Below are 114,514 nucleotides of genomic sequence, written 5' to 3' on the forward strand. Positions count from 1 at the left end.
CAGCGGATAAAAGATCATCGGCTTGTCGTAGATCGGCAGCATTTGCTTGGAAACACCAAGGGTCAACGGGTGCAGGCGCGTACCCGAGCCTCCGGCGAGAATGATGCCTTTACGATTTGTCGTGGTCATTTATTAAGAACTTCCCTAAGCATTCGGGTTACACCACTTTGCCAATCCGGCAAGTGTAGAGAAAAATTGTCACGCAGCTTCCGAGTATTCAAACGTGAATTCAGAGGCCGACGAGCGGGGGTCGGGTAGGCGGTTGTATCAATGGGATTGATCGCAGCGACAGCCAACTGCTCGCCGTGGCTGCGGGCAAACTCGATGACATGTCTCGCATATCCGTGCCAGGAAACCTCGCCACTCGCGGCGAGGTGATACAAACCTGCCAGTTTCGGCTGCTGCAGCACCTGACGAATTGCCAATGCCGTGACATCGGCAATCAGATCAGCACCTGTCGGCGCTCCGACCTGATCGGCAATCACGCTCAGTGTTTCGCGATCCTTTGCCAGTCGCAGCATGGTTTTGGCGAAGTTATTGCCGCGAGCACCGTATACCCAGCTCGTGCGAAAGATCAGATGCTTGCAACCGGACGCCGTGATTGCCTGCTCACCAGCGAGCTTGCTCACACCGTACTGATTCACCGGGGCGACGGCATCACCCTCGCACCAAGGCGTGGAACCCTCGCCACTGAATACGTAATCGGTCGAATAGTGAATGAGCCAGGCATCCAGAATGAGAGCCTCCTCAGCCATCAGCCGACTCGCCTGACTGTTGACACGATCGGCCAGTTCAACGTCGGACTCGGCCTTGTCGACTGCGGTGTAAGCCGCCGCGTTGACAATGACATCAGGCTTGAGCTGACGAATCGCCGCACGCAACGCGTCCAGATTCGACAAGTCTCCACACAAGCCATCGACGGCATGACGATCCAGTGCAACCAGCTCGCCAAGCGGCGCGAGGGAGCGCTGCAGCTCCCACCCTACCTGGCCATTTTTACCCAGCAGGAGAATTTTCATGCCTTGTTCGAACGATCTGCGTAGTTCTGGTCGATCCACTGCTGGTAGCTCCCGCTTTTTACGTGAGCAACCCATTCAGTGTTATTGAGGTACCACTCGACGGTCTTGCGAATGCCGGTTTCGAAGGTTTCTTCCGGCGCCCATCCCAACTCTCGCTGGATCTTGCTGGCGTCGATGGCGTAGCGCTGATCGTGACCCGGACGATCCTGGACATAAGTGATCAGACTTGCATGGGGGCGATGTGGGGAATCCGGACGAAGCTCATCAAGAAGCGCACACAGCGCATGAACGACTTCGATGTTCTGCTTTTCGTTGTGACCACCGATGTTATAGGTCTCGCCAATAACACCTTCAGTTACAACCTTGTACAACGCACGGGCGTGATCTTCGACATACAGCCAGTCACGAACCTGATTGCCTTTGCCATAGACCGGCAGCGGCTTGCCTTCCAGCGCATTGAGAATGATCAGCGGGATCAACTTCTCAGGGAAGTGGCAAGGACCGTAGTTGTTGGAGCAATTGGTGACCAGTGTAGGCAGGCCATATGTTCTGGCCCAGGCTCGCACCAGGTGATCGGAGCTCGCCTTGCTCGCCGAATAGGGCGAGCTCGGCTGATAGGGCGTGGTTTCCGTGAAGAGATCTTCAGGACCCTCGAGATCTCCGTAGACTTCGTCGGTGGAAATATGATGGAAACGGAAGTTGGCCTTGCGCACATCATCCAGTGCCGCCCAATAATGCCGCGCAGCTTCCAGCAACGTGTAAGTACCGATGATGTTGGTCTGAATGAATTCGGATGGACCGGAAATGGAACGATCGACATGAGACTCTGCGGCCAGGTGCATGATCGCATCCGGTTGGTGCTCAAGCAGGACACGGTCGATCTGTTCACGATCACAGATATCGATGCGCTCAAACGTGTAACGCGAGTCTCCACTGACTTCAGCCAACGATTCAAGGTTACCGGCATACGTCAGTTTGTCGACGTTGATCACTGCGTCGGCAGTACTGGAGATAATATGACGGATGACTGCAGAACCGATGAATCCGGCACCGCCGGTTACTAGAATTTTCACGCGAAACCATACCCTTGAGTTGCTGACAGAGCCGCCAACCCAGCACTGTCTAATCCATGAATGCAAAAGCCGTCAATTCAGACGCGGCCTCTGACGGAGTCAGTCTGATCCAATGAGCGGAATACCCAATGATCGACGAAGGGCAGCATTTTACAGCTTAATGAACGTTTTACTAATGGATATGGACAAGCTGCGGCTAAAGCTGACACTCCTTCTCTTACATGTCGCAATCAGACAAGGTGCCTGCGTGAAGGCCTGGATGCACGTCTCAAAATCCAACCGATGACCGGTCCGATCAGCATTCCCGCCAGCAATGCACAAACTGCAACAACCGAAACTGGAAGTTGCGGCCCGACCCACCCGAGAAATAACAACGACACCGATTGCTGATTTTCAAGAACGAATGCAAGGATCGCCAATACAACCAATAGTATAAAAACAGAAAGCACCGCTCGCTTGAAGTTACGCATGAGTGGTCTCTCCAGTATCGATGACAATCAAGCGCCCTCCTCCTCTTCCTCATTCACGCGATCACGCAACTCTTTGCCTGGCTTGAAATGCGGAACGAATTTCCCGTCAAGACTGACGGACTGGCCGGTCTTTGGATTACGACCAACGCGTGGCGCACGATAGTGCAGAGAAAAGCTGCCAAAACCACGGATCTCGATACGATCCCCCGTGGCCAGACACTGGGACATTTGCTCAAGCATGGTCTTGATGGCCAACTCCACATCCTTGGATGAGAGCAGCCCCTGATGGGTGACAATTCGTTCGATCAACTCCGACTTCGTCATATTTTTCCCTTCTTTTTCAAGCAGCTAGATCAGCGCTTGAAAGGTTTTAGCACGCCCTGAAGGTTTTGAACAGCCCAGGGCTTGACATATCTTTCCGCTCGCCGAAACACCCATTTTCAGGGCCTCGGATCGCAAGCACGCCAACGCTCACTCACCGACAGATCACCAGCATGGTTCGAGTGGCGTAGCCGGCAGGATTGAAGCCAAAGGGAAACTCGTCCTCATCCCGGGCATCATCAGATCGCGTAATTACCTTATAGCCCGCACCCTTGCATTCCTTGGCCGCGCGCTTCTGGCATTTCTCCCAACCCGAACCCAGGCCGGAGCAGTCAACCTCAATACCACTGACGCCACGCACCGCATGAGTCTTCGCGCCGGTAGTACAACCCGCCAACACCAAGACACCCAACAGAACTAAAAACTTGTTCATTCACATCCTTATGCCAGGCATCCGCCCGACTACTGCGATCTTCAGACTAAGCCTAGACGCGAATAGACGTTTGATCCGATTAAAGAAACAGACCACCTTGCAAAGGGAATGGTTTCACCGAGACAACACACAGCATGACGCCACACCAAATCACAGGCACAAAAAAGGGCGACCGAAGTCGCCCTTTTTTAATGATCAGACAGAACTCAGTTCTGTTTGGCCATTGCTTGACGCAGCAGTGCCGCCATAGTGGTGTCAGCTGCTTCGCCTTCCGGAGCTGCTTTCAGGCTCTGGATGGCTTCTTTCTCTTCAGCATCGTCTTTCGATTTGATCGACAGCTGGATTACGCGGCTCTTACGATCAACGCTGATGATCTTGGCTTCTACTTGCTGGCCTTCTTTCAGAACGTTGCGCGCGTCTTCAACGCGGTCACGGCTGATTTCGGAGGCTTTCAGAGTCGCTTCGATATCGTCGGCCAGAACGATGATGGCGCCTTTGGCGTCAACTTCTTTCACGGTGCCAGTAACGATTGCGCCTTTGTCGTTAACCGAGACGTACTCGGAGAACGGATCGCTTTCCAGTTGCTTGATACCCAGGGAGATACGCTCACGCTCCGGGTCAACCGACAGGATAACGGTGTCCAGCTCGTCGCCCTTCTTGAAACGACGCACGGCTTCTTCGCCCACTTCGTTCCAGGAGATGTCGGACAGGTGAACCAGACCGTCGATGCCGCCGTCCAGACCAATGAAGATACCGAAATCGGTGATCGACTTGATGGTGCCGGAGATCTTGTCGCCCTTGTTGAACTGGCCAGAGAAGTCTTCCCATGGGTTCGACTTGCACTGCTTGATGCCCAGGGAGATACGACGACGCTCTTCGTCGATGTCCAGAACCATGACTTCCACTTCGTCGCCGACTTGTACGACTTTCGAAGGGTGGATGTTCTTGTTGGTCCAGTCCATTTCCGAAACGTGTACCAGACCTTCAACGCCTTCTTCCAGCTCAGCGAAGCAGCCGTAGTCGGTCAGGTTGGTTACACGAGCGGTAACGCGAGTGCTTTCTGGGTAACGGGCTTTGATAGCAACCCACGGATCTTCGCCCAGTTGCTTCAGGCCCAGGGAAACACGATTGCGCTCGCGATCGTACTTCAGAACCTTGACGTCGATCTCGTCGCCAACATTGACGATTTCGGAAGGGTGCTTGATACGCTTCCACGCCATGTCGGTGATGTGCAGCAGGCCGTCCACGCCGCCCAGGTCGACGAATGCGCCGTAGTCGGTGAGGTTTTTGACGATACCTTTGACTTGCTGGCCTTCCTGCAGGGATTCCAGCAGAGCTTCACGCTCGGCGGAGTTCTCGGCTTCCAGGACGCTGCGACGGGAAACGACAACGTTGTTGCGCTTCTGGTCCAGCTTGATGACCTTGAATTCCAGCTCTTTGCCTTCCAGGTGCGTGGTGTCGCGCACTGGACGGACGTCAACCAGGGAACCTGGCAGGAACGCACGGATGCCGTTAACGTCGACAGTGAAGCCGCCTTTAACCTTACCGTTGATAACGCCCTTGACCACTTCCTCAGCTGCGAAGGCTGCTTCCAGAACGATCCAGCATTCAGCGCGCTTGGCTTTTTCACGGGACAGCTTGGTTTCACCGAAACCGTCTTCAACCGAGTCCAGAGCAACGTGAACTTCGTCACCGACGTTGATGTTCAGTTCGCCAGCGTCGTTGTAGAACTGCTCCAGAGGGATCAGTGCTTCGGACTTCAGGCCAGCGTGAACAGTTACCCAGCGAGCTTGGTAATCGATATCAACGATAACACCGGTGATGATGGAGCCTGCCTGAAGGTTCAGGGTCTTTAGGCTTTCTTCAAAGAGTTCCGCAAAGCTTTCGCTCATTTTAATTCCTGTTGATTAGGGCGAAAAATACGCCCGTCTCCACATCCCAGACGATGCGGGTCAGTTTCATTTAAAGGAAGCCACCGCAGGACTATGACTGGTCCCCTGCGGCCTTCCTGGTCACCCGGCGATATCGCGAATGGCGATCTCGCTCATGATGCGTTCCAGCACCTGATCGATGGACAACTCCGTGGAATCCAGCTGTATGGCGTCGGCCGCCGGTTTGAGCGGGGCCACCGCTCGCTGGGTATCGCGCTCGTCACGCGCACGGATCTCATCTAGCAGACTCGACAGACTAACACCCTCGACTTTGCCCTTCAACTGCAAATATCGACGGCGCGCCCGCTCCTCGGCACTGGCGGTCAGGAAAATCTTCAGCGGCGCATTCGGAAATACCACCGTGCCCATGTCACGACCATCGGCCACCAGGCCGGGTGTTTCCTGGAACGCGCGCTGGCGCTGCAGCAGCGCCTCGCGCACAGCCGGCAACGCAGCCACCTGAGAAGCGCCAGAACCGACGCTCTCGGTGCGGATGACATCGCTGACTTCATCACCTTCCAGAATGATGCGCTGCAACTGACCGTCGGTCGCCGCGATAAACTGCACATCCAGATGAGCGGCCAGCTTCTTCAACAGCTCTTCATTGGTCAGGTCGACACCATGGTTGTGCGCTGCAAACGCCAGCAAGCGATACAGCGCGCCGGAATCCAGCAGGTTCCAGCCCAGACGCTTGGCCAGAATCCCGGCTACGGTGCCTTTGCCCGAGCCGCTTGGCCCATCGATGGTGATGACCGGAGCAATGTTGTTCACGACTGAGCCTCTTGCGCCACACGAATGCCAACCTGCGCGCACAACGCCAGGAAGTTCGGGAACGATGTTGCGACGTTGGCACAATCATGGATGCGGATCGGTGCAGTGGCGCGCAACGAGGCCACACTGAAAGCCATCGCGATACGGTGATCGCCATGACCATGCACTTCGCCGCCGCCGATCTGGCCGCCGTCGATGATGATGCCGTCCGGAGTCGGTTCGCACTTGACGCCCAGCGCCAGCAAACCGTCCGCCATGACCTGGATACGATCCGACTCCTTGACCCGCAGCTCTTCGGCGCCGGTCAGCACCGTACGCCCTTCGGCACAGGCTGCCGCCACGAACAGTACCGGGAACTCGTCGATGGCCAGAGGAACCAGCGCTTCCGGAATCTCGATACCTTTGAGTTTAGCTGCTCGCACGCGCAAATCGGCAACTGGCTCGCCACCCACTTCACGCTGGTTTTCCAGGGTGATGTCGGCACCCATCAGGCGCAGGATGTCGATCACACCGGTACGGGTCGGGTTGATGCCGACGTGCTCGAGCACCAGTTCCGAACCCTCGGCGATCGACGCCGCCACCAGGAAGAACGCCGAAGACGAGATGTCGCCCGGCACTTCAATGTGGGTCGCAGTCAGCTTGCCACCGGACTCGACCGATGCCGTCGCACCGTTGACGCCCACCGAATAACCGAAGCCGCGCAACATGCGCTCGGTATGGTCGCGAGTCGGAGCCGGCTCGGTGACGGTGGTCTTGCCTTCAGCATACAGGCCCGCCAGCAGCAGGCAGGATTTCACCTGGGCACTGGCCATCGGCATGGTGTAGGTCAGGCCCTTGAGCTTGTGACCGCCACGAATGGTCATCGGCGGACGACCGTCGGCAGCGGTTTCGATCACGGCGCCCATTTCCCGCAGCGGGTTGGCCACACGGTTCATCGGGCGCTTGGACAGCGAAGCGTCACCGGTCAAGGTGCTGTCGAAGTCCTGCGCGGCCAGCAGGCCGGACAGCAGGCGCATCGAAGTGCCGGAGTTGCCCAGATAGATCGGGCCCGGCGCAGGCTTCAGGCCGTGCAGGCCGACACCGTGGATGGTCACGCGGCCGTGATGCGGGCCTTCGATGACCACGCCCATGTCGCGGAACGCCTGCAAGGTCGCCAGGGCGTCTTCGCCCTCGAGGAAGCCTTCGACTTCGGTGACACCTTCAGCCAGGGAGCCGAGCATGATCGAACGGTGGGAAATCGATTTGTCACCCGGTACGCGAATCCGACCGGACAGGCGGCCACCAGGTTGAGCCAGGAAGATCAGATCGTTGGAATTCATAGCGTCCACATAGGCCCTGCGGGCCAGGATTTTACTGAAATGCTCGCGGGCAACCCGGGCGCGCGTGAAGACGCCCAACAATTGGTGCCCATCCCCTGCATCGACCGCGTCGCGCAAGGCGTCGAGGTCGCTGCGAAATGTATCGAGTGTGCGCAGGACAGCCTCGCGGTTGGCGAGAAAGATGTCATGCCACATGACCGGGTCGCTTCCGGCGATTCTTGTGAAATCACGGAAACCGCCCGCAGCGTAACGGAAGATCTCAAGGTTTTCATTGCGCTTGGCCAGCGAATCGACCAGACCGAAGGCCAGCAGGTGCGGCAAATGACTGGTCGCCGCCAGCACTTCATCGTGGCGCTCGACCTGCATGTGCTCGACATCGGCACCGAGTTCGCGCCACAAGCGATCAACCACCGCCAGCGCAGCCGGATCGGTCTGCTCCAGCGGGGTCAGAATCACCTTGTGACGACGAAACAGCTCGGCATTGGAGGCTTCCACCCCGCTCTGCTCGGAGCCGGCAATCGGATGGCCCGGCACGAAGCGAGCCGGCATGCCGCCAAACGCTTCGGTCGCCGCGCGTACCACATTGCCCTTGGCGCTGCCGACATCCGTCAGGATCGCCTGCCCCAGATCCATGCCGGCCAAGCGAGCCAGCACTTTTTCCATGGCCAGGATCGGCACCGCCAACTGGATCACGTCTGCGCCCTGGCAGGCAGCCACCAGATCGTCTTCACAGCGATCCACCACACCCAACTCGACCGCCAGCTTGCGTGATTGCGGGTCGAGATCGACCCCGACCACTTCGCGGCACACACCGCTTTCACGCAAGCCTTTGGCAAACGAACCACCGATCAACCCCAGACCGACCACCACCAGGCGCCCGATCATAGGTGCAGCAGATTGCAGCGCAGTGACATCACCCACGAGCCAGAACCTTGCGCAGCGCTTCGAGGAAGCGACTGTTTTCCGCCGGCAGACCGATGGTCACCCGCAGGTGGTTCGGCATGCCGTAGTTGGCCACCGGACGTACGATCACGCCTTCACGCAGCAGCCCCTGGAACACCGGAGCCGCCACCTGACCAAGATCGACGCAGATGAAGTTGCCCTTGGACGGAATCCAGCTCAGGCCCAGCTCGCGGAAACCCGATTCCAGCTGTTGCATGCCGGACTCGTTGAGCTGACGGCTCTGCGCCAGATACTCCTCGTCCTTCAGCGCCGCACACGCGGCTGCCAGGGCCAGGCTGTTGACGTTGAACGGCTGGCGCACACGGTTCAGCACGTCTGCCACGACCGGCGTGGACAAGCCATAGCCAACACGCAGCGCCGCCAGGCCATAAGCCTTGGAGAAGGTGCGCGAGACCAGCAGGTTCGGGTAAGCCGCGAGGAAGTCCAGGCCATCCGGCAGATCACTGCCTTCGGCGTATTCGATGTAGGCCTCGTCCAGCACCACCAGCACATGCTCAGGCACGTCCTGCAGGAACTCGTCCAGCGCTTCGGCGCCGAACCAGGTACCGGTCGGGTTGTTCGGGTTGGCGATGAACACGACGCGCGTGTTGGCGTCGATGGCCGCCAGCATCGCCGGCAGGTCATGCCCCCAATCCTTGGCCGGAACGACCTTCGCCTGGGCGCCGACCGCCTGGGTCGCGATAGGGTAGACCGCGAACGCGTGCTCGCTGAAGACCGCATTCAGGCCCGGCGCCAGATAGGCGCGCGCCACCAGCTCAAGAATGTCGTTGGAGCCGTTGCCCAGGGTCACCTGGTTCAGCTCGACACGGCACCGCTCGGCCAGCAGGGACTTCAGGGCAAAACCGTTGCCGTCCGGATAACGGGTCAGCTCGTCCAGCGCTTCGCGGATTGCGGCCAGCGCTTTCGGGCTCGCGCCCAGCGGGTTTTCGTTGCTCGCCAGTTTGACGATGCTTGCCGGATCCAGGTCCAGCTCGCGAGCCAGTTCGTCCACGGGCTTGCCCGGAACGTATGGCGAAAGTTGTTGCACGCCCGGCTGTGCCAGAGCGAGGAAGTTGCCACTCATTTGCTACCGCCCCTTAGAGAACTGCTTTCGGGTAGGAACCCAGCACCTTGAGTGCTACTGCTTCCTGACTGATCTTTTCCAGTACACCTTTGATCAGCGGATCACGGTGATGGCCGACGAAGTCGATGAAGAACACGTAGGTCCATTTACCGCTGCGCGACGGACGGGTTTCGATCCGGGTCAGGTCGATCCCGTTGTCATGGAACGGCACCAGCAGCTCATGGAGCGCGCCGGGCTTGTTGCTCATGGACACGATGATCGACGTCTTGTCGTCGCCGGTCGGCGGAACTTCCTGGTTACCGATCATCAGGAAGCGCGTGGAGTTGTCCGGACGATCCTCGATCTTCTCGGCCAGACGGGTCAGGCCATACAGTCCGGCCGCCATGTCACCGGCGATCGCTGCCGAATTCCACTCACCCTTGACCCGCTTGGCCGCCTCGGCGTTGCTGGACACCGCCACGCGCTCGACATTCGGATAATGGGCGTCCAGCCACTTGCGGCACTGGGCCAGCGACTGGGCGTGGGAATAGATGCGGCTGATGCTGTCGGTCTTGGTGTTTTCACCGACCAGCAGATGATGGTGAATCCGCAGCTCGACTTCGCCACAGATAACCATGTCGTGCTCAAGGAAGCTGTCGAGGGTGTGGTTGACCGCGCCTTCAGTGGAGTTCTCCACCGGCACCACGCCAAAATTCACCGCACCGGCCGCCACTTCACGGAACACTTCATCGATCGCCGCCATCGGTTTGCTGATCACCGCGTGACCGAAGTGCTTCATGGCCGCCGCCTGGGTGAAGGTGCCTTCCGGACCGAGATAAGCCACTTTCAGCGGGTTCTCGAGGGCGAGGCACGAAGACATGATTTCGCGGAACAGCCGCGCCATCTCTTCGTTACCCAATGGCCCCTTGTTGCGTTCCATCACGCGCTTGAGGACCTGCGCTTCACGCTCGGGACGATAGAACACCGGCTGCTCGCCTTCGGCCAGACTGGCCATCTTGACCCGGGCAACCTCTTCGGCGCAGCGAGCGCGATCACTGATCAGCTGGAGGATCTTCTCATCAAGGTTGTCGATGCGAACGCGCAGCGCCTTGAGTTCCTGCTCGGACATCAGGAATGCTCCTTCTCGAACTCAGCCATGTAGCCAACCAGCGCTTCAACCGCCTCCAGGCCCAGAGCGTTGTAGATCGAGGCACGCATGCCGCCGACCGAACGATGGCCCTTGAGGTTGAGCAGGCCACGGGCGTCGGCGCCAGCCAGGAAAGCCTTGTCCAGACGCTCGTCAGCCAGACGGAACGGCACGTTCATCCAGGAGCGGGCGTTGACGCTGATCGGGTTGGTGTAGAAGTCGCTGTTGTCGATGAAGCCATACAGGCGGTCTTTTTTCGCCTTGTTGCGCTGCTCCATCGCGGCGACACCGCCCTGCTCCTTCAGCCACTCGAAAACGAGGCCCGAGAGGTACCAGGAATAGGTGGCCGGGGTGTTGTACATCGAACCGTTGTCGGCCGAGATCTTGTAGTCGAGCATGGTCGGGCACGAACTGCGGGCACGGCCCAACAGGTCTTCACGGACGATCACTACGACCAGACCGCTCGGGCCGATGTTCTTCTGCGCGCCGGCGTAGATCAGGCCGTACTGCGACACATCGATCGGACGCGAGAGGATATCGGAGGACATGTCGACCACCAGCGGAACGTCACCGGCCTCGGGAACCCAGTCGAACTGCAGGCCGCCGATGGTTTCGTTGGACGCATAGTGCAGATAGGACGCACCCGGGGTCAGCTTCCATTCGTTCTGACCAGGAATGGCCAGGTAGTCATAAGGCTTGGCGCTGGCAGCAACGTTGATGTTGCCGAAACGACGCGCTTCCTCGATGGCTTTTTTCGACCAGATGCCGGTCTCGACATAGTCGGCAGTGCCGTTCTCGGGCAGCAGGTTCAGCGGAATCTCGGCGAACTGCTGGCTTGCGCCGCCCTGCAGGAACAACACTTTGTAGTTGGAGGGGATGGACAGCAGATCGCGCAGGTCCTGTTCGGCTTTTTCGGCGATGGCCACGTAGTCGTCGCTACGATGGCTCATTTCCATGACCGACAGACCCTTGCCGTGCCAGTCGAGCATCTCGGACTGGGCACGCAACAGGACAGCTTCAGGCAGCGCAGCGGGACCTGCGCAGAAGTTAAAGGCTCGTTTGCTCACATCCACTCTCGCTATGCAATCACGGTAGCGGACAGAGCAAACACTCTGCCCTGCTACGATTTGGTTAGTCTTGCGACTCTTCTTCGTCTGCGGCGTCCGCCTGCAGGTTGTCGACCGCATCGTCCGGTTCGGCGCCGATCACGCCCTCTTCCAGCTCGACACCTTCTTCACCTTCAAACTCTTCACCCTCGACTTCCGACGGCTCCTGGACCCGCTCCAGACCGACCAGGGTTTCATCCTTGGCCAGCTTGATCAGGGTCACGCCCTGGGTGTTACGACCCAGGCTGGAGACTTCGTCGACACGGGTACGCACCAGCGTGCCCTGATCGGAAATCAGCATGATTTCTTCACCGTCCTGCACCTGAACCGCACCGACCAGACGGCCGTTACGCTCGTTGCTGACCATGGCGATAACGCCCTGGCCGCCACGCTTGTATTCAGGGAACTCGGTGATCGCCGTGCGCTTGCCGTAGCCACGCTCGGAAGCCGTCAGGATCTGGCTGCCCTCTTCCGGGATCAGCATGGAAATCAGTTTCTGCCCTTCCGGCAGACGCATGCCACGCACACCGCGAGCAGTACGGCCCATGGCGCGGACTTCGGATTCCTTGAAGCGAGTCACCTTGCCGCCGTCGGAGAACAGCATGATTTCCTGCTCGCCATCGGTGATGGCAGCGGAGATCAGGATGTCGCCCTCGTCCAGCTCCAGCGCGATCAGACCGACGCTGCGCTGACGACTGAAGGCCACCAGCGGGGTCTTCTTGACGGTACCGTTGGCGGTCGACATGAAGATGAACGGTGCCTTCTTGCGGTCGGCAGCCTTGATGCGCGCGCGGCGCTCTTCTTCGGTTTCGTTGCTGTTTTCGATGTCTTCTACATCTGCCTCGGCGCCTTCGGCTTCTTCTTCATCGGCCTGACGCTTCATGGCTTCGAGATCGACCGGCAGCATGGTGGTGATGTATTCACCGTCGTCCAGCGGCAGCAGGTTGACCAGCGGACGACCACGGGCAGCGCGGGACGCTTCCGGAATTTCGTAGGTCTTGAGCCAGTACACCTTGCCCTTGCTGGAGAACAGCAGCAGTGTGGTGTGACTGTTGGCGACCAGCAGGTGAGCGATGTAGTCCTCATCCTTCACGCCGGTGGCCGACTTGCCTTTACCGCCACGACGCTGGGCCTGGTACGCAGCCAGCGGCTGGGTCTTGGCATAACCGCCGTGGGAGATGGTCACGACGCGCTCTTCTTCCGGGATCATGTCGCCCAGGGTCAGGTCGAGGCGCGCATCGAGAATCTCGGTGCGGCGCACGTCGCCGTATTCGGCGCGGATCACTTCCAGCTCTTCGCGGATCACTTCCATCAGGCGCGTGGCGCTGTTGAGGATGCGGATCAGCTCGCCGATCTGGTTGAGGATCTCTTGATACTCGGCCAGCAGCTTTTCGTGCTCCAGGCCGGTCAGGCGGTGCAGACGCAGTTCCAGAATGGCTTGCGCCTGTTCAGGCGACAGGAAGTACTTGCCGTCGCGCAGACCGTATTGCGGATCGAGGTTTTCCGGACGGCACGAATCGGCACCGGCGCGCTCGACCATGGTCATCACTGCACTGGATTCCCACGGCGTGCTGACCAGTGCTTCTTTCGCTTCCGACGGGGTCGGCGAGGCCTTGATCAGCGCGATCACCGGGTCGATGTTCGACAGGGCGACAGCCTGGCCTTCGAGGATATGGCCACGCTCGCGGGCCTTGCGCAGTTCGAATACGGTACGGCGGGTAACCACTTCACGACGGTGACGGACGAAGGCTTCCAGCAGATCCTTGAGGTTCAGGATCCGCGGACGGCCGTCGATCAGTGCCACGATGTTGATGCCGAATACCGACTGCAGCTGGGTCTGGGCGTAGAGGTTGTTGAGGATCACCTCAGGCACTTCGCCGCGACGCAGCTCGATCACGACGCGCATACCGTCCTTGTCGGACTCGTCGCGCAGTTCGGTGATACCTTCGAGTTTTTTCTCTTTTACCAGCTCGGCGATCTTCTCGATCAGACGCGCCTTGTTCAGCTGGTAAGGCAGTTCGGTGATGACGATCTGCTGACGGCCACCGACCTTGTCGATGTCTTCGATGATCGAGCGGGCGCGCATGTAAATGCGACCACGGCCGGTGCGGTAGGCTTCGATGATGCCGGCGCGACCGTTGATGATCGCAGCGGTCGGGAAGTCCGGACCGGGGATGTATTGCATCAGTTCATCGACGGTCAGCTCGGGGTTGTCGATGAGCGCCAGGCAACCGTCGATGACTTCACCGAGGTTGTGCGGCGGAATGTTGGTCGCCATGCCCACGGCGATACCGCTGGAACCGTTGACCAGCAGGTTCGGCACGCGGGTCGGCATGACCGCCGGGATCAGTTCGGTGCCGTCGTAGTTCGGCACCCAGTCCACGGTTTCCTTGTGCAGGTCGGCCAGCAGCTCGTGCGCCAGCTTGGTCATGCGCACTTCGGTGTATCGCATGGCTGCGGCGTTGTCGCCGTCCACCGAACCGAAGTTGCCCTGACCGTCCACCAGCAGGTAGCGCAGCGAGAATGGCTGCGCCATACGAACGATGGTGTCGTACACCGCGGTATCACCGTGCGGGTGATACTTACCGATCACGTCACCGACGACACGGGCAGATTTCTTGTACGGCTTGTTGAAGTCGTTGCCCAGCTCGCTCATCGCGAACAGCACGCGACGGTGCACGGGCTTCAAGCCATCGCGCGCATCCGGCAGTGCACGGCCGACGATCACGCTCATCGCGTAATCGAGATAGGACTGTTTCAGCTCGTCTTCGATATTGACCGGGAGGATTTCTTTGGCCAGTTCGCCCATGAGAAGCCTGATTCCTTTTTCTGGTGAAACTTCGCCATATCCATAGGGGACGCACGAAGCTCGTCGATGCAGGCCGAGTGCCATGCGCCGACTTACGACAAATCGACAAGTTGACCCTGGATTTGCGCAGTGAAGACAACCCCGTGGGACTGCCTCGGAAAACGCCGGATGTTATCACAAGAGCCGCCACGCACCTATCCCCCAGATGCGCATGGAGCATAGTTAGATGACCGATGACAGGCTTAACGGGGACGAGAGAGGCTCAGAGCTTCTCCGAATGCAAATTTCGAGACGAAATTGCGGATGTTTATTGACTTTCAAGGCCCCATCGCGAGCAGGCTCGCTACCACAAGGTTCTGTGGCGATCACAAAACCTGTGGGAGCGAGCCTGCTCGCGAAGAGGACAACGCGAACATCAAGCCAATCAATGCAAGCGCTTGCGGCACATCAACTGCGCCATCTTCGCGGTGTCCGGGCGCTCGACGATGCCTTTTTCGGTGACGATCGCATCGATCAGGTCCGCCGGTGTCACGTCGAACACCGGGTTGAACGCCTCCACGTCTGCCCCGACACGCTTGCCGCCGACTTCCAGCAATTCGGCACCGTCGCGCTCTTCGATCGGGATGTCATCACCGCTGGCCAGATTCATGTCGATGGTCGAACTCGGCGCCACCACCATGAAGCGCACGCCGTGGTGCATGGCGTTGACCGCCAGCTGATAGGTGCCGATCTTGTTCGCTACGTCACCGTTGGCGGTGATCCGGTCGGCACCTACGATCACCCAGGTCACGCCCTTGGTTTTCATGATGTGCGCAGCGGCGGAGTCAGCGTTGAGTGTCACCGGAATGCCTTCGTTGGCCAGTTCCCATGCGGTCAGGCGCGAGCCTTGCAGCCACGGACGGGTTTCGTCGGCGTAGACACGCTCGACCATGCCCTCGATAAACGCGGCGCGGATCACCCCGAGCGCCGTGCCGAAACCGCCGGTGGCCAGGGCACCGGTATTGCAGTGGGTCAGAATCGCCTGTGCGTTGCCCTGATGTTTGCGGATCAGGTCGACGCCGAGCTGGGCCATGGTCAGATTGGCTTCGCGATCACTTTCATGAATGGCAATGGCCTCGGCTTCGAGCGCCTCCAGCGGATCGGCGTTGTCCTTCAGGCGATCCAGCCGGTCGTGCATGCGGTTCAATGCCCAGAACAGGTTGACCGCCGTCGGACGGGAATCGGCCAGCAACATGAAATCCTCTTCCAGCGCGGCATACCATTCGCCACCTTCGGCAATCCGGGCACGAGCCGCCAACACGATGCCATACGCCGCACTGATGCCGATGGCCGGCGCACCGCGCACCACCATCGAGCGAATCGCTTCGGCCACGCCGGCGGCGCTGGTGTAGGCGATCCAGTTTTCCTCGAACGGCAAAACGCGCTGATCCAGCAGGTGGAGCGCGCCATCACGCCAATCGATGGCCTTCACTTTCTCCGCAGCCAACAGTCGATCGCGCATCCCTCACCCCGCACTCATGAACAAAAGCCGCCGATTATAGCGATCCCCCCGCGAAGACGCTCGGGTATACTTCGCCATCCTTTACAAAAGCACTGGAACCGACCCTCGATGCCGAAACCTGCCATTGCGCTCGACTTATTATTGCTGCCGACCTGGCTGGTACCCGTCGAACCCGCAGGCGTTGTGCTCAAGGAGCATGGCCTGGGCATCCGCGACGGTCGCATCGTGTTCATCGGCCCGCGCGCCGAAGCCTTGAAGTGTAACGCCGCCGAAGTCCGCGAATTGCCGGACGTTCTGCTCGCCCCCGGCCTGATCAATGCTCACGGCCATGCCGCCATGACCCTGTTCCGCGGCCTCGCCGACGATCTGCCATTGATGACCTGGCTGGAAAACCATATCTGGCCGGCCGAGGGCAAATGGGTCGATGAAGATTTCGTGCGTGACGGCACCGACCTGGCCATCGCCGAGCAGATAAAAGGTGGCATCACCTGTTTTTCGGACATGTATTTCTTCCCGAAGGTTGCCAGCGAGCGCGTGCACAACAGCGGAATCCGTGCGCAGATCGCCATTCCGATCCTCGATTTCCCGATTCCGGGCGCCGCCAGCGCCGATGAAGCCATTCGTCAGGGTGTCGAACTGTTCGGCGACCTGAAGCATCATGAACGCATCAAGATCACTTTCGGCCCTCATGCACCCTACACCGTCGGCGATGAGAACCTGGAAAAAATCCGCGTGATCGCCGAAGAGCTGGACGCCTCGATCCACATGCACGTCCACGAAACCGCCTTCGAAGTGCAGCAAGCGGTCGAACAGCACGGCGAACGCCCGCTGGCCCGCCTCGGCCGACTGGGCCTGCTCGGCCCGCGCTTCCAGGCCGTGCACATGACGCAGATCAGCGATGATGACCTGGCGTTGCTGGTAGAAAGCAACACCAGCGTGATCCACTGCCCGGAGTCGAACCTGAAACTGGCCAGCGGCTTCTGCCCCGTTGAGCGCTTGTGGCAGGCCGGGGTCAACGTGGCGGTCGGCACCGATGGCGCGGCGAGCAACAATGATCTGGACCTGCTGGGTGAAACCCGCACCGCTGCGCTGCTGGCCAAAGCTGTCGCCGGTTCCGCCACCGCGCTGGACGCCCACCGGGCGCTGCGCATGGCGACGCTGAACGGCGCGCGGGCCTTGGGGATCGAAGCCGAGACCGGCTCCCTGGAACTCGGCAAGGCTGCGGACATTGTCGCATTCGATCTGTCCGGCCTGGCCCAGCAACCGGTCTATGACCCGGTCTCGCAACTTATTTACGCCACCGGCCGGGACTGCGTGAAACACCTGTGGGTCGCCGGCAAGCAGCTGCTCGACGACCGCCGACTGACGCGCCTGGACGAACAACAGCTCGGCGAAACCGCCCGGGCCTGGGGCCGACGCATCAGCGGTCACACCGAATCGTAAACACCCCGGCTCAAACTCCGGGGCTACAGCCTTTTTCAAGTTTTAGAGGATTGAATCATGAGCAACGTCGACCACGCCGAAATCGCCAAATTCGAAGCCCTGGCCCATCGCTGGTGGGACCGCGAAAGCGAGTTCAAACCGCTGCACGACATCAACCCGCTGCGGGTCAACTGGATTGACGAGCGCGTCAACCTGGCCGGCAAGAAGGTCCTCGACGTCGGTTGCGGCGGTGGCATCCTCAGCGAAGCCATGGCCCAGCGCGGCGCGACCGTGACCGGCATCGACATGGGCGAAGCGCCGCTGGCGGTCGCGCAACTGCATCAGCTGGAATCCGGCGTGAACGTCGAGTACCGGCAGATCACCGCCGAAGCCCTGGCCGAAGAAATGCCCGAGCAGTTCGACGTCGTCACCTGCCTGGAAATGCTCGAACACGTACCGGATCCATCCTCGGTGATCCGCGCCTGCTTCCGCATGGTCAAGCCTGGCGGCCAGGTGTTCTTCTCCACCATCAACCGCAACCCGAAGGCGTACCTGTTCGCTATCGTCGGCGCCGAATACATCATGAAGCTGCTGCCGCGCGGCACCCACGACTTCAAGAAATTCATCCGCCCGTCCGAACTCGGCGCCTGGAGCCGCATGGCCGGCCTGACCGTCAAGGACATCATCGGCCTGACCTACAACCCGCTGACCAAGCACTACAAGCTGGCGGCGGACGTGGACGTCAACTACATGATCCAGACCCTGCGCGAGGAGTAAGCCGATGGCCATCAGAGCAGTCCTTTTCGACATGGACGGCACTCTGCTCGACACCGCGCCGGACTTCATCGCGATTTGTCAGGCGATGCGCGCGGATCGCGGTTTGCCGCCAATGAACGACAAACACATTCGCGACGAAATCTCCGGCGGCGCCAAGGCCATGGTCGCGGTGACGTTCTCGATGGATCCGGAGTCGCCGGGCTTCGAGGAATTGCGCCTGGAGTTCCTCGAGCGCTACCTCGCCGGCTGCGCCGTACACAGCAAGCTGTTCGACGGCATGGGCGAATTGCTGGCCGACATCGAGAAAGCCAACCTCATCTGGGGCGTGGTGACCAACAAGCCGCTGCGCTTCGCCGAGCCGATCATGCAGCAACTGGGGCTGGCCGAACGCTCGGCCCTGCTGATCTGCCCGGATCACGTGAAAAACAGCAAACCGGATCCCGAGATGCTGGAGCTAGCCTGCAAGATGCTTGATCTGGATCCGTCGACCGTTCTGTTTGTCGGCGATGATCTGCGCGATATCGAATCCGGCCGTGACGCGGGCACCAAGACTGCCGCCGTGACCTATGGCTACATTCACCCGGACGACAATCCGCGACACTGGGGCGCGGACGTGGTGGTGGATCATCCGCAGGAGTTGCGCAAGGTGATCGATAACGCTCTGTGCAGTTGCTGATTCGGGCCCGCTCCATTCCCATGCCGGTCGTGGGAACGATCAGAAGTTAATGGATTAGAGGTTTTTTATGTTTGATTACTCCGCTCGCCCCGAATTGCTCAAGGATCGGGTCATTCTGGTCACCGGTGCCGGGCGCGGCATCGGCGCCGCCGCCGCGAAAACCTACGCGGCCCACGGCGCGACCGTGCTGCTGCTGGGCAAGACCGAAGCCAACCTGACCCAGGTCTACGACGAGATCGAAGCGGCCGGACATCCGCAGCCGGCGGTGATCCCGTTCAACCTCGAAACCGCCCTGCCCCATCAATACGATGAGCTGGCGGCGATGATCGAATCCGAATTCGGCCATCTCGACGGCCTGCTGCACAACGCCTCGATCATTGGTCCGCGTACGCCGATCGAGCAGTTGTCCGGTGAAAACTTCATGCGCGTCATGCAGGTCAACATCAACGCGATGTTCATGCTGACCAGCACCCTGCTGCCGCTGCTCAAACTGTCGCAGGACGCCTCGGTGGTGTTCACCTCCAGCAGCGTCGGGCGCAAGGGCCGTGCTTACTGGGGCGCCTATGGCGTGTCGAAGTTCGCCACTGAAGGCCTGATGCAGACTCTGGCCGACGAAGTCGACGGCGTGGCACCGGTACGCTCCAACAGCATCAACCCGGGCGGCACCCGCACCAGCATGCGCGCCCAGGCGTATCCGGGGGAAAACCCGCTGAACAACCCGACGCCGGAAGAGATCATGCCGGTCTATCTGTACCTGATGGGTCCGGACAGCACAGGCATCAACGGCCAGGCATTCAACGCCCAGTAATGCCATACGTCGCTTTTGTTGCCGCGGCGGATTCCCGTCGCGGCATACATTTGCCGCTTTGCGCAGACCCTTTTCAGTCAAATTACCACCACTCAATTTCAAGCTATAAATTCAACTCTTTGATTCACAAAGGTTTTAATAAAACCTGAACTGAGTGGCACGACTTTCGCTCTACATTCCCTCAAAGCACGCCGAGTGAAGGCAGTCGGGCAAGGCCTGATTTCGATAGCTGACTAATCGTCATCGGGCAGACTAAACTTGTGCCAAATGTCCTACGGGACTGATGGATCAGTATGACGCGCAGCCCATAGCCGCTCTCACCCAGCCTGTAAGACAGACTTACTGCTTAGGGGCTCACGCCATATGAAATCACCCTCCCAGACCACTGCAATTGACTTCGACAGTGCCAAATTGCAACGCCTGGGCTTTGGTCAGCTGCCTCCGCTGCTGCAGCGACCTGTCAGCCTGGCGCAATTGCGCCAGCAAATGAGCCTGCAACTGCAAACCAGCCTTGAGCCTCAACGCATCCTGGGTCTGTTTTTCCGCGAAGTTCAGCGCCTGGTACCGCTCGATGCCTTGAGCTATGTGCACAACGGCAGTGACCTGCGCCTGGAGTTCGGTGCCCGCGGTCATCACTCGGCCAGCTACAGCCTCAGCCACGATGGCGAGCACATGGGCGAGTTGGTGTTCCGCCGCAACCAGCGCTTCAGCGAGCAGGAACTGGGCAATCTGGAATCGCTCCTGTCGTCCCTGCTGTACCCGATGCGCAACGCACTGCTCTACCGCGTTGCGACGCAGACCGCCCTGCGCGATCCATTGACCGGCGCCGGCAACCGCATCGCCATGGAGCAGACCCTGCAGCGGGAAATCGAGATGTCCCGTCGCCACCTGCAACCGCTGTCACTGCTGATGCTGGACATCGATCATTTCAAGCAGGTCAACGACAGCCATGGTCACACGGCCGGCGATGAAGTGCTCAAAGCTGTCGCAGCCTCGATCAAGGATCAGTTGCGCAACGTCGACATGGTGTTTCGTTATGGCGGGGAAGAGTTTTTGATTCTGCTGTCCAACACCAGCCGCGAAGCCGCCGCGATGGTCGGCGAACGCCTGCGGTATGCAGCACAGGCCCAGGACTATTACGCCGATGGCCAGTTGATCGAACTGACCGTGAGCCTTGGCTGCTCGACCCTGCTGCCGGGCGAGTCCGCCGACAGCCTGCTGCGCCGGGCCGACAGCGCGTTGTACGTGGCCAAGCGCGAGGGGCGCAATCGCCTGACAATGGCCGGCTGAACTGACTCTGCCAAACAAGAACGGGAGCACATGGGCTCCCGTTTTTCATTGAGGTCGTCGTACTAGCTCTCGACCAGCGCCCGCCGCTCGCGCCCGACCAGCACCCGCTCCGTAAGCTCCAGCTGCATGCAGCGCTCAAGGAACAGGTACATGTAGTCGTAGCTCTTGCATACAGCCTGGCGCAGCTCGGTCTGCAAGGCTTTGCTCGGGTTCATGCCGGCCAGGGTGCAGATGATTTCCAGCGCCTCCCAGGGGTGGGCGTCATCGTACTGGGCATGCATCTTCAGCCACTTCATCGCCCGCTTGCGATCCTCTTCGGGGAACGCGGCGGCATACACACCTGTCGAACAGACCAGCGCCGACCACTCCCCGGTCGCGCCTTCGATTGCATAGTTGGTAGCGGCAATGGCCACGATCAGCGAATCCGCCGAACTGGTGTGCCAGCACCAATGACTCAGGGCGTGCAACTCCGGCGGCACTTGCTGGGCCTGCAGGTCCTCCAGACTTACACCGTGGGCTCGACTCCAGTTCACCCAGTAATCGGCATGGTTGAGTTCGACGCGGATGTTGCGCATCAGCCAGCGCCGCGCCATGTCTTCCCCGGGGTGACGGGCGAATTTGGTTTTAGTGAGATTCTGCGCCATGTACAACGCAAACTGCTCAACGACGGGCCAGCCCCCGATCAGGTACTGGCGCATGGTCCTGGCGCTGAGCTTGTTATCACGCATGCGCAGGTAAAGTTCATGTTCGACAACCCGGCGTTTGCTCTCGCTGCAATCCTGGATCAACTGTTGTGCCCAGGCAGGATAACTTGCAGCTTCCATGAGTGGTCCGGTTCGGTTGAATGTGTCGATCACTGTTCGGCTCCTTTTGATTTGTGATTGTAAGGATCGGCAAGAGACTTCAACGGAACGTGCCAGGCGCCTTGAACAACAGCGGCTGCGGTCTGGCGGGCCGACTTTGCAAACTGTCGCAGGTAAACAACTGCGGGCGTTCGATGACATAACCCTGAGCGTAATCCACGCCGATTTCAAGCAATGCCTGCTCGATCTGGGCTGTTTCGACAAACTCCGCAATTGTCTGCTTACCCATGACATGCCCGATGTGGTTGATCACTTCGACCATAGCGCGGTTAATCGGGTCGTCCAGCATATCCTTTACGAAACTCCCGTCGATCTTCAGGAAGTCTACAGGTAAATGTTTCAAATAAGCGAATGAAGACATTCCGGCGCAAAAATCATCCAGCGAAAAGTAACAACCCAAGCCTTTGAGTTCATTAATAAATCGGATGGCGCTGCCAAGATTTGCAATGGCGCTGGTTTCTGTAATTTCAAAACAAATCATTTCAGGCGGAACAGAATAGTTATCAAACTGTTCCCGTAGAAAGTGCAAGAACGCGTCATCTCCGATAGTAATGCCTGAAAGATTAATCGCACACATTGCCAAAGGCTGTTCGCACTCTTCGTTAATACATTGAGCAATTACCTTAAATACATTCTGCACAACCCAGCGGTCCAGCGAAGTCATCAAACCGTAACGCTCGGCAGCCGGTATGAAGCTGTCCGGCAGAATCATCCGGCCCGCCTCGTCATGCAGGCGCAGCAGAATTTCAATGTGCCCACCCGCGCCACCGGCCACCGAACCCAACGGGGCGATTTCCTGGGCATAGAGACAGAAGCGGTTTTCCTCCAGGGCCATGTGCAGGCGCTGCACCCAGGCCATCTCGCCGAAACGCAGGGACAGCTCCGAATCGTCGGCATGGTAGACCTGCACCCGGTTGCGGCCCTTTTCCTTGGCCATGTAGCAGGCCATATCCGCCGCCCGCAGCGAGGTTTCAAGGGTCGTCGGGGTTTGCGCCACATGCACCAGACCAATGCTGACGGTGGTCAGGAACGGCCGCCCCTTCCAGACAAAATGCAGGTTCTGCACCGTCTGACGCAGCCCCTCGGCGATCTTCTCGGCTGCCTCCGGCGCGCAGTTCTCCAGCAGGATGCCGAACTCATCACCCCCCAGCCGCGCCAGCGTGTCGCCCTCGCGCAGGCCGGATTGCAGCAACGCACAGATATGCCGCAGCAACTCATCGCCCGCCGCATGCCCGCAGGTGTCGTTGACCAGTTTGAACTGATCGAGATCGAGGAACATCAGCGCGTGCCGCCCCGGTTGCCGGGTCAGATTGTGCAAAGCCTGTTCGAGGCGATATTCGAACTCGCGGCGGTTGGCCAGGCCGGTCAATGCATCATGGGTCGCCTGCCACGCCAGATTGGCGATGTATTGCCGCTCCTGGGTCATGTCATGCAGCACCAGCACCGTCCCGCTGACCTTGCCCGCATTGCGGATCGGAGCGCCGACCAAGGTCACTGAAACGGTGCTGCCATCCAGCCGCTGGATCAGTTTCGAGTGCTCGCTGCCACCGCTGAGCTGGCCACTCAGAATGTGTTCGATCAGGGTCAGCCCTTCGGTCTGGGCGTTGTCATCCAGCAAGTTGAACAACGCCGCCAGCGGCAGACCCGCTGCCTGCTCAGCCTTCCAGTGGGTCAAGGCTTCGGCGGCCGGGTTCATGTATTCGATGGCGCCGCTCACATCGGTGGTGATCACCCCGTCGCCAATCGATTGCAGGGTGATATGGGCCCGGTCCTTTTCCAGTTGCAGGGCCTCGGCAAAGGCATGCCGCTGTTTGAGCAGCTTGCGGGTGCGCAACAGCGCCAGGACGATCAGGCCCAGCGCCGTGGCAAGGTTGGTGAACAGCAGCAGGCGCAGGATTACCCTCGAGCCTTCGCCCAGGGCGTCGCTGAAGGCCTTGGCGGCGGGCGTCACGCCATCGTTGATCGCAAAAATCCGGTCCTTCCAGCGCCGGATATCGCCATCGGTGGCGGCATTGGCCGTGATCCGCCGGTGCATCTCCTGCGCCACGTCATCGAGCTCCACCAGATAGGCGTCACCCTGTGTCCAGCGGTCGATGGCGGTTTCCAGATAGCTGAAGTGGCGGAAGTTCAGGTACAGCCAGATCAGGCTGGAGACATCGTCCGGGTGGTTACCGCCCTTCAGGATGCCCTCGCGCGCCGCTTGCAGGTCGGGCGGTTGCCTGTCCAGAGCCAGACGCAACTGATGGCCGCCCTGTGGCACGGCAATCGCGTTCTGGTATTTGAGATAAATCGCCTCGTCACGGCTGTCGGCATACAGATTGAGGTAATAGATCGCGTCTTTCTGCCCCTTGGACCAGAGGCTCTCGCCTGCCACATAACCGCGAACGGCCGACAGGACGTAAAGACTCACGCCGCCCAGCAAGGCCTGAAACAACACAACGGCAATGAATGGCCAGACGATGCCCAGCAACCGAGGCGTTCCGAGAGTCCGCTTTTGTTTCATTGGATTCCTTGCATGAGCAGCGCCCACTCGTCGTCCGGACGAAATCGCTACAACGAGCCTAGGTGGGCTTGCGGTTATAGGCAAGTCTGAAACCTTGCACGACTTATCCCCCGCAATACCTATGTACCACTGCGCAATGGACTCGAAATGCTCTACTGCAAACAGGTTTCCTCCTTCCAACGGGAATGAATTCACAAGGACGCACTTAATTTCAGAAGGACAATCAACCATGCAGACGCCATTGACTTCCGTCAGTGAAATGTCGAGTGACACGCCCTCCTGCGCGACACGCCACAAGGCTTTGCAGGAGGAATACAGTCAGTTGCTGGAGCATTTGCGAGACTCCCCCGCAACTCCGACGGCACTGACCGATAGATTCATGAAAACGCGCCCGTTCTCGCCGCTGTACATGGATGAGAAGAAAAAGCCCCCCGCCGCCACAGATTTGCCCGATACGTCAGCGGGTTACTTCAGCCTCGCCCATTTGGCGGCGTATTACGGCCTGGCGCCCTGGGATAGAACCGACGAGGCCATGCACCAGTCCAGACTTGATACCCTGGATGAAAAACGGGCCCGGCACGCCCTGCAACTGGAAAGTGGCATCGATATCGACGAACTGGCCTGTGCTACCAGCAAGCCAGAGCGCAAGGCACTTATTGACAGGCCTCAATCTGCTTCTTTCGAAACTCTGCTTGCCAGTCTCACCGAATCGAAAATAAATGACGCCGTTCGCGAATTTCTTCCGGCGGCCGAAACGTCTCTGATCGGTCACCTTGTAAAAAGCATCCCCTCAGAGACGAACGTCGTGGATGTTCGACCGAAACCCACGGTGTATCTGGAGAAAATATTGCAATCGACCGACGCCAACCGACTGGCGCAGTCGCTATTGGAAAAACTCGGCTGGTATGGCCGCAACCCCGGAGAAGAAACCTCCCCGCTCGTACGCTTCAAGTTGCTGAGCAGGGCCATACGCTTGTGGGAACGACAAGACACCGGCGCAACAAGAGATATCGCCGGTTATCAATGGCACAAACGGTCCAATTATGGAAAAAGTTATCAAGCCATCTGGGGCGAGTTCGAAACTCATCTTCAGGAAAGCGGGCGAGCTTCATCTCCTGTCGAAGCAATCTTGTTGGCCGCCCTGTACCGGTTCGAGTTTCCCGGCGACTTTCACCGATTCGACGTACCTGACGATCTGGCCTACAAAAGCTCCCCGGTGTGGGTGAACTTCGTCCACGGACTCAATCTTGCCGAAGTCATCGAACCTTATCGGGTACCCCACATGACTTTCCAGCAACTGGTGGACTTTCCCCTCCGGGAGCTCGAAACCGCCACCGATCAGGAGCGGGAACTGATCGCCTGGTCCCGGATCCCCCCGACAATGGACTGGGCCATTGCCAACGGCATTGTGCAGGAGGACATTCACGCCTCTTACAGCGAAGCAACACAACAGCGCGCGGTGGAGGCGCTGGACCAACAATCCACCAAGTTGACAGACGCCATTCTACAGATGGGTATCGATCCGCCAAAAAGGCCGGATATGGCCGATCAGGAAATAAGGAAAATTTTCGGAAATCAGGAATTTACCACTGACGGTCGAAAACTGGTCAGATACCACGGACCCGCAAGTGGCGGCGGGTCCAGGCAAGTGCCTGACCTCAAACAAAAGCGAGAGTCCTTTCGCGATGTCTACATGTGGAAAAAACACGCCAATGAAAACTGGCTGATTACCCAAACCGATGGTGAAACGACCACCACCGCCACCTTCCGTCTGGACGCCGACGGTGCCATGCACACGACCGCCTCCTGGATTCCGCCTGACATCCGGGACAGGAAGCTGCCGGACGTCAACAAGCTGTTCGAAACCCAGTACCAGGCCTGGCTGACCGCCACCAAAGCCGCCTATAAAACCCTGCTGACGCATTTATTTTCCTGCCTGCCTCACGATGATCTTCAAGCCATTGAATATGGCGAGACGAAAATCTACACATTGAGAAACGCGACAAAGGGTCTGGAAGCGGATCAGGAAACCGCCTCGCTCACCATGCCTTTGCGGCTGCGTATGGGATTACTTCTGCGCTTGAGCAACAACGGTAAAACCTCCTGGTATGAATGTCTGCCCCGCGCCGGACTCCTTCGCAAACGCACCGATATCACCAACGACATGCTCAATGGACGGATCGCCACCGAAAAGTGGCGGGTACTCGGCACAGTGCGAGTACAGGTCCGACGCGGCCAGTCAGTACCCTTCGACTGGAGCGCTCATGAAAAAGGACATATGCCCAAAGAAGGCGCCACCTGCACAGCCATCATCGAGCAGTTGGGCAACACGTATAGGCCTGAGCCTGCGTCCGAATACCCTCCTCCTATTTCCTCGAATCGGGCAGGCGAGATAGCTGCGGATATTGCGAAATCATTTTTCTACTATGACGAAGACGCTCTATATGCCGAGTCCCGAGAACAGACCGACCTGGAACGTCTGGAAGAAAAGCGCCACACACTTCTCGATAAACTCGTCAAATTTGTACCTTTCTTCGGCAATCTCGACGATCTCGATTCGGACAACCCCAACAAAAGAATCGGCACCATATTCGGCCTGTATACCGACTCGCTCGCCTTTGTCCTCCCAATCGGGAAATTCGCTTCAGGCACGGCAAAACTTGCATCTACCGCAGTCAGCACGGGCTACAAGCAGGTGTTGCCGCAGTTCTCCCACCTGGTAAAAAAACTGGTGGTTTCATCTCTGCAGAACTTCAACCCTCTCGATGGCATGCCCACGCTGGCCAAAAAACTGGTACAGGGGCTGTTTGCCACGATACGGCTGACTCTGATTTCAGCGGTCAAACTCATCACGAGACTGGCAAGGAGAACCGGCACCTATGACTTCATCAAAGGCCTGCCCGTGGTTTCCGACCCTGGGCGCTATCGATTACTGGCGTCCACCGACGAATTGGCAATGACCCGCCGTATCGCCGACGTTCCGGTTCGCAAAGTCAGCAATACACCAGCGCGCGACTATCGACTGATCGATCCGATTGCCAACAAGCCCTACGGCCCGCCATTGATGGACAAGACTTACCGTATATCGCTGGGCCGCTCCGCTTTTTCGGCACTGGAAGCCACGGACCAGCAGGTGACCGTCAGAATTACCGAGAATGCGCAGGTGCGCGCGGTTCCGGAGATCGACGGACGTACCACTCTGTTTATCGACGATGTGCCCTACAGGCTGGACGGCGATTCGCTTAAACGTATCGACCTGATCGATGACAGTGCAACGTTCAAACGCACTGTCTGCCGAATCAAACGCGTGCTGGGAGACGGGGGGTGCATCGATGAATACATCACCGGCGGACCTCACCCCGACACCCCGGCGCCGGGTTCATTCGATGAAACCAAGGGCTACGCACCATGGTTCGGTGAAAGAATATGCGTTCCGGAGTCTCGCACGGGTCAAACCGGTACATTCTTTCTGCGAGATGGCGTGCCTTATCAAGTGATCGACGACAAGGTGCAAGCCTGGGAAGGCCGCTTGACCGACCTCGGCTTTCCGGCGGTCAAGCCCGTCCCGAAGCACGAGATTCACGCCACACTGCAGTTTGGCAAAGGTATCTATGGGCGAATCGAAGTACACGGAGCTTATAGAGGCAGCGACGAACTACACCGGGTCGGAGCCATTGTGGTTCCCAGTATCGACGGAAAACACCACCATATTTTCGCCTCCCCCAACAGAGGCGATTACTATCTCGCGACGGTGCCGTGGGCGGAAAAACTGGATCACCATCAGACCCTTTTCATGAAGCGGCTCAAGTCAGGTGAGACAACGACGGGGCTGGGAGAGGAGCTGTTACGCGTTTTTGAAGGCTCGTTGACCGCCAACAACATGGTGGCCGTGCATGGGATCGACAAGGTTCAGCAGGCAATGAAAACCATGGACACAATCGCCATACCTATTGGCATCACCGATACCCCGCCGGCCAACATGAAATTCGTAAAGGTAGATACCAGTCCGGGAGAGGCACTGATGTTCGACAACAGAGTGAGAATGTCGGTGAATAATCTGCCGGCAGGATCGAATGTCTGGTCACGCACCCGTGATATAACGGATGCGGCGAAACACAGGACGGCAGAAATTTTCGACACCCTGTTCAAAGAAAGGGGGTTCACTCAGGGAGCAAGCAGCGATTTAAGAATCAGCAGCGCAATGCAGAAACTTCATAGATCGCTACCTCAGTCATTACGCAAAAGCGGCAACCTGCGAAATATCGCGTACGCAGAAATCACAAAAATCGACGGAACACGGGAAGTCTATGTCAGCGTCTCAGGCGGGCTGGATGTGACCCGAAGGCTGCCACTGTTCAGTAGTCACCCCAACGTGGGTCGAGTACAGCATGGAGAGACAACCTACATCAACGCCGACTGGCAGGCGTCCCGGCCTAGCACCTCTCTGGCTCTCGACACTGATGACAGCTTGCTGGCCATTCCCAGAACCCCAATGACGCTTCCGTCACGACCTACGTCTCTGGATAGCGAAAGCAAACTGATCGCCACCATTCGCGGTGTTTATCCCGACAGGCAGTCGATCAAGTCCATCGACATCGCTACGACCATGCGCCCCTGCGAGTCCTGTGCTGTCGTGATGAAAGCGTTCGGGCATACCGGTGGAGATATTCCTCTGAATGTGAACTGGAGCTGACCTACATCCGCTGCAAATGCCCATAAAGCTTGGCGTACAACCCGCCATCGGCAATCAGTTGCTGATGGTCGCCATCCTCGGCAACCTGCCCGCCGTCGAACACCAGCACCCGGTCCGCCTGCTTCACCGCTGACAGGCGGTGGGCAATGATCAGCGTGGTGCGGCCATGGAGGAACCGCGCCATGGCCTGGTGCAGGTTGTACTCGGTGGCGGCGTCGAGGGCCGAGGTGGCTTCGTCGAGGATCACCACTTTCGGCTCGGCGAGGATCATCCGCGCAATCGCCAGCCGTTGCCGCTGGCCGCCGGACAGGCGCACGCCGGAGCGGCCGACGATGCTGTCCAGGCCGTCCGGCAAGGCGCGGATGGCGGGTTCGAGCTGGGCGATTTCAAGCGCCTGCCAACAGGCTTCGTCGCTACGGGTTCGACCCATGGTCAGGTTGGCGCGCACGGTGTCGTTGAACAGTGCCGGATGCTGCAGCACCACCGCGACGTTTTCCCGAACCGTTTCCAGACCGATTTCCTGCTGGGTCGAGCCGCCGAAACGGATGGTACCGGCCAAGGGCGTGTACAGGCCCAGCAGCAATTGCACCAGAGTGCTTTTGCCACCGCCGCTGGCGCCGACAATCGCCACTTTTTCGCCCGGTGCGATGGACAGGTTCATCTGGTCCAGCACCAGTTCGTCGCCGTAACCGAAGCTCAGCCCCTGCACCTGAATCCCGACCGTATCGCGGCCCTTGAACGGATCGACGCCGCCGGGGTATTGCGGCTCGTCGGCGCGGGCCAGCAGTTCATTGATCCGCGACAGCGCACCGCCCGCAGCGTAATAGGCGTATTGCAGGTTCAGCAGTTGTTCGACCGGACCGATCATGAACCACAGGTAGCTGAACACCGCGAGCATCTGGCCAATCGACAAGTCTGAGAACAACACCGTCAACATGGCCGCCGCACGGAAAATGTCGATGCCGAACTGGAACAGCAGGCCACTGGCGCGGTTGGACGCATCGGTTTTCCACTGCGAGTTGACCGCATAGTTGCGCACTTCCTGGGCCCGCAGCCCCAGCCGTCCGAGAAAGTAGCCCTGACGGTTGCCGGCGCGCACTTCCTGTATCGAGTCGAGGGTTTCGCTCAAGGCCTGGGTGAAGCGCGAGGTGCTGTCGTTCTCCAGTTTCTTCAGGTGCTTGATCCGTTTGCCCAACTGCACCGTGGCGTAGATCACCAGCGGGTTGAACAGCAGGATCAGCAGCGCCAGTTTCCAGTGCATCCACATCAGAATGCTGGCGGTGCCGACCAGGGTCAGCATCGCCACCAGAAAACGGCTGAGGGTTTCGCCGACAAACTTGTCGAGGGTGTCGAGGTCGGTGACCAAGTGCGTGGTGACCGTGCCGCTGCCCAGGCTTTCGTATTCGCCGAGGGAAATACGCTTGAGTCTTTCGATCAGGCGCACACGAATGCGATAAACGATGTCCTTGGCCAGTCGCGCAAAAAGACGGGCCTGCAGCACGCCAAAACACAGGGCGCTGCAACGCAGGGTCAACGTCACCACCAGCATCAGGCCGATGTAGCCCGCCGCTTGCTGCCACATCGAGGGCAGCACATGGTTCATGGCTTTCAGCGCGGCATCGCCGTGGCCGAGCAGGACTTCGTCCACCAGCAACGGCAGCAGCAACGGGATCGGCACACTGCACAGCGTCGCCAGTACGGCCACGCCGTTGGCGATCCACAGGGATTTCTTGTGATGAAGTGCCAGTCGCCGGACTTCAGCCCAGCTCAGCCGGTCGACACGCTTGACGGCTGGCGTGTCATCGGCCGGGTCAGACACAGGCCGCGCGCTCCAGCCATCGACCGAGCAACGGTGACAGTTCACTGAGCGGCTGATAGCCGTTGGTCAGCAACGCCAGTTGGCCATTGCGCTCGGCGAGCAGGGTCGGGAATCCGGCGATGCCAAGATCCTGAACCCAGTTGAAATCGGCCAATGTGGCTTCGTGCTGGTCAGCACGATCAAACAGGGCAGCAAATTCGATGCGGGGGACGCCGGCCTTCTCCGCCAGCTCCACCAGAACGCTGGCCTGAGTGACATCGCGACCTTCAGCGTAAAACGCGTGCTGGATCAATCCGACCAGTTTCCAAGCGCAATCCGGCGCCAGGCTGCGCGCCGTGACGATGGCGCGACAGGCAGGCTCGGTGTCGTAGACAAAACCGTCCGGCAACGCACCTTCGAACTTGAACGGCTGGCCGGTGGCCTCGGTGACCGCCTGCCAGTGTTCGAGAATGTAGCGTCGGGTGGTCGGCTCCAGCGCCGCGCCACTGCCGGTGCGCAATCCGCCGACCACCAGGTGCAGTTCCACCCCGGCAGCCTGCGCCTGCTCCACCAATGCCTTGGCGACCGGGGCAAATCCCCAGCACCAGGAACACATCGGATCCATCACATAGAGCAGGCGTGCAGACATGATTAAGCCTCGGAGGATGCTTGCTTATAGTTGTAGCCGATCGGGTGCGGCATGTTGCGCGCTTTTGCCAGTTCGATCTGCTTCTGGCGGTCGATGGCGCTGCGGCGGGTCTTCTCGCTCAGCGTGTTCCAGCAATGCGGGCAGCTGATGCCGGCCACGTAATGCTCGGAGGCGCGGTCCTCGACGCTGACCGGTGTACGGCAGGCATGACACTGATCGTAGTCGCCTTCGCTCAGGTCATGGCGCACGGTCACGCGGTTGTCGAAGACGAAGCAGTCGCCCTGCCATTTGGTCTCTTCCTGCGGCACCTCTTCGAGGTACTTCAGGATGCCGCCCTTGAGGTGGTAAACCTCTTCGAAGCCTTCGCCCAGCATGTAGCTCGACGCCTTCTCGCAGCGGATGCCACCGGTGCAGAACATCGCGACCTTCTTGTGCACGGCCGGGTCGAAGTGTTCTTTGATGTAGTCGGGGAATTCGCGAAAACTGGTGGTTTTCGGATCGATGGCGCCTTCGAAGGTGCCGATCGACACTTCGTAATCATTGCGGGTGTCGATCAGCAGCACTTCCGGATCGCTGATCAGCGCGTTCCAGTCCTGCGGCTCGACGTAGGTGCCGACCTTCTTGTTCGGGTCGACGCCTTCGACGCCCAGGGTCACGATTTCTTTCTTGAGCTTGACCTTGGTGCGGTAGAACGGCTGCTCGTCGCAGTACGATTCCTTGTGGTCGATATCGACCATGCGCGGATCGTTGCGCAGCCAGGCCAGCAGGCCGTCGATGCCTTCGCGGCTGCCGGAAACCGTGCCGTTGATGCCTTCTTCGGCAATCAGCAGGGTGCCTTTGATGCCGTTGTCGACCATCGCTTGCAGCAGGGGCTCGCGCAGGTTGACGTAATCTTCGAGGGTGACGAACTTGTACAGTGCCGCCACGACAATCGGTTGTGTCATGGGTGTTTCTCCAGGTGGCTACCCTCGTAAAGGGTGAACCGGATGCGAAAAAAAACGCGCCGGGTGAGCGGCGCGTTGCGGATTCTAGCAAAAAACCTCAGTTCATTGCTGCAAGGCTCAATGCTTGCTGCCGCCGGCACAGGTCGGCGACGCCGGAGCGGCGCCCACCTCTGCCCATTCCTGCGGGGTGTAGGTGTGCAGCGCCAACGCATGGAACTCGCCCATCAGCTCGCCGAGCGTGCCGTAGACTTTCTGGTGGCGCTTGACCCGGTTCAGCCCTTCGAACTGCGCACTGACCACCACGGCCTTGAAGTGGGTCTGCAACCCGCGACTGTGCATGTGGCTTTCGTCCAGCACCTGCAGATGCTCAGGCTGAAGCAGCGCCAGCGTCGATTCGATGCGTTGTTGCATGGTCATCACGAACTCCGCTTACTTCTTCTTGGCCGGAGCCGCGCCTTTCGGTGCCAGCTCGTTGGTCATGTCGTCCAGCAGCTTGTTGACCACAGGAACGGCAGGTTCCAGTTTGGCCTGGGTCATCTGGGCCGATTGCTGGGTCAGCTGCGGCATTTTTTCCAGGACTTTCTTGCCCAGTGGCGACTGGTAGAACGCGACCAGGTCTTTGAGCTCCTGTTCGCTGAAGTTGCTGGTGTAGAGCTTGACCATGTCCGGCTTCAGCTTGTTCCAGCCGATGGCCTGGTCCAGGGCGGCGTTGGCCTTGGCCTGGTAGGTATCCAGTACGGCTTTCTTGGATTCCGGAGCCTTGGTCTGTTCAAAACGCTGGGCGAACATCTGCTGCACTTGCATGTACACCGGAGTGCCCAGCTTGTCAGCGTGCGCCAGGGTCAGGAAAGCTTCGGCACTGGCGTTGTGGCTGGCGGTATCGGCAAGCACCTGGCCGCTGGCGCAAACCAGGGCAACCGCGGTGCAGATGGCACGAAGACGAGTCATCGAGTTTCCTTTTCAGCTAGGCGAGGTAAAACCCCAAGGGCGACCATTCTGCGCCTGAATAACGCTGCGGCTCAACCCCCGGGCCTTGCCGCGCTTGATTGGCGGGAATTTGCCGGTCAACAATCGACTGGAGGGAACCACCCGGGCCGACACCGGCCTAAACTGCGCAAACAGACCAACAGGAGTGTGCACGATGAGCCGTATCGAAACCGACAGCCTGGGCCAGATCGAGGTCCCGGACGACGCTTACTGGGGCGCTCAGACGCAACGCTCGCTGATCAACTTCGCCATCGGTCAGGAACGCATGCCATTGCCGGTCCTGCATGCCCTGGCCCTGATCAAGAAAGCCGCGGCCCGGGTCAACGACCGCAACGGCGACCTGCCCGCCGACATTGCCCGCCTGATCGAACAGGCCGCCGACGAAGTGCTCGACGGCCAGCACGACGACCAGTTCCCGCTGGTGGTCTGGCAGACCGGCAGCGGCACCCAGAGCAACATGAACGCCAACGAAGTGATTGCCGGCCGCGCCAACGAATTGGCTGGCAACCCGCGCGGCGGCAAGACGCCGGTGCACCCGAACGATCACGTCAACCGCTCGCAGAGCTCCAACGACTGCTTCCCCACCGCCATGAGCATCGCCACCGCGCAAGCGGTGCAGACCCAACTGCTGCCGGCCATTGCCGAACTGTCGGGTGGTCTGGCCGAGCTGTCGGCACGACACATGAAACTGGTGAAGACCGGTCGCACCCACATGATGGACGCCACACCGATCACCTTCGGCCAGGAACTCTCCGGTTTCATAGCGCAGCTGGATTACGCCGAGCGGGCGATTCGCGCCGCATTGCCAGCGGTGTGCGAACTGGCCCAGGGCGGCACCGCCGTCGGCACCGGACTCAACTCGCCCCACGGTTTCGGTGAAGCGATTGCGGCTGAACTGGCCGCGCTTTCGGGTCTGCCGTTTGTCACCGCGCCGAACAAGTTCGCCGCCCTCGCTGGCCATGAACCACTGACCACCCTGTCCGGCGCCCTGAAAACCCTCGCCGTGGCGCTGATGAAAATCGCCAACGATCTGCGCCTGCTGGGCTCCGGCCCCCGCGCAGGTTTTGCCGAAGTGAAGTTGCCGGCCAACGAGCCGGGCAGTTCGATCATGCCCGGCAAGGTCAACCCGACCCAGTGCGAAGCGCTGTCGATGCTGGCCTGCCAGGTGCTGGGCAACGACGTGGCAATCGGTTTCGCCGCCAGTCAGGGTCACTTGCAGTTGAACGTATTCAAACCGGTGATCATCCACAACCTGCTGCAATCGATCCGCCTGCTGGCCGATGGCTGCAGCAACTTCCAGCAGCATTGCATCGCCGGGCTTGAGCCGGATGCCGAAGTCATGGCGAAACATCTGGAGCGCGGTCTGATGCTGGTGACGGCACTGAACCCGCACATCGGCTACGACAAGTCGGCGGAAATCGCCAAGAAGGCCTACAGCGAAGGCAAGACCCTGCGCGAAGCGGCGCTGGAACTGGGTTATCTGACCGATGAAGAGTTCGATGCCTGGGTGCGCCCGGAGAACATGATCGAGGCCGGCGCCAAGGGCTAGATTTTGCAGCGCCTGGAAATCCGTCTTCGCGAGCAAGCTCGCTCCCACAGTTGACCGCATTTCCCAGTCAGGAATGCGGTTGAATGTGGGAGCGAGCTTGCTCGCGAATGAGGTTGGCGCGGCTTAACTGGCGGCCATCTTCATCCGTCGGGCCTTGAGCCCGGCAATCAGCGAAGGCCCCAGTGCCACCAGCGCCGAACCCAGCACCACCAGCACCGCCCCGCCATAACCCAGACCGTTGATCTGCTCGGCATGCACGTAGTCCGGCCAGATCCATGCGGCAATCGCCACGGCTCCGAAGGTCACCAGCGGCGTAATCGCCAACGTTGCGCTGACCCGCGAGGCCTCCCAGTGCGCCAGCGCCTCGGCAAACGCGCCATAGGCGATCAGGGTATTCATGCAGCACGCCAGCAGCAGCCAGCCCTGCAACGGGCTCAACTCCAGCGCTTCCAGCGGATGGACCCACGGCGTCAGCAACAAGGCGCAGAACAGGTAGATCACCATCATCACCTGCAGCGAATTCCACACCGTCAGCAGTTGCTTCTGGCCCAGCGCATAGAAGGTCCAGACGGTCGAGGCCAACAGCACCAGCAACACGCCGGCGGTGTAATCGGATAAAGACGTGAGCAATTCCGCCAGACGCTGATTGAAAAACAGCGCGAAGCCAATCAACAGCACCGCCAGCCCCATGCCCTGACCAATGCTGAAGCGCTCCTTGAACACGAACAGACTGGCGATCAGCAACATGATCGGCCCCATCTGCACCACCAGTTGCGCGGTGCCGGGGCTGAGCAGGTTCAGGCCCATCAGGTACAACACGTAGTTGCCCACCAGCCCGAGCACCGCCATCAGCACCAGCCAGCCGCCCTTCGGCCCGAGCACCTTGCGACTCGGCAAACGCTTTGTGGCCGCCAGATAAATGAACAGGCAGCCGCCGGACACCGTCAGGCGAAACCAGGTCACCGTGATCGGGTCCATCACCTGCAGCACCTGTTTGAGCTTGATCGGCAGGATTCCCCACAAGAACGCGGTCAACAAGGCCAGGAACATGCCGTACACCCAGCGACCCGATGAAACGTGCATGAGAACCCCGAAAGCCAATGACAGGAGCGCTCATTCTAGGCGCAGCGGCAAGCGCGACACAGGGACAGTTGCGCTCAAGCCGCAAATGAAACTGTGCAGGTCGCAGCATTAAATTGACGTGCTGCCGTTGATCGGCTGGCGAGGCGCTGCAAGTGGTTCAGGCATAAGCTCTTTGGATCCCATTCAGCGCAGCGCTCAAGGAGATCGATCATGTTCGGAATGCGCGCCCAGGACACCGCCCCCGCCACGCACTTTCGCAGCGACCGGGTGTGTCGGGTCAATGGCGAACTGTTTTTCAGCACCCGGGAGAACACCCTCGAAGGGCCGTTCGACAGCCCCGAGAAAGCCGAGCAGGAAATCCGCGCGTACATCGCGCGGATGCAATTGCAGGATTCCAACAGCCGGATTTAGCGCACGGCCTCAAACAACCCGGTCGCGCCCATCCCGCCGCCCACGCACATGGTCACGATGCCGTAGCGCAGATTGCGTCGCTGCAACTCGCGCACCAGATGCCCGACCTGCCGCGATCCGGTCATGCCGAACGGGTGACCGATGGAAATCGAGCCACCGTTGACGTTGTACTTTTCGTTGTCGATTTCCAGACGATCACGGGCGTACAGGCACTGCGAGGCGAACGCTTCGTTCAATTCCCACAGGTCGATGTCCGCGACCTGCAAACCTTTGGCCTTGAGCAGCTTCGGCACCGAGAACACCGGGCCGATGCCCATCTCGTCCGGCTCACAACCGGCGACGGTGAAACCACGGAAAAACGCCTTTGGCTTGAGCCCCAGTTGCAGGGCTTTATCCAGGCTCATCACCAGCGTCATCGAGGCGCCGTCGGACAACTGCGACGAGTTGCCGGCAGTCACCGAACCATCCTCGGCAAACACCGGTTTCAGTCCGGCAAGGCTTTCATAGGTGGTGTCCGGGCGGTTGCAGTCGTCGCGATCGACGATGCCGTCGAATATCTGCACTTCTCCGCTGTTCTTGTCCTCGACCCGGTATTTCACCGCCATCGGTACGATTTCATCATTGAACAAACCGGCTGCCTGCGCCTGAGCGGTGCGGATCTGACTTTGCAGCGAGTAACGATCCTGCGCCTCGCGACTGACGCCATAACGACGCGCCACCACTTCAGCGGTCTGCCCCATGGTGTAGTAGATGCCCGGGGTCTGCTGCTTGAGCAACGGGTTGATCAGGTGATCGGTGTTGACGCTTTTCAGGGTCAGGCTGATCGACTCGACACCGCCGGCGACGATGATGTCGCTGCAACCCGAAGCGATCTGGTTCGCGGCAATCGCAATCGCCTGCAAGCCCGAAGAGCAGAAACGGTTGAGGGTCATGCCCGCCGTGCCAGTGCCCAGTTGCGAAAGCACCGCCACGTTGCGGCCGATGTTGTAGCCCTGGGCGCCTTCGTTGGAGCCGGCACCGACGATGCAGTCCTCGACGCTGGCCGGATCGACGTCGTTGCGCGACAGCAACGCGTTCACGCAATGGGCCGCCATGTCATCGGGGCGGGTCTGGTTGAACTTGCCGCGAAAGGACTTGGCCAGGCCGGTCCGCACGCTGTCGACGATCACCACTTCACGCATGGCATACCTCATTGTTGTAGTCGGTTGAGAGTGGACCGAGCATAAGTCCACCCCATCGCCAACCGCGACAATCATTCACCTCGCGTATGCGTGCCCATCGGTCAGTCCTTGTGCTTTTTTTCCTTCTTGTCGGATTTCTCGAAGGCTTCTTCCAGCGCGCGATTGATCGTGCGCAGCACCTTGACCCGGGCCCAGCGCTTGTCATTGGCTTCAACCAGTGTCCACGGCGAGATTTCGGTGCTGGTGCGGTCGACCATGTCCCCCACCGCCGCACGGTAGGCGTCCCACTTGTCACGGTTGCGCCAGTCGTCCTCGGTGATTTTGAAGCGCTTGAACGGGATTTCCTCGCGGGCCTGGAAACGCTCCATTTGCGTGTCCTTGTCGATGGCCAGCCAGAACTTGACCACGATCACTCCGGCGTCGGCGAGTTGCTCTTCGAAGTCGTTGATTTCACCGTAGGCACGCATCCAGTCGGCCGTGCTGCAAAAGCCTTCGATCCGCTCCACCAGCACCCGGCCGTACCAGGAGCGGTCGAACACGGTGAACTTGCCCCGGGCCGGAATGTGCCGCCAGAAACGCCACAGATACGGTTGCGCCCGCTCCTCTTCGGTCGGCGCGGCAATCGGCACGATGTTGTACTGACGCGGATCGAGCGCAGCCGCAACCCGCCGGATCGCCCCGCCCTTGCCCGCCGCATCGTTGCCTTCGAACACCGCCACCAGAGCATGACGGCGCATGCGCTTGTCACGCATCAGCCCGGACAGGCGCGCCTGCTCGGTGATCAGTTGTTCTTCGTAATCCTTCTTGTCCAGGTTCTGGTTCAGGTTCAGGCTGTCGAGCAGATTCAACTGATCCACCGATGTGCCCAGCGGCTGGGCACTGACAGCGTTCGAATGTACATCCGGACGTTTCAGCGCATTTTGCAGGCCTTCGAGCAGAATCTTGCCGACCGTCAGGCTACGGTAATGCGCGTCCACCCCTTCGATGACATGCCAGGGTGCGTAGTCGCGGCTGGTGCGGCGCAACACGCGCTCGCCGTATTTGACGAACTTGTCGTAGGTTTCCGACTGCTGCCAGTCCAGCGGGCTGATCCGCCAGCTGTGCAGCGGGTCGTCGGCCAACGCCTTGAGGCGCGCCTTCATCTGTTTCTTGGACAGGTGGAACCAGAACTTGAAGATCAGCGCGCCTTCATCGCACAGCATTTTCTCCAGCCGCTCGGCACCGGCGATAGCCTGATCCAGTCGCGGGTCCTTGAACAAACCGTGCACCCGGCCCTGCAGCATCTGGCTGTACCAGTTACCAAAGAAAATCCCCATCCGCCCCTTGGCCGGCAACATCCGCCAGTAACGCCAGGCCGGTGGTCGCGCCAGTTCTTCATCGGTCTGCTGGTCGAAGGTACGCACTTCGATCAGGCGCGGGTCCATCCATTCGTTGAGCAGTTTCACCGTCTCGCCCTTGCCGGCGCCTTCGATGCCGTTGATCAAAATGATCACCGGGAAACGCTTTTGCTGCTGCAACTCGAACTGGACTTCCAGCAGTGCTTCACGCAGCGCGGGTACGGCGGCGTCGTAGGTTTCTTTGTCGATGGCGTGACCGATTTCAGCGGATTCGAACATAGGGACGGCTCCTTCCAGGATTCAGCAAGACTAGCGGATTGGGCACAGACGCGGCACAGAAATTCCCGCCGGGGGCGGATTGTCCTTGAGTCATCCGTAGCAAGGCTTGCCATGGATCAAGCGCTGCCCGCGTGATCGGCTAGAATGGCCGCCTTGCCGTTGCCGAGCCTGCCATGAAACCTGTAATGCCCCACGCCCAACTCGACTGGGATGACCAGGGACGCCCGCGTTCGCGAGTGTTCGACGATGTGTATTTTTCCGACCAGTCGGGGCTGGATGAAACCCGCTACGTGTTCCTTGAACAGAACCGTCTGGCTGAACGCTTCGCCGCGTTGCCGGCGGGCGGGCGACTGGTGATCGGTGAAACCGGCTTCGGCACCGGGCTGAATTTTCTCTGCGCCTGGCAGTTGTTCGAACAGCATGCGGTGGCCAGTGCGCGGCTGCATTTCGTCAGCGTGGAAAAGTACCCGCTGAGCCCTGCGGACCTGCAACGGGCGCTGGCGTTGTGGCCGGATCTCAAGCCGCTGTCCGATCAACTGCTCAAGCATTACGTGGCAATCCATCAGGGCTTCCAGCGCATTGTGCTGGGTAACGGTCGCGTGACCCTGACGCTGTTGATCGGCGATGCGCTGGAGCAGTTGCCGCAACTGGACGGCCAGATCGATGCGTGGTTTCTCGACGGTTTCGCCCCGGCGAAAAACCCCGAGATGTGGACCGCCGAACTGTTTGCCGAGCTGGCGCGTCTGGCGGCGCCCGGTTCGACCATCAGCACGTTCACCAGCACCGGCTGGGTGCGACGTCTGCTCAACGCCGCCGGGTTCAAGATGAAGCGCACGCCGGGCATCGGTCACAAATGGGAAATCCTGCGGGGCGAGTTTCTCGGCTGGCCGGAGGATGTGCCGTTACCCGCAGCGGACAAACCGTGGTTCGCCCGCCCGGCGCCTGTCACGGGAGAGCGTCGTGCCCTGGTGATCGGTGCCGGTCTTGCCGGTTGCGCCACGGCCGCCAGCCTCGCGGCGCGGGGTTGGCAGGTCAGTCTGCTGGAGCGTCATGCAGGGGTGGCACAGGAAGCCTCGGGCAATCCCCAAGGCGTGCTGTATCTGAAACTGTCTGCCCACGGCACGGCACTGTCGCAGTTGATCGTCAGCGGTTTCGGCTACACCCGTCGCCTGCTGGAAACCCTGCAGCGCGGCACCGACTGGGATGACTGCGGCGTGCTGCAACTGGCGTTCAATGAAAAGGAACGCGAGCGTCAGGCGCAACTGGCGGCGGCGTTTCCCGAAGATCTTCTGCAGTGGCTCGATCAACCCGAGGCGCAGGCCCGTGCCGGGATCAGTCTGGCCCACGGCGGTTTGTATTATCCCGAAGGTGGCTGGGTGCATCCGCCAGCGTTGTGTCAGGCGCAATCGGCGCAGCCGGGCATCACGCTGCTGACTCATCAGGACGCTATCGAGCTGCGCAAGGTCGACAGCCAGTGGCAAGCTTTCGACGGTGACCGAATGATCGCAACAGCGCCAGTCGTGGTGCTGGCCGGCGCCGCCGAGATCAAACGGTTTGCACAGAGCGCCGAACTGCCGCTCAAACGCATTCGCGGACAGATCACCCGTCTGGCACAGACCGAAGACAGCCAGACACTGGCAACGGTGGTCTGCGCTGAGGGTTATGTGGCTCCCGCACGCCTGGGTGAACACACCCTGGGTGCCAGCTTCGACTTCAACAACGACGACCTGACCCCGACCATCGCCGAGCACCTGGGCAATCTGGCGATGCTCGAAGAAATCTCCGAGGACCTGGTCTTGCGCCTGCACATCAAGGATCAGGATCCCGAACACCTTGAAGGACGTGCCGCATTCCGCTGCACCAGCCCCGACTACCTGCCGATCGTCGGCCCGCTCGCCGACCGGGTAGCCTTCGATCAAACCTACGCAGTCCTGGGCAAGGATGCCCGGCAAGTGCCGGACATCGCCTGCCCGTGGCTGGACGGCCTGTACGTCAACAGCGGCCACGGTTCACGCGGGTTGATCACCGCACCATTGTCGGGCGAGTTGCTGGCAGCCTGGCTGGACAACGAACCCCTGCCCCTGCCCCGCAGCGTGGCCGAAGCGTGCCATCCCAACCGGTTTGCCCTGCGTCGGCTGATTCGGGGTAAATGAAGCGTGCCCACTGACCGCAATCAATCTGCGGGCACGACGCAGGCCCCCCTCTCGATCCCCCCGACAACCTGTGCGGTCAGCCGTTGCAGCAAGGCGGACTCGGCCTTCTTCATACGGTCGGCACAATGGTCCATTTCGTTCAGGTAATCGGCAGAATCGAGTTCGTCTGCTCGCTCGAACAGCCCCTGGATTTCTTCGTGATACGGCGCAAGGGTGGCATCGAACTGGGACGCAAAACTGTTTTTCAGGTAGTCGTTCCAGAAGGATTGGCGAACCAGAAACTCCAGCCATTGAGGGGATAGCTCAGCGGTCTGGATTTGATTGATAGCCGCGACCAGATCCTCTCCCGATACGCCGGCCAACTCGGAGTAACGCATGTGTGACGGCTGCCCCGGCAGGTCGAACGCCCGTGCCAGACCGGTTCGATAGGCCAGCGCCACTTCCAGCGGATCGGAGGAGGCGTGTTCCAGAGCGTGTTCTGCGGCAATCCGGTCGATCTGTTCGAGGCGGAACAACCCCCGAGCAAGCTTCATCAGATGCACCGGTGAAGGCTTTTGGCCGGCGGAGACACGCAATGCTTTGTGCACATGCACGGCGACCTCCAGGTGGCTGAAGTTCAACGCTGCATTGTCCGTGCAATTGATCGGATTGGCGGCCAGATCAAAAATCTGCTCGCGCAGCTCGGCATCGGCCCGGGTGGCTTCCAGGACTGTCCAGACCCGACGAGACATGTCCTCGCGCACATATTCGGAGTCGGCGGTATTGCCCAGTTCCGCCAGCAAGTGAAACAGGCCCTCGGCCATTGGATCGTCCTTGATGGCCGTCCATGTCTGCAGACGGCTGGCACCCAGGGTGCCGCCCGTTTCGGTGAGCCAGATCGAGCGCGCCTGATGTTCATCGAGCCGTGCAATATCGTCCTCGAGGTAGCCCATGCCGACACCCGTCGATTTGCGGTAATCGGCCAGATGGGTCGCACTGGTTTCGGATATCGGGTTGTTGCGCAGATTGATCGCCTCGCTGAAGCGCCTCGGGGTTTCAAAGAGCCACGCAGGCAAATCACGGATGTCGTTGTCACGCAGATCCACACGTTCCAGATTCGGCAACCGCTCCAGCCCTTGGGCAACTCCGTGGTACGGGTGTTGCGCAGATTGAGGTCGGACAAATCGAACATTTCACCGGCATCGAGGGTTGCCCCCAACGGGTTTTCACTCAGGTCCAGGCTGCGCAGGAAACGCATCCGTGACAACTTCACCAGGTCGTGCTCGGTCAACTGGATACGGTTCTGCGAAAGCCCCAGACGCCTGAGATTGGGCATGCGCGAAATCATTTCCGGTAACCGGGTGAGCCTGTTACGCCCCAGTTCAAGGGTTTCGACATTCTTGAAAGACCTGAGGAAATAGGCGACGTCGTCGTCCAGATACATGTTCTGTAGCGACAGATGCCTGACATGGTCAAAGGTCAACCCGATCGGCAGGAACGGCAGCTTTCCAAATCGCATGCCGTCGAGCTTCAAGCCATACACCGGACGATAGGATTCGTCGCGCAGGAAAATCAGCCGGCGAAAGCTGTCTTCGATTTCGAACGACACAAATCTGCGGCACTCGTATATTTCGTTCAGATCGCCACCCAGCGCTTTCATGGCCGCTTCATCATCGATCCAGACATCGAGCTCACTGCGCAGCTTGCTCAGATGACGGCGCAACTCCCTGACTCGCAGGGCACGGGTGAGGTGATCACTGCCAGCCTGGTCGAGGAATTCACTGGCCTGAGCATCGGTAAACAACGGGTAGAGTTCTTTCACCTTGCGCAGCAAGCTCCGCGAATGACTCGATGCCGGCGGGTCCGCAAGCGTGCACACCGGTTCGGAGAACATCGGTTCAAAGGGCTCGCCTGCCAGTATCCGGGCACATCCTTCACGCTCATCCAGTGCAACGTTCAACAGTTGCCCTCGCAATCGCCTGCCCTCATCCGGCGTGGATGGCACAAATCCGATGTCCTTGGCCTGACGGGGTGAAAGGCCCTTGAGGATGGCCTGATAAAGACTGTCCGTGCCGGATGTCCTGCCGAGGGCTTTATTCTGGCTGTCGAACACCTCGTAGCCATTCCCGAGCCGGACCAGCGTGAGTGAGTTGCCAGGTGTGGACGATTGTTTGCCGAGGGTTTGCAGCAGACTTCCGTTGAGCGACGTGGCCCGCAACTCAAGGTAAAGCTGCTGATCCCAGCCACTGAGTTGCGGCAGTAGCCCGATAGCCAGCTTCTCTGTATCGACGGTGGCGATATCAGCCAGGTAGAACCCGGTCAGCGCCCGGTCCAGACGAATGTTGCCCGAAGCTTCGTTCAAGCGCTGGGCAATACCCATGGGCACGCGGCCACTGGTACGTAGCTGCAAGCGCTCGACACTCGAAGACCGGCGGATCAGGTCCCGTGCAGAGCGTGCCGGTATCTCTGGGCATACACTTCTTGCCTTGAGCACTTCACCGTCGAGGGACTGATCGTATAGCCGGTAAAGATGATCAAACGTTGACCGGCGATCAGCCTTGACCGCCGCCCCCAGCACTTTCGCCAGCGCCCTGCCTTGATCGGCAGGTGCCAAGTCGGCCCCCACCAACGCCTCCACTTCGTGGGAGTTCAAACCGTCGAGAACGGTCTGCAGCAGTTCGCCTGCGGCCAACTGATCCTTGCTCACAATGACGCTCGAGGTGTCATCGTCAATCGAGCCCGCAGGGAAGGTTTCGATCAGCCGTCCGTTTGCATCCACAACTTTGATGTAGCGATCGGCGGGCCAGTTCGCCAGTCCGGGCAAAGCGTGCAACTGCTCCTCGGCATGACGCGAATCGCTCGCCTCGCCCCGCTCCATCGCAGCCACGAACTCACGCAACCTGCGTTCCAGCCTGAACCGCTCAAGGGTGTCTCGCAGTCGGGCAGGAATCGGCAGGCCCTCATCGCTCAGACGCTGCAGTTCATCGAATCGGGTATCGGTCAGTCGGCGGCTCATTTCCAGACGACTGTCGTCGTACCCGGCCAGTTGTGGATCGATACGCTTGAGGGTGTAGGCCCCGGTCCAGTGTTCGCTGGTCTCCCAGACATGACGCCAGCCCCCGTGCCGACCGTGCTTGAGTGGCGGCGCATAGGCATCCGGGCGAAGTGGATGCTGGACGCGCCAGCTTCTGGACACCGGATCCAGTACCACTTCGTAAAAATCCTGATCCATGCGCACAAGACATTTGCCGTCCGCCCGGTATAAACCGGCCTCATCGGCTTCGGCAACCGCCCCCGCCGGTAAAGGTTGCCTATAGGCATTCAACTGCGGCTTCCACAGTCGCGCCTGTCCCTTGCGGTCAAGAATGGCGGTGAAGGTCTCGAAGAACTCCGGGTGTTTCTGGAGGGTTTTGATTGCCAAAGACTTCAAGCCCTTGATGCCGGCTCCAACGGTGGCCATCAGGACGATATTCTCGGCCACGCCAAGCAGGTGTGAAAACGCCTCCTGACGATCGCCCCGACTCCAGTCCTCGATGCCCTCGTAGACCTCTGCGAGCATTTGCCCGATGGCCACCCCCATCATCAGTTGTCCCAATACCGGTACGACGAACCCCGCCACGTTGGCGACGGTCATTCCGATCTCCAGGTAATGGAGCAAACGTTTCTTGCGCGCCTCTTCATCGACATCGGCGGTCGGCACAGCGAGCGCACGGGCATCGAGCTGCAGTTTGCCGACATGGCTCTTGAGCATGAAATCGAACAATGAGCCTGTCACCTCCAGGTATCTGGCGTGCCCCAGACTTCCGGTCTCTGCAAACTTGCTGAAGAAATCGATCCTGTCGACCTCGCCGATACAGTGCGTGAAGTAGCTTTTGAAACTCCCTGTTCTCAGTTTGAATTCCAGATAGGCCATGAATCCGCTGAAGCTTGGATATTCGTACAACGGCTGACCCGGTTCGCCGGGCATGTACACCAGACACTTCTGATCAGGGTCCAGCTCCACCGAACGTTCGGAGAACACCACGACACCCCAGATGCAGCTGTCTAGCAGTTCAATGCCCTGCATGATCAGTGGCCTGCCCTGATATTGAAGGCTTTGGGCGCTGGCAACACCTGCGGCATCGATCAAACGCTGTACTGTCTGAAAGCCTTCCGGGGAAACGTGTTCCTTGAGCAGCGCCAGATGCAGATCCAGCTTCAGCATCTGCTTTTTCATCAGGGTGATATTGCGAACCATGGAGCCGCTGGCCTCTCGTTGACCATTGACCTCCCTCACCCCGAAAACCTCCTGGAAATGCAGTTGGTACTGCTGCCCCAGATCCAGTTCCCGACAGAGCCCGGCAAACACTGCCGGCGTCAGCCCCGGGACGCCATCAGGCCTGCTGGCGATCCGCAGCAGGCTGCCCTCGGGGAAATACTCCGCTTGCGTCTCGTCTTTGGTGAAGTTCTGCATTGCTGCTTCCAGCAGCGTCGGAGTGGCTGGCGGAACCACCGGCGCGCCGCCTCCGGGCGGGGTCACAGGCTCGCAGCCACAATAGCTTCCGGGCAATTCCAGATAGTCTTTTTCGACGTCGAACGTCACTGACCAACGGGCTGTCAGGGCACTGGTCAGGCGCTCGATGCAGAAAGTCTTCAACGATTGCAGACGGCTCATGTCTGTCTCGACTTGCGTCTGGGCCGAATGCAGGTCGCGCGCAGTCTTGTCGAGGGTCGCCAACGTGTCGGCGCTGGCGTTGAGCAGTGCGGGGTGCAGGGTTTTCTGCAAGGTCTGGGCGATGTCCAGATCGCCCGTGACCTCCAGCAGAAAGCTCAGTTTCTGTTTATCCGTGAGTGTGATCGATGTGGACGACTCCGGTGTCGTGGGCATGGGCAATATTCCTTTATTGCTGTTGAGTCCCTTCACCTTATCGATCCCGGCGATGAATAAAAAACACGGAAAACTGCCCGTTCAATCCAGCAAACCAGCAGCAATCCGTATGTTTTGAATACTTATCTACTACCTCTGACTTCCTGCGGGATGCTAATGGCCCACCGGTCAGACCGACGCCCTTATAACCGATCGTTCTAAAACTCCCACATCCGCACCGGGTCAGTTTCTGGGTACCGGCCATTTCGGCGCGGTTCAGCGACACCCTCCCCAACGGAAAAACCGGTAAGGACTTTATGTGCGGATTAGCTGGCGAGTTACGTTTTGATCAACAACCTGCAGACCTTGCAGCCATCGAGCGAATCACCCATCACCTGGCGCCTCGCGGCCCTGATGCGTGGGGCTTCCATGCCCAGGGACCGATTGCCCTAGGGCATCGACGCCTGAAAATCATGGACCTTTCGGACGGCTCGGCGCAGCCGATGATCGACAGTCAACTGGGCCTGTCCCTGGCCTTCAACGGCGCGATCTACAACTTCCCGGAACTGCGCGCCGAACTCGAAGCGCTCGGTTATGCGTTCTACTCCGGCGGCGACACCGAAGTGCTGCTCAAGGGTTATCACGCCTGGGGCGAGGCGCTTTTGCCAAAACTCAACGGCATGTTTGCCTTCGCCATCTGGGAGCGCGATGCCCAGCGCCTGTTCATCGCCCGCGACCGTCTCGGTGTGAAGCCGTTGTACCTGTCGCGCACCGGCCAGCGCCTGCGTTTTGCCTCGGCCCTGCCGGCATTGCTAAAGGGCGGCGACATCAACCCGATCCTCGATCCGGTGGCGCTCAACCATTACCTGAATTTCCACGCCGTGGTGCCGGCACCGCGCACCTTACTGGCGGGGATCGAAAAGCTGCCACCGGCAAGCTGGATGCGCATTGAAGCGGACGGCACCACCGAGCAGAAAACCTGGTGGACGTTGCCTTACGGCCCACACGACGACGAAAAAAATCTGACCCTGGAAGACTGGCGCGACCGCGTGCTCGACAGCACCCGCGAAGCCGTGGCGATCCGCCAACGGGCGGCAGTGGATGTCGGTGTGCTGCTTTCCGGCGGTGTCGATTCAAGCATGCTGGTGGGCCTGCTGCGTGAAGTCGGCGTGGAGAACCTGTCGACCTTTTCCATCGGTTTCCAGGATGCCGGCGGTGAACGCGGTGACGAGTTCCAGTACTCCGACCTGATCGCCAAACACTACGGCACCCGGCACCATCAACTGCGCATCGACGAAAAAGAGATCATCGAGCAACTGCCTGCCGCATTCCGCGCCATGAGCGAGCCGATGGTCAGTCACGACTGCATCGCCTTCTACCTGCTGTCCCGGGAAGTGGCCAAGCACTGCAAGGTGGTCCAGAGCGGCCAGGGTGCCGACGAATTGTTCGCCGGTTATCACTGGTATCCACAAGTCGATGGCGCGGCCGATCCATACGCGGCGTATCGCGAAGCGTTTTTCGACCGCAGCTACGACGATTACGCTGCCACGGTGCAACCGAAATGGCTGACGGCCAATGACGCTGCCGGCGACTTCGTGAAGGAACATTTCGCACAACCCGGCGCCGATGCGGCGGTCGACAAGGCCCTGCGTCTGGACAGCACGGTGATGCTGGTGGACGACCCGGTCAAACGCGTCGACAACATGACCATGGCCTGGGGGCTGGAGGCGCGCACGCCGTTTCTCGACTATCGCCTGGTGGAATTGTCGGCCCGTGTTCCCGGCAAATTCAAACTCCCCGACGGTGGCAAGCAGGTGTTGAAAGAAGCCGCGCGATTGGTCATCCCGAGCGAAGTGATTGATCGCAAGAAAGGTTACTTCCCGGTACCCGGCCTCAAGCATCTGCAAGGCGACACCCTGAACTGGGTGCGCGAACTGCTGCTGGATCCGAGCCAGGATCGCGGCCTGTTCAATCCCGCCATGCTCGACAAATTGCTGACCGACCCACAAGGCCAGTTGACCCCGCTGCGCGGCTCCAAGCTGTGGCAATTGGCGGCTCTGAACCTGTGGCTCAGCGAACAAGGAATCTGATCGATGAAACCTCACGCCACGGCTTACAGCCAACGGCTGCTGCGCGGTCAGACACCTTCCTACGAACGTTTACAGGCGCGTCTCGCCGAGGATGGCAACCAACCGAGTGCCGAGCCGATTGCCGTGCATTGCGGCTGGGGCCGGTTGTTGATCGGCCACACCTTTCCCAATCCGTCGAGCCTCGCCCAGGAACTGCTTAACGAGCAGCCCGGCGAGCGCGACATCGCCCTGTACGTGGCCGCGCCGCAGCAGATTCTCGGCCTGGAGCCGACTCAACTGTTTCTCGACCCATCGGACACCCTACGCCTGTGGTTCAGCGATTATCGTCAGGCAACCCGGGTGTTTCGTGGCTTTCGCATCCGTCGCGCGCAAAGCGAAGAGGACTGGCAGTCGATCAATCAGCTGTATCAGGCGCGCGGCATGTTGCCGATCGATGCCACCCTGCTCACCCCGCACCATCAGGGCGGGCCGGTGTACTGGCTGGCTGAAGACGAAGACAGCGGCGCAGTGATCGGCAGCGTCATGGGCCTCAATCATCAGAAGGCTTACAACGACCCGGAAAACGGCAGCAGCCTCTGGTGCCTGGCGGTCGATCCGCAGTGTTCGCGTCCCGGGGTCGGCGAAGTGCTGGTGCGGCACCTGATCGAACACTTCATGAGTCGCGGTTTGAGCTACCTGGATCTGTCGGTGTTGCACGATAACCGTCAGGCGAAGAACCTCTACGCCAAACTCGGCTTTCGTAACCTTTCGACCTTCGCCATCAAGCGCAAGAACGGCATCAATCAGCCGCTGTTTCTCGGGCCCGGGCCAGAGGCCGATTTCAATCCCTACGCGCGGATCATCGTCGAGGAAGCCCATCGACGTGGCATCGACGTGCAAGTGGACGATGCCGATGCCGGGCTGTTCACCCTCAGCCACGGCGGGCGTCGGGTGCGTTGCCGCGAATCCCTGAGCGACCTGACCAGTGCCATCAGCATGAATCTGTGTCAGGACAAAAGCCTGACCCATAAAGTGCTGAAAAACGCCGGGTTGAATGTGCCGTCACAGCAACTGGCGGCGAACGCGGACGACAATCTGGCGTTTCTCGACGAGCATCAGCGGGTGGTGGTCAAGCCGCTGGATGGCGAGCAAGGTCAGGGCGTGGCCGTTGACCTGCAAAGCATTGAAGAAGTGCAACAAGCGATCGATTCAGCGAAACAGTTTGACAGCCGCGTGCTGCTCGAAAGCTTCCACGAAGGCCTCGACCTGCGGATTCTGGTGATCGGTTTCGACGTGGTCGCAGCCGCGATCCGCCGGCCGGCCGAGGTGGTCGGCGACGGTCATCACTCCATCGGCGCGCTGATCGAAGCCCAGAGCCGCCGCCGGCAAGCGGCCACCGGCGGCGAAAGCAAAATCCCGCTGGACCACGAAACCCAGCGCACGTTGCACGCGGCGGGTTACGACTACAGCAGCATCCTGCCGGCCGGCGAGCATCTGTTCGTGCGGCGTACGGCGAATCTGCACACCGGCGGCACTCTGGAGGACGTCACGGCGATTCTGCATCCGACCCTGGTCGATGCCGCCGTGCGCGCGGCGCGAGCGCTGGACATTCCGATGGTCGGGCTCGACCTGATGGTGCCTGCCGCCGATCAGCCGGAATACGTGTTCATCGAAGCCAACGAACGGGCGGGCCTGGCCAACCATGAGCCGCAGCCGACGGCCGAACGGTTTGTGGATCTGTTGTTTCCACACAGTCAGCCGGCCGTTTGATCTCTCTTCTGCGTCATTCCCGCACCCAACGCGGGAATGGCGCTCCGCAACAGGAGTTTCCATGACCACCCAAATTCCCGAACCGGATCTGAACTACCTGCAAAAAGTCCTGCTGGAAATGCTCGCCATTCCCAGCCCCACCGGGTTCACCGACACCATCGTGCGTTACGTCGCCGAGCGTCTGGAGGAACTCGGCATCCCCTTCGAAATGACCCGACGCGGCACGATTCGCGCCACCCTCAAGGGCAAGAAAAACAGCCCCGACCGCGCCGTATCGGCGCACCTGGACACCATCGGTGCGGCCGTGCGCGCGGTGAAGGACAACGGCCGTCTGACCCTGGCGCCGGTCGGTTGCTGGTCGAGCCGTTTCGCCGAAGGCAGCCGCGTCAGCCTGTTTACCGACAACGGCGTGATCCGTGGCAGCGTGTTGCCGCTGATGGCGTCCGGGCATGCCTTCAACACGGCCGTGGACGAGATGCCGATCAGCTGGGATCACGTGGAACTGCGTCTGGACGCCTACTGCGCGACACGCGCCGATTGCGATTCGCTGGGTATCTGCGTGGGGGATGTGGTGGCGTTCGATCCGCTGCCGGAATTCACCGAAAGCGGCCACATCAGCGCCCGTCACCTCGATGACAAGGCAGGGGTCGCGGCGCTGCTCGCAGCGCTGAAGGCCATCGTCGACAGCGGTCAGGAGTTGATGATCGATTGCCATCCGCTGTTCACCATCACCGAGGAAACCGGCAGCGGCGCGGCGGCGGCCCTGCCGTGGGATGTCAGCGAGTTCGTCGGGATCGACATCGCGCCGGTTGCGCCCGGCCAGCACTCCAGCGAGCACGCGGTGAGCGTGGCGATGCAGGATTCCGGCGGGCCGTATGACTATCACTTGTCACGGCATCTGCTGCGTCTGGCTGGCGAAAACGAGTTGCCGGTGCGGCGCGACCTGTTCCGCTACTACTTCAGCGACGCCCATTCGGCGGTCACCGCCGGTCACGACATCCGCACCGCCCTGCTGGCCTTCGGTTGCGACGCGACCCACGGCTACGAACGCACGCACATCGACAGCCTCGCCGCACTCAGTCGTCTGCTGGGGGCGTACATCCTGAGCCCGCCGGTATTCGCCAGCGATGCGCAACCGGCCAACGCGTCACTGGATCGCTTCAGTCACCAGATCGAACACGAGACACAAATGGAAAGCGACACCCGGGTGCCCTCGGTGGACAGTCTGGTGGGGCAACGCGCGGACAGTTGAGTCTGGCCCTCGGCGATCATTCGCCGTAGCATCCCGACATTGATTTTGCCGAGGTGCCCATGTTGATTCCCTACGACGCGCTCGAAGTCGACACCCTGACCCGCCTGATCGAGGATTTCGTCACCCGCGACGGCACCGACAACGGTGACGACACCCCGCTGGAAACCCGCGTGTTGCGGGTTCGCCAGGCCCTGATCAAGGGGCAGGCGCTGATCGTCTTCGATCCGGAAAGCGAGCAATGCCAATTGATGCTCAAGCACGACGTGCCCAAGCACCTGTTCGACTGAAAACGGTCAGCGGCCCTTGCCGCTGGCCTGCTTGTGCTGGATCCGCTCGTAGACTTCGGCACGGTGCACATTGACCTGCTTTGGCGCCTCGACGCCGAATCGCACGCTGGAGCCGTTGACCGCCAGAACACGCAAAGTGATGTTGTCGCCGATGGAAATCAGTTCACCGACGACACGGCTGAGTACAAGCATGAGGGTTGTCCTTCAAGGTTTTCGAGCCTTGAAGATGCGCGGCTTTCGGACGCCCTACAATGCGCGGCGGGCAAATCAGTCAAACCCTACACGCCATGACGCATCAGCCTTCAGACGTTTCCGTCAAACCGGTGTTTCAAGTCGCCGAAAACCGTGGCCCGAACAGAATCACGCTGGCCCCGATCACGCACAAGGCGACACCGATCCAGTCCGATCCCAGCGGACGGATGCGCTCGACCACGGCCAGCCAGCCAATCGAGGCAATGATGTAGATGCCGCCGTAAGCGGCGTAGGCGCGACCGGCGTAGGTCGCTTCAACACGCGTCAACAGCAGCGCAAACAGGGTCAGGCTGAGCAGCGCCGGGATCACCCACAAGGCGCTCTTGCCCTGGCGCAACCACATCCAGAAAGCGAAACAGCCGGCGATTTCAAACAGCGCGGCGAGGAAAAACCACAAGTAGTTGAGCATGCAGATAACTCGTCAGGGTGACTGTGGCGGTCACCCTAACGACGGGGCTTTGGCGGTGCAAGTTCAGCCGTTGTTCTGCTTGGCCTTGGCGCGCATTTTTTCGGCCATCGCGGTCATTTCGTTGTACAGCAGCTGCGGGTTCTTCTGCTTGATCGCCCAGGCCATGCGGCCCTGTTCGTGGGGCAGGATCATGAACTCGCCGGCCGCGACCTGCTGGTAGATGTAGTCGGCAATATCGGCGGCGGTAATCGGCGAACTTTCCAGCAACTTGCCGACCTGGGCTTTCATGGCCGGTGTCGGACCACGGAACGAGTCCAGCAGATTGGTCTGGAAAAACGACGGGCAAACCACATGGACGCCAACTTCCTGTTGGGCCAGTTCGATCAGCAGACTTTCGGACAATGCCACGACGCCAGCCTTGGCCACGTTGTAGTTGCTCATCGCCGGACCTTGCATCAGTGCCGCCATCGAGGCGATGTTGATGATCTTGCCCTTGCTCTGCTCCAGCAGCGGCAGGAAGGCCTTGCAGCCCTTGACCACGCCCATCAGGTTGATCGCGATCTGCCAGTCCCAGTCTTCCAGCGACAGTTCGCTGAAGAATCCGCCCGAGGCCACACCGGCATTGTTGACGATGATGTCGATGCCACCGAACTTCACTTCGCAGGCCTGGGCGAATGCGGTGAGCTGACTGTAATCGCGCACGTCGCAGCGCTGGATGAAACCATCGCCGCCGGCCTCGCGAACGAGTTTGAGGGTTTCCTGCAGGCCCGGCTCACTGACGTCGGACAAGGCCAGTTGCCAGCCTTCACGCGCCCAGCGCAGCGCGATTTCGCGACCCAGGCCGGAGCCCGCACCAGTGATCATCATGCGATTTTGCATAACAGACAGCCTTGTTGTTCCGGGGAAGATGCGCGAAGTGTAGCGAAGGATCCGGAGCGACCCACGCTCCATCAGATTGCTGAATGGCAAGAGCAAACCGTGGCATCGAACGAAATAAGACCGTGAACCAAATACATTAAAAAAACATTGAATTTTCTTTCACGCGCGCCAGTCGGAATTTGTAAGCCGTCTGGATTTAGTTCAACTTCCAGCCGCCCTTGAACAACGAGACTCCTCAGACACTATCAACAAGGAAATCGACATGGGCACAATTCTTATCATTATCCTGATCCTGTTGCTGATCGGTGGTCTGCCGGTCTTCCCGCACTCCAGAAGTTGGGGTTACGGTCCTTCGGGCATTATCGGCGTAGTGCTGATTGTACTGTTGGTGCTGCTGTTGCTCGGCCGCATATGACGTTTTGACCGAAAAAAAAAGAGGCCCTGAAAAGGGCCTCTTTTTTATTGCGCGGAATGATCAGTCCGGCTTGCCGTTAATCACACCGGCGGTGTTGTCGAGCAGGCTCTTGGTAGCCGTCTGCAGGAACGCTTCGAGCTTGAGTTTCAGCTCGGCAGTACGCGGTGCATCCGGAATGATTTCAGCCGAAGGATTCGCGCCCAGTTGGTACTGGTAGATCTTCGGCGCCATTTCCTTTTCTTTCGGCAGTACCAGAATCTGGTCAGCGGTCACGATGGCAGTGGTCTGCTCGCTGCCCGACGGCTTGATCACACCGAAACCGGTGTCGCCTGCCGGCAGGTTGAGCAGGTCACGACCCCAGCACTGATGACGCACTTCGCCACCCAGACGACCCATGATGGTCGGCACGATGTCGATCTGGGTACCCACGGTGTGGTCACGGGTACCGAATTTTTCCTGGATGCCCGGTGCGATCATCAGCATCGGTACGTTGAAACGGCCCAGGTCCATTTCGGTGATCTGACGCTCGTTGCCGAAGCCGTGGTCGCCGACGATGACGAACAGGGTTTCCTTGAAGTAAGGCTCCTTGCGGGCCTTCTCGAAGAACTGGCCCAGTGCCCAGTCTGCGTAACGCATGGCGGTCAGGTGCTCGTTGAGCGTGCCACGGTCGGTCACGCGCTCGACCGGCAATGGCGTCGGCAAGGCGTACGGCGTGTGGTTGGACAGGGTTTGCAGCAGCGCGTAGAACGGCTTGCCGTTTTCCCGTGCCTTCAGTTCCACCAGACCGCGGTCGAACATGTCCTGGTCGGACACGCCCCAGGTCGGATCGGAGAACACCGGGTTGACGAAGTCATTGCGGCCAACGAAGTTGGTCATGCCCTGGTTGCTGAAGAAACCGGACTGGTTGTCCCAGGCAAAGTCACCGTTGTAGACGTAGACGTCGTCATACTTGCGGGCGCTGAGCAGCTGCGGCAGGCCGGACAGTTTGTGACTGCCTTCCGGGGTCTGCATCAGGTATTCGAAACCCGGCAGGTTCGGGAAGCACGCCATGGTGGCGAACATGCCCTGGTGGGTATGGGTACCGTTGGAGAAGAAGCGGTCGAACAGCAGGCCTTCCTTCGACAGTTTGTCGAGGTACGGCGTGATGTTGCCCGGCGCGCCAAGGGCGCCCACCGAGTGACCGGCCATGCTTTCCATCAGGATCACGACAACGTTCTTGATCGGCAGGGTCTTGTCGGCTGGCGGCGTGTAGTCACGACGCACGGCGGCGATGTCGGCGTCGACCAGTTTGTCGTCCGGCATCACCAGCATGTCGCGCACGACTTTCTGTGCCTGATCCTGAGGCAGAGTGGCTTTCCAGATGTTGTTGCGGTCTTCACCCATGCGGTCCTTGGCTGCCGCAATCAGCGACAGGGTGCCATTGAGGCCGAGCTGGTTGGCGAAGTTCGATTCGGTGGTGTACACGTCACCCCAACGCAGCGGCGGGCCCTGACGCAGGGTACCGCGCACGGCAACCACACAGATCAGCAGGCACACCACGAACACCGCCAGACGCGCATACCATGGCGCCACCTGACGAGTGCCGACGTTGCCGCCGCTGAACGGGCCACGCGGACGGGTCAGACGGTCGGCGCCCTTGAACGCCAGCGTCAGGATCACCGTGCCCACGGCCCACGCCAGCAGGTAACGCACCACCGGGAAACCGTACCAGAGCATGCTCATCACGGTTTTCGGGTCTTCCTTCACGTACTGGAACACCAGGCCGTTGAGGCGCTGGTGGAACTCACGGTAGAAGTCCATCTCCATCAGGCCGAGGAACAGCGCGATGCTGGAGGTTACGGTCAGCCACAAACGGAAGAAGCCGCGTGCGGCCATGGCCCGGGCACTGAACAGCGCCAGCACCATCGGAACGCAGAGGTAGACCACCAGGCGCAGGTCGAAACGCAGGCCGTTGGCGAAGGCTTCGAGAAAGGTCGAAGCCGGGGTGTCGAGGATCATCTCGCGGTTGTAGACCAGCAGCGCGAGGCGCAGCACGGAAAACATCACCATCATGACCAGCGCGCACAAGAGCGTGTAGGCCAGATGCGATTTGACGGTCGGTTGCAGCAGGCGACTGGAAGATCGCTGCTGATTCAGGGCGTCCGGGTTTGCCATGTCGTTTTAGGACCCATTGGAAGTTGAAGTTGCAAAAATACAGCTGCGCCCTGCCCTCTGTTGGCCATTCCAGGCCCCGGGGCTTGTGCGGTGCGCAAATGTTGCACGATCACCGGCGGCATTGCCATTGATTACTGCCCCGCAGCCGGACACTTTCATTAAAGGCACGGCATACCCGGACAGATTCAAATTGCGCGGGCGAATTGTCTTGAAGCGTTTGTGAAAATTTCGTGCAACGCATATCCGGAAACACAATATCGCTACAAAACAAAACGCCCCGAGTTCTTCGGGGCGTTTGCAGAGCACGCGACGCTTACTTCTCGGCGCGTTCTTTCAGGGCTTTCAGGGTATTGAACGGTGCGTCGACCACGAACTTGTTGGCAATCATCGACGGCACGCTGCCACCCGGCTCGGTGTGGACCTGGTAGGTCACTTCAACCTGATCGCCCTTTGGCACGAATTTCCAGAAGCCTTTGACCTGAGCGACACGCACAAAGCCTTTTTCTTCCGGCAGGTACTTCGGCACGCCTTCCAGATTGCGGGTCAGGCTGCCATCGGCGCCTTCAACGGTGGTGACGTGCAGGATCGAGTCGCGCGGGGTTACCGGCCATGGCGTGTTGAACTGGGTGTAGGTCCAGCTCTGATCGCCTTCGTGCTTGAGCAGTTTCTGGGTCTTGCACTCGTGAATCCAGGCACAGGCACCGGAGACGTCTTCCTGCAGTGCGCGCAGTTTGGCGACGGTGGTCTTCATCAAGGTCACGCCCTGATACGACTTGTAGTCCGAACCCGGCACTTCGCTCAGGGAGACCTTGATGCCGTCTTCGTTCTTGGCCACTTTCCAGTCTTCAGCCTGGGCAGCCGAAGTGGCCAGCACGGCAGTCAAACCACACAACACAGCGATACGATGCAGCGAACCCATAGTCTTATTCCTTATTGTTGAAGTTCCGTACGTTTGACACATCACGCCGCCGTCATCTGCTCCCACCAGCCGAGCAGTCTGATCGCCTCTTCCTGACTGCTTCCGCAGACTTCGACATCGGCGCTGAACCCTGAACAGACGGCTGGACGTTCCGGCCGGCCGAAAATGCTGCACAGGTTTTCGACCGAGAGCTGAACGCAACGTTCGCCGGCAGGTTTGCCATCGGGCATGCCTGGAATCGGCGAGCTGATGGAGGGGGCAATGCAACAGGCGCCACAGCCTTCACGGCATTTCATGACGACGAGTTCCTCGCGACGGGCAATGTGTTAAAGGGACGCGGAACAGGGTAACCGCTAAAACGGCTGTTTTAAATTCCCTGAACCGGGGTTTTTACGCAGAAACGAAAGTGACTGACCAGTCTCCGACAAAGCGTCTGGTCTGCGGGTCACGGATCGATTGAATTTACTGCTTGAATTCGAAATCCAGCGCTGCGCCTTCGACTTCACGGCGCTCTTCGTTACGCAGCTGCAACTGCATTTCGTTGCTGAGCAGGCGACCGTTGAGCTGGAAACCGCTGTTCTTCTCGCCGAACATCTGCGGCAGGATCGCCTCGCGCTTGGGCAATGGCACGGCGCCGACCGGTTTCAGCTGCTGAACCATATCCCTGGGCAGACTCAAGTCGAGTTTGGCCGGGGGGAGCGGCGTCTTGACCACTTCACGGGCCGATTTCGACTTTGAGGCGATCGGCGCACGTTTCTTTGCCGGGGCCGCTTTCTTCTGCTGCTTGTCCTTTGCAGGTACGGCTTTCTTGCTGGCCACCGGTTTTTTCACCGTGGAGGCTGCTGTCGGTTTTTCCGAAACGGCAGCGGCCATGACAGCTGGCGCGTGACCGATCATCAACAGACCAAGCAAAACCCAGGCAGCAGGAAAAATCGCTTTCATGGAACCTACAACGCTAACGGCAGAGGGCCATATGCTCGCCTGTTGAACGCCGCATGACAAGCGCGCCTCACTGTCCGTTCAGAAACCGCCGGCCGTTTCCTGACACAGTTGAGTCGCCAGCAGACCCAAAGTCATCAACGCCCGTTCCGCCTCGCGATTCCACGGCGTGCCGCAATTCAGGCGGATACAGTGGTTGAACTGCTCGGTATTACTGAAGATCAACCCGGGCGCGATGCTGATGCCCTGCTGTAACGCGCGGACATGCAATTCCTGGGTGTTGACCCGCCCCGGCAGGCTCACCCAAAGAATGAAACCGCCCGTGGGCCGGGTCATTTGCGTGCCTTCGGGGAAGTACTGCTGCACCGCCAGCTGGAATGCGCTGAGGTTTTTTCGGTATTCCTGGCGGATGTACCGTAAATGCCGGTCATAACCGCCATTTTCCAGATAGGCGGCAATCGCCATTTGCGTGACGCTACAAGCCGAATGCGTGGTGAAAGTCTGCAGACGCTGGATTTCCTGCTGATATTTGCCGGCAATCATCCAGCCCACGCGCACACCCGGCGACAGGGTCTTGGAGAAACTCGAACAGTAAATGACCCGATCCAGCCGGTCGTAGGCCTTGAGGGCCTTGGTGCGACCTTGCTCGAACATCAGTTCGCCATAAATGTCGTCTTCGACGATCTGGATATCGAAGTCCGAGGCCAGACGCAGCAATTGTTTTTGCCGCTCTTCGGGCATGGTGCCACCCAGTGGGTTGCTCAGCCGGGTCGTCAGCACCAGGGCTTTGATCGACCACTGGTTGGCCGCCAGTTGCAGGGCTTCCAGGCTCATGCCGGTGGCCGGGTCGCTGGGGATTTCGATGACTTTCAGGCCCAACAGGTCGGCCAGTTGCAGCAGTCCGTAATAGGTTGGCGATTCGGCGGCGATCAGATCGCCCGGACGGGTCAGCACCCGCAACGACATCTGCAAGGCATCGACACAACCGTGGGTGATCACCACTTCCGACGGATCGACCACCACACCAGCGTCGCGCATGCGGATCGCCACTTGTCGGCGCAACGGCTCGAAGCCCGGACTGAACATGTAGCTGAAAGCGCGCGGGCTATGGAATCGGGTGACCTTTGCCAATTGCTGATGCAGCGCGCGTACTGGCAAGTAATCGACACTCGGCACCGCCGCGCCCAACGGGAACACGCCTTCGCGGCGCGACTCGACCAATACTTGCTGAATGATGCTGGCGCGGGTGACCAAGCCTGGTCGTTCGACCCGGGCAATGTCCGGGGTCGGTGCAGTCAGGGCCGGCGTCTGGTGTACGTAGTAACCGGATTGCGGCCGTGCACGGATCAGCCCCTGATCCTCGAGGTTGGCGTAAGCCTGCAACACAGTGGCATGGCTGACGTTGAGCTGCGAACTCATCTTGCGCACCGAAGGCACGCGCTCGCCCGGTTGATAGACGCCACGGCGGATGTCTTCGGCCAGCTGTTGAGCAATACGTTGGTAGAGCAAGAGATTGGTCATGACGCAGCACTCGATATCACGGGCGTTTTATTTTTGTGTGAACAATACCGGAACAGTTCTGAAGTGTACTGGGACAGTTGCCATATTAGTCAACCATACAGTCCAGTGTCGGATAAATCTGTACTGCTTTGTGAGGTAATCGACAGACGTAAAAAAGCCCGGCGCTGCATGACAGGCCGGGCTTTCCAGTAACGCCACCCTCAGCGGGCGGCGCCGAGCTGGCCCTTTTCGTCGGAGAACACGATTTCCACCCGACGGTTCTGTGCTCGCCCACGCTCGGAAGCGTTGGCGTCCACCGGGTATTCGTCACCGTAGCCTTCGACCTGAATGCGTTTTTCGTCGATGCCCAGGTCGGTCAACACATCAGCTACCGACTGTGCACGGTCACGGGACAGCTTGAGGTTTTCCTGCTTGCCGCCAGTGCTGTCGGTGTATCCCTCGATACGCACCACACGTTTCGGATTGAGTTGCAGGAACTGCACGATCTTCAGGACCACGCGATTGGCCGAATTCTTCAGCTCCGCCTCGCCGGTGTCGAACAATACGTCACCCAAGGTCATTACCAGACCACGGTCGGTCTGGGTGGTGGCCAAAGCGACAATCTGTTCTTCCAGCCATTTGCCCTGCTGCTGCACGCTCAACAGTTTGGACTCGCGCAGTGCCAGTTGCAGGCGTTGACGCTCAAGCTCCAGCTTCGCCGCGCGCTCTTCGTTGAGTACCAGGTTGGTGTGCTCGCGGGCGATCTGGCTGTAGCGCTGGCTCAGATAGGAGTAATGCGCCACGTCCGAGCCACTGCCCCAATATGTAGAAAGGCGATCGGCGCGGGCCAGGGATTCACCGGCACGGATCACGTCTTTTGGCGCGATACGCAGCACATTGGAATCTTCCTTGACCTTCTGGAAGTCAGCGCTGGCTTCCTGCAAGGCGGTTTCGCTGTGTTGACCGGCGCAACCGTAAAGGCTGGCGCAACCCACGAGGATCAGAGTGCCGAAGGCTTTTGAAGTCAGCTTCATTGGGCATCCCCCAGTTGCTTGCGCAGGCGGACGATGCGGGTGTTGAGCACGTTCAGCTGCTCTTCGCTCTTCTGGGTCAGCACCTTGGCTTCGGCCAGACGTGCATCCAGCTCGGCCTGTTCGGCACGCATCCGCGCGTTCTTGAAGGATTCGCCGGCCATGCTGCCCTTGGCCCGGTTGAACTTGTCTTCTGCCAGTTTCATTTCCGGCACTTCGTCGGCGGTGGCGCCGACGGCCTTGGCCTGCTCCAGCGCCTGTTCGGTCAGGCGCATTTGTTCATTGGGTGCCGGATCGCTGGCACAACCGGTCAGGGCCAGAACGGCCAGGGCCGTGAAAAGAACTCGATTACTCACTAAGAATCCCTACTGTTTTGGGGCGCTGACAGGTTGTTGCGGCGGCTGTTGCTGCTGCGCCTTCCAGCGCTCGATGTTGCGTTGCAGCGCGGCTTCCGTCAGGCCGGACGCGGGCAATTCTGTCATCTTTTTGGCCAGCTGTCCGCGCAACCACGGATCGTTGCAGGCCGAGTTGTGGGAAAGCGCCAGGAACAGACCGGGCCGGTCAATCGGTTGCTCGAAGGCCAGCAGATCATTGGCCATGCCCAATGCCTGCGCGGCCGCCATCCCCGAGTAGCGGCCGGCGAGTACATATTCCACCTCGCCCAGCAGAAGTTTCTGCAGGGCCTGAGTGAGGTTTGCCGTACGGGTCAGGGTCAATTGCTTCTCGGCGAAAGTATTGAATGCCTGGGTCATTCGAGACTTTTCCGACAATCCTCCTTGATGGCCCTGAAGATCCTTGGCTTCGCTGTAGACCAGGGTCGAGCCCTTGCGGGTCCACACCAGATAGTCGTTTTCCAGCAGTGGCGGATGGATGTAGTCGAGGTTTTCCAGCTCGTTGAAGGCCAGCGGCGCGTCGGCCAGCATGTCCATGCGCCCGCTGCGCACTTCGTCGAGGGCCTGCGAGCGCTTGCCGGCATACAGCAGTTCGACCTTGATGCCCAGATCCTTCGCCACTAGCTGCAACAGGTCGGCACTGGCACCAATCAACTGTTTGGGATTCTGCGGATCCTGCCAGAGATACGGCGGTGCATCGGGGCTGCCGGTGACGACCAGTCGCTCGCATTTGCCCGCTGCCACAGACAACCCCGGCAATAGGCTGGAACACAGCAATAACGAGAAGCCCAACCGGCGATGCAGATCCATGGCGAAACGCTCCCACTCAAATCCGAGACAAAAAAAAGCCCGACCAACAGGCCGGGCTCTTTATAAGTGAAGCCGCCGGATTAGACCAGCTTCTCCAGCTCAGGTACGGCTTCGAACAGATCCGCCACCAGGCCGTAATCGGCCACCTGGAAGATCGGCGCTTCTTCGTCCTTGTTGATCGCTACGATCACTTTGGAGTCTTTCATGCCGGCCAGGTGCTGGATCGCGCCGGAGATACCGACGGCGATGTACAGCTGAGGCGCAACGATCTTGCCGGTCTGACCGACCTGCATGTCGTTCGGTACGAAACCTGCGTCGACCGCGGCGCGGGAAGCACCCACAGCGGCACCCAGCTTGTCGGCCAGGGCGTACAGGTGTTTGAAGTTGTCGCCGTTCTGCATGCCGCGGCCGCCGGAAACGACGATCTTGGCAGCGGTCAGCTCAGGACGATCAGATTTCGCAAGCTCTTCGCTGACGAAGCTGGAAGTGCCGGTGTTGTGAGCAGCGGCGACCGCTTCAACGGCAGCCGAACCACCTTCAGCAGCAACCGGATCGAAACCGGTGGCACGCACGGTGATCACTTTGATCGCAGCAGTCGATTGCACGGTAGCGATGGCGTTACCGGCGTAGATCGGACGCTTGAAGGTGTCAGCGCTTTCGACCGAGATGATCTCGGAGATCTGGTCAACGTCCAGCTGGGCGGCAACGCGCGGCAGGATGTTTTTGCCGTTGGAAGTGGCGGCAGCCAGGATGTGGCTGTAACCCTTGCCCAGTTCGGCAACCAGCGGAGCAACGTTTTCCGGCAGCTGATGCGCGTAGGCAGCATTGTCGGCGTTCAGGACTTTGCTCACGCCAGCGATTTTCGCTGCGGCTTCAGCCACGGCGCCAGCGCCCTGACCTGCGACCAGAACGTGGATGTCGCCACCGATTTTGGCAGCGGCAGCAACAGTGTTCAGGGTGGCCGGAGCCAGCACCTTGTTGTCGTGTTCGGCGATTACCAAGATAGTCATGATTAGATTACCTTCGCTTCGTTTTTCAGTTTCTCGACCAGTTCAGCCACCGACTTGACCTTGATGCCTGCGCTGCGTGCAGCTGGCGCTTCGACTTTCAGGGTCTTGTTGGTGGAGGCGGTGGAAACGCCCAAAGCGTCCGGAGTCAGCGTCTCGAGAGGCTTCTTCTTGGCTTTCATGATGTTTGGCAGGGACGCGTAGCGCGGCTCGTTCAAACGCAGGTCGGTGGTGACGATCGCTGGCAGTTTCAGGGAAACGGTCTGCGCGCCGCCGTCGATTTCGCGGGTCACGGCAACGCTGTCGCCGGAGACTTCGACTTTCGAGGCGAAAGTGCCCTGACCGTAGCCGCTCAGTGCAGCGAGCATCTGGCCGGTCTGGTTGTTGTCGCTGTCGATGGCCTGTTTGCCCAGGATCACCAGCTGAGGCTGTTCCTTGTCGACCACGGCCTTGAGCAGCTTGGCCACAGCCAGGGAAGTCAGGTCTTCAGCGGATTCGACGAGGATGGCGCGGTCGGCACCCAGAGCCAGTGCGGTACGCAGCTGTTCCTGAGCGGTGGACGGGCCGATGGAGACGACGACGATTTCAGTCGCAACGCCTTTTTCTTTCAGGCGTACGGCTTCTTCCACTGCGATTTCGCAGAACGGGTTCATCGACATCTTGACGTTGGCGAGGTCTACGCCGGAATTGTCCGCCTTGACGCGAACCTTGACGTTGTAATCCACAACGCGTTTGACAGCTACAAGAACCTTCATGGATTCCTCGTTACTCTCCGGTGAAAAGAAAGTCGCCTAGGCGAACCTGGCGGTTGATGCTCATCGGGCACAAGGGCACCTCCAAAAACGCCGGCTGAGTCGGATGACCGTTCGTCAGTCGTGACCGACGAGTCATGCCGCTTCGCGGTGTGTAAACTGCGCGCCGAACCTGCGCTGCGCATCACCGGATACCGCCTTTGCCCTGTCTTTAGAGGTGCTCTTGAAACCACCATTCAGCCTACGGCGAGCGCAAAACCGCCCGTATCTTGACCGGAACGCCCATTCTGGTCAATACGCCAAAATGCCCTGTCATAAGCCGCGCTTCTTTGATTTCTCTGGGCTGGAGCCGATTCAAACAAACGTTTGTATTGGACGCTAAGAGTGGTGTAGATATAATGCGCCGCCTAGAGAGAAAGGTGGTTTGCCCATTATTAGCCTTGACGTTAACGTAAAGGCAATAACGGATACGACACCGAACCTCCAAATTAGAAAAAAAACTGTTGAGCCTTGAGTAGGAGATAGCCTGTGGAACGCGAATACATGGAATTCGACGTGGTCATCGTCGGTGCCGGCCCCGCTGGCCTGTCCGCCGCCTGCCGTCTGAAGCAGAAGGCCGCCGAAGCCGGTAAGGAAATCAGCGTCTGCGTGGTCGAAAAAGGCTCCGAAGTCGGCGCGCACATCCTGTCCGGTGCCGTATTCGAACCACGGGCCCTGAACGAACTGTTCCCGGACTGGAAAGAACTCGGCGCGCCGCTGAACACTCCTGTCACCCGCGATGACATTTTCGTGCTGAAAAACGCCGAAAGCGCGCAGAAGATTCCAGACTTCTTTGTGCCCAAGACCATGCACAACGAAGGTAACTACATTATCTCCCTCGGCAACCTGTGCCGCTGGCTCGCTCAGCAGGCCGAGAACCTGGGCGTGGAAATCTACCCGGGCTTCGCCGCTCAGGAAGCCCTGATCGATGAAAACGGCGTGGTACGCGGGATCATCACCGGTGACCTCGGCGTCGACCGCGAAGGCCATCCGAAAGAAGGCCTGTACACCCCGGGCATGGAACTGCGTGGCAAATACACGCTGTTCGCCGAAGGTTGCCGTGGCCACATCGGCAAGCAATTGATCAAGCGCTACAACCTCGACAGCGATGCCGACGCCCAGCACTACGGCATCGGCCTGAAAGAAATCTGGGAAATCGACCCGGCCAAACACCAGCCAGGCCTGGTGGTGCACACTGCCGGTTGGCCGATGGACATCATGGGCACCGAGAACACCGGCGGCTCGTTCCTCTATCACCTGGAAAACAACCAGGTTGTAGTCGGCCTGATCGTCGATCTGTCCTACAGCAACACCTACCTGTCGCCGTTCGACGAATTCCAGCGCCTCAAGCATCACCCGGTGCTCAAGCAGTACCTGGAAGGCGGCAAGCGCATCAGCTACGGCGCACGTGCGATCTGCAAGGGCGGCCTGAACTCGCTGCCGAAAATGGTGTTCAAGGGCGGCGCGCTGATCGGTTGCGACCTCGGCACCCTGAACTTCGCCAAGATCAAGGGCAGTCACACCGCGATGAAGTCCGGCATGCTCGCCGCTGAATCCGTGGCTGACGCGCTGTTCGCTGACAAGGACGGCAGCGAAGAGCTGACCACCTACGTCGACGCCTTCAAGAAGAGCTGGCTCTACGAAGAACTGTTCGCCAGCCGCAACTTCGGCCCGGCGATCCACAAGTTCGGCGCCATCGTCGGCGGCGGTTTCAACTGGCTGGACCAGAACATCTTCGGCGGCAAACTGCCGTTCACCCTGCACGACACCAAGCCGGACTACGCCTGCCTCAAGCTTGCGGCCGACTGCAAGAAGATCGACTACCCGAAACCCGACGGCAAGATCAGCTTCGACAAACTGAGCTCGGTGTTCATCTCCGGTACCAACCATGAAGAAGAACAGCCGTGCCACCTGAAGCTGACCGACCCGACTATCCCGTTGAGCCGCAACCTGCCGATGTACGACGAACCGGCGCAGCGTTACTGCCCGGCCGGCGTGTATGAAGTGATCACCAAGGAAGACGGCGAGAAGCGTTTCCAGATCAACGCCCAGAACTGCGTGCACTGCAAGACCTGTGACATCAAGGATCCTTCGCAGAACATCACCTGGGTGACGCCGGAAGGCGCCGGCGGCCCGACTTACCCGAACATGTAAGTCGAACTGCTGAACATCAAGGCTCCCTGTATGGGGGCCTTTTTGTTGCCCGCGATTTGTGAAGGATCAAGCCGCCCGCTCATCCCCCGGGCTGCGCTCGAAATAACGCTTGTACTCGCGACTGAACTGCGACGTACTCTGATACCCCACCCGATGCGCCACCTGTGCAACCCCCAATCCCTCAACGATCAACAGTGTCTGCGCCTTCAACAAACGTAAACGCTTCAGATACTGCACCGGCGACAGCAACGTGCTGCGTTTGAAGTGTTCGTGAAAAGTCGAAACACTCATGTTCGCGCAACCGGCCAATGTCTCGACATTCAACGGCTCGGTGTAATGCGCATGTAGATGACTGATCGACGCCGCGACCCGGGCAAACTGCCCCTGCTGCTCCACCAGTGCCCGCAACACATCAGCCTGGGGACCGCGCAACGCGACAAACAACAATTCGCGCACCCGTGCCGGTCCCAGAATCTGGCACTCCAGCGGATCATGCAGGCAGCGCAGCAAGCGTTCGACGCAACCGCGCATGTCATCGTCGAGCACCACCGAGGTCATCGACTCCGGGGTCTGCGCCGGAATGTGCCGCCCCGGCGCCAGCCCCATGGCCAGCACCAGTTCACCGAGCAGCACCCGGTCGATCGCCACCGATACGCCGAGCAACGGCGCATCCGGCAACGCATAGGTTTCGCACTCGAACGGCACCGGCAGGGCCTGGATCAGGTAATGCCCGGCGCCGTATTCCATGGTGCGCGGCCCCAGATACGCCAGCTTGCTGCCCTGGGCAATGATCATCAGGCTCGGCTCGTAAATGTGCGGGCCACGGGCAACGTCGCAACTGGCGCGCAGCACCTGCACGCCCGGCAGCCCGGTCTGGCTGTAACCATCGCGCAGCGCCAGTGGTTCGATCAGCGAAACCAGGGTGGCGTTGGCATCAAGGTGACGGGTCAATTGCATCGGGTGGCTCTTCAGAAAAAATCACGGAAAAAGGGATAAAAGCATCATCGCAGATCCTTTTGCCAATGCGACCGATCAACCCCGCATGCCGGAGGATTAGGCATGACACCCGGAGGAATCGCCATGGCCGGACGACCGGACGGCGCCCAGAATGCGCCGCCTCACTTGTCACTGCGTTTGCGAGGTTTCACATGTACACCGCCATCGGCTATGCCGCTCAAACGGCCACCACGCCCCTCGCCCCGATGAAATTCGAACGCCGCAGCCCGCGGGCCGACGACGTCGCCATCGAAATTCTGTACTGCGGCGTCTGCCACTCCGACATCCACCAGGCGCGCAACGAATGGGGCATCGCCGTTTACCCGTTGATGCCCGGCCACGAGATCGTCGGAAAAGTCACCGCCGTCGGTGCGAACGTCACCAAACACAAAGTAGGCGATCTGGTCGGTGTCGGCTGCATGGTCGACTCCTGCCGCACCTGCGAAGCCTGCCAGTCGAACCTCGAGCAATACTGCCTCGAAGGCCCGACCATGACCTACGCCACCCCGGACCGGGTCGACGGCAGCAACACCATGGGCGGTTATTCGGACAGCATCGTGGTCAGCGAACACTTCGTGGTGCGCATTCCCGAGAAGCTGGATCTGGCGGCCGCCGCGCCGATTCTTTGCGCCGGCATCACCACCTACTCGCCACTCAAGCACTACGGCGTGAAGGCCGGCGACAAGGTCGGGATTCTCGGCATGGGCGGCCTCGGCCACATGGGCATCAAGTTCGCCAAGGCCATGGGCGCCGAAGTGACGCTGTTCACCCGTTCGGCGAGCAAGGCCGAGGAAGGTCGTCGCCAGGGCGCCGATCACGTGATCGTCTCCACCGACGAAGAGCAGATGAAAGCTGCGGCGGGTCGCTTCGACTTCCTGCTCGACACCATTCCGGTGCAGCACGATCTCAACCCGTATCTCGATACCCTGCGTTTCGACGGCGTGCACATTCTGGTAGGCCTGATCGAACCGATCGATCCGCCGGTCCACGCCGCCAAACTGGTGCTGGGCCGTCGGGTGCTGGCCGGTTCGTTGATCGGTGGCGTCGCCGAAACCCAGGAAGTGCTGGATTTCTGCGCCGAGCACAACATCAGCTGCGACATCGAAATGCTCGACATCCGCCAGATCAACGAGGCCTATGCCCGCATGATCGCCGGTGATGTGAAGTACCGATTCGTGATCGACATGGCGACTCTGAAGCTTTAAACCTTCAAGCCAAGCTCCGCTGAGAGCCGGGCCGTGACCCCTTTGATCAGGGGAATCAGCTCGGCCATTTTCTCCAGCGGCATGTACGGCACGGTGCTGGCGATGCTGATCGCCGCGACGATGCGCTTGCTCGCGTCGCGGATCGGCGCCGCCACGCAGCGGATCGACGGTTCGTTGTCTTCCAGATCGAACGCGTAGCCGCCGGCCACGTACTCGGTCATCCGCTGCTCCAGTTGCTCCCACGACTGTTGCGGATGCTGCGGCCAGAACTGACTTTTCCCACCCGCCGGCAGACTGATGTCGTACAGCCGCTGCCACTCCTGCGGCGCGTCATCCAGCATCAGCGCCTTGCCGATCCCGGTGCGCGCCAGCGGCATGCGATGGCCGACCCGCGAGCGCATTTCCGGGCCGTTGCGCCCCGGATTCTTCAGCAAATAAAGCACCTCGTCCCCTTCACGAATCCCCAGGTGAACGGTGTCGCCGGTCAGTGCCGACAACTCGTCCAGATAAGGCCCGGCCAACGTCACCAGCGGCAACTCTTCGCGCGCCTGAAAACCCAGTTCAATCAGTTTCGGCCCCAACAGATAACCGACTTGCGGCACGACGCGCAGGTAGCGCTCGTCCACCAGGCAACTGGCCAGACGATGGGTGGTGCTGCGGGTGGTGCCGATCAGGCGGGCAATCTCTTTGAGATCGCGGGCGCCACTGGCGACGGCCTGCACCACACCCAACCCGCGAAGCAGGGTCTGGGTGCCGGTCGGCGCGGCGTCCTTGGCGTTTTTCGGGGCGTCTTCCTGCATATCCAGCCTTTAGCGTTGAGCGAGGGAACGGGCGGCATTATGGTCGCCCGACAGGGACGACTACAACTCGATGCGCTCGACCTTGCCCACCAGCAGCACGTAGGACAAAGCACCGATCAAGGCCAGAACCGCGATGTAGGTGATCGCCGGAGCAAACGAATCGCCGCTGGCCAGGAAGCCGATGACAATCGGCGTGGCAATCGCCGACAGGTTGCCGATGAAGTTGAACACCCCACCGGTCAAGCCCAGCAACCGCGCCGGCGCCAGTGTCGACACCAGCGACCAGGTGATCGACGCCAGCCCGTTGCCAAAAAACGCCAACGCCAGGAAGGCAATTACCAGTGGTGTCGACTCAACGAAGTTGGCGCCGATGATCGAGGTGGAAATCAACAGCCCGCCAATGATCGGCAACTTGCGCGCAAACCCGACGGTGCAACCACGGCGAATCAGGAAGTCGGAAAAGAACCCGGAGCACAGCACGCCGACGAACGCGGCGAGAAACGGCAGCGACGCCAGCAGGCCGGACTTGATGAAGTCCATGCCGCGATACTTCACCAGGTAGGTGGGGAACCACGTCAGGAAAAACCACAGCGTCGAGTTCAGGCAGAACTGGCCGAGGTAAATCCCCCACAACTTGCGCTTGCTGAGGACGATGCCGAGATCGCTCCAGCTGAATTTCGCTTTCACTTTGGCGGTTTCGGCGGCGATATCCACCAGCCCGCCGCCCTCGCGGATCAGGTCGATTTCACCTTCGTTGGCGCCTTTGAAATCACGCGGCTCGCGATACACCGCGTACCAGATTGCCGCCCAGACAATGCCCATCGCACCGGTCACGACAAACACCATGTGCCAGCCAAATTCATGTTGCAGCCACGCCAGCACCGGGGTCAGAAACGCCAGCCCGACAAACTGCCCGGAGGTGTAGAAACCGATGGCCGTAGCTCGTTCGCGCTCGGGAAACCAGGTCGTCACCACGCAGCTATTGATCGGATACGCCGGTGCTTCCAGCGCACCGACCGCCATGCGCAGCACGAACAGGGCGATGAAACTCGCGGCGAATCCGAGCATCACCGTGGCCAGCGACCACAACAGCAGCGCGACGCTGTACAGGATGCGCGGCGGCACCCGATCCACCAGCCAGCCGCCGGGAATCTGCATGGCGGCGTAGGTCCAGCCGAACGCGGAGAAGATCAGCCCGACGTGCACCGGGTCGATGCCCAACTCGGTGGTTAGCGCCGGGGCGGCAATCGACAGATTGCTGCGGTCGAGGTAGTTGATGACCACGGTGATGAACAGCAGCACCATGATGAAAAACCGCTTGCGGCTGGGCGTGACTAATGTCGCTTGCCCGGTGAGGGTTTGCGGTTGCATGGGGAGAACCTCTTCTTGTGTTTATTGAGGTCGAAAGGTATGCAGATCTCCGCTCCCTGGAGATCAACCTGTGGGAGCGAGCTTGCTCGCGAAGCGATCTATCAGACGGCATCGGTTTCGAATGTGCCGACCTCATCGCGAGCAAGCTCGCTCCCACAGTGTTTGGTGTTGGGTCAGAAAAGACTCACCACTCGGCAAAACTGCCATCGGCATGACGCCAGATCGGGTTGCGCCAGCGGTGGCCGACCGCCGCGCGTTCGATCACGTATTCCTCGTTGATCTCGATCCCCAGCCCCGGGCCGTTCGGGATCTTCACGAAGCCTTTGTCGTAGTCGAACACCCGTGGATCCTTCACATAATCGAGCAGGTCATTGCTCTCGTTGTAATGGATGCCCAGGCTCTGCTCCTGGATAAACGCGTTGTAACAAGCGGCGTCCAGTTGCAGGCACGCTGCCAGTGCAATCGGTCCCAGCGGGCAGTGCAGCGCCAGCGCCACGTCGTAGGCTTCAGCCATGTTGGCGATCTTGCGGGTCTCGGTGATGCCGCCGGCGTGGGAGGCATCCGGCTGGATGATGTCGACGTAACCTTCGCTCAACACCCGTTTAAAATCCCACCGCGAAAACAGGCGCTCGCCGAGGGCAATCGGGGTGCTGGTCAGCGGTGCCAGCTCTTTCAGCGCTTCGTAGTTTTCGCTGAGCACCGGCTCTTCGATGAACATCAGTTTGTACGGATCGAGTTCCTTCATCAGTACCTTGGCCATCGGCTTGTGCACCCGGCCATGGAAGTCGACGCCGATGCCTACGTTCGGCCCCACCGCATCCCGCACGGCGGCGACGTTGGCCAGTGCGAGGTCGACTTTCTCGAAGGTATCGAGGAATTGCAGCTCTTCGGTGCCATTCATTTTCACGGCAGTGAAACCACGGCCAACCGCCTCTTTCGCGGCCCGCGCGGTATCGGCCGGCCGGTCGCCGCCGATCCACGAATACACACGGATCTTGTCCCGCACCTGACCACCGAGCAGATCACTGACCGACACGCCGAGCGCCTTGCCCTTGATGTCCCACAGCGCCTGGTCGATGCCCGCCAGTGCGCTCATGTGGATGGCGCCGCCCCGGTAGAAGCCGCCGCGATAGAGCACGGTCCAGATATCTTCAATATTGCGTGGGTCTTTGCCGATCAGGTAGTCGGACAATTCCTCGACCGCAGCGGCGACGGTGTGGGCCCGGCCTTCGACCACAGGCTCGCCCCAACCGGTCACGCCCTCGTCGGTTTCGACCTTGAGGAAGCACCAGCGCGGCGGGACGATGAAGGTGGTCAGTTTGGTGATTTTCATCTGCTTGTCTCTCTTGTTAGATGCAGCGCACGCAGCGCCGGAAAAGTCTTAGCGGAGGGCTTTCCAGGCCGCCACGTAGGCCTTGGCATTGGCCGCTACTTGTTGAGTCGTCATGCCCGGTTTAAACAGCCCGGAACCGAGGCCGAAACCTTTGACGCCGGCGTCGATGAACACCTGCATGTTGTCCGGCGTGATGCCGCCGACCGGCGCCAGGATCGTCCCGACGGGCAGCACCGCCAGCCAGGCTTTCACCACTGCTGGGCCCATTTGTTCGGCCGGGAACAGCTTGAGAATGTCCGCCCCCTCATCCAGCGCGGCGAAGGCTTCGGTCGGCGTGGCAACGCCCGGCGACAGATACAGCCCCGCCGCTTTCGCCGCCCGCAACACCTTGGCATCGCTGTGGGGCATGACAATCACCTGGCCGCCGGCCTCCTTCACCAACTCCACCTGTTCCGGAGTCAGCACCGTGCCGGCACCGATCAGGCAATCGGCAGGCAAGGTCTTGCGCAGGATGCGAATGCTTTCGTACGGCGCGGGGGAATTGAGCGGTACTTCGATGACGCGAAATCCGGCCGCATACAGGACTTCTCCGACAGCCGCGGCTTCCTGCGGATGCAAGCCGCGCAGGATCGCGATCAGACCGTTTTGCGCCAGTGCTTGCTTGAGCATGTCAGGCCTCCAGTCAGGGTTAACGGGATGAGGAATCGATCAGTCCGGCGGCGAGCGCCAGTTGCCACAGCCCGCGCTCGGTGGCCTGTTCGGCCAGCGTCACCCGGGCGAAACCGCAGGTGTCGAGGGCACGGCTGTAACGGGCACACAACTGCGCGTTGCCGATGAGGATGATCGAAGGAAGCTGTGCGCTGTTGCGACGGCGCCGTTGCACGGTGGCCAGCGCTGTCAGTTCGTGACCGATCAGCAGGCCGGACAGATAGTCCGGTTGTGCGGTGGCGCTGAGTTCACCGGTCAGGCCCAGGCTGCGGGAGCTGAACAACGTCGACAGCACGCCGATCTCGCCCTCCGCCGACAGCGCCACCTGCACGCCGCGATCAAATGCCTCGGCGTCGAACGTCGCGCTGTGCTGTTGGGTACGTCCGAGAATGCTGTGTTCGCTGAGCACGGCGAACACTTCGCCGGTCATGAAGGTGTCGAAACGGGTGATGCAGCCGTCGGCCACTTCCACCCATTTCGAATGACTGCCCGGCAGGCCGATCATCAGATCGTTGCCCGCCTCGACCGGCAGATTCTGCAGGACGCCAAGGACCTGGGTTTCTTCGCCGCGCATCACGTTCGGGAGTGCCGAACGCTGAATCACGCCCGGCACAATATGCACATCGACACCGCGAAGGCTGCGAACGGTTTGCAGGGATTTTCCGAGATCGGCGACATTGGCCGGCGTATCGCGGTAGGACGCTTCGCGCCAGCCCTGGGCGCTGCCGACCATGCCGCAGGCAATCACCGGCAAGTCGGGTTGCGCATCGAGCCAGTCGCCGCAAGCCTCGTCGAATGCCAATTCAAAACCGTCGGAGCATTCACGACCGTTGATGACCCGCGGCTTCTTCGGCAACTGCATGATCCCGAACGACAGCGACCGCTGCGCCAGCACCTGCCCGCCCGCCGCGAGTTTGTAAGCACGTAGGGAGGTCGTCCCCCAATCGAGCGCGATCAATTGCGCCAGCATCGCTTCACCTGTTTTGTTATTGGCAGTGAGTGAGCTGGACTATAAACCCGGGCACAACAAAATCTCAATATATAAATAACAATCCCACAATATGAGACAAAGACAAAAAAATACCGCAGGCCGTAACAGCGCCTTCAGAGAAATTTACTTTCCCTGCAGGAACCGTCTCGGGCTGCGATATTCCTGGCGCGGCTCAGTTGCCCTCGGCAAACTCGCGCAATACCTTGCCATCCATGCGATACCTCACCCACTCTTCCTGCGGCTGGGCGCCGAGGGACTTGTAGAACTCGATGGCCGGGGTGTTCCAGTCCAGCACGCTCCATTCGAAGCGGCCGCAGTCGTTGGCGCAGGCGATTTTCGCGAGGTGGCGCAGCAGGGTTTTGCCGGCGCCGCCGCCCCGTTGCTCGGGAGTGATGTAGAGGTCTTCGAGGTACAGGCAGTTGCTGCCCAGCCAGGTCGAATAGCTGAAGAAGAACACCGCGAAACCGATCGGCAAGCCGTCGCGCAGACAGATCAGGCCGTGGGCCGTGGCGCCTTCGCTGAACAGGCTGCGCTCGATGTCGGCGACGCTGGCGATGACTTCGTGACGGGCCTTTTCGAAGTCTGCCAATTCGGTGATGAACGCGAGGATTTGCGGTGCATCGCTGGGGGTCGCCGGGCGGATTTCGATCGTCATGGACGGGCCTTGTCGGAAAAAGGAAAACGCCATACTAAGGCGGCGCGCCGCGCTCGTCACATGGCAATCCACAGATTAGGCTAGTGCGGCCGGTCACTCTGAAGGATATTCATGAACGCATTCGAACCACTGGCCTCATTCGCCACCGAACTGCTGCCCCACGCGCTTGAACCGTCGGAGGACGGCGCCCATGACCTGTCGCACCTGCAGCGGGTCTGGCACAACGCGCGTATTTTGCAGGCCGAGGAAGGTGGCGACCTTGAGGTGCTGCTTGCAGCGGTGTTGCTGCACGATTGCGTGGCCGTGGAAAAGAACTCGCCCCTGCGTTCACAGGCATCGCGCCTGGCAGCGAAAAAAGCATCAACGGTGCTGGCAAACCTGAACTGGCCAGAAGAAAAAGTCAGCGCCGTCACCCACGCCATCGAAGCCCACAGTTTTTCCGCCAACATTACACCGACAACCCTCGAAGCGCGGCTGATGCAGGACGCCGACCGTCTCGATTCCCTGGGCATGCTCGGCGTCGCCCGCACGTTCTACACCGCCGGGCGCATGGGCAGCGCGCTGTACGACCCGCACGATCCCGAAGCCCGGGAAAGGGACTACGACGACAAGCGATTCTGCCTCGATCATTTCCAGACCAAACTGCTGCACCTTGCCGACGGTTTCCAGACAGCTGCCGGTCAACGTCTGGCGCAGCTCCGTCATCAACGCCTGAAAGGTTTCATGGAGCAATTCAAGGAAGAGATCGGCGTCGCCTGAAGGCGTTACTCCGGTCATTCACGATCCTGAGATCGCCAAGCTCAGACCTAAACCACGGGCGCGACGTGTTAGATAGATGACGCTCAATTTTTCCGGTCAAGGAACCGCGTCATGCCTCAAGCAACACCCCAGGTCCCGGGCAAACTGTTCGGCCTGTTCTGCCTCGCCAGTTATCTGTTGTCGCTGCCCTACGGCGCGACGTTTCTGCTCTCGCTGCTGATAGGTTCGCGCGGCGGCAACGAGCACGATGCCGGCAGCGTGATCAGCGCGGCGATGCTCAGCACCTTCATTGCGGTGCTGGTGTCCGGGCACCTTTCCGACTGGCTGGGTGCGGCGCGTTCGATTGCGCTGTTCGGGCTGTTGCTGGTGGCGGCGAGCCTGGGGTTTGCGATGACGCCGGGCTTCGGCCATCTGCTGCTGTTTTTCGGGTTGCTGCTCGGCTTGGGCTGGGGCGTTTTCTATACGCTGGGGCCGATCATCGTCGCCAGTCTGGTGAGCCCGGCACAGCGGGCGAAATATTTTGCGCTGCTGTCCGGCAGCATGATGACCGGAATCGGCAGCGGCCCGCTGCTCGGGCGCGCCGCCAGTGCGCTGGGGTTGCCGGTGACGTCGGCGTTCTTTCTGGCGGCTGCGGCGAGTCTGATCGGCGTGCTGTTGTTCTGGCGTCTCGGTGCCCGCCTGAAAAGTACACAAGCCGCGTCAGCGGCAAAAATCAGCTGGCAGGCGACTGCTCAGGTGCTCAGTTCCCGCGCGGTATTTCCGATCATCATGGTCGGCCTCGGCGGTTGCGTATTCGGTGGTCTGTCCAGTTTCCAGACCAGCTATGCCGCCGCCCGTTCGCTGGATTATTCACTGTTCTTCCTGGGCTTCATGAGCGCCGCCATCAGCAGCCGGATGTTGATCGCAGGCTACGTGGTCAAGCGTGATCCGCTGCGGGCGTCGTGTCTGCTTTCGGGGTTGATGCTGGGCTCGATCGTGCTGTTCGCCTTCGGCGTGCAAAGCGGTTTCAGCTATCTGCTGGCAGCGGTGATGCTCGGTGTCGGCTACGGCCTCACCTACTCGGTAATCAATGGACTCGCCGCCAACGAGGCACCGGTCGGCACCACGTCGCAGGCGTTGCTGCTGTTCAGTCTGGCGTACTTCATCGGTGTCTTCGGTTTCCCGCTGCTGGCCGGAAAAATCATCGTCGAACACAGCATGGCGACGCTATTGCTGACGGTGCTGGCGGTGGCGGCGTTGAACTGGTCAATCACCCTCGGCCGCCTGCTGTGGCGGAGGATGAAGGTAGAAAGTGCACTGACGAACTGAACCGTTCGTCATTCAATCGGCACCTATCCCACGCGAGGGCAGACCAAGATCAGGTAAGGATTCCAATCACTGGAGACACACCATGATCTCGTCAAGGTTGACTGCTTTCGTGTTTACCACCCTGCTCTGCCCCGTGGCGTTCGCCGCGACTGCCACGGGCACCGGCCCCACCGATCCGGTCACGCCACCGCGCGCCCCTGCGATCAACAGCGCTCCGGGCATGAATACCGATGGCTCCGGCGTTCCGCTGATCAATCAGCCGCCGGCCACCGGAACCGATCCGCGCACTCAGGGCAATGACCCCGGTCGCCAAGGCGGAATGAACACGCCGGATTCCCCCACTACTCCCGACAACTCCGGCGCCGGCATCGGCTCGAAAACCACCACCGGTGGTTCGGGTTCCGAAGGCACCGGTCAGTAGGCGGAAGATTCGCGGATCAGCGCATCGACTTCGGCGGTGCCCGGTGCGGTCGCCGGCCCCCAGCGAGTGACGGCCAACGCAGCTGCGGCGTTGGCGCGTCTCGCGGCTTCATCAGCCGCCAGACCTTGCGCCAGCCCCGCAACGAATACACCGGCATGGGCATCGCCGGCGCCGTTGCTGTCCACGGCCTGCACCTTGAAACCCGGCACATGCCGATGCTCGCCGTGCTGATGAATCCAGCAGCCTTGCGGGCCATCGCGGACCACCATCAGCACACCTTGTGGCAAGTGCACGGCCAAGCGGTCCAGCGCCGTTTCGATGTCCGTCGCGCCAGTGAAGCGCAGCGCCTCGACACTGTTGCTGGTCCACACGTCGAAGCGCGGCAGCAGCGCCTGCATCATCGGTGAGTCCGGTGATTCCACCAGCGGGCCCGGATCGAACACCACGTTGATCGTCTTCGGCAGCGCCAGCGTCCAGTCCAGCAACGCCTGGGCCTTGCCGCTGTGCAGAAGGCTGTAGCCGCTGACGTAGACGTAGTCCCCCGGCTCGGCTGCAACGCTGTTCAGCTCCGCCCCCGTCACTTCTCCTTCGGCACCAATGTAGGAAATGAAACTGCGCTCCGCTGACGCATCGGTCAGCGCCACGCAGATACCGGTGTCGCGCTCTGCAGGCTGTTCGATACCGATGCGGATGCCTTCGGCATTCATCGCCTGTCGCGCCAGATCACCGAAGCGACCGTTGCCGTGGCGACCCAGATAGACCACCGGCAAGCCATTGCGAGCGGCGGCAGCCATCACATTGAAGCCGCCGCCGGCTTCGAAACTGGCGGACTGCGCCAGCACGTCGCCGCCGATTTGCGGCAGCGCATCCACGGCCATGACCAGGTCGATGATGACCTGGCCGGTGTGCAACATCTTAGGCATGAGCATTCTCGGTTTGTGCGGCGCGGCGGTCTTTCGCCCCGCCGAGTACGAAGTAAATGCCGCCGGCCACCACGAAGGTCACGATCCAGCCAAGGCCGTTGTGGCCCAGCCAGGAATCGGACAGGAAACCCTTGAACCAGACGTTCTCGGCGGTGGTGCCGATGGTGGTGAAACTGAAGCCCAGCACGATGGCTATCGCCCACGCGCCGAACGCGCGCCACTCGATGCCGCCGTTGTACCAGTAGGCGCTGCTCGGGCTGACATCGAGCAGGTCTTTCGGGCTGTAGTAGTGACGGTGAATCAGGTCGACCACGAAGATCCCGACCCACGCGGTGATCGGCACCGCCAGCAGGGAGATGAAGGTAATGAACGGGCCGTAGAAACTGTCGGCGATCAGCATGAAGTAGATCGAACCAGCGAAGATCGCGACGATGTCGACCACCACCGCGTACACGCGTTTGACCTTCAGGCCGAGGGTCAGCGTGGTCAGGCCGGCGGAGTACACCGACAGGTTGTTCGAGAGCAGCAGGCCACCGAACGCGGTGATCAGGTACGGCACGGCCATCCAGGTCGGCAGCATGTCGCGGATCGCCACGATCGGGTCAGTCGCCGAGGCCAGATCGTTGTTGCCCACCGACAGCAGGCCGCCGAGGGTGATCAGCAGTACCAGCGGAATCCCCGCACCAAACGCTGCCGAAGCCACCAGGCGCACGGCTTTGACGCTGCGATGCTGATAGCGCGACATGTCGGCGCCGGCGTTGGCCCAGCCGATCCCGGTGCCGGCGGCCATGGTGCCGATACCGATGATCATCGCGCTCATCGGCGCCGGGGTGGCGTTGAACACCGCGCTCCAGTCGATGGTTGCGCAGAGGAAGCCGCCGACCAGGATGTTCAGCGCGCCGAACACGTAGGTCGCCCACTTCTGGATCACCAGCAACGTAGCGTGGCCGAGGCCGGACACCGACAGGGTCAGCAGCACGAAAATCGCGATGAAGATCAGGGTCAGCACTGGCGCGCTTTTGGCTTCCACCGGCGAGCCGAACAGGATCGAGCACAGCGACAGCAGCACGAACGCCGCCGTGGTGGTGTTGACGGTTTCCCAGCCCAGGCGCGACATCAGCGACACCAGCGTCGGGCCGATATTGCCGCGCACACCGAAGATCGCCCGCGACAAGGTCAGGCTCGGTGCACGACCGCGACGGCCGGCAATCGAGATGATCCCCACCACCGCAAACGAACCGGCGGCGCCGAGGATTGCGACGATGATCGCCTGCCAGATCGCCAGGCCACGAAACGCAACCAGCGTGGCGCCCAGCGGCAGGCCGAGGATGGAAATGTTGGCGGCGAACCAGACCCAGAACAGTTGCAGCGGATGGCCGTTGCACTCGCCTTCCGGCACCGGTTCGATGCCACGGGTTTCCAGTTGCCCGGCGCTTTGCCCGGCGTTCGATGAACTCATGAGAGATGCTCCTGTTGCCATTGTTGTGGTTGTCGGCAAGACAGTTGATTGACGTGTGGCGGGCGGCGTTTCAGCGCAGCGCGAGGAGTCCTTTCACCAACGGTTCCAGCTCCAGATCGTTGACGGTTTTGACGGTTTCAATCATCGCCGCCGGCCAGCTCTGCAGGCCCAGGCAGGCCCCGAGCATGGCGCCGAGAATCGCGGCGATGGTGTCGGTGTCGCCACCCAGGCTCGCGGCCATGCACAGCGCATCGAACGGCGTCATTTCCCCGACCGCGACTTGCTGTGCGAGGGTGAACGACACCACCACCGATTCCTGCGAGGCCACCGAGGTGCCAATCACGTCGTACAGCAGATCCGCGAGCAACACCGGGTCGCTCTCGACACTGATGCTGCGCGCCCAGCTGATCCGCGACGCGATACGCCCACCGGCCACCCAGTGCCCGTGCGCTTCCGCTTGTTGGGCGATCTGCTGACCGAGGTTCAGCGCCTCGCCCAGATCCAGGCCGTTGATGCCGGCCGAGACCACCGCCGCCACCGCCGCCGCGCTGGAAATCCCCAGCGTGGTGTTGTGAGTGACCTGACAGGCCTGCACCACCGCCGCGATAAAACGCTCGGGATCGGCTACATCGGCGGCGATTCCCACCGGGGTGATGCGCATTGCTGCGCCGTTGGTGGTGCCGTAACGCCCGGCCTCTTCCGGCGAATGGCCGGCGAGGATCATTTCGATCGCACGTTTGGTGGATGGGCCGAGCAAGTCCTGCGAACCCTTGGCCTGCATCTCGGCTTCCCATTCGATCAGCCTTTGCGCCAGCACCGCAGGCTCGATCCGGCCCTTGCCTTCGACCAGCAACTCGCCGACCAGAATCGCCTGTTCGGTGTCATCGGTGATCGAGCCTTTGGGCATGTTCGCGGCAATCGGTTGCAAAGGGCCGGCGTCTTGCAGATCGGTGATCTGGCCGAAGCGTTGCTTGATGGTTTCGCGATTCAGGGATTGCGTCGGCATGCCCAGCGCATCGCCGAGGGCCAGGCCATAAAACGCGCCCAGGGCACGGTCGAGGGCGGTCATTTCGATTCTCCAAATTGCAGGTGCAGACGGAAGTGCACCGGGTCGAGCAGGCTTTCGACCTGTTCCATGAAACGGTTTTGTCGGTCGTAAGTGGTGCGCAGTGCTTTGAGGAACACCGTACCTTCGGGACGGCCGAGCAGTTCGGCATCGACAGCGTTGAGCGGTTCGGCGCCGATCCACTGATCGCCGCGTTCGCCGATGTAGCCGTAGGCCGCCAGGGTAACGGTCAGCGAATTGTCGATCAGGCCCACGCGCGGCAGGCTTTCCAGGCCTCCGGTGGCGGGCATCAATGAACGTTCGAGGGACACCAGCGTGCCGTCATTGGAACGGCGGCGACGATCGAGGGTGATGAATTGGTCGGTGCCGAAGCGCGGCAGCAGATCGGGCCGGGTCACGGCTTCCAGGCGCAGCACTTCGGTATTGATCAGCGCCCCGCTGTCGGCCAGGGCCTGGGCCCAGCCGCTGCGCTGATCGAGTACCACACCGTCGAAGGTGACGATGGAGCCGACCCCGCTTTGCGTGGCGATGTAATTGCGCCGTTTCAGTTCGGCCAGCGCTTCGCGCAACGTGCCACGGCTGACGTTGAATTCCTGAGCCAACTGATGCTCGCCGGGCAACAGAAAGCCGTCCTCCATGAGGCCGCTTTCGATGCGTCGGACGAGCTCGTCGACCACCCGTTGTTTCTTGTCAAATCGTACCTGTCTAATCATGTACAAAGTGATAACCGAAACGGGCTGGAGCGAGCAAGAACAATTTCGGGAAGGTGACAAAAGGCGGGAGAAGCAAAAGCCCCCTCACCCTAGCCCTCTCCCGGAGGGAGAGGGGACCGATTGGGGGATATTTGGGAGATACACCGACCTGAGCCAGCTCGCCGAATCCACAATCGACTGGATTCTTCAGGTCGATGTACAGCGAAAGACACCTCGGTCAGTCCCCTCTCCCTTTGGGAGAGGGTTAGGGTGAGGGGCTCTTGATCTCAGCGTTGCTTAAGACGGTCAATGACAACAGCCAACAACAAAATCGACCCTCGAATAACGTACTGGTAGAAGGTGTCGATATTTTTGAGGTTCATCGCATTCTCGATAATCGCCAGAATCAACACCCCGGCAATCACATGCCGGATCATCCCGATCCCGCCGCTCAGCGAAACCCCGCCCAGCACGCAAGCCGAAATCACCGTCAGCTCAAACCCCTGCCCGATCATCGGCTGCCCGGAAGTCATCCGCGACGCCAGAATCACCCCCGCCAGCGCACCAATCACCCCATGCACTGCGAAGATGATGATCTTCGTGCGATCAACGTTCACCCCTGCCAGCAGCGCCGCCTCCTGGTTGCCGCCGATGGCCATGGTATTGCGCCCGTAGGTCGTGTAATTCAGCAGCCAGCCGAAAAACAGGAAGCAGACGATGGTGATCAGGATCGGCACCGGCACGCCGAACAACTGGCCGTTGCCGAACACGAAGAACGATTCCTGCGACACGCCCACCGCTTTGCCATTGGCAAAAATGTAGGCCAGGCCACGGACGATCTGCATGGTCGCCAGCGTCGTGATCAACGCATTGACCCGCAACTTGGCAATCACGATGCCGTTGATCAGGCCGACGATCAGGCCCATCACCAGCGCCGCGCTGACGCCGAGAAACACGCTGTTGGTGTCGCGCATCACCACCGCCGCGACCACCCCGGCGCAGGCAATCACCGAGCCCACCGACAAGTCGAAATGTCCGGATGCCAGGCAGTACAACATGGTGCACGCCGCGATCCCGGTGGTGGAAATCGCCAGGCCCAGGCCGCGCATGTTCAGCGGCGAGAGGAAGTTGTCGATCAGCAAGGTGCAGGCGAGAAAAATCCCGACCGCCGCCAGCAACATGACCCAGTCATCGAGGAAGCGCCGCATATCCAGAGGTTTGCGCGCGGTCGGCAGGGTTTCGTTTTGGGATGTCATCATAGTCACCTCTCAGTTCGCCGCGCCGCTGGCGCGATGGCGCGGCAAAGCCAGTTGCAGCAGGTTGGATTCGTTGGCCTGGTCGCGGCTGACTTCGCCACGCAGGGCGCCTTCGCACAGCACCAGAATGCGGTCGGAAATGCCCATCACTTCCATCAGATCGCTGGACACCACGATCACCGAAATACCGTCGGCGGCGAGGTTATGGATGATCTGGTAGATCTCGGCCTTGGCGCCGATGTCGATGCCCCGGGTCGGCTCGTCGAGCAGCAGCACTTTCATCGGCATCGACAGCCAGCGGCCGAGAATCGCCTTCTGCTGGTTGCCGCCGGAGAGGAACTTGATCTGTTGCCCGGCATGTGGGGTTTTCACTTTCAGGGCCTTGATCTGTTTGTCGGCGTTGCCCTTTTCCCACATCCCGCGCAGCAGGCAACCGAGCCCGGAATTGGCGCCGCGCGCACTGATGTTGATGTTCTCGGCGACGCTGGCCAGCGGGATGATGCCTTCCTTCTTGCGGTCCTCCGGGCACAGCAGAATCCCGGCGGCAATCGCATCCCGGGGCGAACGCAGCTTCAGTTCATGGCCGCGCAATTCCAGGCGTCCGGCGGTGTTGCGCTCCAGGCCGCTTAGCAGCCGGAACAGCTCGGTGCGACCTGCCCCGACCAGTCCGAATAACCCCAGAATCTCGCCTTTGTGCGCGTCGAAACTGATCGGCTCACGCAAGCCTGGGCCGAGCAATCCATCGACTCTCAGCGCCACGGCACCACGCGGGCGACCGCGATAGTCGTAGATGTCCTGAATGTCGCGCCCGACCATGCAGGTCACCAGTTGATCGTGGGTCAACTGGCTCATGTCCTCGAAGGTACGCACGTAGCGACCGTCCTTGAACACTGTCACCGCGTCGCAGATGCGGAACACTTCTTCCATGCGATGGGAAACGTAGAGCACGACTTTGCCCTCGTCGCGCAACCGGCCGATGATCGCCATCAACCGGTCGATTTCCCGCGCCGAGAGGCTGCTGGTCGGTTCATCGAACGCGATCACATGGGCGCCACGGGACAGTGCCTTGGCGATTTCCACCAGTTGCCGCTGACCGAGGGACAGGCGCCCGACTTTGGTCTGCGGGTCGATTTCATCGGCCAGGCCCTTGAGGCAGGCCAGAGCTTGCTGGCGCAGTGCGCCGCGATTGATCAGGCCGAAACTGGCCGGCAGGTGACCGAGGAACAGGTTCTCGGCCACGGTCATTTCCGGCACCAGATGCAGCTCCTGGTGAATCACCGCCACGCCGCTGCCGATGCTGTCGGCGGTGGACTTGAAGACCATCGTCCGCTCGCCGATCTGCAACTCGCCACTGCTGGGAATGTAGGCGCCGCCGAGGATTTTCAGCAGGGTCGATTTGCCGGCGCCGTTCTCGCCCATCAAGGCGTGAACCTGCCCGGGGTGAGCGACGAAACTGATGCCGTCCAGCGCCTTCACGCCGGGAAAGGTCTTGCCGATCCCTTTGAAACGCAGGCTGCCGGCACCGTGTTGTTGTGTCTGTACTTGCGCGTGCATTTAAGCCACCTCATCACACCGTTCAAGCGGCCCGGCTGCCCGGGCCGACGCTGCCGTCAGTTCCACAGGCCGATCTTTTCCAGCTCCTGCTTGAAGTTGTCGCGGGTGATCAGGGTGACGTCGTCCATCGCGGTGTACTTCGGCGGTTCTTTGCCGGTGGTGACCCACTCGTACATCATCTCGGCAGTCTTGTAGCCCTCGATGTGCGGGCTCGGCAGCATCGAACCGTAGAAGCCGCTGTTGGGCTTTTTCAGCTCGCCGATCGCGTCGGTGCCGTTGATGCCGATGCCGATCACGTTGGCCGCGGCAAACCCGGCGGCTTCAGTGGCGCGCACGCCGCCCAGCACGGTGTTGTCGTTCATGCCGCCGATGATCAAATTCTTCGCCGCGCCCGGCAGCTTGACCAGCGCCGAGTTGGTGGCGTCCATGCTGCCCGGTACGTCGAGGGTTTTCAGGGCGGTGGTCAGGATGTGATCTTTCGGCAGGCCGGCGTCTTCGAGCGCTTTCATCGAACCGTCGGTGCGCTTCTTGCCGGTGTCGAGTTCGTTGTAGGTGTTGACCACCGCGTAGGTGTCTTTCCAGTCCCAGTTACGCTTTTTCGCCTCGGCAGCCATGGCGGCGCCCTGCTTCTGGCCGACTTCGAACGCGGCCATGCCGAGGTACGGCACCTCTTCCATGAACTTGCCATTGGCGTCGACGAAACGGTCGTCCACGGCAATCACTTTCAGGTCATTGAGCTTGGCCTTGGCCATGATCGCGGGGCCGAGGGACACGTCCGGTGGGCAAATCACGAAACCCTTGGCACCGTTGGCCGCAAGGCTGTCGATGGCCGAAAGGGTTTTCTCGCCGTCCGGCACGGCGATCTTGATCAGCTCGAAGCCTTTGTCCTTGGCAGCTTTCTCGGCGAAGGCCCATTCAGTCTGGAACCACGGTTCTTCGGCCTGCTTGACCAGAAAACCGATCTTCACCGGATCGGCGGCCAGCAGCGAACCGCTCAGGCTGAACGCAGTGACCGCCAGCGCGGCACTGCACAGGGTACGAATCCCGAAACGACGTTTCATAAGCAGACTCCTTGTTATTTTTCTTGAGCGTTATTTGAAAAGCGTTGAAGCGGTCGAAGCGTTTCCCGCAAATCATGACGACAATAGTCATATCGTATGATGATTGGATTTCAGGCGGACCTTGCCACCTGCAATCCGCTTTTTCAGTCGTGGTACATCACCGAGCGACCACCATCGATGGTGATGCACGAGGCGTTGATGAACGGCGCTTCATCGCTGGCCAGGAAAACGGCGGTCATCGCCACTTCAATCGGCTGACCGATGCGTTTAGGAGGATGCAGATCGAAGGCGCGCTGGCGTTCGGCGTGGGGGTCGGCGAAGCCGTTCCAGTAATCGACGTTGAGCTGGGTCTCGATGTAGCCCGGGGCGATGGCGTTGACGCGAATCCCTTTCGGCGCGTACTCGATGCCCAGCGCGCGGGTCAGCCCGAGCAAGCCGTGCTTGGCCACCGGGTACGGGAAGCAGCCAGGAATGATGTTCGTGGAATGGGTCGAGGCGATGTTGATGATGCTGCCGATGCCCTGCTCGATCATCTGCGGCAACACGGCTTTGCAGCCATACCAGGCGCCGTCGAGATCAATGGCGAAGCAGCGGTGCCAGTCTTCTTCGGTCATTTGCAGCGGATCGCGGAACACGTTGACCCCGGCGCAGTTGACCAGCACGTCGATGCGTCCGTGCAGTTCGATCGCCAGTTTGGCCATGGCGTGCAGATCCTGCTGGCGCGACACGTCGGCCTTGATCGCTTGCACATCGGCGCCCTGATCGCGCCAGTGGGCGGCGACTTTCTCGACCTTTTCAGCCTGGATATCGCTGATCACCAGTTTGGCCTGCTGCGAGGCGAAGGTCGCGACGATTGCTTCGCCGATGCCTTGGGCGGCGCCGGTCAGCAACACAACCTTGTTTTTCAGACGCTCGCCTTTGGGTGGCTCGGGTACCGGTGGCAGGGACAGAGGTTCAGCCATGAATCAGGACTCCTGTTCGAAAGCATAAAAAAACCGGGCATCTGACGATGTCCGGTCTGGAAGGCTTTTTGAACGAAACAGGCAAGCGCCGCTGACGGCATCGGGCCGTTGCGGGATGCTGACTCCGCTGGGGAGTGCGATAGAAATTCGCTGCATCACTTCACCTGTTTTGTTCTTTTTAAGTGTGAGTGCGTGTTACTGCTGGAGCCGACTATAAACCCGACCACCGAATAATCTCAATATATAATTTTGCATCCCATATTTTGGGATTTAATCAGCGAAACGCGTACAGAGTTTTCCGGCGACATCCACCTGCAGCGACAGCACCGCGCCGTCCAGCGGGTGGTTCAGCGGACTTTTGGCGCTGGTGATGTACAGGGTTTTCAGGTCTGCGCCGCCGAATACGCAACTGGTGGGACGGCTGATCGGCAGGTCGATCTTGCGGTCGATCCGGCCATCCGGTGTCAGGCGCAGCAGGCAACTACCGTCCCAGCGGGCGTTCCAGATGTAGCCCTCGGCGTCCATCGCCGAACCGTCCGGGCCACCGTGCAGATCGGCGCTGTACCAGGGCTGGGCGGTGTCGAGGTTGCCGTCGGTATGGATGAAATAGCGGTACAACGTGCCGTCGAGGCTGTCGCCGAACAACAGAGTGGTGCCGTCGTCGCTCCAGAGCAACGTGTTGGGAATGCCCAGGCCCCGCAGCAATGGCGTGACGCGTTTATCCGGATCAACCCGGAACAGCCCGCCCGAACGACGGTTGATCGGCAGATCCTCGCCCTGCTCGCCGATGTTGTTTTGCATGGTGCCGAGCCACAAGCGGCCCTGGCCATCGCAACGTGCTTCGTTGGCCCGGTTGCCCGGTTGCGGATCGGCGACGCAGAACAGCGTCAATCGTGGTTCGAGTCCGGGGGAATCCAGATCGAGTCGGTAGACGCCGCTGCTCAGGGTTACCAGGGCGTCGCCGCTGGCGCAGGGAATGAACGCCGAGACGTGCTCCGGCATCTGCCAGATCTGCACGTTCTGCCCGATCAGCCGCAGCGCCTGCTTTCCGGCGATGTCTACCCAGTACAGCGCCTGGGTCGGTGCGTCCCAGAACGGGCCCTCGCCCAGTTGCGCCCGATGCTCTGTCACCGCAGTCCACGTCATGCAACCTCCTGTCTTGTTGTTTTTGTCAGCTGGCTTTTTTGTCGGCCATCACCTGCGGGTAGAACCGCTTGATGGCCAGGTCGGCATTGTCGATAAGGGTCATGCAGGCCCACACCCCGCGCGCGGCATCCCGGGCGGCGATGGCGTCGGCCATGTCTTTGTGGATGGGCAGCGTGCGACGCAATTCGTCGGGGTCGGCTGCGGACACTTCGAAGGACACGGCGAGCAGCGCGCCGAGGGCCGGCACCATTTGCTCGATGAATTGATTGTGGCTGGCAGCGAGAATGCATTCGTGGAAGAACTGGTCGGCACGGTTGTAATCGATGCCGCTGTGCGCGGCCCGCTCCAGGGCGTTGTAGGCATGCTGAATGGCTTGCACCTGTTCGACGGTCGCCCGCTCGCAAGCCCAGCGCACCGCCATCGGTTCGATGGTGCGGCGCAGGTCGAGCAGGTCGTCGACGAAGTTTTCCGGCAGACCGCTACGTGACAGCCAGCCGACGACTTGCGGATCGAACAGGTTCCAGCGCTTGATCGGCAACACCCGGGTGCCGACTTTCGGCCCGACTTCGAGCAGGCCTTTGGCGACGAGGGTCTTGATGGCTTCGCGGATCACGGTGCGACTGACCCCGAGCTGTTCGCCCAGTTCAGCCTCGACCTTGATCGCCTGCCCCGGCTTCACCTGGCCGGCAGCAATCCAGGCGCCCAGCCAGTCAACCGTTGATGCGTGAAAACTGCTCGACATGAATACCCCGAAGCCGTTCGCTGTGGTTGCCCAAGCTAATCATCATACGATTGAGAGTCAACGACAAAAAACCGCAGCCTGCTTTCACAGACTGCGGTTTTTTTAAGGTTCGAGGCCGATGGGGAAGAACTCGCCACCGCTCCAGACACCGAGCCAGCGCTGGCCGTCGATTTCTCGGCTGACTGCGAGTTCAACCAATTGGTAAAACACATTTCGGTGGATCAGCGCTTCGAGGTTGGTGCGCACATGCACGTAAGGGGCAGGCTCTTGAGTGACCGGGTCGATCTCGACGCGGATCGGATGTTCCGCGCCGGCCTCGGTGGTTTCATCGACGTTGGTGGTAAAGCGCAGCACTTGCGCCTCACCCTCGCCTTCCACCTCGACGGCAATCGCCACGAAGGGCGCGTCATCGACCTTGATCCCGACCTTCTCCACCGGAGTGATCAGGAAATAATCATCGCCATCGCGGCGGATGATGGTGGAGAACAGCTTGACCATCGGCTTGCGTCCGATCGGCGTGCCCAGGTAATACCAGGTGCCGTCGCGGGCGATGCGCATGTCGATGTCCCCGCAGAAATCCGGGTTCCACAAGTGCACCGGCGGCAAGCCTTTGGTTTTGGGGATTTGTCCCAACAGGTCATTGGCTTTTTGCGGGCCACTCATGGCGAACTCCTTGAATTACTGGTCCCCGACGCCCAACAAGCTGCGCGCGTACTGCGCAAGCGGTGGGCCGATCAGGTCTTCGGGCTTGTTGTCGTGGAACGTCAGTAAACCGCCACGACTCTTGATCCGTGCAGTATCAATCAAATACTGGGTGCTGGTCTCGATCAACATGATCTGAATCACGCCGCCGTCGATACCAAGGCGATCCACGGCTTCCTGATCCAGCCACTCATCGGAGTTGCCGATGCGGTCGTCAGCCTTGGCGAAACGGGTGTACAGCAGGTAATGAGCACCGGCGTCGCGGGCTTCGCCCATCGCCTGGTCGAGGCCTTCCGGCGCACGGGCGCGGCGGACCATCGGGAAGTATTCGACGAAGCCTTTGAAGGCCTCTTCGGCCACCACGTTGGGACGCGGGTAAGAACCACCCGGCGGCGCGAACGAGCCTTGGGCGATGTAGATGAACGAATCCGGCTGAATGCGGAAATTGTTTACGCGGCGGCTGTCGCTGTGGTCCAGCAGACCCGCGTCGCTCATCTGGTAGCGAGTCCCTTCGGCCATGTCACTGACAGTCATACAGCCGCCCAGCGCCAAAACGGCCAGCAGCAAAACCAGGCTACGCATCCTAATCCTCCAGAAGCCGGTGACGGAAAACCGGCGAATGGCCGTAGGATGCAGCTTTTGCGCCAGTCCTTGGAAATGTGCAGGTATCCGCTTGGAAATAAAGCTTTTGTGGCGAGGGGCTCAGCCGCCGATGATCTTCATGACGGTGGCCCCGCCGGAGAATGCGACTTCCTGCTTGTCGCCCAACGCCTTGACCAGCAATCGTTGCAACGCCGGCAGCGCCTCGTGGCGCGGCTTGTCGAGCAGGTCACCGACATAGTGGCGGTTGCTCGACGACAGGCAGCCATGCAGCCATCCGGTGGACGACAGGCGCAGGCGCGAACAGGTACGACAGAACGGCACGCTTTCGTTGGCGATCACGCCGAAGGTGCCGAGGCCGGGAATTGCATAGCGAACAGCCGTGGCGTCCACCGGCGCGTCGGTTTGCGCGTATTCGTAGCGCTCGCCGATCAGTTCCAGCAGTTGTTGCAGGCTGACGAACTGCTGCAGGAAAGCGTTGGAGTCCTTGGCCAGGTGGCCCATGCGCATCAGCTCGATGAAACGCAGCTCGTAGCCATGCTCAAGGCAGTAATCAAGCAACGGCATGACCTGATCGAGGTTCTGCCCGCGCAACGGCACCATGTTGACCTTGATCTTCATGCCTGCCGCTTTGGCTCGATCCATGCCGTCGAGCACCGTTGCCAGATCGCCACCACGGGCAATGCTGCGGAACGCGCCGGCGTCCAGGGTATCGAGGGAAACGTTGATCCGGCGTATACCGGCATCCACCAGCAACGGCAGTTTTTTTGCGAGCAACTGACCGTTGGTGGTCAGGCTGATGTCTTCCAGCCCCATCTTGCCGACGGCGCTCATGAAAGATTCGAGCTTGGGGCTGACCAGCGGCTCGCCACCGGTAATGCGCAGGCGTTCGATGCCGGCGGCTTCGATCAGGTAGGCAACGCCGCGTGCCATGGCCTCTGCCGACAGTTCATCCTGCGCAGCCACCAGCCGCTTGCCGTTGGGCACGCAGTAGGTACAGGCGTAATTGCAGGCTGAAGTCAGACTGATCCGCAAATTGCGAAAACGCCTGCCTTGACGGTCAACGATCATGAAGCACTCCGGCGATGGAAAATCGAGCGGCTAAAACTTGACTCACAATTCAAGTTTTAGCAAGCCCTATGCCTGAGTATATTCCTGCGGTACTGCGCCATGTAGCGAAAAACACGGCGCATAAGGCGACTGAATGATTCAGCCGCTTGGGGTTTCAGGGTCGCGCTTGCGCTTGTTGCCCATGCGCACGCCGATGTCCATCAGGAACTGGAAGAAACCTTCCTGATCTTCCAGCACATTGCTCCAGAACGGCGAGTGATACAGCGCCACCGCGCCGTGCACCAGCGCCCAGGACGCGCAGTAGTGGAAGTACGGCGGCACGTCTTCGAGCTTGCCTTCGCTGATGCGGCCCTTGATGAGCAAGGTCAGGCGTTCGAAGTTCGAGGCACGGATCTTGTGCAGCTCCTCGACCATCTCCGGGACCTGATTGCCCTTGACCACCTTCTCTTCCAGGCGATCGAACAGGCGATAGCGCTGCGGGTCGCGCATGCGGAATTCAAAGTAGGCACGGGACAGGGCTTCCTTGTCCTTGTCGACATCGGCCGAATGCAACAGCTCGTTCAAGTCGCGCTCGTAATCGAGCATCAGGCGCAGATAGATTTCCGCCTTGGACTTGAAGTGCTTGTAGATCGTGCCTTTGCCGATACCCACGGCATCAGCAATCATCTCGACGGTGACACTGTCTTCACCTTGTTCGAGGAACAGCTTGAGCGCGGTATCGAGAATTTCTTGCTCGCGGCGACGAAACTCACGGACCTTACGAGGTTCTTTGTGCATAAGAAAAGGTCTGTAGGGGTCAAAATTCGAAGCCGCGTATTATGCCTAACTTGCGCAAAAATGCACGGATCATCCGACCATATCTGTGTTTCTTGTTCATTTCACGAACGTTTCGGGGGGAATGAGAACATAACCGAAGCGAACGTATTCCAAATTTGTTTAAAAACCCCGACCGGCCAACTGGACTGAACGCCAGACTGATCAATACTTGAACTGTCGGGCGACATCTCCCCCAAGTGTCGCGCCGGTAAAGGTACCAAGGGACCGCGTGCCTTTGTTTTACTCCTAATGGTCTTAACCCGGATTCACCCCCCAGAACCCGGGTTTTTTTTGCCTGCGATTCAGGCTTTTACGTGCGCCAGCGGAAACAGTCGCTTGAAGTTCTCGGTGGTCTGCTCGGCAAAGCGCTCGTAATTCTCGCCCCGCAGCATCGCCAGAAACTCTGCCACTTCCCGCACGTATTGCGGCAGGTTCGGCTTGCCGCGATACGGGATCGGTGCCAGGTACGGCGAATCGGTTTCCACCAGCAGGCGATCGGCCGGCACCTTGCTCGCCACGTCTCGCAGCGCGTCGGCATTGCGGAAGGTGACGATACCCGACAGGGAGATGTAATAACCCATGTCCAGCGCTGCCTTGGCCATGTCCCAGTCTTCGGTGAAGCAATGCAGCACACCGGCCTGGGGCAGCGCGGCTTCGCGCAACAGTTCAAGGGTGTCGGCGCGGGCGCCACGGGTGTGGATGATCACCGGTTTGCCGGTCTGCTGTGCGGCTTGCAGGTGCAGACGGAACGACTCCTGCTGCAACTCGGCGGCTTCCGGCTCGTAGTGGTAGTCCAGACCGGTTTCGCCGATCGCCACCACTTTCGGGTGATTGAGCTCGTGCAGCAGCCAGTCCAGCGCCGGCGCAGCGCCCGGCTGCACATCCAGCGGATGCACGCCGACCGAACAATCGACGTCGTCGTAACGCTCGGCCAGTGCTTTCACATCAGCCGCATTATCGGCGCTGACGCCGATGCACAGGAAATGTCCGACACCCCGCTGGCGGGCTGCATCCAGCGCAGCATCCAGAGAACCGTCGTGAGCGGCGAGGTCGAGGCGATCAAGGTGACAATGGGAATCTACGAGCATAAAAAAGACTGCAACTTACATCGTATGAGTGGGACGGTCGGACTTCAGGGCTCCGGCCAGATGGGTTTCGATGCGACTGCGCGCGGTGTTGTCGCCATCGTTGAATTGCACGCCGACACCGGCAGCGCGATTGCCCTGGGCGCCTTTGGGGGTGATCCAGGCGACCTTGCCGGCCACCGGTATCTTTTCCGCTTCGTCCATCAGGTGCAGCAGCATGAACACCTCGTCGCCCAACTTGTAGCTCTTGTTGGTCGGGATGAACAGGCCACCGTTCCTGATGAACGGCATGTAAGCGGCGTACAGGACGGACTTGTCCTTGATGGTCAGGGACAAGATGCCGTTGCGCGGCCCCGGGCTGACGGGTTCATTCATGTTGACCTCCACTGCTGATGTTCAGAGTCTAGGTACACATTCTTATCTTTGGCCAGGCAGACTCGCCCATTGCACCAACAACGCTTCCAGCAGCAATGCCGCGTTGAGGTTGGCCTTGCTCAGGACTTTCTGGCGCTGGGCGAGAATCCAGTCCTGGATATCGAGGACTTTGCCCTGGGCGCTTTTCTGCGCCAGGTACTGCACGACCTTGCGCATGTCGGTCAGGCCGAGGCCCGCTTCATCCTGGGTCAGTTGGTAGCGCAGGATCAGGCTCGACCAGTCGCAGAACCAGTCGAACAGGCGCAGCATCGGAATGTTTTTCCACTCCTCGGCCAGTTGCGTCGGCGATTGCTGCTGCTTGAGCAGCTTCTTCACGCCTTCCACCACCTGCGCGCGCTGGTCACGCACGCCTTGCCCCTGCAACGTGACAGCAGCCAGCGGCGAGCCGGCAGCGAGGGTCAACAGCTCAACCCGTTCGTCTTCGGAACATTCCGGCAGTGCCTGAGCCAGCCATTGCAGGCTCATGGACTCACTCGGCAGCGGACAAGCCTGCTGCACGCAACGACTCTTGATCGTCGGCAACAAACGGCTCGGCTGGTGACTGACCAGCAACAGCACAGTATCGCCGGACGGTTCTTCGAGGCTCTTGAGCAAGGCGTTGGCGGCGTTGATGTTCATCGCCTCCACCGGCTCGATCAGCACCACCTTGCGACCGCCCAGTTGCGCGGTCTGCACCACGAAACCGACCAGATCGCGCACCTGGTCGACCTTGATCGCCTTGTCCGCTTCTTCCGGTTCGAGGATGTAATTGTCCGGGTGGCTGCCGGCCTTGAGCAGCAGGCAGGATTTGCATTCGCCGCAGGCTTCAGGCGTCGGACTCTGGCACAGCAGGCTGGCCATCAGCCGCTCGGCCAGCGCACGCTTGCCGATCCCGGCAGGCCCGTGCAACAGATACGCATGGGCGTGCTGAGAGCGTCCGGCCAGTTGCTGCCAGAGACTGTCCTGCCACGGATAGGCCTCAGCCACGGCTCAGCTCCAGCAAGCGCGGGAGCAAGCCGTCCAACGACTGCTGGACCTGTGTCAGCGGCTGGCCGGCGTCGATCCGCACGTAACGCGCGGGATCCGCCTCGGCACGCTTGAGGAACGCACTGCGCACGGCCTCGAAAAACGCCCGGCCTTCCAACTCGAAACGATCCAGTCGACCGCGAGCGCTGGCACGGGCCAGGCCGATTTCCACCGGCAGATCGAAAATCAGAGTCAGGTCGGGGCGCAGGTCGCCCTGCACGAAAGTTTCCAGCGCCGCGATGCGCTCCAGCGACAAGCCGCGACCGCCGCCCTGATAGGCGTAAGTCGAATCGGTGAAACGATCACACAGCACCACCGCGCCACGGGCCAGCGCCGGGCGAATGACCTCAGCCAGATGCTGGGCACGGGCGGCGAACACCAACAACAGCTCGGTGTCCGGGTTCATCACTTCGTCGACCGGGGCCAGCAACACCTCACGAATACGCTCAGCCAGCGGCGTACCGCCGGGTTCGCGGGTCAGCACCACTTCGATACCGGCGGCGCGCAGGCGCTCGGCGAGGTATTCGCGGTTGGTGCTCTTGCCGGCGCCTTCCGGGCCTTCCAGGGTAATAAACAAGCCAGTCACAGGCAGTCCTTAATCAAAGTCATTGCGTCTTTTGCGGTGCGGCCGCTTCGGTTTCCGGCGTCGGCGCGGGCTCCTGGGCAGGAACCTGCGGCAACGACTCGGGCGCCGTGTCGGGTGATGCGGCAGGAACGGCTTCGCCAGTTGCCGGAGCAGCTTCCGGCGTCGATGCCGGTGCCGGGCTCGAGCGGTAATCCGCACGCCGCTTGAGCTGGAACTCACGCACCGCACTGTTGTGTGCATCAAGGTCGTCGGAGAACACGTGGCTGCCATCGCCCCGGGCGACAAAGTAGAGGCTGGTGCCTTCCACCGGGTTCAACGCGGCGTGAATCGCTTCGCGGCCGACCATCGCAATCGGCGTCGGCGGCAACCCCGGAATCACATAAGTGTTGTACGGCGTGGCTTCCTTGAGATGCGCACGGGTCAACTTGCCGTTGTAGCGATCACCCAGGCCGTAGATCACGGTCGGGTCGGTCTGCAGTTGCATGCCCAGTGCCATGCGGCGCACGAACACGCCGGCAATCTGGCCTCGCTCCTGGGGAACACCGGTTTCCTTTTCCACCAGCGACGCCATGATCAGCGCCTGGTACGGTTCGGTATACGGCGCATCGGTGGAGCGACTCTCCCATTCCTTGGCCAGCACTTCGTCGAGGCGATCGAACGCCTTTTTCAGCAGCTCGGTGTCGGAGGCCCCGCGTACGAAACGGTAGGTATCAGGGAAGAATCGACCTTCGGGAAAAACGCCCTTGTGGCCGATTTTGCTCATCACATCGCTGTCGCTCAGGCCGGTCAGGGTCTGCTCGATCTTTTCATCTTTCGCCAGTGCGGCACGCACCTGATGGAAGTTCCAGCCCTCGACCAGGGTCAGACTGTACTGAACCACCTCGCCACGCTTCCACAGATCGATCAGACCCTTGACGGTCATGCCCGGCTGCATGCGGTACTCGCCCGTGTGGATCGGGGTGCCGGACAGATTGAATCGCCAGTAAATGCGTAGCCAGAATGCGTCCTTGATCACGCCATCGGCTTCAAGTCCGAGAATAGTGCGGGTCGGCGTGGATCCCTTGGGCACATCCAGCAGCTCTTCCTGCGTGATGTTCAGAGGCTGTTCCAGTGCCGAATGAATCTTCCAGGCGCTGGCGCCCAGCAGCAGCCCTGCCAGAACCAGTCCGGTTTCCAGCAGCAGCAAAAGTTTACGTCTCACGAATCAGGCATCCAGTAGCGTGCGGGCAATGGTTTGCAGTTTACGGGTGAGCGGCCCAACCGGCCAGCTCAGTGCAGCGTACGCGCGTACCGGCCAGACGCCATACACGCTGTTGCAGACAAAGACTTCATCAGCCCATTGCAGCTGATCAAGGCTGATATCGGTGATTTGTGTGGGGATACCCGATGATGCTGCCTGAAACAATAGTTCGGCACGCATCACACCGGCCACGCCGCAGCGTTTCAGATCCGCCGTGACCAGCACGCCATCGCGCACCAGAAACAGGTTGCTGAACACCCCTTCGATCACTCGGCCTGCCTGGTCGAGCATCAAGCCTTCGGCGTGCTCGCTGTCCTGCCATTCGGCGCGGGCGAGAACCTGTTCCAGACGATTGAGGTGCTTGAGGCCTGCCAGCAAGGGCTGGACAGACAAACGCGTCGTACACGGAAACAGGCGGATGCCTTGCTCACCGTGGACAGCGGGATAAGCCGCAGGAGGATTGCCTTGCAGAATGCGTCGACCCGGCGCCGAAGGATCCGGCGCATAACCGCGCAGACCGTCGCCGCGGGTGAGGATGAGTTTGAGCACACCCTCGTCCATGGCCGCTGCATAGGCTTGCAGCTCGCTACGAATCAGCTCGATATCGGCCGCGATGGCCAGGCGTGAACAGCCCTCGGCCAGCCGCGTCAGGTGACGTTCCAGCAGCAAAGGCTGGCCGTTACGTACGGCGATGGTCTCGAACAGACCGTCGCCGTAAGCCAGGCCGCGATCTTTCAGCGACAGAGCGTCAGCCGGTTGACCGTCGACCCAGCAGTCCATCAGCCGGCGAACCGACGGAACGCCAACGTGCCGTTGGTGCCACCAAACCCGAACGAGTTGGACAGCACAACGTCGATGTCCATGTTGCGCGCCGTGTGCGGCACGAAGTCGAGATCGCAGCCTTCGTCCGGCTCATCGAGGTTGATGGTCGGTGGTGCCACCTGGCTGTTGATCGCCAGCACGCTGAAGATCGCCTCGACCGCGCCTGCGGCACCCAACAGGTGACCGGTCATGGACTTGGTGGAGCTGACCGCCAGTTTGTAGGCGTGATCTCCGAACACTGACTTGATCGCGTTGGCTTCGGCAAGGTCGCCGGCCGGCGTCGAAGTACCGTGAGCGTTGATGTATTGCACTTGATCGACGTTGATCTTCGCGTCGCGCAGCGCATTGGTGATGCAACGTGCAGCACCGGCGCCATCAGCAGGTGGCGAGGTCATGTGGAACGCGTCACCACTGGTGCCGAAACCGATCAGTTCGGCGTAAATGGTCGCGCCACGGGCCTTGGCGTGCTCGAGCTCTTCGAGCACCAGAGCGCCGGCACCGTCGGACAGTACGAAACCGTCACGACCCTTGTCCCATGGACGGCTGGCACGGGTCGGTTCGTCGTTGCGGGTCGACAGTGCGCGGGAGGCGCCGAAGCCGCCCATGCCCAGACCGCACGCAGCCATTTCGGCACCGCCGGCAATCATCACGTCGGCTTCGTCGTACATGATGTTGCGGGCCGCCATACCGATGCAGTGCGTACCCGTGGTACACGCTGTGGCGATGGCGTAGTTAGGCCCCTGTGCACCCAGGTGGATGGACAGGAAACCGGAAATCATATTGATGATCGAGCCAGGCACAAAGAACGGAGAAATCCGGCGCGGACCGGTCTCGTGCAGGGTGCGGCTGGTTTCTTCGATGTTGGTCAGACCGCCGATACCCGAACCCATGGCCACGCCAATGCGTTCACGGTTGGCATCGGTGACTTCCAGACCGGCATTGCGTACGGCTTGAAAGCCGGCCGCCAGACCGTACTGAATGAACAGGTCGAGCTTGCGCGCTTCCTTGACCGACAGGTATTCCTCGACATTGAAGCCCTTTACCGAGCCGCCAAAGCGGGTGGAATAGGCAGAAAGGTCGGTGTGTTCGATCAGACCAATGCCACTGCGGCCAGCCAGAATGCCCTGCCAACTGCTCGGCACATCCGTGCCCAGTGGCGACAACATACCCATACCGGTGACTACGACGCGTCTACGCGACACAGCACTCTCCTTTTTCAAATGACGATTTTGCATCAGGCCTAAAGAAAAAACCGCACGCCATGATGGCAGTGCGGTTTTTCCATGACAGCAAGCAACGATTACAAACTATTACGCCTGGTGGCTAGTAACGTAGTCGATTGCAGCTTGTACAGTAGTGATCTTCTCAGCTTCTTCGTCAGGGATTTCGGTCTCGAATTCCTCTTCCAGAGCCATCACCAGCTCAACGGTGTCAAGGGAGTCGGCACCCAGGTCTTCTACGAAGGAAGCGGTGTTTACCACTTCTTCTTCTTTAACACCCAGTTGCTCGGCAACGATTTTCTTGACGCGCTCTTCGATGGTGCTCATACCTTGTTTTCACTCCTAATGGACAAATTCAGGCAGCTGGCCAGTGGGTAAGTGTATAGAAAGACTTTTCAGCTTTTCAACTGAAAGCTTCACTCCTCAAACCCTGCGACCCTCTGCCTATAAATAGATTGCAGCTTTATAACGGATTTTAGACAGCTCGTATGACATTTTTTTGAAGCAATCCGTCACATTTGAATTACATGTACATCCCGCCGTTAACCGGGATTGTAGCCCCGGTCACGTATGCCGCACCGTCGGATGCAAGAAAAGCGACCACGGACGCGATCTCTTGAGCTTGTCCCAGACGGCCCAGCGGAATCTGCGTCTGCAAGGCTTCACGCTGTGCTTCAGGCAGCTCGCGCGTCATATCGGTGTCGATGAACCCTGGAGTTACCGAGTTGACCGTAATCGAACGCGAACCGACTTCACGCGCCATGGCACGGCTGAAACCTTCCAGACCGGCCTTGGCGGCTGCATAGTTTACTTGGCCAGCGTTGCCCATGGCACCCACCACCGAGCCAATACTGATAATTCGACCCCAACGCGCCTTGGTCATGCCGCGCAGAACGCCCTTGGACAGGCGATACAGACTATTCAGGTTGGTATCGATCACGTCGTACCACTCGTCGTCTTTCATGCGCATCATCAGGTTATCGCGGGTGATACCGGCATTGTTGACCAGGATCGCGACCGGAGCACCGAATTGTTCCTGAATGCTTGCCAGCACTGCGGTGACCGATTCGTCACTGGTGACGTTGAGTTCGAAACCTGCACCCTGAATGCCATTCTCTTTCAGGGTCGCAGCAATGCGCTCGGCGCCCGAAGCGGAAGTCGCGGTGCCGACAACGATGGCGCCCTGACGACCCAGTTCCAGTGCGATAGCCTGGCCGATACCACGGCTTGCGCCGGTGACCAGTGCAACTTTACCTTGCAGACTCATGCAAGTTTCTCCTGATTCAGACAGCTGCTGCGCGAGCAGCAGCGAAAGCGTCTGGGGTATTGAGGTTGGAAGTCGAAACGCCTTCGGCGCAACGTTTGTTCAGACCGGCCAGCACTTTGCCAGGGCCGCATTCGACCAGATTGGTCGCGCCTTTCGCTGCCAGAGTCTGTACGGACTCGACCCAGCGAACCGGCTTGTAGAGCTGCTCCAGCAGATCGCGCTTGAGGGTTTCCAGATCCGCTGGCACCTGAGCGCTGACGTTCTGCACCACAGGGATCTGCGGCGTCTGCCAGTCGATGGCAGCGATGGATTCGGCGAAACGCTCGGCAGCCGGACGCATCAGCTCACAGTGCGATGGCACGCTGACCGGCAGCGGCATCGCACGCTTGGCGCCACGGGCCTTGCAGCCTTCGATGGCGCGCTCAACGGCAGCCTTGGCACCGGCGATCACCACCTGGCCCGGGGAGTTGAAGTTCACCGCGCTGACCACTTCGCCTTGCGCCGCTTCGGCACAGGCTGCCAGCACGTCGGCATCTTCCAGACCGAGGATGGCAGCCATGCCGCCCTGCCCGGCCGGAACGGCTTCCTGCATCAGCTGGCCACGGCGCTCGACAAGCTTTACCGCGTCCGCCAGGCTCAGGCTGCCGGCAGCAACCAGTGCGCTGTATTCACCCAGGCTGTGACCGGCAACAAATGCCGGACGTGCGCCACCTTCAGCCAGCCACAGACGCCACAGAGCGATCGAAGCGGTCAGAATGGCCGGTTGGGTTTTGTCGGTTTGATTGAGCAGCTCTTCCGGACCCTGCTGGGTCAGCGCCCACAGGTCGTAGCCCAGAGCATCGGATGCTTCTTTGAAAGTTTCGAGGATCAGTGGATGTTGCGCGCCCAGCTCGGCCAGCATGCCGAGGGACTGCGAACCCTGTCCTGGAAAGACGAATGCGAGGGAAGCAGACATGTAACAAGCCCCTAATGATCTTGTCGTCGGAAAAATGGCATCCCGCTAGAGGGACGCAAGAAACTGACAGTTGGATGGCCCTTTGAACCGGGCGGTCACATTTAAGCATTGTCCGACGAAAACGCCTAAGACAACAAATCCTCCAGACGGCCGTGCAGGCGCTCGGGAAGATTCTCCTGAATCTCGATCAACGCCCGCTGAATGGCGCTCTGAAACCCCTGAACGCCAGCCGAACCGTGACTTTTCACGACAATTCCCTGCAAGCCGAGAAAGCTTGCGCCGTTATGTCGCGCCGGCGCCAGATCAGCCTGCAGACGCTTCATCAATGGCAGCGCCAGAGCGCCGACAGCACGGGAAGCCAGATTTTTCTTGAACAAAGCCTCGATGCGCGCGGCAATCATCGTCGCCAGGCCTTCGCTGGACTTGAGCAGGATATTGCCGACGAAACCGTCGCAAACCACCACGTCCGCCTCGCCGCGATACAAGCCGTCACCTTCGATGAAGCCGATGTAATTGATGCCCCGAGCAGCCTGCAACAACGTTGCAGCCAGCTTGACCTGCTGATTGCCCTTGATGTCTTCAGTGCCGATATTCAGCAGCGCGACACGCGGACGGGCAATGCCCAGAGTTTGCGCGGCCACGGAACCCATCACCGCGAACTGCAACAAGTGCTCGGCACTGCAATCAACGTTGGCGCCCAGATCGAGCAGCTGGCAGTAGCCCTTCTGCGTAGGAATCGCGGCCACCATGGCCGGACGATCAATCCCCGGCAGGGTCTTGAGCACAAATCGCGACAGGGCCATCAACGCACCGGTATTGCCGGCACTGACACAGGCCTGAACCTTGCCATCACGCAGTAATTCGAGAGCGACACGCATCGACGAATCCGGCTTGCCACGCAAAGCCTGGGCTGGTTTTTCGTCCATGGTGATGACTTCGGACGCCGGAACAATCGTCAGGCGCGCGCGATCGGCAGCCGACTGGCCGGTGATCAGTTCTTCAAGAAGGGAGGGTTGACCGACGAGGGTCAGGTGCAACGAGGGCGTAGCAGAAAGGCAAGCAAGGCTGGCCTGAACAATGCTGCGGGGACCGAAGTCCCCGCCCATTGCGTCAATCGCGATGACTTGAGCGGACAAGTGATTACTCGTCAGCGCCCTTGTCGATCACTTTACGGCCACGGTATACGCCTTCTGGCGATACGTGGTGACGCAGGTGAACTTCACCGGTGGTTTTTTCTACAGACAGGGTGCTAGCCTCGAGAGCGTCGTGCGAACGGCGCATGTCACGGGCAGAGCGGGATTTTTTGTTCTGCTGAACAGCCATAATTGATTAACTCCTAAACGTTTGGGTCACGCTTTAACTGCGCCAATACACTGAACGGGTTGGACCGCGTTACCTCGTCCTCGCTCGGTTCGGGCTCATCTGCTCCCGCCGGCTGCTGGCATTCTTCCGGATGATGAGCAGGCACAATGGGCAAGGCGAGCAGAAGCTCCTCCTCGATCAGTGACTGCAGATCCAAAGGATCTTCGCCCAGTTCCAGCACGTCATAACCTTTCGGTAACGACTGGGTATTCGCACCCTCCTTCACCACGGCGTAACTGCATTCGCTGTGGATCGGCAGGGTGACCAGCTCAAGACAACGCTGGCAAACCATTTTGACTTCGGTGTCGATAAAGCTGTGGATCACCACAGATTTACGTTCATCTCGTTCAAAAACTAATTTGGCCTGCACCGTACCGACATCGTCGGAAAGCGGGTCGCAGAGTCTCTTCAAATCGGCCAGCAGCAGTTCACCTTGAAGGGTGGTGCCACGGTCAGCCAATTTGCGCGGGTCAACGTGAGGTGGAATCGGGTCATTCAACATAGGCGCAGCATTATAGGGATGCACCCACCCATGTCAAAGGAAATTGTGCCCTGTCCGTCACTTGCAAGCCTCCGCTAGAATCTGCAGCCTGCCTCTGGAGACGCGAATGCTGCCTTTATTACTCGCTTCAAGCTCGACCTATCGTCGGGAATTGCTCAATCGCCTGCGCCTGCCGTTCGTCTGCAGCTCACCGGACATCGACGAAAGTCATCGCCCGGGAGAGTCAGCAATCGAACTGGTCAAACGCCTCGCCGAACAGAAGGCCCGGGCACTGGCCGACAGCCACCCCGCCCATCTGATCATCGGCTCCGATCAGGTTGCGGTACTCGGCGAGCGCATCATCGGCAAGCCGCACACCTTCGAAAACGCTCGCGACCAACTGATGGCCGCCAGCGGCGCCAGCGTAACCTTCCTCACCGGCCTGGCCCTGCTCAACAGCCAGACAGGCCAATGCCAGGTCGACTGCGTGCCCTTCACCGTACACATGCGCGTACTGGATCAGGCCCGCGTCGAGCGCTACCTGCACGCCGAACAACCCTACGACTGCGCCGGCAGTTTCAAGGCGGAAGGACTGGGCGTAAGCCTGTTCCAGTCCACCGAAGGCCCCGACGCCACCAGCCTGATCGGCCTGCCGCTGATTCGCCTGATCGACATGCTGCTGGCGGAAGGCGTACAGATCCCCTGATCCACAAAAAACCGGCCACGAAGGCCGGTTCTTTTATGCTGCAAGCGATCAGCGCAACGACGGACCGTGGAAACCCATCCACATTGCCAACTGCTCGGCCACACTGGCGCCCAGTTTTTTCGAGAAGCGGTCGAACGGCGATTCCTGAACGGTGAAGTCCACCAGTTCCTTTTCGCCAATCACGTCACGCGCCACCGAACTGGCATTGCCCAGACCATCGATCAACCCCAGCGGCAGCGCCTGCTCGCCGGACCAGACCAGTCCGGAGAACAGCTCCGGATGCTCCTTGTCCTTCAGGCGATCACCACGCCCTTGCTTGACGCTGTTGATGAATTGCTTGTGCGTGGTATCCAGCACACTTTGCCAGAACGCGGTCTCTTCCGGCTTCTGCGGCTGGAACGGGTCAAGGAACGACTTGTGCTCGCCAGAGGTGTAAGTGCGACGCTCGACGCCCAGCTTCTCCATGGTGCCGACAAAGCCGTAACCGGCCGCTGTCACACCAATAGAACCCACAAGACTCGCCTTGTCGGCATAGATCTGATCCGCCGCGCTGGCGATGTAATAGGCCCCGGACGCACCGAGGTCGGAAATCACCGCATACACCTTGGTATCCGGATGCAGGCCGCGCAGGCGCTTGATCTCGTCATACACATAACCCGACTGCACCGGACTGCCACCCGGGCTGTTGATGCGCAGGATCACGCCCTTGACCTTCTTGTCCTCGAACGCGGCGCGCAGACTGCCGACGATATTGTCGGCGCTGGCCGGCTCCTTGTCGGCAATCATTCCGGTGATATCGATCAGCGCCGTGTAATTCGAGCTGCGGGTGGCGCTCTTTTCCATGTCCATCAACGGCGTGAACAGGAGCAGCGCGACAAACAGGTAAACAAACGTCAGCAGCTTGAAGAAGATCCCCCAACGCCTGGAACGACGCTGTTCTTGCACACTGGCCAGCAGCGTCTTTTCCAGCAGCTTCCAGCTTTTCGCATCACCGTCGTCGGCAGTTGCCTTGGCCGGTGCTTTCCATTCGTCGGTCATGCCATCCACCCCAGCAAAAACGTATTAAGCCCGCTGCGCCAGCCAGGCATGCAATTCAGAAAAACGATCGATCGACAGTCGTGGTTCGAACTGCTGCAGCGACTCGATCGATTGCGCACCGTAGCTGACCGCCACCGAATCCATCCCCGCGTTACGCGCCATCAACAGATCAAAGGACGAATCGCCGACCATCAGCGCCTGTTCGGCACGCACACCGCAATGCGCAAGGATCTGTTCCAGCATCAGAGGGTGCGGCTTGCTCGCCGTTTCATCGGCAGCACGGGTGATATCGAAATAATCTTCCCAGCCATTGGCCTTGAGCACCCGATCCAGCCCGCGACGATTCTTGCCGGTCGCGACAGCCAGGTGATAGCCCTGCTCGCGAAAGGACGCCATCGACTCGACTACCCCTTCGAACAACGGCGAAGGGACGGCTTCTGCAGCGATGTAGTGATCCGCGTAATACTCGCGAAACAAGGTCATTTCGGCATCGCTGATTTCCGGATACAAGGTGCGGATCGCCTCGGGCAAGCCCAGGCCGATGATGCCTTTGACGGCAAAGTCATTACGCAACTCGAAACCTGAACGCCCGGACGCCGAATGCATTGCCTCGACAATCCGATGAATGGAGTCGGCCAGCGTGCCGTCCCAATCAAAAATCAGCAGCTTGTAATCAGATGGGCGCACTCAATCGCTCCACAGTCTTGGCCCACATTTCATCGACCGGGGCCTGCAACTTGAGTTCACCGCCATCGGGCAGCGGCACGGTCAGCATGTAGGCGTGCAGGAACAGGCGCTTGCCGCCCAGATCACGGATTTCCTTGCTGAAATTGTCATCGCCGTATTTGGTGTCACCGGCAATGCAGTGCCCGGCGTGCAACGTGTGAACGCGGATCTGGTGCGTGCGACCGGTGATCGGTTTGGCTTCGATCAGAGTGGCAAAATCGCCGAAGCGACGCAGGACCTTGAACACGGTCACCGACTCCTTGCCCTCCTCCTCGTCGACCTCGACCATGCGCTCACCGGAGCGCAGATTGCTCTTGCCGAGCGCCGCACGGACTTGCTTGATCGAGGTTGCCCAGTTGCCGCGAACCAGTGCCATGTAGCGCTTGTCGACACCGTCACCGCGCAACGCGGCATGCAAGTGACGCAACATGCTGCGCTTCTTGGCGATCATCAGCAGGCCGGAGGTATCACGGTCGAGACGGTGAACCAGCTCGAGCTCCTTGGCATCAGGGCGCAACTGACGAAAGGCTTCGATCACGCCGTAATTCAAGCCGCTGCCACCGTGAACCGCAATGCCGGCGGGCTTGTTGATCACGATCAGGGCTTTGTCTTCGTAGACAATCGAAGCTTCCAGGCGCTGCAACAGGCCTTGAGCCAAAGGCACCGGCTCGTCACGCTCGGGCACGCGAACCGGCGGCACGCGCACGATATCGCCGGCCTGCAGCTTGTATTCGGGCTTGATCCGACCTTTGTTAACTCGCACTTCGCCTTTGCGCAAAATGCGGTAAATCAAGGTCTTGGGCACGCCTTTGAGCCGGGCGAGAAGAAAATTGTCGATTCGTTGGCCGGCATATTCCGGCGAGACCTCAAGCAATTGAACGCCTGGAGTCGAAGGGGCAGTAGTCGTCATGCCGCGGATGATAACAATTTTTATGGAATTGAAGCACTTAATCATTGCTGCTATAGTCGCGAACGCCGCCAAAAGCGGCCTGGACAGCGGAACCACGGTCAAAAACCGGCCCTGACCAACGCAATTCACCAGGACGCGAGGCCGTCCTACGGGGCTTTCGCTACGTAACGGTGGAGTTTGCAGCTGTAACAAGCGCAGGTGACATGAGGCCTGAATCACGCCGCAAAGCAGAGTTCTGACTCGCCACGCGAGCCATATTCACGGCCAGTTCACAAAGTGCAGTCAGCCGCGGATGACCCCGAGCGAAAGCGCCGGAAACACCGCCTGAATTAGCCATGATGCGTGACCTCCCCTTTCGGAGCTCACGGTAAATGCCAACCCGCTGCGGATTCTGCGCGCGGCAGCACCCGAATTATCAGGGATACGTGTAGGGTGGAGATGCACAACCGCTGGACTGTGTAGCAACAGGCTTTCTCAAGACGCTTCATCTCGTCCACAGCCACGGTTGATTCCTCCTCCTGACTGAGTGCTTAAGTAGCCACAGCAAGCAGGACGCGTACGTCGCGATAACGGCCCAATTGGCCGGACATCGCTGGACACGGGAATGGCCAACCACTCCCGACGCACCTGACACCGACCGTGAGAAGTCGTGTGTGCCGAACGCCGTTTCCGGCAGCCCGGAAACCGACGGTACTACATGAAAAGAATGCTGATTAACGCAACTCAACCCGAAGAGTTGCGTGTTGCACTGGTAGATGGCCAGCGCCTCTACGACCTGGACATCGAATCCGGTGCACGCGAGCAGAAAAAGGCCAACATCTATAAAGGCCGCATCACTCGCATCGAACCAAGCCTTGAGGCTGCCTTTGTCGATTTCGGCTCCGAGCGCCACGGCTTCCTGCCCCTCAAAGAAATCTCCCGCGAATACTTCAAGAAAGCCCCTGAAGGCCGCGTCAACATCAAGGACGTCCTGAGCGAAGGCCAGGAAGTCATCGTTCAGGTCGAAAAAGAAGAACGTGGCAACAAGGGCGCAGCCCTGACCACCTTCATCAGCCTGGCCGGTCGTTACCTCGTTCTGATGCCGAACAACCCGCGTGCCGGCGGTATCTCCCGTCGCATCGAAGGCGAAGAGCGCAACGAACTGCGTGAAGCCCTGAACGGTCTGGTCGCTCCAGCCGACATGGGTCTGATCGTGCGCACTGCAGGCCTTGGCCGCAGCAGCGAAGAAATGCAGTGGGACCTCGATTACCTGCTGCAACTCTGGACCGCGATCAAGGAAGCCTCGCTGGATCGTTCCGCACCGTTCCTGATCTACCAGGAAAGCAACGTCATCATCCGCGCCATCCGCGACTACCTGCGCCAGGACATCGGCGAAGTGCTGATCGACAGCGTTGAAGCCCAGGACGAAGCCCTGACCTTCATCCGCCAGGTGATGCCGCAGTACGCCAGCAAGATCAAGCTGTACGAAGACAGCGTTCCGCTGTTCAACCGTTTCCAGATCGAAAGCCAGATCGAGACCGCTTTCCAGCGCGTCGTCGAACTGCCTTCCGGCGGTTCCATCGTCATCGATCCGACCGAAGCCCTGGTGTCCATCGACATCAACTCGGCGCGCGCCACCAAAGGCAGCGACATCGAAGAAACCGCCCTGCAGACCAACCTTGAAGCGGCCGAAGAAATCGCCCGTCAGTTGCGCCTGCGCGACATCGGCGGCCTGATCGTCATCGACTTCATCGACATGACCCCTGCCAAGAACCAGCGCGCCGTGGAAGAGAAAGTCCGCGAATGCCTGGAAGCCGACCGCGCCCGTGTACAGATCGGCCGCATCTCGCGCTTCGGCCTGCTGGAAATGTCCCGTCAGCGCCTGCGTCCTTCGCTCGGCGAAAGCAGCGGCATCGTCTGCCCGCGCTGCAGCGGCACCGGCATCATCCGTGACGTCGAATCGCTGTCCCTGGCGATCCTGCGTCTGATCGAAGAAGAAGCCCTGAAAGACCGCACGGCCGAAGTTCGCGCGCAAGTGCCGATCCCGGTGGCCGCGTTCCTGCTCAATGAAAAACGCAACTCGATCACCAAGATCGAACTGCGCACCCGCGCTCGCATCGTCATCCTGCCGAACGACCACCTCGAAACTCCGCATTTCGAAGTTCAGCGTCTGCGTGACGACAGCCCGGAAGCCGCGACCAACCAGTCCAGCTACGAAATCGCTGCCGCTGCCGCCGACGTCGAAGACGTTCAGCCAGCCGCCGCGACCCGCACCCTGGTTCGCCAGGAAGCCGCGGTCAAGACCGCTCCGGCCCGCGCCAACGCTCCGGTTCCGACTGAAGTTGCCACTCCGGCTGCTCCAGCCCCTGCGCCGGTTGCCGCGCCAGAACCAAGCCTGTTCAAAGGTCTGGTGAAGTCGCTGGTCAGCCTGTTCGCCACCAAGGAAGAGCCTGTTGCTCCGGTTGTGGTTGAAAAACCTGCCACCGAGCGTCCGGCCCGTAACGAAGAGCGTCGCAACGGTCGTCAGCAGAGCCGCAACCGTAACGGTCGCCGCGATGAAGAACGCAAGCCGCGCGAAGAACGTGCTCCACGTGAAGAACGCGCACCGCGTGAGCCACGTGAAGAGCGTCAGCCTCGTGAAGCCCGCGAACTGCGCGAGCCACGCGAGTCCCGTGACGAAGCACCGGCCGCCCGCGAAGAACGCGCACCACGCGCCCCTCGTGAAGAACGTGCACCACGTGCTCCACGTGAAGATCGCAAGCCGCGTGGCGAGCGTGAAGAACGCGTACGCGAACTGCGTGAACCTCTGGATGCCGCACCAGCCGCCGCTGCCGCTGTAGCCGCCACCGCTGAAGAGCGTCCGGCCCGTCAGCCACGCGAAGAACGCGCGCCACGCCCACCGCGTGAAGAGCGCCAACCGCGTGCCGAACAAGCCGCTGCTGCCGTAGCTGAAGAAGAAGTAAACACCAACGAAGAGCAACTGCCGGAAGACGGTTCGGAGAACGCCGAAGGCGATCGTCCACGCCGCCGCTCCCGTGGTCAGCGTCGTCGCAGCAACCGTCGCGAGCGTCAGCGCGATGCCAACGGCAACGTGATCGAAGGTTCGGAAGAATCCGCCGAGAACGCTGAAGCCGCCGAGCCGAGCACTGCCGATCTGGCAGCCGGCCTGGCTGTTACTGCCGCCGTTGCCAGCACCGTGATCAGCGCTCCGGCCGAAGCTCAGGCCCACGAGCAAGCTGAACGCGCTACCGCTGCAACGCTGGAAACCGCTCCAGTTGAAGCGCCGGTTGTTGAAGCCACCACTCCGGTAGAAGTGGTTGCTGCTCCGGAAGTCGAAGTGGCGCCGGTTCGCGAAGCTCAGCCTCAGGTTGAAGTCGCTGCCGAACCTGCCGTGGCCTTCGAAGCACCGGTCGTTGTTGAAGCATCGGTTGTCGAAACCGTCGCTGAAACCGTGACCGAAACCGTGCGTGAAGTTCGCGAAGAACAGACCGCTTTCAACTGGGTCGCCGAGCCGGTTGTCGCTGAAACACCAGCGCCAGTGGTTGAAGCGCCTGTCGTGGAAGAAGCCAAGGCCGCCGAACCAGTGGTTGTCGCTGAACCGGCACCTGCCGTTGAAGCGCCGGTCGTAGAAGCACCAGTCGTGGCCGAAGCACCAGCGCCAGTCGCTGCGCCTGCTCCGGTCAGCGCCCTGACGCCAAGTGGCCGCGCCCCGAACGACCCGCGTGAAGTGCGTCGTCGCAAGCGTGAAGAAGAGCGTCTGCAGAAGGAAGCCGAACTGGCTGCCGCTGCCGCCGCTGCTCCAGCCGTTGCCGAAGTGGTCGAGGCAGCCCCTGCCCCGGTCGCTGAAGAAGCTGCTGTAGAAGTGATTGCCGAAGCACCGCGCTCCGTACAGGAAGCGGTCGAGCACCACGAACAGGCCCAGGAAAAAGAACACGAGCCTAAACCTCTCGTCTGATTCCGAGCGCCAATAAAAAGCCCCGCCTGGTGATCCAGGCGGGGCTTTTTTTATGCCTCGCGGTTTGTATCAGGCCGGCGGAAAAACCAGTGCCTGCGGCACATCGATATCCCACAGCACGCCAGGATCATCCACGGCAACCTCGACCACCCGCCCCTGCTTGAACAAAGGTCTGGCCCCGCGATCACCGGACAATGCCATCAACCCCGGCCCAAACGAACGACCAAATCCGACCGGATGTCCAAACTCGCCACCCTGCACCGGAACACTGACCGCATCGTCGGCAATCGCCGCCACTACCTGCTCAATGCTCGATGGCAGGATGAACGGCATATCACCCAGCACAATCAGCCAGCCGTCGGCATCCGGGCAAGCCGCTACACCCGCCGCGATGCTGTCACCCATCCCCGTAGACTCGATCGAAACAATGTCACAGCCATAAGCCTGCGCCATCCGCATCGCCTGTGGCCGTGTTTCGGTCGTCACCAGTACTCGCTTGTCGAGACTCGTCGGCAGGTTCACCAACGTTTGTTCGATCACTGAACGAACAGCTCCGTCGCGCCCCGTGCAATCGGCCAGCAGCTTGTCCTTGTCGGCACCTGCCACTTCACGAAAACGGCTGCCCTCGCCTGCCGCCAGCACAATCACTCCGATGGTTCGACTCATACGCGCTCTGCCTTCTTCTGCTTCAACTCGACACCATTCTTGATCGCGACGATTTCCGCCAGCAACGACAACGCAATTTCTGCCGGAGAATGACTGCCGATCGGCAGACCGATCGGCCCGTGCAATCGAGCGATGGCCGCTTGCGACAAGCCTAGCTCAGCCAGATATTCCCGACGCTTGAGACTGTTGACACGCGAGCCCAGGGCACCGACGTAAAACGCCCTGGAATCCAGCGCCGTCAGCAGCGCCATGTCGTCCAGACGCGGATCATGGGTCAGGGCAACAATGGCGGTGCGTTCGTCGGTCTGAATGCTCAGCACGGCCTCATCCGGCATGCCAGGGACAAAGCGGCCATGCTGCTCTTCCCAGTCATAGACGAACTCGGTGCGGGGATCGCAGATCAGCACTTCGAAATCCAGCAGCCGCGCCATTTCGGCCACATAACGCGACAACTGCCCGGCGCCGATCAGCAGCAGACGCCAGCGCGGGCCGTAGATGGCACGCAAGGTCTTGCCATCAAAAACCAATGCATCCGTTTTGCTCGCCGGCGAAAGAATCACTTCACCGCTTTCGAGGTTCAGCTCGCGAGCAACGATTTCATGAGCCTCACAACGCGTCAGCAATTCGGCGACCCACGCGGGATCGCCGACTCGCTCTTCGGTGAGGCGCAAAGTGCCGCCGCACGGCAGGCCGAACCGCGCAGCCTCCTCCCGGGTCACGCCATAAGTGATCAACTGCACTGGCGGCCCGTCGGCGGGAATCCGCCCGTCATGCAAGCGGGCGATCAGATCGTCCTCGACGCAACCGCCGGACACCGAACCGATCACCACGCCATCCTCACGCAACGCCAACATCGCGCCGGGTGCCCGGGGCGCAGTGCCCCAGGTCTGCACGACAGTGAACAACACCACCCGCTGCCCGGCGCGGCGCCACTCCAGGACGCTGCGCAGGACATTGAGATCGGCGCTGTCCATCACGCTTGCGCCTTTTGCCAGCCCTGCAACTGGTAACGTACCGGCAGGCTGCGGATGCGCTGGCCGGTCGCGGCGAAGATCGCATTGCACAGCGCCGGCGCAATCGGCGGCACGCCCGGCTCACCGACACCGCCCAACGGCACCTCGCCCGGCGGCGTCACCAGATGCACCGCGACTTCCTTCGGTGCCAGCGACATGCGTGCCACTTCATACATATGGAAGTTGTCCTGCTGCACCTTGCCGTCCTTGAAGCTGATTTCGCCCCACACGGCATTGCCCAGGCCCATCACACAGGCGCCTTCGAACTGCGAACGGATCCGCTCGGGGTTGATCTGCGGCCCGCAATCCACGGCGATGTCGGCCTTGTGCACGATCAGCGTGCCGTCGTCCTTGACCTCGACTTCGATCACCGCCGCCACATAGGTCACGAAGCTGTAATGCACTGCCAGGCCGAGACCACGGCCCTTGGGCAATTTCCGCCCCCAACCGGCGGCCTTGGCCGCGGTTTCCAGTACGGTGCGCATACGCCCGGTGTCGATCGGATAACGCTCGGGGGATTCGCCGTAGTTCCATTCTTCACTGAGCGTGCGCGGGTCGATCTGTCGATCCGGGCCGAGCAATTTGATCTGGTACTTGAGCGGATCTTCCTTGGCCTTGTGTGCCAGTTCATCGACAAAACTCTGGATCGCGAAGCCATGAGGAATGTTCGACACCGAGCGATACCAGCCGACACGCGTATGGACCGTGGCCTCGGGGTTTTCCAGACGCACGTTGGGAATCGCGTAAGCCATGTTGGTGAAACCCATGCCCAGCTCGAATGCAGCTTCATGATTCATGGCCGGCGCAAACAGCGCGGTGATGCTCGGCGCCACCGTGCGGTGCAACCAGGCGGATGGCAAACCATCCTTGCCCACGCCGGCCTTGAGGTACTCGGCCGATACTGTGTGGAAATACGAATTGTGGATGTCGTCTTCCCGCGTCCACTGGACCCGCACAGCCTTGCCGGGGAATTCTTTGGCGAGGATCGCAGCTTCGACAACGAAGTCCGGCTTGGACTTGCGGCCGAAACCACCGCCGAGCAGGGTCACGTTAAAGGTCACGTTATCGAACGGCAGACCGAGGCGTTCGGCGATCCGCTCACGGGTGACCTGCGGCGCCTGGCTCGGCGCCCAGGCTTCGCACACGCCCTCTTTATAGCGAGCGATGGCCACCATCGGCTCCATCGGCGCCTGTGCCAGATGCGGCAAGTAGTAAGAAGCTTCCAGGGTGCTGGCAGCGCTGCCAATGGCTTTTTCGGTGTCGCCAGTATTGCGCACGACCTTGCCCGGTTTCAGCGAAGCGGCTTCCAGTTCCTTGCGGTAGGCGATCGAGTCGTAACTGGCGTTCGGGCCGTCGTCCCACTCGATTTTCAGCGCTTCACGGCCCTTGAGCGCCGCCCAGGTGTTGCTGGCCACCACGGCCACGCCACCCAATGGCTGGAACTCCGAAGGCAACGGCCGCGGTTCGATCTGAATGACTTTCAGCACGCCCGGCACTTTCAGCGCGGCGCTGTCGTCCACTGACTTGACCTTGCCGCCGTACACCGCAGGGCGGGCAATCACGGCGTACAGCATGCCGTCGAAATGCACGTCGGCCCCGTATACGGCGCGGCCATTGACGATGTCATCACCATCAATGGCCTTCGTCCCTTCCTTGCCGATGTAGCGGAATTCCGACGGTTGCTTGAGCCGCAGGCTGTCACGAGCCGGCACCGCCAGCGCACTGGCCGCAGCCGCCAGCTCACCGTAACCCAGCTCGCGCCCGGACGGTGTGTGCATGACTTTATGCAGTTGCGCGCGGCATTCACTGACGGGAACCTTCCACTGCGCGGCAGCAGCCTGCTCCAGCATGGTCCGGGCAGCGGCGCCGCAACGACGCATCGGCTCGTACCAGTGACGCATGCTGCGCGAGCCGTCAGTGTCCTGGTTGCCGAAACGCACTTCATCGCCCGGCGCCTGTTGAACCTTGACGTGGGCCCAATCGGCTTCCAGCTCATCGGCGACCACCATGGTCAGGCTGGTGCGCACGCCCTGGCCCATTTCCGAGCGGTTGCAGACCACGGTCACCGTGCCGTCGGCGGCGATGCTGACGTAGACCTTCGGATCATCGATCCAGCCATTGGGCATGCCATCGGCGCCGAACTTCTTCGGTTTATCTTCAGCCAATGCATCCTGCCAGCCCCAACTCGCAGCCAGCACCAGCGCACCTGTGGCGCCGACACCCTTGAGGAAACCCCGGCGACTCAGGTTGCTCAGGGCGAAATCGTTCGGCAAGCGGCTCATGCCTTGGCCTCCTTCAGATGAGTGGAGGCCTGGCGGATGGCGGTCTTGATCCGGTTGTAGGTGCCGCAGCGGCAGATGTTGCCGACCATCGCCTCTTCGATCTGCTCGTCGCTCGGGTTCGGGTTGGTCTTGAGCAACGCGGTGGCGGACATGATCTGCCCGCCCTGACAGAAACCGCACTGAGCCACGGCAGTGTCGAGCCAGGCTTGCTGGACGATCTGACCAATCGGATCGGCGTGCAGGTTGTCGATGGTCGTTACATTCTGCCCGGCCACCGAGCCGATCGGCGTGATGCAGCTACGCACCGGCAAGCCGTCGATATGAATAGTGCAGGCGCCGCACAGGCCCATGCCGCAGCCGAATTTGGTGCCGTTGTATCCGGCGACGTCACGGATAGCCCACAACAGAGGCATGTCCTCGGTGACATCGAGTGGATGGTCTTGGCCATTGAGTTTCAGGGTAATCATGGGCACGCCCGCATATTCATGGAGGTTATGGGGTCGAGCAATCTGCCGCCGGAAATCAGCGGTGGGTTCACGCAGATCGACTCAGGCTAATGAGGCTCTCTTGTGCCGACGGAAACGTCTGCACCGGGCCTTTGGTGGAGCAAAGGGGTTTATCGTTAGCTGGCTAAGTTAACCCGGGATTAACAAAAAAGCCCTGCACTTTTTAAATAGTGCAGGGCTTTGGATTGCGCCTTGAAAGCGTAGCCTCAATAACGGTTGGGCTCCATTTCCAGCTCGACATTGAAACGTTCTGCAATGTCTTTCTGGATACGTTGCGCCAGATCAAGCAGTTGCAGCCCGGTCGCCGCGCCGTAATTGACCAGCACCAGCGCCTGCAATTTATGCACGCCGGCATCGGCCTCACGGAAACCTTTCCAGCCTGCCCGCTCGATCAACCAGCCCGCCGCCAGCTTCATCTGCCCGTCCGGTTGCGCGTAGGCCACCAGATCCGGGTGCTGCGCTTTGATCTGCGCAACTACCGCCGCCGACACCAGCGGGTTCTTGAAGAAACTTCCGGCATTGCCCAGCACCGCCGGGTCCGGCAGTTTCTCGCTGCGGATGCTGCAAATGGCGCGGCTGACATCTGTCGGCGTCGGCTGCTCGATGCCCTGCTCGGTCAGGCGCTGACGCACCGGGCCGTATTCCAGGTGCAGATGGGCGACTCGATCCAGTGCGAAGCGCACCCGCAGGATCAACCAGCGACCCGGCTGCTGTTTGAACACGCTGTCGCGGTAGGCGAAGTTGCATTCCTCCAGGCTGAAGTCGCGCAGCTCGCCGGTCTGACGATCCAGCGCCGTCAGGCCGGCGAACACGTCCTTGATCTCGACACCGTAGGCACCGATGTTCTGCATAGGTGCGGCGCCGACGGTGCCGGGGATCAGGCTGAGGTTTTCCAGCCCGGAAAAACCCAGCGCCAGCGTGTGCTGGACAAACGGATGCCACGGTTCACCCGCCTCGGCCTCTATCACCACGCGGTTGCCATCGCCGCTGATGACGCGAATGCCACGGCTGGCCATGCGCAGCACCAGTGCCGGGATGTCCGCCGTCAGCAACAGGTTGCTGCCGCCGCCGATCACCAGCAATGGCACATCGTGGGCAGTCGCATAAGCCAGGGCTTCGCGCACATCGCCGTCGTTGTGGGCTTCGGCAAACAGTTGCGCGCGGACGTCCACGCCAAAGGTGTTGAACGGTTTCAGGGAAACCTGAGGGTGTACCTGCAAACTCATAACCGGCCCTTCACTTCGATCAGCAACCGGTCGCAGGCGCGCTCGATCAGATCCAGCACCTGCTCGAAACCCTGATCGCCGTCGTAATACGGATCCGGCACTTCATCGACTTCGCCTTCATAGCGACGCAGGAACAGGTCCAGCTCGGCCTTGCCAGTGGACGGTTGCAACGCCTTGAGGTTGCGCAGGTTGCTGTTGTCCATGGCGAGGATCAGGTCGTAGCTGGCGAAATCGGCGCGGCTGACTTGCTGAGCGCGTTGCGCCGACAAGTCGTAACCACGCAGTTTGGCCGCGGCCTGACTGCGTTTGTCCGGCGGATTGCCGACGTGCCAGTCACCGGTGCCGGCGGAAGCCACTTCGACCTGAGCGTCCAGACCGGCCTCACGCAGCTTGGCGCGCATGACGCCTTCGGCAGTGGGCGAGCGGCAGATGTTGCCCAGGCACACGAACAGAACGCGCATCAGGCCTCCAGCAGGCGACGGACGCGCTCGAGGTCTTCGGCGGTGTCGACTCCGGTTGGCGGCGCGATCAATGCGTCAGCCACGTGAATCCGCACGCCGTGCCACAAGGCACGCAGCTGCTCGAGGGATTCGGTGTTTTCCAGCCAGCACGGGCCCCAGTTCACGAAGTCCTGAAGGAAACCGGCGCGGTAGGCATAGATGCCGATGTGGCGGCGATACGGCACGCCTTCCGGCAGCACGTCGCGGCTCTTGGCAAATGCGTCGCGGGCCCATGGCAGGGTCGCACGGCTGAAGGTCAGCGCCAGACCGTTGAGGTCGCTGACGACCTTGACCACGTTCGGGTTGAACAGGGTTTCCACATCCTCGATCGGCTCGGCCAGGGTGGCCATGCGCGCTTCGGTGTGGGCCGCAAGATTGGCGGCGACCTGATCGATCACGCTTGGCGGGATCAGCGGTTCGTCACCCTGGACGTTGACCACGATGGCATCCGGCTCCAGGCCCAGCTTCGCGGCGACTTCGGCCAGACGGTCGGTGCCGGAGTTGTGATCTTCACGGGTCAGCAACACTTCGGCGCCAAAAGCCTTGCAGGCCTCGACGATACGCGCATCGTCGGTAGCCACGACCACACGGCTGGCGCTGCTTTTGCTCGCCTGTTCCCAGACGTGCTGGATCATCGGCTTGCCGGCGATATCCAGCAGCGGTTTGCCCGGCAGACGGGTCGAGGCGTAGCGCGACGGGATGACAACGGTGAAGGCTGTGGTCATTTATCCAGACGCTCGTCGGTGGTCAGGGTGCGGGCTTCGCTTTCCAGCATCACCGGGATGCCGT

At 60.4% G+C, this 114,514-nt stretch carries 104 protein-coding genes and 1 pseudogene (2 of these 105 cut by a window edge); 21 read left to right on the plus strand and 84 right to left on the minus strand.

Features of this window, described 5'->3' with window-relative positions:
• The 14 genes from rfbA to mtnA form a co-directional block, all read right to left on the minus strand.
• On the minus strand, positions 1-129 hold the 5' portion of the coding sequence (gene rfbA, locus ACKLNA_RS19770) for a glucose-1-phosphate thymidylyltransferase RfbA (protein ID WP_408986830.1). The gene continues 762 nt to the left of window position 1, outside the view; only the first 129 of its 891 coding nucleotides appear in the window; its start codon is at positions 127-129; its stop codon lies off the left edge, out of view.
• Positions 126-1,019: a dTDP-4-dehydrorhamnose reductase gene (rfbD, locus tag ACKLNA_RS19775; protein ID WP_408986831.1), complete on the minus strand. Its 894-nt coding sequence runs from the start codon at positions 1,017-1,019 to the stop codon at positions 126-128. Before rfbD ends, rfbA begins: the two co-directional genes overlap by 4 nt.
• On the minus strand, positions 1,016-2,092 hold the full coding sequence (gene rfbB, locus ACKLNA_RS19780) for a dTDP-glucose 4,6-dehydratase (RefSeq protein ID WP_408986832.1): 1,077 nt from the start codon (positions 2,090-2,092) through the stop codon (positions 1,016-1,018). Before rfbB ends, rfbD begins: the two co-directional genes overlap by 4 nt.
• 230 nt (positions 2,093-2,322) lie before the next feature.
• Entirely contained in the window at positions 2,323-2,562 is a 240-nt protein-coding gene (locus ACKLNA_RS19785; RefSeq protein ID WP_408986833.1) for a lipopolysaccharide assembly protein LapA domain-containing protein, read from the minus strand.
• Between the two features lie 27 nt (positions 2,563-2,589).
• Positions 2,590-2,886 carry an integration host factor subunit beta gene (gene ihfB, locus ACKLNA_RS19790; RefSeq protein WP_007950920.1) on the minus strand — a complete coding sequence of 99 codons (297 nt, stop codon included), beginning with the start codon at positions 2,884-2,886 and terminating at the stop codon, positions 2,590-2,592.
• Positions 2,887-3,037: 151 nt separating this feature from the next.
• Positions 3,038-3,316: a hypothetical protein gene (locus ACKLNA_RS19795; RefSeq protein ID WP_408986834.1), complete on the minus strand. Its 279-nt coding sequence runs from the start codon at positions 3,314-3,316 to the stop codon at positions 3,038-3,040.
• 206 nt (positions 3,317-3,522) lie between these two features.
• Positions 3,523-5,208 carry a 30S ribosomal protein S1 gene (gene rpsA / locus ACKLNA_RS19800; RefSeq protein WP_007950918.1) on the minus strand — a complete coding sequence of 562 codons (1,686 nt, stop codon included), beginning with the start codon at positions 5,206-5,208 and terminating at the stop codon, positions 3,523-3,525.
• A 120-nt stretch (positions 5,209-5,328) separates the two neighbouring features.
• The gene (gene cmk, locus ACKLNA_RS19805) at positions 5,329-6,018 is read right to left on the minus strand and encodes a (d)CMP kinase (RefSeq protein WP_007950916.1); all 690 of its coding nucleotides are present in this window, start codon (positions 6,016-6,018) and stop codon (positions 5,329-5,331) included.
• Positions 6,015-8,222, minus strand: coding sequence for a bifunctional prephenate dehydrogenase/3-phosphoshikimate 1-carboxyvinyltransferase (locus ACKLNA_RS19810; protein WP_408986934.1), 2,208 nt, complete (start codon positions 8,220-8,222; stop codon positions 6,015-6,017). The genes cmk and ACKLNA_RS19810 overlap by 4 nt, the downstream gene beginning before the upstream one ends.
• 28 nt (positions 8,223-8,250) lie before the next feature.
• Complete coding sequence (gene hisC, locus ACKLNA_RS19815; RefSeq protein ID WP_408986835.1) at positions 8,251-9,363, minus strand: histidinol-phosphate transaminase; 1,113 nt, start codon at positions 9,361-9,363, stop codon at positions 8,251-8,253.
• 13 nt (positions 9,364-9,376) lie between these two features.
• Positions 9,377-10,471: a prephenate dehydratase gene (pheA, locus tag ACKLNA_RS19820; protein WP_007950913.1), complete on the minus strand. Its 1,095-nt coding sequence runs from the start codon at positions 10,469-10,471 to the stop codon at positions 9,377-9,379.
• The gene (serC, locus tag ACKLNA_RS19825; RefSeq protein ID WP_248740162.1) at positions 10,471-11,556 is read right to left on the minus strand and encodes a 3-phosphoserine/phosphohydroxythreonine transaminase; all 1,086 of its coding nucleotides are present in this window, start codon (positions 11,554-11,556) and stop codon (positions 10,471-10,473) included. The genes pheA and serC overlap by 1 nt, the downstream gene beginning before the upstream one ends.
• A 64-nt stretch (positions 11,557-11,620) precedes the next feature.
• Positions 11,621-14,404, minus strand: a complete 2,784-nt coding sequence (gyrA, locus tag ACKLNA_RS19830; protein WP_114884663.1) for a DNA gyrase subunit A — start codon at positions 14,402-14,404, stop codon at positions 11,621-11,623.
• Positions 14,405-14,828: 424 nt separating this feature from the next.
• Positions 14,829-15,905, minus strand: a complete 1,077-nt coding sequence (gene mtnA, locus ACKLNA_RS19835; protein WP_408986836.1) for an S-methyl-5-thioribose-1-phosphate isomerase — start codon at positions 15,903-15,905, stop codon at positions 14,829-14,831.
• 108 nt (positions 15,906-16,013) lie between these two features.
• On the opposite strand from mtnA, the gene ACKLNA_RS19840 reads away from it, so the two are divergent.
• From ACKLNA_RS19840 to ACKLNA_RS19860, 5 genes are all read left to right on the plus strand, one after another.
• Positions 16,014-17,348 (plus strand): TRZ/ATZ family hydrolase, encoded by a 1,335-nt coding sequence (locus tag ACKLNA_RS19840; protein ID WP_408986837.1) that lies wholly within the window; start codon positions 16,014-16,016, stop codon positions 17,346-17,348.
• 57 nt (positions 17,349-17,405) lie between these two features.
• Entirely contained in the window at positions 17,406-18,104 is a 699-nt protein-coding gene (ubiG, locus tag ACKLNA_RS19845) for a bifunctional 2-polyprenyl-6-hydroxyphenol methylase/3-demethylubiquinol 3-O-methyltransferase UbiG (RefSeq protein WP_007950906.1), read from the plus strand.
• 4 nt (positions 18,105-18,108) lie between these two features.
• On the plus strand, positions 18,109-18,780 hold the full coding sequence (gene mupP / locus ACKLNA_RS19850; RefSeq protein ID WP_134827711.1) for an N-acetylmuramic acid 6-phosphate phosphatase MupP: 672 nt from the start codon (positions 18,109-18,111) through the stop codon (positions 18,778-18,780).
• Between the two features lie 67 nt (positions 18,781-18,847).
• Positions 18,848-19,588 carry a YciK family oxidoreductase gene (locus ACKLNA_RS19855; protein ID WP_408986838.1) on the plus strand — a complete coding sequence of 247 codons (741 nt, stop codon included), beginning with the start codon at positions 18,848-18,850 and terminating at the stop codon, positions 19,586-19,588.
• Between the two features lie 363 nt (positions 19,589-19,951).
• Positions 19,952-20,878, plus strand: a complete 927-nt coding sequence (locus tag ACKLNA_RS19860; RefSeq protein ID WP_408986839.1) for a GGDEF domain-containing protein — start codon at positions 19,952-19,954, stop codon at positions 20,876-20,878.
• A 62-nt stretch (positions 20,879-20,940) separates the two neighbouring features.
• Here ACKLNA_RS19860 and ACKLNA_RS19865 read toward each other — a convergent pair whose 3' ends face one another.
• Together ACKLNA_RS19865 and ACKLNA_RS19870 are read right to left on the minus strand one after the other, a co-directional pair.
• Complete coding sequence (locus ACKLNA_RS19865) at positions 20,941-21,702, minus strand: TenA family transcriptional regulator (RefSeq protein WP_408986840.1); 762 nt, start codon at positions 21,700-21,702, stop codon at positions 20,941-20,943.
• 79 nt (positions 21,703-21,781) lie between these two features.
• Positions 21,782-24,244, minus strand: a complete 2,463-nt coding sequence (locus tag ACKLNA_RS19870; protein ID WP_408986935.1) for an EAL domain-containing protein — start codon at positions 24,242-24,244, stop codon at positions 21,782-21,784.
• Positions 24,245-24,473: 229 nt separating this feature from the next.
• Here ACKLNA_RS19870 and ACKLNA_RS19875 point away from each other — a divergent pair, with 229 nt between their 5' ends.
• Complete coding sequence (locus ACKLNA_RS19875; protein ID WP_408986841.1) at positions 24,474-28,937, plus strand: hypothetical protein; 4,464 nt, start codon at positions 24,474-24,476, stop codon at positions 28,935-28,937.
• Position 28,938: 1 nt separating this feature from the next.
• Here the strand turns inward: ACKLNA_RS19875 and ACKLNA_RS19880 are convergent, their stop codons facing one another.
• From ACKLNA_RS19880 to ACKLNA_RS19900, 5 genes are all read right to left on the minus strand, one after another.
• A complete protein-coding gene (locus ACKLNA_RS19880) occupies positions 28,939-30,756 on the minus strand; it encodes an ABC transporter ATP-binding protein (protein ID WP_408986842.1) in 1,818 nt (605 codons plus the stop codon).
• Positions 30,749-31,351 (minus strand): DsbA family protein, encoded by a 603-nt coding sequence (locus ACKLNA_RS19885; protein WP_248740260.1) that lies wholly within the window; start codon positions 31,349-31,351, stop codon positions 30,749-30,751. Before ACKLNA_RS19885 ends, ACKLNA_RS19880 begins: the two co-directional genes overlap by 8 nt.
• A gap of 35 nt (positions 31,352-31,386) precedes the next feature.
• Complete coding sequence (locus ACKLNA_RS19890; RefSeq protein ID WP_114884678.1) at positions 31,387-32,328, minus strand: rhodanese-related sulfurtransferase; 942 nt, start codon at positions 32,326-32,328, stop codon at positions 31,387-31,389.
• Between the two features lie 117 nt (positions 32,329-32,445).
• A complete protein-coding gene (locus ACKLNA_RS19895; RefSeq protein ID WP_065257175.1) occupies positions 32,446-32,745 on the minus strand; it encodes a BolA family transcriptional regulator in 300 nt (99 codons plus the stop codon).
• 12 nt (positions 32,746-32,757) lie between these two features.
• Positions 32,758-33,276 (minus strand): DUF2059 domain-containing protein, encoded by a 519-nt coding sequence (locus ACKLNA_RS19900; RefSeq protein WP_085710833.1) that lies wholly within the window; start codon positions 33,274-33,276, stop codon positions 32,758-32,760.
• Positions 33,277-33,469: 193 nt separating this feature from the next.
• Between ACKLNA_RS19900 and ACKLNA_RS19905 the strand changes: the two genes are divergently transcribed.
• Complete coding sequence (locus tag ACKLNA_RS19905) at positions 33,470-34,864, plus strand: class II fumarate hydratase (protein WP_085710834.1); 1,395 nt, start codon at positions 33,470-33,472, stop codon at positions 34,862-34,864.
• Between the two features lie 123 nt (positions 34,865-34,987).
• Here ACKLNA_RS19905 and ACKLNA_RS19910 read toward each other — a convergent pair whose 3' ends face one another.
• Positions 34,988-35,947: a DMT family transporter gene (locus ACKLNA_RS19910; RefSeq protein WP_408986843.1), complete on the minus strand. Its 960-nt coding sequence runs from the start codon at positions 35,945-35,947 to the stop codon at positions 34,988-34,990.
• Positions 35,948-36,157: 210 nt separating this feature from the next.
• Here ACKLNA_RS19910 and ACKLNA_RS19915 point away from each other — a divergent pair, with 210 nt between their 5' ends.
• The gene (locus ACKLNA_RS19915; protein ID WP_408986844.1) at positions 36,158-36,358 is read left to right on the plus strand and encodes a DUF6316 family protein; all 201 of its coding nucleotides are present in this window, start codon (positions 36,158-36,160) and stop codon (positions 36,356-36,358) included.
• On the opposite strand, the gene ACKLNA_RS19920 is transcribed toward ACKLNA_RS19915, so the two are convergent.
• Entirely contained in the window at positions 36,355-37,539 is a 1,185-nt protein-coding gene (locus ACKLNA_RS19920; protein ID WP_408986845.1) for a thiolase family protein, read from the minus strand. The two genes, ACKLNA_RS19915 and ACKLNA_RS19920, sit on opposite strands and share 4 nt — an antisense overlap.
• A 101-nt stretch (positions 37,540-37,640) precedes the next feature.
• A complete protein-coding gene (gene pap, locus ACKLNA_RS19925; RefSeq protein WP_085710838.1) occupies positions 37,641-39,155 on the minus strand; it encodes a polyphosphate:AMP phosphotransferase in 1,515 nt (504 codons plus the stop codon).
• 173 nt (positions 39,156-39,328) lie between these two features.
• Here pap and mnmC point away from each other — a divergent pair, with 173 nt between their 5' ends.
• A complete protein-coding gene (gene mnmC / locus ACKLNA_RS19930) occupies positions 39,329-41,308 on the plus strand; it encodes a bifunctional tRNA (5-methylaminomethyl-2-thiouridine)(34)-methyltransferase MnmD/FAD-dependent 5-carboxymethylaminomethyl-2-thiouridine(34) oxidoreductase MnmC (protein WP_408986846.1) in 1,980 nt (659 codons plus the stop codon).
• 20 nt (positions 41,309-41,328) lie between these two features.
• Here mnmC and ACKLNA_RS19935 read toward each other — a convergent pair whose 3' ends face one another.
• Together ACKLNA_RS19935 and ACKLNA_RS19940 are read right to left on the minus strand one after the other, a co-directional pair.
• Entirely contained in the window at positions 41,329-42,240 is a 912-nt protein-coding gene (locus ACKLNA_RS19935; protein ID WP_408986847.1) for an NEL-type E3 ubiquitin ligase domain-containing protein, read from the minus strand.
• A gap of 401 nt (positions 42,241-42,641) precedes the next feature.
• Positions 42,642-46,154, minus strand: a pseudogene (locus tag ACKLNA_RS19940) (dermonecrotic toxin domain-containing protein); the annotation flags it as partial.
• 296 nt (positions 46,155-46,450) lie between these two features.
• Between ACKLNA_RS19940 and ACKLNA_RS19945 the strand changes: the two are divergent.
• The 4 genes from ACKLNA_RS19945 (at position 46,451) to ACKLNA_RS19960 (ending at position 51,511) form a co-directional block, all read left to right on the plus strand.
• Positions 46,451-48,223: an N-acetylglutaminylglutamine amidotransferase gene (locus tag ACKLNA_RS19945; protein ID WP_085710890.1), complete on the plus strand. Its 1,773-nt coding sequence runs from the start codon at positions 46,451-46,453 to the stop codon at positions 48,221-48,223.
• Positions 48,224-48,226: 3 nt separating this feature from the next.
• On the plus strand, positions 48,227-49,972 hold the full coding sequence (ngg, locus tag ACKLNA_RS19950; RefSeq protein ID WP_408986848.1) for an N-acetylglutaminylglutamine synthetase: 1,746 nt from the start codon (positions 48,227-48,229) through the stop codon (positions 49,970-49,972).
• 61 nt (positions 49,973-50,033) lie between these two features.
• Complete coding sequence (locus ACKLNA_RS19955; protein WP_134827724.1) at positions 50,034-51,224, plus strand: osmoprotectant NAGGN system M42 family peptidase; 1,191 nt, start codon at positions 50,034-50,036, stop codon at positions 51,222-51,224.
• Between the two features lie 59 nt (positions 51,225-51,283).
• Positions 51,284-51,511 (plus strand): YheU family protein, encoded by a 228-nt coding sequence (locus ACKLNA_RS19960; protein ID WP_085710893.1) that lies wholly within the window; start codon positions 51,284-51,286, stop codon positions 51,509-51,511.
• A 6-nt stretch (positions 51,512-51,517) separates the two neighbouring features.
• Here ACKLNA_RS19960 and csrA read toward each other — a convergent pair whose 3' ends face one another.
• The 3 genes from csrA to ACKLNA_RS19975 form a co-directional block, all read right to left on the minus strand.
• On the minus strand, positions 51,518-51,703 hold the full coding sequence (csrA, locus tag ACKLNA_RS19965) for a carbon storage regulator CsrA (protein ID WP_408986849.1): 186 nt from the start codon (positions 51,701-51,703) through the stop codon (positions 51,518-51,520).
• Between the two features lie 136 nt (positions 51,704-51,839).
• Positions 51,840-52,172, minus strand: a complete 333-nt coding sequence (locus ACKLNA_RS19970; RefSeq protein WP_085710895.1) for a YnfA family protein — start codon at positions 52,170-52,172, stop codon at positions 51,840-51,842.
• A gap of 63 nt (positions 52,173-52,235) precedes the next feature.
• Positions 52,236-53,051: an SDR family oxidoreductase gene (locus ACKLNA_RS19975; protein ID WP_408986850.1), complete on the minus strand. Its 816-nt coding sequence runs from the start codon at positions 53,049-53,051 to the stop codon at positions 52,236-52,238.
• Between the two features lie 256 nt (positions 53,052-53,307).
• Here ACKLNA_RS19975 and ACKLNA_RS19980 point away from each other — a divergent pair, with 256 nt between their 5' ends.
• Positions 53,308-53,466 (plus strand): DUF3309 family protein, encoded by a 159-nt coding sequence (locus ACKLNA_RS19980; RefSeq protein WP_408986936.1) that lies wholly within the window; start codon positions 53,308-53,310, stop codon positions 53,464-53,466.
• Between the two features lie 60 nt (positions 53,467-53,526).
• On the opposite strand, the gene ACKLNA_RS19985 is transcribed toward ACKLNA_RS19980, so the two are convergent.
• From ACKLNA_RS19985 to ACKLNA_RS20030, 10 genes are all read right to left on the minus strand, one after another.
• Positions 53,527-55,620: an LTA synthase family protein gene (locus tag ACKLNA_RS19985; protein ID WP_085710897.1), complete on the minus strand. Its 2,094-nt coding sequence runs from the start codon at positions 55,618-55,620 to the stop codon at positions 53,527-53,529.
• A 313-nt stretch (positions 55,621-55,933) separates the two neighbouring features.
• Positions 55,934-56,539: an START domain-containing protein gene (locus ACKLNA_RS19990; RefSeq protein ID WP_085710898.1), complete on the minus strand. Its 606-nt coding sequence runs from the start codon at positions 56,537-56,539 to the stop codon at positions 55,934-55,936.
• A gap of 41 nt (positions 56,540-56,580) precedes the next feature.
• Positions 56,581-56,835 (minus strand): YkgJ family cysteine cluster protein, encoded by a 255-nt coding sequence (locus tag ACKLNA_RS19995; protein ID WP_085710899.1) that lies wholly within the window; start codon positions 56,833-56,835, stop codon positions 56,581-56,583.
• A 166-nt stretch (positions 56,836-57,001) separates the two neighbouring features.
• Complete coding sequence (locus ACKLNA_RS20000; protein WP_408986851.1) at positions 57,002-57,481, minus strand: translation initiation factor 2; 480 nt, start codon at positions 57,479-57,481, stop codon at positions 57,002-57,004.
• Positions 57,482-57,559: 78 nt separating this feature from the next.
• A complete protein-coding gene (locus tag ACKLNA_RS20005; RefSeq protein ID WP_003226969.1) occupies positions 57,560-58,999 on the minus strand; it encodes a PLP-dependent aminotransferase family protein in 1,440 nt (479 codons plus the stop codon).
• A 200-nt stretch (positions 59,000-59,199) separates the two neighbouring features.
• On the minus strand, positions 59,200-60,012 hold the full coding sequence (locus tag ACKLNA_RS20010) for an OmpA family protein (RefSeq protein ID WP_085710901.1): 813 nt from the start codon (positions 60,010-60,012) through the stop codon (positions 59,200-59,202).
• On the minus strand, positions 60,009-60,365 hold the full coding sequence (locus ACKLNA_RS20015; RefSeq protein ID WP_408986852.1) for a DUF4398 domain-containing protein: 357 nt from the start codon (positions 60,363-60,365) through the stop codon (positions 60,009-60,011). The genes ACKLNA_RS20010 and ACKLNA_RS20015 overlap by 4 nt, the downstream gene beginning before the upstream one ends.
• Positions 60,366-60,374: 9 nt before the next feature.
• Positions 60,375-61,211: a substrate-binding periplasmic protein gene (locus ACKLNA_RS20020; protein ID WP_408986853.1), complete on the minus strand. Its 837-nt coding sequence runs from the start codon at positions 61,209-61,211 to the stop codon at positions 60,375-60,377.
• An 80-nt stretch (positions 61,212-61,291) separates the two neighbouring features.
• Entirely contained in the window at positions 61,292-62,221 is a 930-nt protein-coding gene (locus tag ACKLNA_RS20025) for an electron transfer flavoprotein subunit alpha/FixB family protein (RefSeq protein ID WP_408986854.1), read from the minus strand.
• Positions 62,222-62,223: 2 nt separating this feature from the next.
• Entirely contained in the window at positions 62,224-62,973 is a 750-nt protein-coding gene (locus tag ACKLNA_RS20030) for an electron transfer flavoprotein subunit beta/FixA family protein (protein ID WP_007950859.1), read from the minus strand.
• A 525-nt stretch (positions 62,974-63,498) separates the two neighbouring features.
• Here ACKLNA_RS20030 and ACKLNA_RS20035 point away from each other — a divergent pair.
• On the plus strand, positions 63,499-65,163 hold the full coding sequence (locus ACKLNA_RS20035; RefSeq protein WP_134827732.1) for an electron transfer flavoprotein-ubiquinone oxidoreductase: 1,665 nt from the start codon (positions 63,499-63,501) through the stop codon (positions 65,161-65,163).
• A 66-nt stretch (positions 65,164-65,229) separates the two neighbouring features.
• On the opposite strand, the gene ACKLNA_RS20040 is transcribed toward ACKLNA_RS20035, so the two are convergent.
• Entirely contained in the window at positions 65,230-66,120 is an 891-nt protein-coding gene (locus ACKLNA_RS20040) for an AraC family transcriptional regulator N-terminal domain-containing protein (protein WP_408986855.1), read from the minus strand.
• A 191-nt stretch (positions 66,121-66,311) separates the two neighbouring features.
• Here ACKLNA_RS20040 and ACKLNA_RS20045 point away from each other — a divergent pair, with 191 nt between their 5' ends.
• Positions 66,312-67,364: an NAD(P)-dependent alcohol dehydrogenase gene (locus ACKLNA_RS20045; protein ID WP_011335405.1), complete on the plus strand. Its 1,053-nt coding sequence runs from the start codon at positions 66,312-66,314 to the stop codon at positions 67,362-67,364.
• Here the strand turns inward: ACKLNA_RS20045 and ACKLNA_RS20050 are convergent.
• The 6 genes from ACKLNA_RS20050 to ACKLNA_RS20075 all read right to left on the minus strand — a co-directional run bounded on the left by ACKLNA_RS20050 (position 67,361) and on the right by ACKLNA_RS20075 (position 73,222).
• On the minus strand, positions 67,361-68,164 hold the full coding sequence (locus ACKLNA_RS20050; protein WP_408986856.1) for an IclR family transcriptional regulator: 804 nt from the start codon (positions 68,162-68,164) through the stop codon (positions 67,361-67,363). The genes ACKLNA_RS20045 and ACKLNA_RS20050 overlap by 4 nt on opposite strands.
• A gap of 60 nt (positions 68,165-68,224) precedes the next feature.
• On the minus strand, positions 68,225-69,535 hold the full coding sequence (locus ACKLNA_RS20055) for an MFS transporter (RefSeq protein ID WP_408986857.1): 1,311 nt from the start codon (positions 69,533-69,535) through the stop codon (positions 68,225-68,227).
• A gap of 184 nt (positions 69,536-69,719) precedes the next feature.
• Entirely contained in the window at positions 69,720-70,868 is a 1,149-nt protein-coding gene (gene dgoD, locus ACKLNA_RS20060; RefSeq protein ID WP_007950849.1) for a galactonate dehydratase, read from the minus strand.
• A gap of 48 nt (positions 70,869-70,916) precedes the next feature.
• Positions 70,917-71,537: a 2-dehydro-3-deoxy-6-phosphogalactonate aldolase gene (locus tag ACKLNA_RS20065; protein WP_408986858.1), complete on the minus strand. Its 621-nt coding sequence runs from the start codon at positions 71,535-71,537 to the stop codon at positions 70,917-70,919.
• 19 nt (positions 71,538-71,556) lie between these two features.
• Complete coding sequence (locus tag ACKLNA_RS20070; RefSeq protein WP_408986859.1) at positions 71,557-72,546, minus strand: 2-dehydro-3-deoxygalactonokinase; 990 nt, start codon at positions 72,544-72,546, stop codon at positions 71,557-71,559.
• 193 nt (positions 72,547-72,739) lie between these two features.
• A complete protein-coding gene (locus ACKLNA_RS20075; protein WP_039770630.1) occupies positions 72,740-73,222 on the minus strand; it encodes a GNAT family N-acetyltransferase in 483 nt (160 codons plus the stop codon).
• Positions 73,223-73,333: 111 nt separating this feature from the next.
• On the opposite strand from ACKLNA_RS20075, the gene ACKLNA_RS20080 reads away from it, so the two are divergent.
• From ACKLNA_RS20080 to ACKLNA_RS20090, 3 genes are all read left to right on the plus strand, one after another.
• Entirely contained in the window at positions 73,334-73,981 is a 648-nt protein-coding gene (locus ACKLNA_RS20080) for an HD domain-containing protein (RefSeq protein ID WP_408986860.1), read from the plus strand.
• 111 nt (positions 73,982-74,092) lie between these two features.
• A complete protein-coding gene (locus tag ACKLNA_RS20085; protein WP_408986861.1) occupies positions 74,093-75,289 on the plus strand; it encodes an MFS transporter in 1,197 nt (398 codons plus the stop codon).
• An 82-nt stretch (positions 75,290-75,371) separates the two neighbouring features.
• The gene (locus tag ACKLNA_RS20090; protein WP_408986862.1) at positions 75,372-75,710 is read left to right on the plus strand and encodes a hypothetical protein; all 339 of its coding nucleotides are present in this window, start codon (positions 75,372-75,374) and stop codon (positions 75,708-75,710) included.
• Here the strand turns inward: ACKLNA_RS20090 and ACKLNA_RS20095 are convergent.
• From ACKLNA_RS20095 to ACKLNA_RS20225, 27 genes are all read right to left on the minus strand, one after another.
• Positions 75,704-76,633, minus strand: coding sequence for a PfkB family carbohydrate kinase (locus tag ACKLNA_RS20095; protein ID WP_408986863.1), 930 nt, complete (start codon positions 76,631-76,633; stop codon positions 75,704-75,706). The genes ACKLNA_RS20090 and ACKLNA_RS20095 overlap by 7 nt on opposite strands.
• A complete protein-coding gene (locus tag ACKLNA_RS20100) occupies positions 76,626-78,092 on the minus strand; it encodes a cytosine permease (protein WP_248740134.1) in 1,467 nt (488 codons plus the stop codon). The genes ACKLNA_RS20095 and ACKLNA_RS20100 overlap by 8 nt, the downstream gene beginning before the upstream one ends.
• 70 nt (positions 78,093-78,162) lie before the next feature.
• Positions 78,163-79,161, minus strand: coding sequence for an ADP-ribosylglycohydrolase family protein (locus ACKLNA_RS20105; RefSeq protein WP_408986864.1), 999 nt, complete (start codon positions 79,159-79,161; stop codon positions 78,163-78,165).
• Positions 79,158-79,871: a GntR family transcriptional regulator gene (locus ACKLNA_RS20110; protein ID WP_085710916.1), complete on the minus strand. Its 714-nt coding sequence runs from the start codon at positions 79,869-79,871 to the stop codon at positions 79,158-79,160. The genes ACKLNA_RS20105 and ACKLNA_RS20110 overlap by 4 nt, the downstream gene beginning before the upstream one ends.
• Before the next feature lie 266 nt (positions 79,872-80,137).
• Entirely contained in the window at positions 80,138-81,106 is a 969-nt protein-coding gene (gene araH / locus ACKLNA_RS20115) for an L-arabinose ABC transporter permease AraH (RefSeq protein ID WP_408986865.1), read from the minus strand.
• Positions 81,107-81,118: 12 nt separating this feature from the next.
• Positions 81,119-82,660, minus strand: a complete 1,542-nt coding sequence (gene araG, locus ACKLNA_RS20120; protein WP_408986866.1) for an L-arabinose ABC transporter ATP-binding protein AraG — start codon at positions 82,658-82,660, stop codon at positions 81,119-81,121.
• Positions 82,661-82,716: 56 nt separating this feature from the next.
• Positions 82,717-83,721, minus strand: coding sequence for a substrate-binding domain-containing protein (locus ACKLNA_RS20125; RefSeq protein WP_408986867.1), 1,005 nt, complete (start codon positions 83,719-83,721; stop codon positions 82,717-82,719).
• Positions 83,722-83,864: 143 nt separating this feature from the next.
• A complete protein-coding gene (locus ACKLNA_RS20130) occupies positions 83,865-84,683 on the minus strand; it encodes an SDR family oxidoreductase (protein WP_408986868.1) in 819 nt (272 codons plus the stop codon).
• Between the two features lie 270 nt (positions 84,684-84,953).
• Positions 84,954-85,829, minus strand: coding sequence for an SMP-30/gluconolactonase/LRE family protein (locus tag ACKLNA_RS20135; RefSeq protein ID WP_408986869.1), 876 nt, complete (start codon positions 85,827-85,829; stop codon positions 84,954-84,956).
• Positions 85,830-85,854: 25 nt separating this feature from the next.
• A complete protein-coding gene (locus ACKLNA_RS20140) occupies positions 85,855-86,571 on the minus strand; it encodes a FadR/GntR family transcriptional regulator (protein WP_408986870.1) in 717 nt (238 codons plus the stop codon).
• 102 nt (positions 86,572-86,673) lie between these two features.
• Positions 86,674-87,234, minus strand: a complete 561-nt coding sequence (locus tag ACKLNA_RS20145) for a DUF1285 domain-containing protein (RefSeq protein ID WP_408986871.1) — start codon at positions 87,232-87,234, stop codon at positions 86,674-86,676.
• A gap of 15 nt (positions 87,235-87,249) precedes the next feature.
• A complete protein-coding gene (locus tag ACKLNA_RS20150) occupies positions 87,250-87,855 on the minus strand; it encodes a DUF4823 domain-containing protein (protein WP_007950810.1) in 606 nt (201 codons plus the stop codon).
• Positions 87,856-87,975: 120 nt separating this feature from the next.
• Positions 87,976-88,944: a GTP 3',8-cyclase MoaA gene (locus ACKLNA_RS20155; protein ID WP_085710923.1), complete on the minus strand. Its 969-nt coding sequence runs from the start codon at positions 88,942-88,944 to the stop codon at positions 87,976-87,978.
• Positions 88,945-89,082: 138 nt separating this feature from the next.
• Positions 89,083-89,721 carry a TetR/AcrR family transcriptional regulator gene (locus ACKLNA_RS20160; RefSeq protein ID WP_201815896.1) on the minus strand — a complete coding sequence of 213 codons (639 nt, stop codon included), beginning with the start codon at positions 89,719-89,721 and terminating at the stop codon, positions 89,083-89,085.
• Positions 89,722-90,062: 341 nt separating this feature from the next.
• Positions 90,063-90,848 carry a TatD family hydrolase gene (locus tag ACKLNA_RS20165; protein ID WP_085710924.1) on the minus strand — a complete coding sequence of 262 codons (786 nt, stop codon included), beginning with the start codon at positions 90,846-90,848 and terminating at the stop codon, positions 90,063-90,065.
• A gap of 15 nt (positions 90,849-90,863) precedes the next feature.
• Positions 90,864-91,220, minus strand: coding sequence for a PilZ domain-containing protein (locus tag ACKLNA_RS20170; protein ID WP_085710925.1), 357 nt, complete (start codon positions 91,218-91,220; stop codon positions 90,864-90,866).
• A 42-nt stretch (positions 91,221-91,262) separates the two neighbouring features.
• Positions 91,263-92,246 (minus strand): DNA polymerase III subunit delta', encoded by a 984-nt coding sequence (locus ACKLNA_RS20175; protein WP_408986872.1) that lies wholly within the window; start codon positions 92,244-92,246, stop codon positions 91,263-91,265.
• Positions 92,239-92,871, minus strand: a complete 633-nt coding sequence (tmk, locus tag ACKLNA_RS20180) for a dTMP kinase (protein WP_408986873.1) — start codon at positions 92,869-92,871, stop codon at positions 92,239-92,241. Before tmk ends, ACKLNA_RS20175 begins: the two co-directional genes overlap by 8 nt.
• 19 nt (positions 92,872-92,890) lie before the next feature.
• Positions 92,891-94,072: an endolytic transglycosylase MltG gene (mltG, locus tag ACKLNA_RS20185; protein ID WP_408986874.1), complete on the minus strand. Its 1,182-nt coding sequence runs from the start codon at positions 94,070-94,072 to the stop codon at positions 92,891-92,893.
• 3 nt (positions 94,073-94,075) lie between these two features.
• The gene (gene pabC, locus ACKLNA_RS20190; RefSeq protein ID WP_408986875.1) at positions 94,076-94,891 is read right to left on the minus strand and encodes an aminodeoxychorismate lyase; all 816 of its coding nucleotides are present in this window, start codon (positions 94,889-94,891) and stop codon (positions 94,076-94,078) included.
• On the minus strand, positions 94,891-96,135 hold the full coding sequence (gene fabF, locus ACKLNA_RS20195; protein WP_007908259.1) for a beta-ketoacyl-ACP synthase II: 1,245 nt from the start codon (positions 96,133-96,135) through the stop codon (positions 94,891-94,893). The genes pabC and fabF overlap by 1 nt, the downstream gene beginning before the upstream one ends.
• 108 nt (positions 96,136-96,243) lie before the next feature.
• A complete protein-coding gene (gene acpP / locus ACKLNA_RS20200; RefSeq protein ID WP_003175607.1) occupies positions 96,244-96,480 on the minus strand; it encodes an acyl carrier protein in 237 nt (78 codons plus the stop codon).
• A 196-nt stretch (positions 96,481-96,676) separates the two neighbouring features.
• Positions 96,677-97,420: a 3-oxoacyl-ACP reductase FabG gene (fabG, locus tag ACKLNA_RS20205; protein ID WP_085710930.1), complete on the minus strand. Its 744-nt coding sequence runs from the start codon at positions 97,418-97,420 to the stop codon at positions 96,677-96,679.
• A gap of 16 nt (positions 97,421-97,436) precedes the next feature.
• Positions 97,437-98,375, minus strand: coding sequence for an ACP S-malonyltransferase (gene fabD / locus ACKLNA_RS20210; RefSeq protein ID WP_408986876.1), 939 nt, complete (start codon positions 98,373-98,375; stop codon positions 97,437-97,439).
• Between the two features lie 125 nt (positions 98,376-98,500).
• On the minus strand, positions 98,501-99,511 hold the full coding sequence (gene plsX, locus ACKLNA_RS20215) for a phosphate acyltransferase PlsX (RefSeq protein ID WP_074688106.1): 1,011 nt from the start codon (positions 99,509-99,511) through the stop codon (positions 98,501-98,503).
• 4 nt (positions 99,512-99,515) lie between these two features.
• Positions 99,516-99,698 (minus strand): 50S ribosomal protein L32, encoded by a 183-nt coding sequence (rpmF, locus tag ACKLNA_RS20220; RefSeq protein WP_003179396.1) that lies wholly within the window; start codon positions 99,696-99,698, stop codon positions 99,516-99,518.
• Positions 99,699-99,711: 13 nt separating this feature from the next.
• Positions 99,712-100,239 carry a YceD family protein gene (locus ACKLNA_RS20225; RefSeq protein ID WP_085710932.1) on the minus strand — a complete coding sequence of 176 codons (528 nt, stop codon included), beginning with the start codon at positions 100,237-100,239 and terminating at the stop codon, positions 99,712-99,714.
• A gap of 106 nt (positions 100,240-100,345) precedes the next feature.
• On the opposite strand from ACKLNA_RS20225, the gene ACKLNA_RS20230 reads away from it, so the two are divergent.
• A complete protein-coding gene (locus tag ACKLNA_RS20230; protein WP_408986877.1) occupies positions 100,346-100,924 on the plus strand; it encodes a Maf family protein in 579 nt (192 codons plus the stop codon).
• A gap of 48 nt (positions 100,925-100,972) precedes the next feature.
• On the opposite strand, the gene sppA is transcribed toward ACKLNA_RS20230, so the two are convergent.
• The 3 genes from sppA to rluC are packed head-to-tail and all read right to left on the minus strand — an operon-like array spanning position 100,973 to position 103,598.
• Complete coding sequence (gene sppA, locus ACKLNA_RS20235) at positions 100,973-101,962, minus strand: signal peptide peptidase SppA (protein WP_114884748.1); 990 nt, start codon at positions 101,960-101,962, stop codon at positions 100,973-100,975.
• 24 nt (positions 101,963-101,986) lie between these two features.
• Complete coding sequence (locus ACKLNA_RS20240; RefSeq protein WP_408986878.1) at positions 101,987-102,649, minus strand: HAD-IA family hydrolase; 663 nt, start codon at positions 102,647-102,649, stop codon at positions 101,987-101,989.
• Positions 102,636-103,598 carry a 23S rRNA pseudouridine(955/2504/2580) synthase RluC gene (gene rluC, locus ACKLNA_RS20245; protein ID WP_011335441.1) on the minus strand — a complete coding sequence of 321 codons (963 nt, stop codon included), beginning with the start codon at positions 103,596-103,598 and terminating at the stop codon, positions 102,636-102,638. Before rluC ends, ACKLNA_RS20240 begins: the two co-directional genes overlap by 14 nt.
• A 697-nt stretch (positions 103,599-104,295) precedes the next feature.
• Between rluC and rne the strand changes: the two genes are divergently transcribed.
• A complete protein-coding gene (rne, locus tag ACKLNA_RS20250; protein WP_408986879.1) occupies positions 104,296-107,532 on the plus strand; it encodes a ribonuclease E in 3,237 nt (1,078 codons plus the stop codon).
• A gap of 69 nt (positions 107,533-107,601) precedes the next feature.
• Here rne and ACKLNA_RS20255 read toward each other — a convergent pair whose 3' ends face one another.
• The 8 genes from ACKLNA_RS20255 to ACKLNA_RS20290 all read right to left on the minus strand — a co-directional run.
• Complete coding sequence (locus ACKLNA_RS20255; RefSeq protein ID WP_408986880.1) at positions 107,602-108,198, minus strand: nucleotidyltransferase family protein; 597 nt, start codon at positions 108,196-108,198, stop codon at positions 107,602-107,604.
• Positions 108,195-109,172: an XdhC family protein gene (locus ACKLNA_RS20260; RefSeq protein ID WP_408986881.1), complete on the minus strand. Its 978-nt coding sequence runs from the start codon at positions 109,170-109,172 to the stop codon at positions 108,195-108,197. The genes ACKLNA_RS20255 and ACKLNA_RS20260 overlap by 4 nt, the downstream gene beginning before the upstream one ends.
• Positions 109,172-111,493: a molybdopterin cofactor-binding domain-containing protein gene (locus tag ACKLNA_RS20265; RefSeq protein ID WP_408986882.1), complete on the minus strand. Its 2,322-nt coding sequence runs from the start codon at positions 111,491-111,493 to the stop codon at positions 109,172-109,174. Before ACKLNA_RS20265 ends, ACKLNA_RS20260 begins: the two co-directional genes overlap by 1 nt.
• Positions 111,490-111,960, minus strand: a complete 471-nt coding sequence (locus tag ACKLNA_RS20270) for a (2Fe-2S)-binding protein (RefSeq protein WP_085710940.1) — start codon at positions 111,958-111,960, stop codon at positions 111,490-111,492. The genes ACKLNA_RS20265 and ACKLNA_RS20270 overlap by 4 nt, the downstream gene beginning before the upstream one ends.
• A 245-nt stretch (positions 111,961-112,205) precedes the next feature.
• A complete protein-coding gene (gene murB / locus ACKLNA_RS20275) occupies positions 112,206-113,225 on the minus strand; it encodes a UDP-N-acetylmuramate dehydrogenase (RefSeq protein ID WP_408986883.1) in 1,020 nt (339 codons plus the stop codon).
• On the minus strand, positions 113,222-113,686 hold the full coding sequence (locus tag ACKLNA_RS20280) for a low molecular weight protein-tyrosine-phosphatase (RefSeq protein WP_085710942.1): 465 nt from the start codon (positions 113,684-113,686) through the stop codon (positions 113,222-113,224). The genes murB and ACKLNA_RS20280 overlap by 4 nt, the downstream gene beginning before the upstream one ends.
• A complete protein-coding gene (kdsB, locus tag ACKLNA_RS20285) occupies positions 113,686-114,450 on the minus strand; it encodes a 3-deoxy-manno-octulosonate cytidylyltransferase (RefSeq protein ID WP_408986884.1) in 765 nt (254 codons plus the stop codon). Before kdsB ends, ACKLNA_RS20280 begins: the two co-directional genes overlap by 1 nt.
• On the minus strand, positions 114,447-114,514 hold the 3' end of the coding sequence (locus tag ACKLNA_RS20290) for a Trm112 family protein (protein ID WP_003179363.1). 118 nt of this gene lie beyond the right edge of the window; only the last 68 of its 186 coding nucleotides appear in the window; its start codon lies off the right edge, out of view — the gene reads right to left on this strand; the stop codon is at positions 114,447-114,449. The genes kdsB and ACKLNA_RS20290 overlap by 4 nt, the downstream gene beginning before the upstream one ends.

The organism is Pseudomonas sp. UV AK001, from assembly GCF_046097675.1.
GTDB classification, from domain to species: Bacteria; Pseudomonadota; Gammaproteobacteria; order Pseudomonadales; family Pseudomonadaceae; genus Aquipseudomonas; species Aquipseudomonas kribbensis.

Excerpts from the sequence above, each read along its gene's own strand:
- rfbD (WP_408986831.1), bottom strand. The coding sequence starts at position 1,019 with ATGAAAATTCTCCTGCTGGGTAAAAATGGCCAGGTAGGGTGGGAGCTG.
- ACKLNA_RS19785 (WP_408986833.1), bottom strand. The coding sequence starts at position 2,562 with ATGCGTAACTTCAAGCGAGCGGTGCTTTCTGTTTTTATACTATTGGTT.
- ihfB (WP_007950920.1), bottom strand. The coding sequence starts at position 2,886 with ATGACGAAGTCGGAGTTGATCGAACGAATTGTCACCCATCAGGGGCTG.
- ACKLNA_RS19795 (WP_408986834.1), bottom strand. The coding sequence starts at position 3,316 with ATGAACAAGTTTTTAGTTCTGTTGGGTGTCTTGGTGTTGGCGGGTTGT.
- rpsA (WP_007950918.1), bottom strand. The coding sequence starts at position 5,208 with ATGAGCGAAAGCTTTGCGGAACTCTTTGAAGAAAGCCTAAAGACCCTG.
- ACKLNA_RS19810 (WP_408986934.1), bottom strand. The coding sequence starts at position 8,222 with ATGATCGGGCGCCTGGTGGTGGTCGGTCTGGGGTTGATCGGTGGTTCG.
- hisC (WP_408986835.1), bottom strand. The coding sequence starts at position 9,363 with ATGAGTGGCAACTTCCTCGCTCTGGCACAGCCGGGCGTGCAACAACTT.
- pheA (WP_007950913.1), bottom strand. The coding sequence starts at position 10,471 with ATGTCCGAGCAGGAACTCAAGGCGCTGCGCGTTCGCATCGACAACCTT.
- gyrA (WP_114884663.1), bottom strand. The coding sequence starts at position 14,404 with ATGGGCGAACTGGCCAAAGAAATCCTCCCGGTCAATATCGAAGACGAG.
- mtnA (WP_408986836.1), bottom strand. The coding sequence starts at position 15,905 with ATGCGCGATCGACTGTTGGCTGCGGAGAAAGTGAAGGCCATCGATTGG.
- ACKLNA_RS19840 (WP_408986837.1), top strand. The coding sequence starts at position 16,014 with ATGCCGAAACCTGCCATTGCGCTCGACTTATTATTGCTGCCGACCTGG.
- ubiG (WP_007950906.1), top strand. The coding sequence starts at position 17,406 with ATGAGCAACGTCGACCACGCCGAAATCGCCAAATTCGAAGCCCTGGCC.
- mupP (WP_134827711.1), top strand. The coding sequence starts at position 18,109 with ATGGCCATCAGAGCAGTCCTTTTCGACATGGACGGCACTCTGCTCGAC.
- ACKLNA_RS19855 (WP_408986838.1), top strand. The coding sequence starts at position 18,848 with ATGTTTGATTACTCCGCTCGCCCCGAATTGCTCAAGGATCGGGTCATT.
- ACKLNA_RS19860 (WP_408986839.1), top strand. The coding sequence starts at position 19,952 with ATGAAATCACCCTCCCAGACCACTGCAATTGACTTCGACAGTGCCAAA.
- ACKLNA_RS19865 (WP_408986840.1), bottom strand. The coding sequence starts at position 21,702 with ATGGAAGCTGCAAGTTATCCTGCCTGGGCACAACAGTTGATCCAGGAT.
- ACKLNA_RS19870 (WP_408986935.1), bottom strand. The coding sequence starts at position 24,244 with ATGAAACAAAAGCGGACTCTCGGAACGCCTCGGTTGCTGGGCATCGTC.
- ACKLNA_RS19875 (WP_408986841.1), top strand. The coding sequence starts at position 24,474 with ATGCAGACGCCATTGACTTCCGTCAGTGAAATGTCGAGTGACACGCCC.
- ACKLNA_RS19885 (WP_248740260.1), bottom strand. The coding sequence starts at position 31,351 with ATGTGTTCCTGGTGCTGGGGATTTGCCCCGGTCGCCAAGGCATTGGTG.
- ACKLNA_RS19890 (WP_114884678.1), bottom strand. The coding sequence starts at position 32,328 with ATGACACAACCGATTGTCGTGGCGGCACTGTACAAGTTCGTCACCCTC.
- ACKLNA_RS19895 (WP_065257175.1), bottom strand. The coding sequence starts at position 32,745 with ATGACCATGCAACAACGCATCGAATCGACGCTGGCGCTGCTTCAGCCT.
- ACKLNA_RS19900 (WP_085710833.1), bottom strand. The coding sequence starts at position 33,276 with ATGACTCGTCTTCGTGCCATCTGCACCGCGGTTGCCCTGGTTTGCGCC.
- ACKLNA_RS19905 (WP_085710834.1), top strand. The coding sequence starts at position 33,470 with ATGAGCCGTATCGAAACCGACAGCCTGGGCCAGATCGAGGTCCCGGAC.
- ACKLNA_RS19910 (WP_408986843.1), bottom strand. The coding sequence starts at position 35,947 with ATGCACGTTTCATCGGGTCGCTGGGTGTACGGCATGTTCCTGGCCTTG.
- ACKLNA_RS19915 (WP_408986844.1), top strand. The coding sequence starts at position 36,158 with ATGTTCGGAATGCGCGCCCAGGACACCGCCCCCGCCACGCACTTTCGC.
- ACKLNA_RS19920 (WP_408986845.1), bottom strand. The coding sequence starts at position 37,539 with ATGCGTGAAGTGGTGATCGTCGACAGCGTGCGGACCGGCCTGGCCAAG.
- pap (WP_085710838.1), bottom strand. The coding sequence starts at position 39,155 with ATGTTCGAATCCGCTGAAATCGGTCACGCCATCGACAAAGAAACCTAC.
- mnmC (WP_408986846.1), top strand. The coding sequence starts at position 39,329 with ATGAAACCTGTAATGCCCCACGCCCAACTCGACTGGGATGACCAGGGA.
- ACKLNA_RS19935 (WP_408986847.1), bottom strand. The coding sequence starts at position 42,240 with ATGGGCTACCTCGAGGACGATATTGCACGGCTCGATGAACATCAGGCG.
- ACKLNA_RS19945 (WP_085710890.1), top strand. The coding sequence starts at position 46,451 with ATGTGCGGATTAGCTGGCGAGTTACGTTTTGATCAACAACCTGCAGAC.
- ngg (WP_408986848.1), top strand. The coding sequence starts at position 48,227 with ATGAAACCTCACGCCACGGCTTACAGCCAACGGCTGCTGCGCGGTCAG.
- ACKLNA_RS19955 (WP_134827724.1), top strand. The coding sequence starts at position 50,034 with ATGACCACCCAAATTCCCGAACCGGATCTGAACTACCTGCAAAAAGTC.
- ACKLNA_RS19960 (WP_085710893.1), top strand. The coding sequence starts at position 51,284 with ATGTTGATTCCCTACGACGCGCTCGAAGTCGACACCCTGACCCGCCTG.
- csrA (WP_408986849.1), bottom strand. The coding sequence starts at position 51,703 with ATGCTTGTACTCAGCCGTGTCGTCGGTGAACTGATTTCCATCGGCGAC.
- ACKLNA_RS19970 (WP_085710895.1), bottom strand. The coding sequence starts at position 52,172 with ATGCTCAACTACTTGTGGTTTTTCCTCGCCGCGCTGTTTGAAATCGCC.
- ACKLNA_RS19975 (WP_408986850.1), bottom strand. The coding sequence starts at position 53,051 with ATGCAAAATCGCATGATGATCACTGGTGCGGGCTCCGGCCTGGGTCGC.
- ACKLNA_RS19985 (WP_085710897.1), bottom strand. The coding sequence starts at position 55,620 with ATGGCAAACCCGGACGCCCTGAATCAGCAGCGATCTTCCAGTCGCCTG.
- ACKLNA_RS19990 (WP_085710898.1), bottom strand. The coding sequence starts at position 56,539 with ATGGGTTCGCTGCATCGTATCGCTGTGTTGTGTGGTTTGACTGCCGTG.
- ACKLNA_RS19995 (WP_085710899.1), bottom strand. The coding sequence starts at position 56,835 with ATGAAATGCCGTGAAGGCTGTGGCGCCTGTTGCATTGCCCCCTCCATC.
- ACKLNA_RS20000 (WP_408986851.1), bottom strand. The coding sequence starts at position 57,481 with ATGAAAGCGATTTTTCCTGCTGCCTGGGTTTTGCTTGGTCTGTTGATG.
- ACKLNA_RS20005 (WP_003226969.1), bottom strand. The coding sequence starts at position 58,999 with ATGACCAATCTCTTGCTCTACCAACGTATTGCTCAACAGCTGGCCGAA.
- ACKLNA_RS20010 (WP_085710901.1), bottom strand. The coding sequence starts at position 60,012 with ATGAAGCTGACTTCAAAAGCCTTCGGCACTCTGATCCTCGTGGGTTGC.
- ACKLNA_RS20020 (WP_408986853.1), bottom strand. The coding sequence starts at position 61,211 with ATGGATCTGCATCGCCGGTTGGGCTTCTCGTTATTGCTGTGTTCCAGC.
- ACKLNA_RS20025 (WP_408986854.1), bottom strand. The coding sequence starts at position 62,221 with ATGACTATCTTGGTAATCGCCGAACACGACAACAAGGTGCTGGCTCCG.
- ACKLNA_RS20030 (WP_007950859.1), bottom strand. The coding sequence starts at position 62,973 with ATGAAGGTTCTTGTAGCTGTCAAACGCGTTGTGGATTACAACGTCAAG.
- ACKLNA_RS20040 (WP_408986855.1), bottom strand. The coding sequence starts at position 66,120 with ATGCAATTGACCCGTCACCTTGATGCCAACGCCACCCTGGTTTCGCTG.
- ACKLNA_RS20045 (WP_011335405.1), top strand. The coding sequence starts at position 66,312 with ATGTACACCGCCATCGGCTATGCCGCTCAAACGGCCACCACGCCCCTC.
- ACKLNA_RS20050 (WP_408986856.1), bottom strand. The coding sequence starts at position 68,164 with ATGCAGGAAGACGCCCCGAAAAACGCCAAGGACGCCGCGCCGACCGGC.
- ACKLNA_RS20055 (WP_408986857.1), bottom strand. The coding sequence starts at position 69,535 with ATGCAACCGCAAACCCTCACCGGGCAAGCGACATTAGTCACGCCCAGC.
- dgoD (WP_007950849.1), bottom strand. The coding sequence starts at position 70,868 with ATGAAAATCACCAAACTGACCACCTTCATCGTCCCGCCGCGCTGGTGC.
- ACKLNA_RS20065 (WP_408986858.1), bottom strand. The coding sequence starts at position 71,537 with ATGCTCAAGCAAGCACTGGCGCAAAACGGTCTGATCGCGATCCTGCGC.
- ACKLNA_RS20070 (WP_408986859.1), bottom strand. The coding sequence starts at position 72,546 with ATGCTGGCGCAATTGATCGCGCTCGATTGGGGGACGACCTCCCTACGT.
- ACKLNA_RS20075 (WP_039770630.1), bottom strand. The coding sequence starts at position 73,222 with ATGACGATCGAAATCCGCCCGGCGACCCCCAGCGATGCACCGCAAATC.
- ACKLNA_RS20080 (WP_408986860.1), top strand. The coding sequence starts at position 73,334 with ATGAACGCATTCGAACCACTGGCCTCATTCGCCACCGAACTGCTGCCC.
- ACKLNA_RS20085 (WP_408986861.1), top strand. The coding sequence starts at position 74,093 with ATGCCTCAAGCAACACCCCAGGTCCCGGGCAAACTGTTCGGCCTGTTC.
- ACKLNA_RS20090 (WP_408986862.1), top strand. The coding sequence starts at position 75,372 with ATGATCTCGTCAAGGTTGACTGCTTTCGTGTTTACCACCCTGCTCTGC.
- ACKLNA_RS20095 (WP_408986863.1), bottom strand. The coding sequence starts at position 76,633 with ATGCCTAAGATGTTGCACACCGGCCAGGTCATCATCGACCTGGTCATG.
- ACKLNA_RS20100 (WP_248740134.1), bottom strand. The coding sequence starts at position 78,092 with ATGAGTTCATCGAACGCCGGGCAAAGCGCCGGGCAACTGGAAACCCGT.
- ACKLNA_RS20105 (WP_408986864.1), bottom strand. The coding sequence starts at position 79,161 with ATGACCGCCCTCGACCGTGCCCTGGGCGCGTTTTATGGCCTGGCCCTC.
- ACKLNA_RS20110 (WP_085710916.1), bottom strand. The coding sequence starts at position 79,871 with ATGATTAGACAGGTACGATTTGACAAGAAACAACGGGTGGTCGACGAG.
- araH (WP_408986865.1), bottom strand. The coding sequence starts at position 81,106 with ATGACATCCCAAAACGAAACCCTGCCGACCGCGCGCAAACCTCTGGAT.
- araG (WP_408986866.1), bottom strand. The coding sequence starts at position 82,660 with ATGCACGCGCAAGTACAGACACAACAACACGGTGCCGGCAGCCTGCGT.
- ACKLNA_RS20125 (WP_408986867.1), bottom strand. The coding sequence starts at position 83,721 with ATGAAACGTCGTTTCGGGATTCGTACCCTGTGCAGTGCCGCGCTGGCG.
- ACKLNA_RS20130 (WP_408986868.1), bottom strand. The coding sequence starts at position 84,683 with ATGGCTGAACCTCTGTCCCTGCCACCGGTACCCGAGCCACCCAAAGGC.
- ACKLNA_RS20135 (WP_408986869.1), bottom strand. The coding sequence starts at position 85,829 with ATGACGTGGACTGCGGTGACAGAGCATCGGGCGCAACTGGGCGAGGGC.
- ACKLNA_RS20140 (WP_408986870.1), bottom strand. The coding sequence starts at position 86,571 with ATGTCGAGCAGTTTTCACGCATCAACGGTTGACTGGCTGGGCGCCTGG.
- ACKLNA_RS20145 (WP_408986871.1), bottom strand. The coding sequence starts at position 87,234 with ATGAGTGGCCCGCAAAAAGCCAATGACCTGTTGGGACAAATCCCCAAA.
- ACKLNA_RS20150 (WP_007950810.1), bottom strand. The coding sequence starts at position 87,855 with ATGCGTAGCCTGGTTTTGCTGCTGGCCGTTTTGGCGCTGGGCGGCTGT.
- ACKLNA_RS20155 (WP_085710923.1), bottom strand. The coding sequence starts at position 88,944 with ATGATCGTTGACCGTCAAGGCAGGCGTTTTCGCAATTTGCGGATCAGT.
- ACKLNA_RS20160 (WP_201815896.1), bottom strand. The coding sequence starts at position 89,721 with ATGCACAAAGAACCTCGTAAGGTCCGTGAGTTTCGTCGCCGCGAGCAA.
- ACKLNA_RS20165 (WP_085710924.1), bottom strand. The coding sequence starts at position 90,848 with ATGCTCGTAGATTCCCATTGTCACCTTGATCGCCTCGACCTCGCCGCT.
- ACKLNA_RS20170 (WP_085710925.1), bottom strand. The coding sequence starts at position 91,220 with ATGAATGAACCCGTCAGCCCGGGGCCGCGCAACGGCATCTTGTCCCTG.
- pabC (WP_408986875.1), bottom strand. The coding sequence starts at position 94,891 with ATGGACTGCTGGGTCGACGGTCAACCGGCTGACGCTCTGTCGCTGAAA.
- acpP (WP_003175607.1), bottom strand. The coding sequence starts at position 96,480 with ATGAGCACCATCGAAGAGCGCGTCAAGAAAATCGTTGCCGAGCAACTG.
- fabG (WP_085710930.1), bottom strand. The coding sequence starts at position 97,420 with ATGAGTCTGCAAGGTAAAGTTGCACTGGTCACCGGCGCAAGCCGTGGT.
- fabD (WP_408986876.1), bottom strand. The coding sequence starts at position 98,375 with ATGTCTGCTTCCCTCGCATTCGTCTTTCCAGGACAGGGTTCGCAGTCC.
- rpmF (WP_003179396.1), bottom strand. The coding sequence starts at position 99,698 with ATGGCTGTTCAGCAGAACAAAAAATCCCGCTCTGCCCGTGACATGCGC.
- ACKLNA_RS20225 (WP_085710932.1), bottom strand. The coding sequence starts at position 100,239 with ATGTTGAATGACCCGATTCCACCTCACGTTGACCCGCGCAAATTGGCT.
- ACKLNA_RS20230 (WP_408986877.1), top strand. The coding sequence starts at position 100,346 with ATGCTGCCTTTATTACTCGCTTCAAGCTCGACCTATCGTCGGGAATTG.
- sppA (WP_114884748.1), bottom strand. The coding sequence starts at position 101,962 with ATGACCGACGAATGGAAAGCACCGGCCAAGGCAACTGCCGACGACGGT.
- rluC (WP_011335441.1), bottom strand. The coding sequence starts at position 103,598 with ATGACGACTACTGCCCCTTCGACTCCAGGCGTTCAATTGCTTGAGGTC.
- rne (WP_408986879.1), top strand. The coding sequence starts at position 104,296 with ATGAAAAGAATGCTGATTAACGCAACTCAACCCGAAGAGTTGCGTGTT.
- ACKLNA_RS20255 (WP_408986880.1), bottom strand. The coding sequence starts at position 108,198 with ATGAGTCGAACCATCGGAGTGATTGTGCTGGCGGCAGGCGAGGGCAGC.
- ACKLNA_RS20260 (WP_408986881.1), bottom strand. The coding sequence starts at position 109,172 with ATGGACAGCGCCGATCTCAATGTCCTGCGCAGCGTCCTGGAGTGGCGC.
- ACKLNA_RS20265 (WP_408986882.1), bottom strand. The coding sequence starts at position 111,493 with ATGAGCCGCTTGCCGAACGATTTCGCCCTGAGCAACCTGAGTCGCCGG.
- ACKLNA_RS20270 (WP_085710940.1), bottom strand. The coding sequence starts at position 111,960 with ATGATTACCCTGAAACTCAATGGCCAAGACCATCCACTCGATGTCACC.
- murB (WP_408986883.1), bottom strand. The coding sequence starts at position 113,225 with ATGAGTTTGCAGGTACACCCTCAGGTTTCCCTGAAACCGTTCAACACC.
- ACKLNA_RS20280 (WP_085710942.1), bottom strand. The coding sequence starts at position 113,686 with ATGCGCGTTCTGTTCGTGTGCCTGGGCAACATCTGCCGCTCGCCCACT.
- kdsB (WP_408986884.1), bottom strand. The coding sequence starts at position 114,450 with ATGACCACAGCCTTCACCGTTGTCATCCCGTCGCGCTACGCCTCGACC.